The sequence below is a fragment of the Bacillus sp. jun7 genome, from assembly GCF_051034795.1.
Taxonomy (GTDB): domain Bacteria; phylum Bacillota; class Bacilli; order Bacillales; family Bacillaceae; genus Bacillus; species Bacillus velezensis.
This window is the reverse complement of sequence record NZ_CP093219.1, coordinates 971,024-1,084,926: the sequence shown is the minus strand read 5'-3', so window position 1 is coordinate 1,084,926 and position 113,903 is coordinate 971,024. Positions and strand designations below refer to the sequence as shown.

Annotated in this window: 112 protein-coding genes, 4 pseudogenes, 7 riboswitches and 1 other annotated feature (1 of these 124 cut by a window edge); of the genes and pseudogenes, 79 read left to right on the top strand and 37 right to left on the bottom strand. The window is 45.7% G+C overall.

All coding sequences use genetic code 11. The annotated features are described in order from the left end of the window. The 9 genes from MJQ52_RS04645 to MJQ52_RS04605 form a co-directional block, all read left to right on the top strand. Positions 1 to 383: the 3' end of a M55 family metallopeptidase gene (locus tag MJQ52_RS04645; RefSeq protein WP_094247015.1), read on the top strand. 442 nt of this gene lie to the left of the window's left edge; the window shows 383 of its 825 coding nt (coding positions 443-825); its start codon lies beyond the left edge, outside the window; its stop codon occupies positions 381 to 383. Positions 384 to 397: 14 nt separating this feature from the next. After that, on the top strand, positions 398 to 1,324 hold the full coding sequence (locus tag MJQ52_RS04640; RefSeq protein ID WP_044053133.1) for an ABC transporter permease: 927 nt from the start codon (positions 398 to 400) through the stop codon (positions 1,322 to 1,324). A 5-nt stretch (positions 1,325 to 1,329) separates the two neighbouring features. Then, the gene (locus MJQ52_RS04635; protein ID WP_024085201.1) at positions 1,330 to 2,277 is read left to right on the top strand and encodes an ABC transporter permease; all 948 of its coding nucleotides are present in this window, start codon (positions 1,330 to 1,332) and stop codon (positions 2,275 to 2,277) included. Positions 2,278 to 2,282: 5 nt separating this feature from the next. Then, on the top strand, positions 2,283 to 3,311 hold the full coding sequence (locus MJQ52_RS04630) for an ABC transporter ATP-binding protein (protein ID WP_025851774.1): 1,029 nt from the start codon (positions 2,283 to 2,285) through the stop codon (positions 3,309 to 3,311). After that, positions 3,308 to 4,927, top strand: a complete 1,620-nt coding sequence (locus MJQ52_RS04625) for a peptide ABC transporter substrate-binding protein (protein ID WP_094247014.1) — start codon at positions 3,308 to 3,310, stop codon at positions 4,925 to 4,927. Before MJQ52_RS04630 ends, MJQ52_RS04625 begins: the two co-directional genes overlap by 4 nt. A gap of 87 nt (positions 4,928 to 5,014) precedes the next feature. Next, a complete protein-coding gene (locus MJQ52_RS04620; RefSeq protein ID WP_007407244.1) occupies positions 5,015 to 5,950 on the top strand; it encodes a S66 peptidase family protein in 936 nt (311 codons plus the stop codon). 36 nt (positions 5,951 to 5,986) lie between these two features. Next, positions 5,987 to 7,054, top strand: coding sequence for a dipeptide epimerase (locus MJQ52_RS04615; RefSeq protein ID WP_205747600.1), 1,068 nt, complete (start codon positions 5,987 to 5,989; stop codon positions 7,052 to 7,054). Next, a complete protein-coding gene (locus tag MJQ52_RS04610) occupies positions 7,051 to 7,950 on the top strand; it encodes a C40 family peptidase (protein WP_094247012.1) in 900 nt (299 codons plus the stop codon). The genes MJQ52_RS04615 and MJQ52_RS04610 overlap by 4 nt, the downstream gene beginning before the upstream one ends. A 3-nt stretch (positions 7,951 to 7,953) precedes the next feature. After that, complete coding sequence (locus tag MJQ52_RS04605; RefSeq protein WP_071391950.1) at positions 7,954 to 8,925, top strand: ABC transporter ATP-binding protein; 972 nt, start codon at positions 7,954 to 7,956, stop codon at positions 8,923 to 8,925. Positions 8,926 to 8,951: 26 nt separating this feature from the next. Here the strand turns inward: MJQ52_RS04605 and MJQ52_RS04600 are convergent, their stop codons facing one another. Both MJQ52_RS04600 and MJQ52_RS04595 read right to left on the bottom strand, forming a co-directional pair. Beyond that, positions 8,952 to 10,001, bottom strand: a complete 1,050-nt coding sequence (locus tag MJQ52_RS04600; RefSeq protein ID WP_024085204.1) for a lactonase family protein — start codon at positions 9,999 to 10,001, stop codon at positions 8,952 to 8,954. A gap of 70 nt (positions 10,002 to 10,071) precedes the next feature. Further along, positions 10,072 to 10,932 (bottom strand): dimethylarginine dimethylaminohydrolase family protein, encoded by an 861-nt coding sequence (locus MJQ52_RS04595; RefSeq protein WP_094247011.1) that lies wholly within the window; start codon positions 10,930 to 10,932, stop codon positions 10,072 to 10,074. A 188-nt stretch (positions 10,933 to 11,120) separates the two neighbouring features. Between MJQ52_RS04595 and MJQ52_RS04590 the strand changes: the two genes are divergently transcribed. The 8 genes from MJQ52_RS04590 to MJQ52_RS04555 all read left to right on the top strand — a co-directional run bounded on the left by MJQ52_RS04590 (position 11,121) and on the right by MJQ52_RS04555 (position 17,364). Beyond that, positions 11,121 to 11,639: an acyl-CoA thioesterase gene (locus tag MJQ52_RS04590; RefSeq protein ID WP_017417623.1), complete on the top strand. Its 519-nt coding sequence runs from the start codon at positions 11,121 to 11,123 to the stop codon at positions 11,637 to 11,639. A 99-nt stretch (positions 11,640 to 11,738) separates the two neighbouring features. Next, positions 11,739 to 12,284, top strand: a complete 546-nt coding sequence (locus MJQ52_RS04585; RefSeq protein ID WP_094247010.1) for a GNAT family N-acetyltransferase — start codon at positions 11,739 to 11,741, stop codon at positions 12,282 to 12,284. 12 nt (positions 12,285 to 12,296) lie between these two features. Beyond that, a riboswitch (guanidine-I (ykkC/yxkD leader) is annotated at positions 12,297 to 12,405 on the top strand. A gap of 66 nt (positions 12,406 to 12,471) precedes the next feature. Next, a complete protein-coding gene (locus tag MJQ52_RS04580) occupies positions 12,472 to 12,810 on the top strand; it encodes a DMT family transporter (protein ID WP_070081695.1) in 339 nt (112 codons plus the stop codon). Further along, positions 12,810 to 13,124: a DMT family transporter gene (locus tag MJQ52_RS04575; protein ID WP_032874649.1), complete on the top strand. Its 315-nt coding sequence runs from the start codon at positions 12,810 to 12,812 to the stop codon at positions 13,122 to 13,124. Before MJQ52_RS04580 ends, MJQ52_RS04575 begins: the two co-directional genes overlap by 1 nt. Before the next feature lie 73 nt (positions 13,125 to 13,197). Further along, a complete protein-coding gene (gene purU / locus MJQ52_RS04570) occupies positions 13,198 to 14,100 on the top strand; it encodes a formyltetrahydrofolate deformylase (protein ID WP_017417625.1) in 903 nt (300 codons plus the stop codon). An 86-nt stretch (positions 14,101 to 14,186) separates the two neighbouring features. Continuing rightward, positions 14,187 to 14,399: a binding site (T-box leader), on the top strand. Between the two features lie 70 nt (positions 14,400 to 14,469). After that, a complete protein-coding gene (gene proB, locus MJQ52_RS04565) occupies positions 14,470 to 15,582 on the top strand; it encodes a glutamate 5-kinase (RefSeq protein ID WP_044053138.1) in 1,113 nt (370 codons plus the stop codon). Continuing rightward, positions 15,579 to 16,826, top strand: a complete 1,248-nt coding sequence (proA, locus tag MJQ52_RS04560) for a glutamate-5-semialdehyde dehydrogenase (RefSeq protein ID WP_094247009.1) — start codon at positions 15,579 to 15,581, stop codon at positions 16,824 to 16,826. The genes proB and proA overlap by 4 nt, the downstream gene beginning before the upstream one ends. Before the next feature lie 112 nt (positions 16,827 to 16,938). After that, a complete protein-coding gene (locus MJQ52_RS04555; protein ID WP_015388339.1) occupies positions 16,939 to 17,364 on the top strand; it encodes an organic hydroperoxide resistance protein in 426 nt (141 codons plus the stop codon). Positions 17,365 to 17,391: 27 nt separating this feature from the next. Here the strand turns inward: MJQ52_RS04555 and MJQ52_RS04550 are convergent, their stop codons facing one another. Then, positions 17,392 to 17,838, bottom strand: a complete 447-nt coding sequence (locus tag MJQ52_RS04550; RefSeq protein WP_014304877.1) for a MarR family winged helix-turn-helix transcriptional regulator — start codon at positions 17,836 to 17,838, stop codon at positions 17,392 to 17,394. 137 nt (positions 17,839 to 17,975) lie between these two features. Here MJQ52_RS04550 and MJQ52_RS04545 point away from each other — a divergent pair, with 137 nt between their 5' ends. The 4 genes from MJQ52_RS04545 to MJQ52_RS04530 all read left to right on the top strand — a co-directional run bounded on the left by MJQ52_RS04545 (position 17,976) and on the right by MJQ52_RS04530 (position 20,729). Beyond that, positions 17,976 to 18,386 carry an organic hydroperoxide resistance protein gene (locus MJQ52_RS04545; protein WP_003154758.1) on the top strand — a complete coding sequence of 137 codons (411 nt, stop codon included), beginning with the start codon at positions 17,976 to 17,978 and terminating at the stop codon, positions 18,384 to 18,386. Positions 18,387 to 18,526: 140 nt separating this feature from the next. Next, on the top strand, positions 18,527 to 19,111 hold the full coding sequence (locus MJQ52_RS04540; protein ID WP_003154757.1) for a hypothetical protein: 585 nt from the start codon (positions 18,527 to 18,529) through the stop codon (positions 19,109 to 19,111). 21 nt (positions 19,112 to 19,132) lie between these two features. Then, the gene (locus MJQ52_RS04535) at positions 19,133 to 19,597 is read left to right on the top strand and encodes a hypothetical protein (RefSeq protein WP_003154756.1); all 465 of its coding nucleotides are present in this window, start codon (positions 19,133 to 19,135) and stop codon (positions 19,595 to 19,597) included. A gap of 4 nt (positions 19,598 to 19,601) precedes the next feature. Then, positions 19,602 to 20,729: a glycosyltransferase gene (locus MJQ52_RS04530; protein ID WP_094247007.1), complete on the top strand. Its 1,128-nt coding sequence runs from the start codon at positions 19,602 to 19,604 to the stop codon at positions 20,727 to 20,729. Positions 20,730 to 20,749: 20 nt separating this feature from the next. On the opposite strand, the gene MJQ52_RS04525 is transcribed toward MJQ52_RS04530, so the two are convergent. Continuing rightward, a complete protein-coding gene (locus MJQ52_RS04525; RefSeq protein ID WP_094247006.1) occupies positions 20,750 to 21,640 on the bottom strand; it encodes a BclA C-terminal domain-containing protein in 891 nt (296 codons plus the stop codon). Between the two features lie 241 nt (positions 21,641 to 21,881). Then, a complete protein-coding gene (locus MJQ52_RS04520; RefSeq protein ID WP_094247005.1) occupies positions 21,882 to 23,066 on the bottom strand; it encodes an MFS transporter in 1,185 nt (394 codons plus the stop codon). Positions 23,067 to 23,147: 81 nt separating this feature from the next. On the opposite strand from MJQ52_RS04520, the gene yeiL reads away from it, so the two are divergent. Further along, on the top strand, positions 23,148 to 23,819 hold the full coding sequence (gene yeiL / locus MJQ52_RS04515; protein ID WP_094247004.1) for a transcriptional regulator YeiL: 672 nt from the start codon (positions 23,148 to 23,150) through the stop codon (positions 23,817 to 23,819). Positions 23,820 to 23,867: 48 nt separating this feature from the next. Here yeiL and metE read toward each other — a convergent pair whose 3' ends face one another. Together metE and MJQ52_RS04505 are read right to left on the bottom strand one after the other, a co-directional pair. After that, positions 23,868 to 26,156 (bottom strand): 5-methyltetrahydropteroyltriglutamate--homocysteine S-methyltransferase, encoded by a 2,289-nt coding sequence (metE, locus tag MJQ52_RS04510; RefSeq protein ID WP_094247003.1) that lies wholly within the window; start codon positions 26,154 to 26,156, stop codon positions 23,868 to 23,870. Between the two features lie 83 nt (positions 26,157 to 26,239). After that, positions 26,240 to 26,394, bottom strand: a riboswitch (SAM riboswitch). A gap of 139 nt (positions 26,395 to 26,533) precedes the next feature. Continuing rightward, positions 26,534 to 27,493, bottom strand: a complete 960-nt coding sequence (locus MJQ52_RS04505; RefSeq protein WP_025851741.1) for a S8 family peptidase — start codon at positions 27,491 to 27,493, stop codon at positions 26,534 to 26,536. A 219-nt stretch (positions 27,494 to 27,712) separates the two neighbouring features. Here MJQ52_RS04505 and MJQ52_RS04500 point away from each other — a divergent pair, with 219 nt between their 5' ends. Then, positions 27,713 to 28,546, top strand: a complete 834-nt coding sequence (locus MJQ52_RS04500; RefSeq protein WP_094032380.1) for an STAS domain-containing protein — start codon at positions 27,713 to 27,715, stop codon at positions 28,544 to 28,546. Between the two features lie 45 nt (positions 28,547 to 28,591). On the opposite strand, the gene MJQ52_RS04495 is transcribed toward MJQ52_RS04500, so the two are convergent. The 3 genes from MJQ52_RS04495 to MJQ52_RS04485 are packed head-to-tail and all read right to left on the bottom strand — an operon-like array spanning position 28,592 to position 31,551. After that, complete coding sequence (locus MJQ52_RS04495) at positions 28,592 to 29,353, bottom strand: energy-coupling factor transporter transmembrane component T family protein (RefSeq protein ID WP_094032381.1); 762 nt, start codon at positions 29,351 to 29,353, stop codon at positions 28,592 to 28,594. Further along, entirely contained in the window at positions 29,328 to 30,965 is a 1,638-nt protein-coding gene (locus tag MJQ52_RS04490) for an ABC transporter ATP-binding protein (RefSeq protein ID WP_191073307.1), read from the bottom strand. The genes MJQ52_RS04495 and MJQ52_RS04490 overlap by 26 nt, the downstream gene beginning before the upstream one ends. Next, on the bottom strand, positions 30,952 to 31,551 hold the full coding sequence (locus tag MJQ52_RS04485) for an ECF transporter S component (RefSeq protein ID WP_003154744.1): 600 nt from the start codon (positions 31,549 to 31,551) through the stop codon (positions 30,952 to 30,954). Before MJQ52_RS04485 ends, MJQ52_RS04490 begins: the two co-directional genes overlap by 14 nt. Positions 31,552 to 31,733: 182 nt before the next feature. Continuing rightward, positions 31,734 to 31,847: riboswitch (TPP riboswitch) on the bottom strand. 148 nt (positions 31,848 to 31,995) lie between these two features. Between MJQ52_RS04485 and MJQ52_RS04480 the strand changes: the two genes are divergently transcribed. The 3 genes from MJQ52_RS04480 (at position 31,996) to mgtE (ending at position 35,349) form a co-directional block, all read left to right on the top strand. Further along, positions 31,996 to 33,258: a glycoside hydrolase family 18 protein gene (locus MJQ52_RS04480; RefSeq protein WP_070081707.1), complete on the top strand. Its 1,263-nt coding sequence runs from the start codon at positions 31,996 to 31,998 to the stop codon at positions 33,256 to 33,258. Positions 33,259 to 33,348: 90 nt separating this feature from the next. Beyond that, a complete protein-coding gene (locus MJQ52_RS04475) occupies positions 33,349 to 33,486 on the top strand; it encodes a transcriptional regulator SplA domain-containing protein (RefSeq protein WP_003154740.1) in 138 nt (45 codons plus the stop codon). A gap of 106 nt (positions 33,487 to 33,592) precedes the next feature. After that, a riboswitch (M-box (ykoK) riboswitch) is annotated at positions 33,593 to 33,758 on the top strand. A 235-nt stretch (positions 33,759 to 33,993) separates the two neighbouring features. Beyond that, a complete protein-coding gene (gene mgtE / locus MJQ52_RS04470; protein ID WP_014304888.1) occupies positions 33,994 to 35,349 on the top strand; it encodes a magnesium transporter in 1,356 nt (451 codons plus the stop codon). A gap of 35 nt (positions 35,350 to 35,384) precedes the next feature. Here the strand turns inward: mgtE and tnrA are convergent, their stop codons facing one another. Then, positions 35,385 to 35,717 carry a MerR family transcriptional regulator TnrA gene (gene tnrA, locus MJQ52_RS04465; RefSeq protein ID WP_003154734.1) on the bottom strand — a complete coding sequence of 111 codons (333 nt, stop codon included), beginning with the start codon at positions 35,715 to 35,717 and terminating at the stop codon, positions 35,385 to 35,387. Positions 35,718 to 35,911: 194 nt separating this feature from the next. Between tnrA and MJQ52_RS04460 the strand changes: the two genes are divergently transcribed. The 4 genes from MJQ52_RS04460 (at position 35,912) to MJQ52_RS04445 (ending at position 37,678) form a co-directional block, all read left to right on the top strand. Next, positions 35,912 to 36,067 carry a hypothetical protein gene (locus MJQ52_RS04460; RefSeq protein WP_191073308.1) on the top strand — a complete coding sequence of 52 codons (156 nt, stop codon included), beginning with the start codon at positions 35,912 to 35,914 and terminating at the stop codon, positions 36,065 to 36,067. 88 nt (positions 36,068 to 36,155) lie between these two features. Further along, complete coding sequence (locus tag MJQ52_RS04455; RefSeq protein WP_003154731.1) at positions 36,156 to 36,338, top strand: Fur-regulated basic protein FbpA; 183 nt, start codon at positions 36,156 to 36,158, stop codon at positions 36,336 to 36,338. A gap of 142 nt (positions 36,339 to 36,480) precedes the next feature. Continuing rightward, positions 36,481 to 36,945 (top strand): MarR family winged helix-turn-helix transcriptional regulator, encoded by a 465-nt coding sequence (locus MJQ52_RS04450; protein ID WP_007610911.1) that lies wholly within the window; start codon positions 36,481 to 36,483, stop codon positions 36,943 to 36,945. A 178-nt stretch (positions 36,946 to 37,123) separates the two neighbouring features. Then, positions 37,124 to 37,678 carry a YkoP family protein gene (locus MJQ52_RS04445; RefSeq protein WP_007407215.1) on the top strand — a complete coding sequence of 185 codons (555 nt, stop codon included), beginning with the start codon at positions 37,124 to 37,126 and terminating at the stop codon, positions 37,676 to 37,678. A 9-nt stretch (positions 37,679 to 37,687) separates the two neighbouring features. Here the strand turns inward: MJQ52_RS04445 and MJQ52_RS04440 are convergent, their stop codons facing one another. Next, positions 37,688 to 39,523, bottom strand: coding sequence for a DNA ligase D (locus MJQ52_RS04440; RefSeq protein WP_070081709.1), 1,836 nt, complete (start codon positions 39,521 to 39,523; stop codon positions 37,688 to 37,690). A 2-nt stretch (positions 39,524 to 39,525) separates the two neighbouring features. After that, positions 39,526 to 40,407 (bottom strand): Ku protein, encoded by an 882-nt coding sequence (locus MJQ52_RS04435; protein ID WP_070081710.1) that lies wholly within the window; start codon positions 40,405 to 40,407, stop codon positions 39,526 to 39,528. A gap of 643 nt (positions 40,408 to 41,050) precedes the next feature. Between MJQ52_RS04435 and MJQ52_RS04430 the strand changes: the two genes are divergently transcribed. From MJQ52_RS04430 to MJQ52_RS04415, 4 genes are all read left to right on the top strand, one after another. Beyond that, positions 41,051 to 41,620: a DedA family protein gene (locus tag MJQ52_RS04430; RefSeq protein ID WP_094247000.1), complete on the top strand. Its 570-nt coding sequence runs from the start codon at positions 41,051 to 41,053 to the stop codon at positions 41,618 to 41,620. Positions 41,621 to 41,866: 246 nt separating this feature from the next. Beyond that, a complete protein-coding gene (locus MJQ52_RS04425) occupies positions 41,867 to 42,649 on the top strand; it encodes a TerC family protein (RefSeq protein WP_025851720.1) in 783 nt (260 codons plus the stop codon). 276 nt (positions 42,650 to 42,925) lie between these two features. Next, positions 42,926 to 43,681 (top strand): RNA polymerase sigma factor SigI, encoded by a 756-nt coding sequence (gene sigI / locus MJQ52_RS04420; protein WP_003154719.1) that lies wholly within the window; start codon positions 42,926 to 42,928, stop codon positions 43,679 to 43,681. Then, positions 43,678 to 44,856 (top strand): anti-sigma-I factor RsgI family protein, encoded by a 1,179-nt coding sequence (locus MJQ52_RS04415; protein WP_003154718.1) that lies wholly within the window; start codon positions 43,678 to 43,680, stop codon positions 44,854 to 44,856. Before sigI ends, MJQ52_RS04415 begins: the two co-directional genes overlap by 4 nt. Positions 44,857 to 44,862: 6 nt before the next feature. Here the strand turns inward: MJQ52_RS04415 and MJQ52_RS04410 are convergent, their stop codons facing one another. Both MJQ52_RS04410 and MJQ52_RS04405 read right to left on the bottom strand, forming a co-directional pair. Beyond that, on the bottom strand, positions 44,863 to 45,057 hold the full coding sequence (locus tag MJQ52_RS04410; protein ID WP_003154717.1) for an alpha/beta-type small acid-soluble spore protein: 195 nt from the start codon (positions 45,055 to 45,057) through the stop codon (positions 44,863 to 44,865). 134 nt (positions 45,058 to 45,191) lie between these two features. Then, on the bottom strand, positions 45,192 to 45,893 hold the full coding sequence (locus MJQ52_RS04405) for a DUF1836 domain-containing protein (RefSeq protein ID WP_003154716.1): 702 nt from the start codon (positions 45,891 to 45,893) through the stop codon (positions 45,192 to 45,194). A 148-nt stretch (positions 45,894 to 46,041) separates the two neighbouring features. Here MJQ52_RS04405 and htpX point away from each other — a divergent pair, with 148 nt between their 5' ends. The 4 genes from htpX to MJQ52_RS04385 all read left to right on the top strand — a co-directional run bounded on the left by htpX (position 46,042) and on the right by MJQ52_RS04385 (position 49,388). Then, positions 46,042 to 46,935, top strand: coding sequence for a protease HtpX (gene htpX, locus MJQ52_RS04400; RefSeq protein WP_003154715.1), 894 nt, complete (start codon positions 46,042 to 46,044; stop codon positions 46,933 to 46,935). Between the two features lie 158 nt (positions 46,936 to 47,093). Further along, positions 47,094 to 48,446: a TrkH family potassium uptake protein gene (locus MJQ52_RS04395; protein WP_014304894.1), complete on the top strand. Its 1,353-nt coding sequence runs from the start codon at positions 47,094 to 47,096 to the stop codon at positions 48,444 to 48,446. A 95-nt stretch (positions 48,447 to 48,541) separates the two neighbouring features. Beyond that, positions 48,542 to 49,216 carry a DUF421 domain-containing protein gene (locus MJQ52_RS04390; RefSeq protein WP_014304895.1) on the top strand — a complete coding sequence of 225 codons (675 nt, stop codon included), beginning with the start codon at positions 48,542 to 48,544 and terminating at the stop codon, positions 49,214 to 49,216. Position 49,217: 1 nt separating this feature from the next. Then, on the top strand, positions 49,218 to 49,388 hold the full coding sequence (locus tag MJQ52_RS04385; RefSeq protein WP_003154711.1) for a hypothetical protein: 171 nt from the start codon (positions 49,218 to 49,220) through the stop codon (positions 49,386 to 49,388). Between the two features lie 41 nt (positions 49,389 to 49,429). On the opposite strand, the gene MJQ52_RS04380 is transcribed toward MJQ52_RS04385, so the two are convergent. Next, entirely contained in the window at positions 49,430 to 50,452 is a 1,023-nt protein-coding gene (locus MJQ52_RS04380; protein WP_003154708.1) for an acyltransferase family protein, read from the bottom strand. Positions 50,453 to 50,707: 255 nt separating this feature from the next. Here MJQ52_RS04380 and MJQ52_RS04375 point away from each other — a divergent pair, with 255 nt between their 5' ends. Beyond that, positions 50,708 to 52,927, top strand: a complete 2,220-nt coding sequence (locus MJQ52_RS04375) for a PAS domain-containing sensor histidine kinase (RefSeq protein ID WP_003154707.1) — start codon at positions 50,708 to 50,710, stop codon at positions 52,925 to 52,927. Beyond that, positions 52,924 to 53,421 (top strand): methylated-DNA--[protein]-cysteine S-methyltransferase, encoded by a 498-nt coding sequence (locus MJQ52_RS04370; RefSeq protein WP_094246998.1) that lies wholly within the window; start codon positions 52,924 to 52,926, stop codon positions 53,419 to 53,421. The genes MJQ52_RS04375 and MJQ52_RS04370 overlap by 4 nt, the downstream gene beginning before the upstream one ends. 241 nt (positions 53,422 to 53,662) lie before the next feature. Here the strand turns inward: MJQ52_RS04370 and mtnA are convergent, their stop codons facing one another. From mtnA to MJQ52_RS04355, 3 genes are all read right to left on the bottom strand, one after another. After that, positions 53,663 to 54,724 (bottom strand): S-methyl-5-thioribose-1-phosphate isomerase, encoded by a 1,062-nt coding sequence (gene mtnA / locus MJQ52_RS04365; protein ID WP_003154704.1) that lies wholly within the window; start codon positions 54,722 to 54,724, stop codon positions 53,663 to 53,665. A 6-nt stretch (positions 54,725 to 54,730) separates the two neighbouring features. Further along, positions 54,731 to 55,915 (bottom strand): S-methyl-5-thioribose kinase, encoded by a 1,185-nt coding sequence (gene mtnK, locus MJQ52_RS04360; RefSeq protein ID WP_094246997.1) that lies wholly within the window; start codon positions 55,913 to 55,915, stop codon positions 54,731 to 54,733. A 109-nt stretch (positions 55,916 to 56,024) separates the two neighbouring features. Next, positions 56,025 to 56,180: riboswitch (SAM riboswitch) on the bottom strand. A gap of 91 nt (positions 56,181 to 56,271) precedes the next feature. Then, complete coding sequence (locus MJQ52_RS04355) at positions 56,272 to 57,051, bottom strand: carbon-nitrogen family hydrolase (RefSeq protein ID WP_094246996.1); 780 nt, start codon at positions 57,049 to 57,051, stop codon at positions 56,272 to 56,274. Positions 57,052 to 57,143: 92 nt separating this feature from the next. Between MJQ52_RS04355 and MJQ52_RS04350 the strand changes: the two are divergent. From MJQ52_RS04350 to MJQ52_RS04325, 6 genes and pseudogenes are all read left to right on the top strand, one after another. Then, positions 57,144 to 58,317 (top strand): annotated as a pseudogene (locus MJQ52_RS04350) (pyridoxal phosphate-dependent aminotransferase). Between the two features lie 60 nt (positions 58,318 to 58,377). After that, positions 58,378 to 58,477: riboswitch (SAM riboswitch) on the top strand. A gap of 81 nt (positions 58,478 to 58,558) precedes the next feature. Further along, complete coding sequence (gene mtnW / locus MJQ52_RS04345) at positions 58,559 to 59,773, top strand: 2,3-diketo-5-methylthiopentyl-1-phosphate enolase (protein ID WP_094246994.1); 1,215 nt, start codon at positions 58,559 to 58,561, stop codon at positions 59,771 to 59,773. Continuing rightward, positions 59,770 to 60,474, top strand: a complete 705-nt coding sequence (gene mtnX / locus MJQ52_RS04340; RefSeq protein WP_070081721.1) for a 2-hydroxy-3-keto-5-methylthiopentenyl-1-phosphate phosphatase — start codon at positions 59,770 to 59,772, stop codon at positions 60,472 to 60,474. The genes mtnW and mtnX overlap by 4 nt, the downstream gene beginning before the upstream one ends. Further along, on the top strand, positions 60,432 to 61,061 hold the full coding sequence (locus tag MJQ52_RS04335) for a methylthioribulose 1-phosphate dehydratase (protein ID WP_070081722.1): 630 nt from the start codon (positions 60,432 to 60,434) through the stop codon (positions 61,059 to 61,061). The genes mtnX and MJQ52_RS04335 overlap by 43 nt, the downstream gene beginning before the upstream one ends. Before the next feature lie 15 nt (positions 61,062 to 61,076). After that, on the top strand, positions 61,077 to 61,613 hold the full coding sequence (locus MJQ52_RS04330; protein WP_069473373.1) for a 1,2-dihydroxy-3-keto-5-methylthiopentene dioxygenase: 537 nt from the start codon (positions 61,077 to 61,079) through the stop codon (positions 61,611 to 61,613). 280 nt (positions 61,614 to 61,893) lie between these two features. Continuing rightward, the gene (locus MJQ52_RS04325; protein WP_003154690.1) at positions 61,894 to 62,154 is read left to right on the top strand and encodes an aspartyl-phosphate phosphatase Spo0E family protein; all 261 of its coding nucleotides are present in this window, start codon (positions 61,894 to 61,896) and stop codon (positions 62,152 to 62,154) included. 210 nt (positions 62,155 to 62,364) lie between these two features. On the opposite strand, the gene MJQ52_RS04320 is transcribed toward MJQ52_RS04325, so the two are convergent. After that, positions 62,365 to 63,882: an ATP-binding protein gene (locus MJQ52_RS04320; RefSeq protein ID WP_094246993.1), complete on the bottom strand. Its 1,518-nt coding sequence runs from the start codon at positions 63,880 to 63,882 to the stop codon at positions 62,365 to 62,367. A gap of 198 nt (positions 63,883 to 64,080) precedes the next feature. Between MJQ52_RS04320 and MJQ52_RS04315 the strand changes: the two genes are divergently transcribed. Next, positions 64,081 to 64,527: a MarR family winged helix-turn-helix transcriptional regulator gene (locus MJQ52_RS04315; protein WP_003154686.1), complete on the top strand. Its 447-nt coding sequence runs from the start codon at positions 64,081 to 64,083 to the stop codon at positions 64,525 to 64,527. Positions 64,528 to 64,562: 35 nt separating this feature from the next. Here the strand turns inward: MJQ52_RS04315 and motB are convergent, their stop codons facing one another. From motB to clpE, 3 genes are all read right to left on the bottom strand, one after another. Continuing rightward, complete coding sequence (gene motB / locus MJQ52_RS04310; protein WP_003154685.1) at positions 64,563 to 65,348, bottom strand: flagellar motor protein MotB; 786 nt, start codon at positions 65,346 to 65,348, stop codon at positions 64,563 to 64,565. Next, the gene (motA, locus tag MJQ52_RS04305) at positions 65,320 to 66,135 is read right to left on the bottom strand and encodes a flagellar motor stator protein MotA (RefSeq protein WP_003154684.1); all 816 of its coding nucleotides are present in this window, start codon (positions 66,133 to 66,135) and stop codon (positions 65,320 to 65,322) included. Before motA ends, motB begins: the two co-directional genes overlap by 29 nt. Before the next feature lie 169 nt (positions 66,136 to 66,304). Beyond that, on the bottom strand, positions 66,305 to 68,401 hold the full coding sequence (gene clpE / locus MJQ52_RS04300) for an ATP-dependent protease ATP-binding subunit ClpE (protein ID WP_070081723.1): 2,097 nt from the start codon (positions 68,399 to 68,401) through the stop codon (positions 66,305 to 66,307). A 401-nt stretch (positions 68,402 to 68,802) separates the two neighbouring features. Here clpE and MJQ52_RS04295 point away from each other — a divergent pair, with 401 nt between their 5' ends. The 6 genes from MJQ52_RS04295 (at position 68,803) to queF (ending at position 73,645) form a co-directional block, all read left to right on the top strand. Next, positions 68,803 to 69,840 (top strand): YkvI family membrane protein, encoded by a 1,038-nt coding sequence (locus MJQ52_RS04295; protein ID WP_094246992.1) that lies wholly within the window; start codon positions 68,803 to 68,805, stop codon positions 69,838 to 69,840. Between the two features lie 97 nt (positions 69,841 to 69,937). Continuing rightward, entirely contained in the window at positions 69,938 to 71,059 is a 1,122-nt protein-coding gene (locus tag MJQ52_RS04290) for a hypothetical protein (RefSeq protein ID WP_094246991.1), read from the top strand. A 108-nt stretch (positions 71,060 to 71,167) separates the two neighbouring features. Continuing rightward, positions 71,168 to 71,212: riboswitch (PreQ1 riboswitch) on the top strand. A 96-nt stretch (positions 71,213 to 71,308) separates the two neighbouring features. After that, positions 71,309 to 71,968 (top strand): 7-cyano-7-deazaguanine synthase QueC, encoded by a 660-nt coding sequence (queC, locus tag MJQ52_RS04285; RefSeq protein ID WP_003154679.1) that lies wholly within the window; start codon positions 71,309 to 71,311, stop codon positions 71,966 to 71,968. A gap of 60 nt (positions 71,969 to 72,028) precedes the next feature. Further along, positions 72,029 to 72,409: a 6-carboxytetrahydropterin synthase QueD gene (queD, locus tag MJQ52_RS04280; RefSeq protein WP_228841473.1), complete on the top strand. Its 381-nt coding sequence runs from the start codon at positions 72,029 to 72,031 to the stop codon at positions 72,407 to 72,409. Next, positions 72,402 to 73,133: a 7-carboxy-7-deazaguanine synthase QueE gene (queE, locus tag MJQ52_RS04275; protein ID WP_003154676.1), complete on the top strand. Its 732-nt coding sequence runs from the start codon at positions 72,402 to 72,404 to the stop codon at positions 73,131 to 73,133. The genes queD and queE overlap by 8 nt, the downstream gene beginning before the upstream one ends. 17 nt (positions 73,134 to 73,150) lie before the next feature. After that, positions 73,151 to 73,645, top strand: coding sequence for a preQ(1) synthase (gene queF, locus MJQ52_RS04270; RefSeq protein WP_003154673.1), 495 nt, complete (start codon positions 73,151 to 73,153; stop codon positions 73,643 to 73,645). Positions 73,646 to 73,802: 157 nt separating this feature from the next. Here the strand turns inward: queF and MJQ52_RS04265 are convergent. Continuing rightward, positions 73,803 to 74,422, bottom strand: a pseudogene (locus MJQ52_RS04265) (IS3 family transposase). Positions 74,423 to 74,584: 162 nt separating this feature from the next. Between MJQ52_RS04265 and MJQ52_RS04260 the strand changes: the two are divergent. Further along, entirely contained in the window at positions 74,585 to 75,247 is a 663-nt protein-coding gene (locus MJQ52_RS04260) for a hypothetical protein (protein ID WP_071391919.1), read from the top strand. A 73-nt stretch (positions 75,248 to 75,320) separates the two neighbouring features. Here the strand turns inward: MJQ52_RS04260 and MJQ52_RS04255 are convergent, their stop codons facing one another. Together MJQ52_RS04255 and MJQ52_RS04250 are read right to left on the bottom strand one after the other, a co-directional pair. Then, positions 75,321 to 76,295, bottom strand: a complete 975-nt coding sequence (locus MJQ52_RS04255) for a DUF4917 family protein (RefSeq protein ID WP_237727427.1) — start codon at positions 76,293 to 76,295, stop codon at positions 75,321 to 75,323. Positions 76,296 to 76,511: 216 nt separating this feature from the next. Then, on the bottom strand, positions 76,512 to 76,877 hold the full coding sequence (locus MJQ52_RS04250; protein WP_094246990.1) for a DUF1433 domain-containing protein: 366 nt from the start codon (positions 76,875 to 76,877) through the stop codon (positions 76,512 to 76,514). A 49-nt stretch (positions 76,878 to 76,926) separates the two neighbouring features. Between MJQ52_RS04250 and MJQ52_RS04245 the strand changes: the two genes are divergently transcribed. The 3 genes from MJQ52_RS04245 to MJQ52_RS04235 all read left to right on the top strand — a co-directional run bounded on the left by MJQ52_RS04245 (position 76,927) and on the right by MJQ52_RS04235 (position 79,640). Next, positions 76,927 to 78,342, top strand: coding sequence for a lipase (locus MJQ52_RS04245; protein ID WP_094247888.1), 1,416 nt, complete (start codon positions 76,927 to 76,929; stop codon positions 78,340 to 78,342). 13 nt (positions 78,343 to 78,355) lie between these two features. Beyond that, positions 78,356 to 78,661, top strand: a complete 306-nt coding sequence (locus MJQ52_RS04240; RefSeq protein WP_016936335.1) for a hypothetical protein — start codon at positions 78,356 to 78,358, stop codon at positions 78,659 to 78,661. Between the two features lie 703 nt (positions 78,662 to 79,364). Further along, on the top strand, positions 79,365 to 79,640 hold the full coding sequence (locus MJQ52_RS04235; protein WP_071391917.1) for a DUF3219 family protein: 276 nt from the start codon (positions 79,365 to 79,367) through the stop codon (positions 79,638 to 79,640). A 72-nt stretch (positions 79,641 to 79,712) separates the two neighbouring features. On the opposite strand, the gene MJQ52_RS04230 is transcribed toward MJQ52_RS04235, so the two are convergent. Beyond that, positions 79,713 to 79,898, bottom strand: a complete 186-nt coding sequence (locus MJQ52_RS04230; RefSeq protein ID WP_003154669.1) for a YkvS family protein — start codon at positions 79,896 to 79,898, stop codon at positions 79,713 to 79,715. 163 nt (positions 79,899 to 80,061) lie between these two features. Between MJQ52_RS04230 and MJQ52_RS04225 the strand changes: the two genes are divergently transcribed. The 6 genes from MJQ52_RS04225 to MJQ52_RS04200 all read left to right on the top strand — a co-directional run bounded on the left by MJQ52_RS04225 (position 80,062) and on the right by MJQ52_RS04200 (position 86,532). Next, positions 80,062 to 80,256 (top strand): hypothetical protein, encoded by a 195-nt coding sequence (locus MJQ52_RS04225; protein ID WP_003154667.1) that lies wholly within the window; start codon positions 80,062 to 80,064, stop codon positions 80,254 to 80,256. Between the two features lie 272 nt (positions 80,257 to 80,528). Then, complete coding sequence (locus MJQ52_RS04220) at positions 80,529 to 81,152, top strand: cell wall hydrolase (RefSeq protein WP_003154665.1); 624 nt, start codon at positions 80,529 to 80,531, stop codon at positions 81,150 to 81,152. Between the two features lie 115 nt (positions 81,153 to 81,267). After that, positions 81,268 to 82,608: a polysaccharide biosynthesis protein gene (locus MJQ52_RS04215; protein WP_057079972.1), complete on the top strand. Its 1,341-nt coding sequence runs from the start codon at positions 81,268 to 81,270 to the stop codon at positions 82,606 to 82,608. A 62-nt stretch (positions 82,609 to 82,670) separates the two neighbouring features. Next, on the top strand, positions 82,671 to 83,165 hold the full coding sequence (stoA, locus tag MJQ52_RS04210) for an endospore biogenesis thiol-disulfide oxidoreductase StoA (RefSeq protein WP_094246989.1): 495 nt from the start codon (positions 82,671 to 82,673) through the stop codon (positions 83,163 to 83,165). A gap of 242 nt (positions 83,166 to 83,407) precedes the next feature. Next, the gene (locus tag MJQ52_RS04205) at positions 83,408 to 85,321 is read left to right on the top strand and encodes a heavy metal translocating P-type ATPase (RefSeq protein ID WP_044053151.1); all 1,914 of its coding nucleotides are present in this window, start codon (positions 83,408 to 83,410) and stop codon (positions 85,319 to 85,321) included. Positions 85,322 to 85,437: 116 nt separating this feature from the next. Continuing rightward, on the top strand, positions 85,438 to 86,532 hold the full coding sequence (locus MJQ52_RS04200) for a M24 family metallopeptidase (protein ID WP_057079974.1): 1,095 nt from the start codon (positions 85,438 to 85,440) through the stop codon (positions 86,530 to 86,532). A 57-nt stretch (positions 86,533 to 86,589) separates the two neighbouring features. Here MJQ52_RS04200 and MJQ52_RS04195 read toward each other — a convergent pair whose 3' ends face one another. After that, positions 86,590 to 86,715, bottom strand: a complete 126-nt coding sequence (locus tag MJQ52_RS04195) for a hypothetical protein (RefSeq protein WP_003154659.1) — start codon at positions 86,713 to 86,715, stop codon at positions 86,590 to 86,592. 99 nt (positions 86,716 to 86,814) lie between these two features. Here MJQ52_RS04195 and MJQ52_RS04190 point away from each other — a divergent pair, with 99 nt between their 5' ends. From MJQ52_RS04190 to MJQ52_RS04150, 9 genes are all read left to right on the top strand, one after another. Next, on the top strand, positions 86,815 to 87,780 hold the full coding sequence (locus tag MJQ52_RS04190) for a LacI family DNA-binding transcriptional regulator (RefSeq protein ID WP_014304909.1): 966 nt from the start codon (positions 86,815 to 86,817) through the stop codon (positions 87,778 to 87,780). Positions 87,781 to 87,830: 50 nt separating this feature from the next. Beyond that, positions 87,831 to 88,697, top strand: a complete 867-nt coding sequence (gene glcT / locus MJQ52_RS04185) for a glucose PTS transporter transcription antiterminator GlcT (RefSeq protein ID WP_012117426.1) — start codon at positions 87,831 to 87,833, stop codon at positions 88,695 to 88,697. A gap of 230 nt (positions 88,698 to 88,927) precedes the next feature. Beyond that, entirely contained in the window at positions 88,928 to 91,024 is a 2,097-nt protein-coding gene (ptsG, locus tag MJQ52_RS04180; protein WP_070081734.1) for a glucose-specific PTS transporter subunit IIBC, read from the top strand. Between the two features lie 96 nt (positions 91,025 to 91,120). After that, entirely contained in the window at positions 91,121 to 91,387 is a 267-nt protein-coding gene (locus tag MJQ52_RS04175) for a phosphocarrier protein HPr (RefSeq protein WP_003154654.1), read from the top strand. Beyond that, a complete protein-coding gene (gene ptsP / locus MJQ52_RS04170) occupies positions 91,387 to 93,102 on the top strand; it encodes a phosphoenolpyruvate--protein phosphotransferase (RefSeq protein WP_007409600.1) in 1,716 nt (571 codons plus the stop codon). Before MJQ52_RS04175 ends, ptsP begins: the two co-directional genes overlap by 1 nt. 87 nt (positions 93,103 to 93,189) lie before the next feature. Continuing rightward, on the top strand, positions 93,190 to 93,429 hold the full coding sequence (locus MJQ52_RS04165; protein ID WP_094246988.1) for a transcriptional regulator SplA domain-containing protein: 240 nt from the start codon (positions 93,190 to 93,192) through the stop codon (positions 93,427 to 93,429). Positions 93,430 to 93,515: 86 nt separating this feature from the next. Next, on the top strand, positions 93,516 to 94,544 hold the full coding sequence (gene splB / locus MJQ52_RS04160; protein ID WP_094246987.1) for a spore photoproduct lyase: 1,029 nt from the start codon (positions 93,516 to 93,518) through the stop codon (positions 94,542 to 94,544). A 127-nt stretch (positions 94,545 to 94,671) separates the two neighbouring features. Next, positions 94,672 to 96,639, top strand: coding sequence for a methyl-accepting chemotaxis protein (locus MJQ52_RS04155; protein ID WP_044053153.1), 1,968 nt, complete (start codon positions 94,672 to 94,674; stop codon positions 96,637 to 96,639). Positions 96,640 to 96,719: 80 nt separating this feature from the next. Next, positions 96,720 to 97,586, top strand: coding sequence for an NAD(P)-dependent oxidoreductase (locus tag MJQ52_RS04150; RefSeq protein ID WP_094246986.1), 867 nt, complete (start codon positions 96,720 to 96,722; stop codon positions 97,584 to 97,586). Between the two features lie 555 nt (positions 97,587 to 98,141). Here MJQ52_RS04150 and MJQ52_RS04145 read toward each other — a convergent pair. From MJQ52_RS04145 to MJQ52_RS04135, 3 genes and pseudogenes are all read right to left on the bottom strand, one after another. After that, positions 98,142 to 98,531: a hypothetical protein gene (locus tag MJQ52_RS04145; protein ID WP_434181861.1), complete on the bottom strand. Its 390-nt coding sequence runs from the start codon at positions 98,529 to 98,531 to the stop codon at positions 98,142 to 98,144. 214 nt (positions 98,532 to 98,745) lie between these two features. Then, positions 98,746 to 98,880, bottom strand: a pseudogene (locus MJQ52_RS04140) (P-II family nitrogen regulator); the annotation flags it as partial. Between the two features lie 36 nt (positions 98,881 to 98,916). Beyond that, on the bottom strand, positions 98,917 to 99,693 hold the full coding sequence (locus MJQ52_RS04135) for a CAP domain-containing protein (protein ID WP_057079978.1): 777 nt from the start codon (positions 99,691 to 99,693) through the stop codon (positions 98,917 to 98,919). Between the two features lie 340 nt (positions 99,694 to 100,033). Here MJQ52_RS04135 and MJQ52_RS04130 point away from each other — a divergent pair, with 340 nt between their 5' ends. Continuing rightward, a complete protein-coding gene (locus tag MJQ52_RS04130) occupies positions 100,034 to 102,166 on the top strand; it encodes a peptidoglycan D,D-transpeptidase FtsI family protein (protein ID WP_021493760.1) in 2,133 nt (710 codons plus the stop codon). Between the two features lie 177 nt (positions 102,167 to 102,343). Next, positions 102,344 to 104,164, top strand: a complete 1,821-nt coding sequence (locus MJQ52_RS04125; RefSeq protein WP_003154628.1) for a PAS domain-containing protein — start codon at positions 102,344 to 102,346, stop codon at positions 104,162 to 104,164. On the opposite strand, the pseudogene MJQ52_RS04120 reads toward MJQ52_RS04125, so the two are convergent. After that, positions 104,140 to 105,359 (bottom strand): annotated as a pseudogene (locus tag MJQ52_RS04120) (aminotransferase A). The gene MJQ52_RS04125 and the pseudogene MJQ52_RS04120 sit on opposite strands and share 25 nt — an antisense overlap. 200 nt (positions 105,360 to 105,559) lie before the next feature. Next, a complete protein-coding gene (locus tag MJQ52_RS04115; RefSeq protein ID WP_007409608.1) occupies positions 105,560 to 105,721 on the bottom strand; it encodes a hypothetical protein in 162 nt (53 codons plus the stop codon). A gap of 188 nt (positions 105,722 to 105,909) precedes the next feature. Between MJQ52_RS04115 and cheV the strand changes: the two genes are divergently transcribed. Beyond that, positions 105,910 to 106,821 (top strand): chemotaxis protein CheV, encoded by a 912-nt coding sequence (gene cheV, locus MJQ52_RS04110; protein ID WP_014304917.1) that lies wholly within the window; start codon positions 105,910 to 105,912, stop codon positions 106,819 to 106,821. Between the two features lie 42 nt (positions 106,822 to 106,863). Here cheV and MJQ52_RS04105 read toward each other — a convergent pair whose 3' ends face one another. From MJQ52_RS04105 to MJQ52_RS04090, 4 genes are all read right to left on the bottom strand, one after another. Continuing rightward, positions 106,864 to 107,328, bottom strand: a complete 465-nt coding sequence (locus MJQ52_RS04105; RefSeq protein ID WP_003154622.1) for a YkyB family protein — start codon at positions 107,326 to 107,328, stop codon at positions 106,864 to 106,866. 122 nt (positions 107,329 to 107,450) lie between these two features. Further along, positions 107,451 to 108,743, bottom strand: a complete 1,293-nt coding sequence (locus MJQ52_RS04100; protein WP_024085236.1) for an MFS transporter — start codon at positions 108,741 to 108,743, stop codon at positions 107,451 to 107,453. 75 nt (positions 108,744 to 108,818) lie between these two features. After that, positions 108,819 to 109,313 (bottom strand): L,D-transpeptidase family protein, encoded by a 495-nt coding sequence (locus MJQ52_RS04095; protein WP_088037173.1) that lies wholly within the window; start codon positions 109,311 to 109,313, stop codon positions 108,819 to 108,821. 74 nt (positions 109,314 to 109,387) lie between these two features. Next, the gene (locus tag MJQ52_RS04090; protein WP_063174788.1) at positions 109,388 to 110,251 is read right to left on the bottom strand and encodes a metallophosphoesterase; all 864 of its coding nucleotides are present in this window, start codon (positions 110,249 to 110,251) and stop codon (positions 109,388 to 109,390) included. Positions 110,252 to 110,394: 143 nt separating this feature from the next. Here MJQ52_RS04090 and fadH point away from each other — a divergent pair, with 143 nt between their 5' ends. The 4 genes from fadH to MJQ52_RS04070 all read left to right on the top strand — a co-directional run bounded on the left by fadH (position 110,395) and on the right by MJQ52_RS04070 (position 113,867). Then, positions 110,395 to 111,159, top strand: a complete 765-nt coding sequence (gene fadH, locus MJQ52_RS04085; protein ID WP_003154618.1) for a 2,4-dienoyl-CoA reductase — start codon at positions 110,395 to 110,397, stop codon at positions 111,157 to 111,159. A gap of 110 nt (positions 111,160 to 111,269) precedes the next feature. After that, positions 111,270 to 111,818: a hypothetical protein gene (locus MJQ52_RS04080; RefSeq protein WP_094246985.1), complete on the top strand. Its 549-nt coding sequence runs from the start codon at positions 111,270 to 111,272 to the stop codon at positions 111,816 to 111,818. Positions 111,819 to 111,962: 144 nt separating this feature from the next. After that, a complete protein-coding gene (locus MJQ52_RS04075; RefSeq protein WP_003154615.1) occupies positions 111,963 to 113,183 on the top strand; it encodes an EAL domain-containing protein in 1,221 nt (406 codons plus the stop codon). 444 nt (positions 113,184 to 113,627) lie between these two features. Next, entirely contained in the window at positions 113,628 to 113,867 is a 240-nt protein-coding gene (locus MJQ52_RS04070) for a YkuJ family protein (protein WP_003154613.1), read from the top strand. The last annotated feature ends 36 nt before the right edge of the window (positions 113,868 to 113,903 follow it).

The following is a 113,903-nucleotide window of genomic DNA, read 5'->3' as shown; positions in this document are numbered from 1 at the left end:
TCATCATGGCTGCCGGAGATGATTGCGCCGCAAAAGAGGCGGAGGAGCTGATTCCGAATGTGACGACTGCCGCCGTCAAACAAACCATTTCAAGAACTGCGGTCAAATGCCTGTCCCCTCAAAAAGCCGGACGGCTCCTGACGGAAAAAACAGCCTATGCGCTCAAAAATAAAGATAAGGTCAAACCGCTGACTCCGCCTGAAAGACCTGTATTAGGCATTGAATTTGCCAATTACGGACAGGCTGAATGGGCCCATTTAATGCCGGGCACAGAAATCATCCCGGGAACGACAATCGTTCAATTTCAGGCAAAAGACATGCCGGAAGCCTATCAGGCCATGCTCGTCATGACAGAACTCGCCATGAGAACAACATTCTCTTAAAGGGGTGAACGGCATTGCTGCGGTATTTTATCAAACGTTTTATCGCCATGATTATGACCGTCCTCGTCATCACCACTCTGACATTTGTCATGATGAAAGTGATACCCGGCTCGCCTTTTAACGAAGAGCGGGGCACAAACGAAGCGGTCCAGCGAAATCTCGAATCCTACTACCATCTGAACGAACCTCTTATCACTCAATACGCCATCTATCTAAAATCCATTCTTACCTTTGATTTCGGTCCTTCAATCAAAAAACCGTCAGACAGTGTAAACGCCATGCTTGAACGCGGATTTCCCGTCTCCTTCGAGCTTGGGATAACGGCGATCATCATCGCTGTGATTTCCGGACTCGCGCTCGGCATAACGGCCGCTCTCAGGCGCGGCGGCTTTCTCGATTATGCGGCCATGAGCCTTGCGGTGCTCGGGATTTCCATTCCGAATTTTATAATGGCTACGCTGCTGATTCAGCAATTTGCGGTTCATCTGAAATGGTTTCCGGCAGCTACCTGGACGAGTCCCGTTCACATGGTTCTGCCGACTGTTGCGCTTGCCGTCGGTCCCATGGCCATTATCGCGCGGCTGACAAGATCAAGCATGGCCGAAGTGCTGACTCAGGATTACATCCGCACGGCAAAAGCAAAGGGGCTTTCTCCCGTCAAAATTGTGATCAAACACGCATTGAAAAATGCTCTTATGCCTGTTGTGACAGTGCTCGGGACGCTTGCCGCAAGTATTTTAACGGGCAGTTTCGTCATCGAGAAAATTTTTGCCATACCGGGAATGGGCAAATATTTCGTAGAAAGCATCAATCAGCGTGATTACCCGGTCATCATGGGAACGACCGTATTTTACAGTGTGATTCTGATCGTCCTGCTGTTTCTGGTTGATTTGGCATACGGCCTGTTAGATCCGCGCATAAAACTTCATAAGAAAGGGTGATCCTGATGAATCTCCCGCAAGAAACGGTAAAACACACAGAAGTGCCTGATGACTGGTTTCAGCCGGGCGCGGAAAGAAAGGGTGAAACCGAGTCGGTCAAGCGTCCGAGCCTGTCTTACAGTCAGGATGCGTGGCGGCGGCTTAAAAAGAACAAATTGGCGATGGCCGGACTTGTGATATTATGCTGCCTGTTTCTAGCGGCTGTGTTCGGCCCGCTGATATCACCGCACAGCGTGACAAGGCAGACGCTCGCCGAGCAGAATCTTCCGCCGTCTTTTTCACACTGGTTCGGAACCGATGAACTTGGCCGGGACGTGTTTACAAGAACGTGGTACGGAGCGAGAATCTCTTTATTTGTCGGTGTGATGGCGGCACTGATCGACTTTTTGATCGGCGTTATCTACGGAGGCGTCGCCGGCTACAAAGGGGGCCGGACAGACAGCGCCATGATGAGAATCATCGAGGTTCTCTACGGTTTGCCTTATCTGCTCGTTGTCATTTTGTTAATGGTGCTGATGGGGCCGGGGCTCAGTTCCATTATCGTCGCTCTGACAGTGACGGGATGGGTCGGCATGGCGCGGATTGTGAGAGGGCAGGTGCTGAGGATGAAGCATGATGAACACGTATTGGCATCGAAAACATTTGGAGCGAAAACATTTCGGATCATTAAGAAAAATCTGCTGCCGAATACGATGGGAGCCATTATTGTCCAAATGACGCTGACGGTGCCGGCGGCGATTTTTGCGGAATCATTTTTAAGTTTTCTCGGACTCGGGATTCAGGCGCCGTTTGCAAGCTGGGGAGTCATGGCAAATGACGGGCTGCCGGCGATTTTATCAGGCCATTGGTGGCGGCTGTTTTTTCCCGCTTTTTTCATTTCCTTAACGATGTACGCGTTTAACGTGCTTGGAGACGGCTTGCAGGACGCGTTAGACCCGAAACTGAGGAGGTAGGAAAAATGGCGCAGCAAGTTCTTTCCGTTCAAAATCTGCATGTTACTTTTTCAACATACGGAGGCACTGTAAAAGCCGTAAGAGGCGTCAGCTTCGATTTATATAAAGGTGAAACGTTTGCGATCGTCGGTGAATCGGGATGCGGAAAAAGCGTGACGTCACAAGCCGTGATGGGTCTTCTTCCGAAACATTCGGCAAAGATTGAATCCGGAAGCATACAATTTAAACAGAAAGACCTTTGCCGAATGTCGGATCGGGAAATGCGGGGAATCCGGGGGCGCGATATTTCTATGATTTTTCAGGACCCGATGACGGCGCTCAATCCGACTTTGACCATAGGGGATCAGCTTTCAGAAGCGCTGTTGGAACACCGCGCCATGACAAGAAAACAAGCTGAATCCGAGGTTCTCGCCATGCTGGATCTGGTCGGTATCCCGGACTCGAAATCCCGCCTGAAGCAGTACCCCCACCAATTAAGCGGGGGCATGCGGCAGCGGATCGTGATCGCGATGGCTCTGATCTGCGAGCCGGAAATTATGATCGCCGATGAACCGACAACGGCTCTTGATGTGACGATTCAAGCACAAATCCTTGAATTATTTAAGAAGATTCAAAGAAAAACAGGCGTGTCTATTATTCTGATCACCCATGATCTCGGCGTCGTCGCTCAGACCGCCGACAGAGTCGCCGTCATGTATGCGGGGAAAATCGCCGAAATCGGCACGAGGCATGATATTTTTTACCATCCGGCTCATCCATACACAAAGGGGCTGCTTCGTTCAGTGCCGCGGCTGGATATGGAAGATAGTGAGCTTTCGCCGATTGACGGGACGCCGCCTGATTTATTCGATCCGCCGCCGGGCTGCCCGTTTGCCGCCCGCTGCCCGGACAGGATGATCGTCTGTGAAAAGGTATACCCGGCAACAACCGTGAAATCCAAAAGCCATATCGTCAACTGCTGGCTTCAGGATCACCGTGCAGAGCGGCTGAAGCAGCAGCTGACTGCAGCAGAGGAAAAAGGGGGATTGAAATGAAAAAGAGATGGGCGATTGGTGTGATTGCTGTTGTTTCGTTTGCTCTGATGGGCTGTACAGCCAATGAACAGGCGGGGACAGAACCCGGCAAAGCAAAAGAACAGGAGGGTGAGACGGTGCTGCGGCTCAATAACGAAAATGAGCCGACCTCACTTGATCCGCCGATCGGATTTAATAATGTTTCCTGGCAGCCGCTGAATAACATCATGGAAGGATTGACGAGGCTCGGAAAAGATAATAAGCCCGAACCGGCCATGGCGGAAAGCTGGGAGGTGTCCGCTGATAAGCTGACATATACCTTCAATATCCGTGATAACGCCGAATGGACAAATGGCGATCCCGTCACGGCGGAAGACTTCGTCTACGCCTGGAAGCGGATGCTCGATCCGAAAACGGGCGCATCTTCCGCTTTTCTCGGCTACATGATCAAAGGCGGAGAAGAATTTAACAGCGGAAAAGGCAAACGAGAAGACGTGAAAGTCACGGCAAAGGATAAAAAAACGCTTGTCGTCACATTGGCGGCCCCGCAGGATTATTTTTTGAGCGTCGTGTCCAATCCGGCGTATTTCCCGATTAATGAGAAGGTCGCCAAGGCTGATCCGAAATGGTTCACTGAAGCAAAAACTTTTGTCGGCAACGGGCCGTTCAAACTGACGGAATGGAAGCATGACGACAACATGACGATGGTCAAAAACGAGACGTATTGGGATAAAAAGACGGTGAAACTGGATAAAGTGACATGGGCGATGGTCAGTGACCGGAATACCGACTATCAGATGTTCCAGTCGGGGGATTTGGATACCGCCTTTGTGCCGGCAGAGCTGAGCGAGCAGCTGATGGGAGGAAAAAATATCCGCACGTGGGATCAGGCCGGACTCTATTTCTATCGTTTTAACGTTAAAATGGAGCCGTTTCAAAATGAAAAGATCAGAAAAGCGTTCGCTGCAGCGATTAATCAGAAAGAAATCACGGATTATGTGACCAAAAACAGTGAAAAGCCGGCACATGCCTTTGTATCCCCGGGATTTACTCAGCCTGACGGGAAAGATTTCCGCGAAGCGGGCGGCAGTTTACTAACTCCGGATGAATCAGAAGCCAAAAAACTGCTGGAAAAAGGCATGGCAGAAGAGCATTATGACAAGCTGCCCGCCGTTACATTGACATACAGCACAAAACCGGAGCATAAGAAAATAGCGGAAGCGATTCAGCAGAAGCTCAAAAGTGTGCTCGGTATAGACGTTAAGCTCGCCAATATGGAATGGAACGTCTTTTTAGAAGAGCAGAAAGGACTGAAGTTCCAGTTCTCTCAAAGCTCATTTTTACCGGATTACGCAGATCCGATCAGTTTTCTTGAGGCTTTCCAAACGGATAATTCCATGAACCGCACCGGCTGGGGCAGCGCGGCATACGACGGCTGCATCAAGCAGGCAAAACAGGAAGCCGATGCCAAAAAACGTTTTGCGCTCATGCATAAAGCGGAAAAGCTGCTCATGAACGAGGTTCCGATCATTCCGATTTACTTTTACAATCAGGTGCATCTGCAGAACAGCGGCGTGAAGGGCATTGTCCGGCACCCCGTCGGGTACATTGATCTGAAATGGGCGGAAAAGTCTTGATCTTACAGCGGAAACATATGCCGCTCTTTTGCCGTTAAAGGAGCGGCGTGTTTCACTTTTCAATCCGGAAAGGAGATTGAAAAAGTCATGAACCATAAACCGAAAGCACTGCAAAAAGGCGACACGGTCGGTGTGATTGCGCCCGCAAGCCCGCCTGAGAGCGGGACGCTGCAAACCGCGCTGCTGTTTTTAGAGAATGAGCTTGGCCTTCAAGTGAAACTCGGCCGGGCGCTGAAGACCCGTCACGGCTATTTGGCGGGAGAAGATCGGGCGCGCCTCGATGATCTCCATGACATGTTTAGTGATCAGAATGTCAAAGCGGTGATATGCGCGTGCGGAGGATTCGGCACGGGCCGCATTGCCGCCGACATCGATTTCGGCTTAATCCGCCGCAATCCGAAAATTTTCTGGGGATACAGCGATATTACGTTTTTACATACCGCCATTCATCAAAATACGGGGCTCGTCACATTTCACGGCCCGATGCTGAGCACGGATGTCGGGCTTGAAGATGCTGATCCCCTGACAAAAGCGTCGTATCATCAGCTTTTTACAGAAACGGAATTCACCTATACGGAGGACATTTCTCCGCTGGAGGTGCTGACAGGCGGAAGGGCCGAGGGAGAGCTTGCGGGCGGCAATCTGTCGCTCATTACATCCACACTCGGCACGCCGTTTGAAATTGATACGAAAGACAAATTGCTGTTTATCGAGGATATTGATGAGGAGCCGTACCAAATCGACAGGATGCTGAATCAATTAAAGATGGCCGGAAAACTGTCAGACGCAGCCGGAATACTGGTCTGTGATTTTCACCAATGCGAACCGAAGCATAAAGAAAAGTCGCTTACTTTAGAGCAAGTGCTGAACGATTACATTGTCAAATCAGGGAAGCCTGCGCTTAAAGGCTTTAAAATCGGCCATTGTTCACCGAGCTTCGCCGTTCCGATCGGAGCCCGCGCAGTTATGGATACGGCGGCCAAAGCGGTAACGATTGAATCGGGGGTTTCCGGAAGGGAGTGATCAGGCGTGAGGATTACAGATATTCAAACGGGACGGATGTCCGTGCCGCTGAAAAAGCCGTTTAAGACTGCGTTGCGCACGGTTTACAATGCTGAATCGGTCATTGTGAAGCTCACTTTTGACAACGGTCTGACCGGCTGGGGCGAGGCGCCGCCGACGGTTGTCATTACAGGCGACAGCACGGACGGTATTGAAAGCGCCGTCCGCGATGTGCTGAAGCCTGCTCTCTTGGGGCGGAGCCTTTCCGGCATGGAAGCTGTTTTGTATGATATCAGCCGGCTGTTGGAAAGAAATCAAAGCGCAAAAGCCGCGGTGGATATGGCTGTATATGACGGATGGGCGCAAATGCACGGACAGCCGCTTTACCGGCTTCTCGGCGGCTATCGGAATACACTGGAAACAGATTTTACCGTCAGCGTCAATTCTCCTGAGGAGATGGCGGGGGATGCAGACCGTTATGTGAAAAAAGGATTTCATATTTTAAAGATAAAAGTCGGCATAGGTGACATATCGGACGATGTTGCCCGGATTCAGGCGATCAGATCACGTGTCGGCGGAAACGTCAAACTGAGATTGGACGCCAACCAAGGCTGGACGCCGAAAGAAGCCGTGACTGCGATCCGAAAGATGGAAGACGCCGGCCTCGGCATTGAGCTGGTCGAGCAGCCTGTTCATAAAGACGATATCGCCGGGCTGAAGCAGGTCACCGATGCCGTAGACACGCCGATTATGGCGGATGAGAGCGTCTTTACCCCCCGTCAGGCCTTTTGCGTGCTGCAGACGAGAAGCGCCGATTTAATCAATATTAAGCTGATGAAAGCGGGCGGCATAAAGCAGGCGGAAACAATCAATGCCATGGCCGAAACATGCGGCGTGGAATGCATGGTCGGCAGCATGATTGAGACCAAGCTCGGCATCACCGCCGCGGCTCATTTTGCCGCGGGCAAACGGAATGTGACAAGGTTTGATTTTGATGCGCCGCTTATGCTGAAAGATGATTTGATTAAAGGCGGCATCACATACAGCGGCAGTCAGATTACGATTCCCGATGAACCGGGTCTCGGCATTATCGGTGTGTCGATACAAGAGGAGGCGAAAAGATGAGAGCAGCCGTTACAGCGGCGGCAGCCAACGTATGGACGCTGCCGTCATCTCCCCGTTCGTATGATGCGCCGATGCTTGAAAACCCGCCGCAGATCAGAAAATGGTTAGCGTCTATGGGATATGAAGAGCGGCTGCAATTATGTACAGACAACCTTGTCCAAACGCAAGCGCTTTTCGGGGAAGAGGTGATCATTCTCAAAGAGGAAGGGGAATGGGCTTTTGTTGCCGTTCCCGGCCAGCCTTCAAACAAGGATGCGCGCGGATATCCGGGCTGGATGAAAAAAAGCCAGCTTTCAAAAGACGGCTTTTATACATCTTCCCCCGCCGTATGGATTACCAAACCGACAGCTTTTTTATATCACACAAACGGCGAACCGGACTTGGAAGTAAGTTTCTTAACGCGTCTTCCGGCATCAGGACGTGAGAACGGCTTTTTTCGGGTTGTGACGCCTCTCGGAGAACGGTTCGTAAATGAAGCTGACGCAGACGAGTACCGGCATACGGAAGGACGGGCAGCCGATGTCATCGAAACGGGCATGATGTTTCTCGGGCTTCCGTATTTATGGGGAGGACTGAGCGGTTTCGGGTTTGACTGTTCCGGGTTTATGTATTCGATATTTAAAGCAAACGGCTATACCCTTCCCCGTGATGCAAAGGACCAAGCAAAAGCCGGGTGCGGCGCGGCGGTAAACGATATCCGGCCGGCTGACCTTTTGTTTTTCGCCTATGAAGAAGGAAAAGGCGCGATCCACCATGTCGGTTTGGCGCTGGGAGACGGCCGAATGCTGCACTCCCCGAAAACGGGAAAAACAATCGAAGTGCTGTCTTTGGAAGGAACGATCTATGAAAAAGAATTATGCACCGTACGCCGCTGTATAAGCGAAAAGGGGGAATAGAAAATGACGGCATCTCCGCTCCTTGAAGTCAGCGGGCTGAAAATGCATTTTGACGCAGGAAGAAAGAAAGCCGTAAAAGCAGTCGACGGTGTCAGTTTTCACATTAAAAGAGGGGAAACATTCGGACTTGTCGGAGAATCGGGATGCGGTAAATCGACGCTCGGAAGAGTTATTCTCCGTCTGTATGACCCGACGGCCGGTTCGGTATCATATGAAGGGACGGATATACACCGTGCCGCGGCAGAACAGCGGTCGGTCTTCTTCCGCAAGCTGCAGATGATTTTCCAAGACCCTTACGCCTCGTTAAATCCGCGCCTGACCGTAAGGGAAATTATTTTAGAGCCGATGGAAATCCACAATCTTTACAATACAAGAAAAGCCCGTCTGATGATGGCGGATGAACTGCTTGAAGCTGTCGGGCTCCACCCGGATTTCGGCAGCCGGTATCCCCACGAATTCAGCGGCGGACAGAGGCAGAGAATCGGAATTGCCAGAGCGCTCTCTCTGCATCCTGAATTTATCGTGGCGGATGAGCCGATTTCCGCGCTGGATGTGTCGGTACAGGCTCAGGTCGTCAACCTTTTAAAAAGGCTTCAGAAAGAGAAAGGGCTGACATTTTTATTTATCGCCCACGATTTATCAATGGTCAAGCATATCAGCGACCGGATCGGCGTGATGTATTTGGGCCGCATGATGGAAATTACAGAAAGCGCTGCGCTTTACCGGGAACCGCTTCACCCTTATACGAAGGCCCTTTTATCCTCAATCCCGATTCCTGATCCGCTTCTTGAGGACAAGCGTGAACGGATTATTCTGAAAGGGGAGCTGCCGAGCCCCCTTAACCCGCCGAGCGGCTGTGTATTCAGGACGCGGTGTCCTGAAGCGATGGAGCTCTGCGGTAAGATAACGCCTGAGCTTGAAGAAGTGAAGGCGGGGCGTTTTGTCGCCTGCCATTTATACAAAAAAGAAAGCTGACAATATAATGTCAGCTTTCTTTTTGATTAAACCTGATGCAGAAATGACACGCAGACCGGATACGGAACCGGAATGTCAGATTGAAGCAGAGTCAATTTGCCTGTTTCCGGATCGCGTTCAAACAAAACCAGATTTCCCGTTTCTTCGTTTGACGCGACAAGGAATGTCTCGGAAGGGTCAAACGCGAAATCACGCGGCCAGTTGCCTTCTGTCGGCACCCATTCAATAAGAGACAATTCACCGGAATATTGGTTGATCTTAAAGATGGCGATGCTGTCATGTCCGCGGTTGGCGGCATAAAGAAATCTGCCGTCTTTAGATATGCGGATTGCGCTGCCTTGCGATTTGTCCGTAAAGCCTTCAGGCAAAGCGGAAATGACCTGCAGCTCTCTGAATTCACCTAAGGTCGGGTTGTATTCAAGCGCGATGACTTCATTGCTGATTTCCGTCATGACATAGGCGTATTTTTCCGCCGGATGGAAAACGATGTGGCGCGGCCCTGAACCCGGTGCGAAAGAATGAGTTTTCACCTCTGTGAGCGAACCGTTTTTCATTTGGTACGTATACAGCGTATCCGTCCCTAAATCGACGGCTGCAATGTAGTTATGCTCAGGTGTATAGCCTGCGAAATGGGTATGCGGTTTCTCTTGTCTTTCATGAGGACCTGTTCCCGTATGAGCGGCTTCGGCAGCCGGCTCCTGCAGACTTCCGTCCTCATTGACGGGAAAGGCGTGCACTTTTCCGCTGTGGTAATTAGCGGTTAACACATATTCATGTTTATCATCAATGCTGACGTGGCATGGAGACGGGCCTTCAATCAGCTGGTGGTTTACAAACGTTAATTCCCCGCTGTTCTGATGAATCTGATAGGCTGCGACGCCGCCTTTTCCGTCTGCCTTTTCAATGGAATACAGCATGCTGTTATCAGAATTCGGAGTGACGTATGTCGGGTTGCCGAGCTTTGCTGCCAGCTTCGGCCGGCTGAGCCTCTTCGCTTCTGTATCAAGTTCAAAACAATAAATGCCTTCGCTTCCGCCTTTTGTATATGTTCCCGCGTATCCTATGTACTTAGCCATTCGGTTTCCCCCTTTAGAGTCTTGTCTTCTCTATATTAACGTATCTTGAAGGAAACTGCCTTGTAAATGTTTAAGATGTTCTGACAAGCGGCAAGGTGCAGCAGCGGAAGGAACCGCCTGACTTAATAATTTCGGAAAACTCGGTTTCAATGACTGTATAACCTCTTTTTCTGAGCTCGCGGTTCGTATGGCGGTGCTGCGGCAGGCTGATAATTGTCTGATTCCCGATGGACAGGATATTCGGGCCGAGCGTGAATTGCTCTTCTTCAGGCACTTCTATCATCTCAAAACGTTCGGCGAGAAGATCAATTTCTTTCTGCCGCAAGCCATTTTTGCAGTATAGCGCTTCCGTTTCCGAGATCATATTAAATACACAGTCCAAATGTAAGAAATCCTCCTTGAGAGGGATCGGCACAACAGTCATCTCCGGCAGCGCCTCCCGCAGCTCCCGGACAGCCGCTTTATCCGTGCGCTTGCTCAGCCCGGCGTAAACGGTGCCGTCTGCGATCAAGATGTCGCCGCCTTCAATGTTCGCTTTTTTCAGTTGCGTATAAGGGATTTTCTTATCGTCAAGCAGGTCTTGAAACACTTTTTCTTCTCCCTGCCGGACTGAAGCCGCCATGTTTGAAATAAACGCCGTCTCGCCTAAGACAAATCCGATATCCCGGGTGAATACCTGCTCAGGCAATGCGGGATCGGCAGGCAGCAGGACGACTTCAATCTGATGAGATCTTAAAATGTCAATAAACTCACTATGCTGTTTGAGGGCAACGGGTATGTTAATATTTTCTTGTTGGAAATGTTTCTGCGTTCCGTTAATAATATCCTTGATGGTCATGTGTTCCGGCCGGCATAAGATGACTGTCTGCAAAGCATCAAACTCACTGCGGCAAGCCGGTTTCCGCGTGGATTTGGGAATGGATACGTCCATGTGATATCCTCCTATCGGTATTCAATGTGCGTTTATTATTCCCGGATGTGATGAATAATGAAACATTTCTGATAGAATATCTAACCAACTTAATATTTAAAATTTTAGACAAAACGAGCAAAGTATTGTTTAATAGGGTACAGATGAAATGTCAAAACGACCAGACACCAAAGGGGAGTTTAAATAATATGAAGTTGCCAGAATCAAGATTTTGCAAAGAAACAAGGGTTGTCAAGACAAGCAGGGTTTTTCCGCTTGATACGAATAATCACAATACGCTGTTTGGCGGAAAGCTGATGAGCTATATTGATGATATCGCTTCAATTTCCGCGGCCCGCCACTGCCGGTGTGAAACAGTCACGGCCTCAATGGATTCTGTAGATTTTTTGCGCCCGATCGGCCAACAGGATTCCGTATGCCTTGAATCCTACGTCACATGGGTCGGCACATCCTCTATGGAGGTGTTTGTCAAAGTCATTAAAGAACACCTGATGACGGGTGAACGCGAGCTTGCGGCAACGTCGTTTCTGACATTCGTCGCGCTCGATTCAAATGGGAAATCGGTGCGCGTTCCGCGAATCGTGCCGGAAACCGAGGAAGAAATCATGCTTCACAATACGGCCGTACAGCGCGCCGGAGAACGAAAAAACCGCTTAAAACACAGCAAGGCCCTGGCCGAGGCGCTCGGAACAGATAAGCCTTGGTAATCGTCAAACCGCTTTTTTGAAAAGCGGTTTTTTTATGCTGAAAAAGGACTTTTCCTGCCGGATCCATAATCTATTACAGGGAAAGGAGACGTGGCGTGCATGATGAAACATAAGTCTTCCGGCACCATCCTGACAACCGGGCGTATCCGTCTGCGGACTATGCGGGATGACGATGAAGACAATTTGTACGGGCTGTTTACCGACAGAGAGGTCATGAAATATTATCCTTCTCTTAAAAGCAGACGGGAAACGAAGGAATGGATTGCCTGGAACAAACGATTGGCCGCAGGATACGGCGTCAGTCTTTGGATCGCAGAGGATAAAGTGTCGGGCGCATTTCTCGGTCAATGCGGAATCGTTCCGCAGACGATAAGCGGAAACACTTTGATGGAAATCGGCTATATGTTTGCCCGCCGCCGCTGGGGCTGCGGCTATGCGACAGAGGCGGCGAACGCCTGTCTGGACTACGGTTTTCATACGCAGCAATACGGACGCATAGCGGCGCTGATTGATCCGGAAAACGCTGCCTCCGTCCGCGTCGCGGAAAAAATCGGCATGGTGCCCGGTGAGACCGTTACCAAATGGGGGAGGCGGCTGACGGTATTTGACATCACATCTGACGTTGAACGTTTCGGCGAAATGTAGTATGATACGAACAGACATGTTTTCTAGGGTTCCGCATGTTCATACATGGCCTGGTCCGAGAGAAAACACATATGCGGACATATCCCGCATATGCACACGGAGGGAAAAAAGCCCGGGAGAGTCAATCTCATGTGAGACGACTATTCCGGGCTTTTTGTATTGTCCGGAAACAGAAAGGATGAAGAACATGAAATGGGGTTTAGTGGTCATAGCGGCCGTATTTGAAGTGGTATGGGTCACCGGCCTGAAACATGCTGATTCAGCACTGACGTGGAGCGGTACGATTACGGGAATCATCATCAGTTTTTATCTATTAATCAAGGCGACGGACAGCCTGCCCGTAGGAACGGTATATGCGGTCTTTACCGGACTCGGGACAGCGGGCACCGTGCTCAGTGAAATCCTGCTTTTCAAAGAACAGGCCGATCCGGTGAAAATCTTGCTGATCGGCGTTTTGCTGATCGGTGTCATCGGATTAAAGCTGGTCACACAGGATAAGCCTGAGACGAAGGAGGAGAAGGCGTAATGCATTGGATCAGCCTGATAGCCGCGGGTCTTTGTGAAATGCTCGGGGTCATTTTAATGAATCAATTTCAAAAAGAAAAGAAATTCAAGTGGATTCTCTTCATAATCGTCGGATTTGCGGCTTCTTTTTCCCTGCTTTCTTATGCGATGGAGACGATTGCGATGGGCACGGCCTATGCGATCTGGACCGGTATCGGCACGGCGGGCGGCGCTTTAGCCGGCATTCTTTTCTACGGCGAGCAGAAGGATGCGAAGCGCATCTTTTTCATTGCGCTTATTTTGTGCGCAGCCGTAGGGCTGAAAATTCTTTCGTAAATTGATTTTTATCAAATTTTCAGTATAATCTATAATAAGTTACGAATTATGAAGATACGAGGGATTAAAACAGATGAATTCATATATGACACAGCGGCTGAAAGAATACCGCCGCGGGAATGAGGAAAAAGGGCGCCTGCTTGTCAGCTGCCCCGATCAGCCGGGAATTGTATCGGCTGTGTCCGCGTTTTTGTTTGAACACGGCGCGAATATTATTGAATCAAATCAATATACGACTGACCCTGAAGGCGGACGTTTTTTTCTCAGGATCGAATTCGACTGCAAGGGCATTCGTGAGAAAAAAGAGGATTTAAAGCAGGCGTTCGCCTCAATCGCCCAGACATTCGGCATGACATGGAGCCTCTCTCTGGCAAGTGAGCTGAAGCGAGTGGCGATCTTTGTATCCAAAGAGCTGCACTGCCTTCATGAACTCATTTGGGAATGGCAAAGCGGCAATATGATGGCCGAAATTGCGGTCGTCATCAGCAACCATGAAGAGGCGAAAGAAGTGGTCGAGCCGCTGAATATTCCGTTCCATTACATGAAAGCTAACAAAGACATCCGCGCCGAAGTTGAGCGGCGCCAGCTTGAGCTGCTGGAGCGGTATAAGATTGATGTGATCGTTCTGGCCCGCTACATGCAGATTTTGACGTCTGATTTTGTATCTGCCCATCCGAATCGGATTATTAACATCCACCATTCATTCCTGCCGGCCTTTATCGGCGCTAATCCGTATAAACGGGCTTATGAGCGCGGAGTGAAATTAATCGGCGCGACCTCTCACTATGTGACGGACGATCTTGACGAAGGGCCGATTATTGAACAGGATATTGAACGCGTCGATCACAGAGATCACGCAGAGGATCTGAAGAATATCGGCAGAACGATTGAGCGGAGCGTGTTGGCAAGAGCCGTAAAATGGCATCTGGAAGACCGCGTCATCGTTCACGGAAACAAAACGATCGTATTTAATTAATGACGGTCCGCCGGGGAGGCGGGCTGTTTTTTATGGATGAAAATGTCTTGACAAGAACCTGTTTTCTTTGCATAATATAAAAAAATCATTGAGCGTTGAAGAGGATCAGTACGCAGAACTTTCTGTGACAGAGAGCAAAATGGCCCGCTGAAACATTTTGCCGCATGAAACCTGCCGAACCTGCCTTGGAGTCCTGAGGGGAAAACTCAGGCGCGATACCTGGCGTTACAGGAAAGCGGGACGCGTGAAAAACGCGTTCAAACAAGGTGGTACCACGGAAAGCCCATTTCGTCCTTATTTTTCAGGACGGAATGGGCTTTTTTTTATTGACGAGAGCCGGTTTGGATTGATTGCCACGGAGGAGAAACGATGAAAAAACAAAGAATTGTTGTGAAAATCGGGAGCAGCTCGCTCACCAACAGTAACGGAAGTATTGATGAAGCAAAAATCAAGGAACATACGGAAGCCATTTCTTTATTAAAAGAAAACGGGCATGAAGTGATCCTCATTACCTCAGGCGCGGTGGCAGCGGGTTTTTCCGCTCTCGGCTATCCGTCGCGACCCGTTACGATAAAAGGAAAACAGGCAGCTGCCGCAGTCGGCCAGACGCTTTTAATGCAGCAATATATGGACCATTTAAAAAGATACGGTCTGACGCCGGCACAAATTTTATTAACAAGAAATGATTTCTCAAAAAGAGAGCGGTACAGAAATGCCTATGCCACCGTAATGGAACTGTTGGAGCGCGGCGTCGTGCCGATTATTAATGAGAATGATTCCACATCAGTCGAAGAGCTGACGTTCGGTGATAACGACATGCTGTCGGCGCTTGTAAGCGGTTTGATTCATGCAGACCAATTAATGATTCTCACAGACATTAACGGGCTGTACGATGCCAATCCGAATGAAAACCCGGACGCAAAGCGGTTTGACTATCTGAATGACATCACACCTGAATTGCTCGGATATGCCGGGTCAGCAGGCTCAAAGGTCGGCACCGGAGGCATGAAGTCAAAACTTCTCGCCGCTCAGACCGCATTGTCGCTCGGGGTGAAGGTGTTTATCGGAACCGGCTCCGGACGTGAAAAACTGATGGTGATTTTAGACGGAAAAGGCGACGGCACTTATATCGGCGATAAAGATCTGTCCTCAGTGAATAATACACGGCAATGGATCATGTTTCATTCTCCGATATCAGGGGAAATCATCATTGATGGGGGAGCGGAGCAGGCGATGATCCATAACGGGTCAAGTCTACTCCCGGCCGGCGTCGCCGATGTCTGCGGCAGTTTTCCGAAAGGAGCCGTAGTGGAAGTCAGAGGGCCCGGCGGCATTATCGGCAAAGGGCAGACGCAGTACTCATCCGATGAAATTTTAGAAGCCAAAGGGAAGCGGAGCGACCAGCTTTCAGGAACGAAGCAGGTGGAAGTGATTCACAGAGATGATTGGGTGAATTTATTTGACGAGGGGGAACACAAATGAGTGAAGTATTGCAAAAAGCAGCTTTGGCAAAAGAAGCGGCTGCCGAAATGGTCATGAAAACGACGGCTGAAAAAAACGAAGCGCTCCAATGTATTGCAGACGGCCTCAGAAATGAACGGCAGCTGATTTTAACAGAGAATCAGAAAGATATTGAAGCAGGACAGAAAAGAGGATTGACACCTGACATTATTGACAGGCTGACGCTTGATGAAAAACGCCTGCTCGATATCGCGGACGCTGTGGAACTGTTAATCGGTCTTGAAGATCCCGTCGGTGAATCATTGGAGACCATTCAAAAAGAGAATGGATTATTCATTGAAAAAATCCGCGTGCCTCTCGGAGTAGTAGGCATGATCTATGAAGCCAGACCGAACGTTACCGTAGACGCGGCCACACTCTGTCTGAAAACCGGAAACGCGGTTGTGCTCAGAGGAAGTTCTTCCGCCATCCACAGCAACATAGCGCTTGTCAGTGTGATGAAGCGCGCACTTGGGCTGTCAAAGCTTCCGATTGATGCCGTTCAGCTCATAGAAGATACAAGCAAAGAAACCGCCAAACAGCTCTTTACATTAAATGACGGGCTGGATGTATTGATCCCGCGCGGCGGTAAAAATTTAATTGATCTTGTGGTCAGGGAATCAACCGTACCCGTTTTAGAAACCGGAGCGGGCAATTGCCACGTGTACATAGATGAGTCAGCAGATCCTCAAATGGCAAGCGAGGTCGTCATCAATGCCAAAACACAGCGTCCTTCGGTCTGCAATGCGATTGAATCTCTTTTGATTCATGAAAAATGGGCCGAAGAACACGGACGAAAGCTGCTGAATCAGCTGACAGAAAAAGGGGTGGAGCTCCGAGGAGATCAGGTGATATGCGGGCTGGAGCCTCAAGCGAAACAAGCAGAAGAAGCCGATTGGGGAGCGGAGTACCTGGCGCCGATTCTCAGTGTGAAAACGGTGCAGGACGTACAGGAGGCGGTCCGCCACATTCAGCAGTACGGCACAAACCATTCAGAAGCCATTCTGACGGAGAACGCCGAGCATGCGGCTTACTTCCAGACCGCCGTGGACGCCGCCGCCGTGTATCATAATGCTTCAACCCGGTTTACGGACGGTTTTGAATTCGGATACGGAGCCGAGATCGGCATCAGCACGCAAAAGCTTCACGCGAGAGGGCCGATGGGGCTTCCGGCGTTAACATCTACAAAAATCATCATCAAAGGAAACGGACAAATCCGGATATAATCTTTTAAGCTTATCCTTCAAAAGGGTAAGCTTTTTTTATGCGGAAAGATTGACGGCTTCTATTATATTTTGTAAAATTAAGTTGTACACAATATAATAGAGGTGAATTTACATGACAAAACCATTATTTACTGCAACCGTTTCAGCCGCAGGCGGACGTGAAGGGAAAGTCACGTCTTCTGACGGGGTGCTGAATCTTGATGTTGCCATGCCGGGAACGCCAAGAGCAAAAAAGCTCGAACAAGCTACAAACCCTGAACAGCTGTTTGCCGCAGGATATTCAGCCTGCTTTGACAGCGCTCTTCAACTCGTAGCAAGAAAAGAGCGTCTGAGTATTGAAACAGAGGTCACTGCGCATGTCAGTCTGCTGAAAGATGAAAGAGACCAAGGATATAAACTCGGTGTTACGCTTGAGGTCAAAGCATCCGGCATTGAGAAACAGGAGCTTGAAGCCCTTATCCAAAAAGCGCACGGTGTCTGCCCGTATTCAAAAGCGACGGCGGGAAATATTGAAGTGAAGCTTCTGGCAGCAGAATAAAAATAAGGATGCCCATTCGGGGCATCCTTATTTTTTGCCGTGCAGCGTTTTCAAAACCTCATAAAGCGACTGTTTTACCTGCTTTAATTCCTCTTTTGACAGTCCCGTCTGTTCCAGCATGGCAATGGGGATATCCGCCGCTGTATTCTGCAAGGCCCGTCCTTCATCTGTGAGCCTGATCGTCACGGATCGCTCGTCTTCAGCCGACCGCTTTCTCATGATGATTCCGTGCTGCTCCATCCGTTTCAGCATCGGTGTCAGCGTTCCGGAATCCAGGTGCAAAAGCTCACCCATCCGTTTCACATTCAGTTCTTCGTGCTCCCATAATAAAAGCAGCGCCAAATACTGGGGATAAGTTACGTTGAGCTTATCAAGCAGCGGTTTGTACCGTTTCGTCATTTCCCTTGAGCTTGCGTACAGCAAAAAACATAGCTGATTCTCCAGTTTCATATGTTCAAAATCTTTTTCTGCCATTACTTCTTTCACCAACTCTTTTTTGTTAACGTTACCCCTATTGTAGCCGAAAAACGGCCCATTTCCTATTGCAATCATGTTTAAAAATATGAGCAGGGGCAATATATACAGTAAGTACAATGAGGAGGCTGATAATAATGGCATTATTTACTTCAAAAGCGACCGCAGTCGGCGGACGAGCAGGACATATTAAATCCGAAGACGGGGTGCTGGATTTTGACATCATCATGCCGAATGCAAAAAAAGACGGAGAAACCGGCACAAACCCTGAACAGCTCTTTGCGGCAGGATATGCTGCCTGCTTCGGGGGAGCGCTTGAGCTCGCCGCCCAAAAACAAAAAATCGACATGACCTCTGAAATTGAAGGACAGGTCAGCCTTTTAAAAGATGAGAGTGACGGGGGTTACAAAATCGGCGTAACGCTCGTCATTGATACAAAAGATCTTGATAAAGAAACGGCGGAGAAGCTGGTGCACGCCGCTCACGAGTTCTGTCCGTATTCAAAAGCAACAAGAGGAAATGTAGACGTCAAACTTGAATTGAAATAAAGAAACGAACGAATATCCCGGATTTCATATCCGGGATATTTTATTAACGAAAACATCAGTAATGATCTCTTCTCTCCCGGAATAAGAATACGATATAGCACTTTTGCATAATGACACCAAGAGAAAAGAGGGAGAAATCGATGTCTCTTCCAAACATACCGAACATCACCCCGGACATTACACTCTCCAGATGTGAGACCCTGAACCTCCTTCTTTCATCCGTGGCTATGGAAGAAATCGGACTATCCCATATTCTGCAGGCGGAAGCGGAAAGGATTCAAATGTTTCTCAGCGCTTCCGGCGATCCCTCCTTAGGGGAATTATCATCAATCAATAGAAGCACTGAACGGCTCCTGCGCACCGTCATGAAATCACAACTCCTTTTGCAGACGAAGCTTGAAGACATTATCTACTTACAGGATGCTGAAGCCTGTATAGACCCGGACGATCCAAGTAATCCGAGTGATCCAGGCGATCCTGATGACCCGTGGAATCCGGACGACCCAAGTAATCCGAGTGATCCCGGTGATCCTGATGACCCGTGGAATCCGGACGACCCAAGTAATCCGAGTGATCCGGGCGATCCTGATGACCCGTGGAATCCGGACGATCCCAGTGATCCGGAAGATCCGTGTGACGACCTGTTTTACGGCCGTATTGGCTGCTGTGAGTGCGGGGATTGTGAGGACTGCGATTGGAAGAAAAAAGGCGGGGAGCGTTCATAAAAAAAGAGACGGGTGAAGCATATGCCGTATCCGAGCATCTCAAAAGCGAAACAGACATCTTTTGAAGCCTTGCATTGTCTCACGATGGCGCTGTTAAATATATTATCTGTGACCGTGGATAAAAGAAGGGGTTCAAATTACAAAGAAGAAATCAGGCTGTTCTCCGCATTGTGCCGCTGGCAGATGGAAACGGGCGGCCGGCTGTTTTTAATGATCAGCTTGGAAGAAGAACAGAAGCAGATGTATGCGCGGCACTTTCATGAAATGAAGACAGTGACGGAACGAACGAAAAAATTCATTTGTGAAAGCCCGCGCGAATTCCGGGCGCATCCCATTACGAAGCGGGCTGTCAGGCAGCTTCAGGAATGGGATGCAGAATCAACTGCCGAACCTGCCGTCAGATGGGTGCGGCCTGTCATCATAACGATGAACGGCACTCCTGGACGGCCTTGGTTCAATCAACAACTCCAAAATCGGGAAAGGTGAGAAAATGAGCGGAAATGCTGAATGTAAACTGACTCTTTGCATGATTGTGAAAAACGAGGAGAGATATATCTCCCGTTGTTTATCAAGTGTACAAGACATCGCTGATGAGATCGTCATCGCAGACACCGGATCACAAGATAATACAAAAGATATATGTAAAAGCTTTCAGGCAAGAGTGTTTGATTTCGAATGGGAGAATGATTTCGCAAAGGCCAGAAATTACGCCCTGCAGCATGCCGAAGGGGATTGGATATTAGTGCTTGACGCGGATGAAGAGCTCGATCAGGAGACGGGCCGTTTTTTAACTTCTCTGCTTCATGACGGATTACCGAGCCGGGGACTTTTGAAAATCATCAATTATACGGGGAAGCAGCTCGATGAAAACGAAGCGTTTGAAAGCATGCAGCCGAGGCTGTTCCGCAATCATAAAGGCCTTCTGTATCAAGGCAGAATTCACGAGAATATCTCGGCTCCCAATGAGGAAGAAAACAATGCTTTTTTCACGCTCCCATGTGTGATTCATCACTACGGCTACTTGGAGCAGGAAGAAAAAATCAAACAAAAACATAAACGGAATATCAGCATATTAAATGAAGAACTTTCAGAGGAAAATCCTGATCCGTGGCTAGTCTATCATCTGGCAAGTGAATGTTACAGAATAAAAGACTATGAAAAAGCATTACATCTTGTCAACGGCTCAATATTTCAATTTTTAAGTGAGAAACGAATGCCTCCGTCTCTTCTGTATTTTCTAAAATATACAATATTGCTTGAGATCAAGCGATATGAAGAAGCCGAACAAGGGATTGAAAAAGTGCTCAAGCTTTATCCTGATTACAGCAATCTTCATTATTATAAAGGCCTTGTATTATATCATTTGGAAAAGTACAGAGCGGCAATCAAAGCATTTGAAGCCGGAACGCAGGTTGAAGGAGAAAACGCTGATCACTTCATTTTAAAAGGTGCCGCCGATTTCAGAGCTTTTTATTATATGGCGAAATGCCATGCTGCATTAAACCATGATATGACGGCCATCGCTTACGCCAAAAAATCCGTGAAATTCAATCCGCAATTTAAACCCGCGCAAGAACTTCTGTCTCAATTAAAAAAGGATCAGCGGACAAACGCCTGATCCTTTTTTTGCATGTTCCATTAAGATAATCGAATAATGTTTAAAGCTGCGCCGGCACTTCCTCTAAGCAATGTGGCCGCACCCAATAATCCGAACAGCTGGAGCTGAATGGTGCTGCCTGCTGTCAAAGTCACAATAAAGGAGTTATTGAAGCTTGCCAAAGACGCGACCGGGGCAATAATCGAACTTGCAGCCGGAGTGCCGTTGATTAAGATGCGCGAACTTACTAGCAGGCCGGCCGTTAAATTAATATGGTAGGAAATATAGTACCGTCCTGCCGGAGCAACGGTGAATACAGTATTTGCGGCATTAGCGGTAATATCCGCTGAGAGGTTTTGTTCATTCGGTAAGGAAATGTCCGTGCCGCCGACAATAACTGCGACAACACCGCCGCCCGTATTGCTCGCATAGCCGGAAGTGGCTGTCAGACTTGTTCCGGTGCTTCCCGGAGGCCCTGTAATGCCGGTAGCCCCGGTAACTCCGGTCGGTCCTGTAACGCCAGTAATTCCAGTTGATCCAGTGCCGCCAGTAGCCCCGGTAATTCCGGTCGGTCCTGTTGGCCCCGTCGCTCCGGCTGGTCCCGTCGGCCCCGTGGCACCAGTCGGTCCCGCCAGTGTAGGGATATTTGAGATACTGTCCAATTTTGAACCGGGAAGGAGCTCCTGTTTCATTAAGCTGTCAAGCGTATCCCGGACGCTCTCATTCAGGTTAAGAATATCCGCAAGACTTGACGGGGGTCCTGTTAATCCGGGGATCGTTCCGAGCGCGTATTGGATTTTTTCCCCTTCCGCATTCAGAATATGTGCCATTCCCAGCTCTTCCATAGCAATTGACGAAAGAAGAAGGTTAATGGTATCGTCTCTGGACAGTGTAACGACAGGGGTGATATTGGGCAAATTAGGCTGTGACACAATGTCCCTCCTTATGAGTTGGCTGAAAATCATTTTATTGCGAACAAAGTTCCCCCAAATGAGCGTAAGCAGTACTGTATCATTATATTCACTGATTCTGTCCAAGTTTCTGAACGAATTCCCTTCATTAATTTCATCATATATGAAGGAAATACTTTAAATATAGAGAAAATACATCGCACAGCATTCACAAAATCGGTCAAAATGACAGCGGGACATGTGATCGTCTATAAAGCGATGGCTATATATCTTGTGCGTTTCCTGCAAAAACGCTCTTTTTCATTTCAAGTTTTCTGTATAAAAGGGCGAGAAGCATGGACGGTATCGTACAAACAATCATTCCGATAAAGGCATACCGGGGTTCAATTTCATATAAAAAACCTCCGAAAATAGTAAATACCGCAGTGCTCCAGCTGAGAGCAAGCGCTGAATATATACCTTGGGCTTTCGGGATTTGCGCGGGTGAAATATTTTTAATTAAGTATTTCATAAATGCATAGTGTCCCATCGCGAATGAACAGGCATGCAGCGTCTGCGCAAGACAGAAAATGATGACATGCGGAAAGGCAAATACGAGTATCCAGCGTACGGTAGCACCAAGCGCCGCCAGGGCGAGCAAAGAGCCTGCCGTAAATTGATGAAAGTATCGGTCAGCGATTGCAAAGAAGATAATCTCCGCGATAACGGCGATGTTGATGATGATTCCGATGGCATATGCGGGCGCATCGATTTCCTGCAAAAAGAGATAACCGTAATTGTAGTAAGATGCATGTGCCGCCTGCAGTAAGATAACGATTGCGAGCACCAGACCGAAATATTTAATGCGGAATAAGGCAAACATGCCCTCTTTTCTTGCACGGTCTGTTTCCGGCCGTTTTGAAAGAACAGCTGGCGCATGCATAAAGCTTAGGGATGCGAATATCAGGGTGCCCAAAAGCAGTGCCCATAAAATCGCTTGATCTCCGAATATACCTGTAAAGACGGACAGGATGACGCCGGCTGAAACAAAACCCGCGGATCCCCACTGTCGGCTAGTCCCATAAGCCTTTAATTCGTTATGCTGTACAAGGACGCCGCAAGCGCTGTCTAAAGCAGGCATTAAAGCCGGGTAAAACACATGCAACACTAATGTGACAAGAAGCAGGCTTTGAAAAGAATCAGCCGGAATATAACATAAAAGTGCGAGAAGCGTCCCGATTCTGGCGCCGTTTAATAAGGCTTTGCTACTGAATTTTCCTGATAAATAAGGGAAGAAAAATAATGTGGAAATCCCTCTTGCCGCCAGGCCCAGACTCATAATGAAACTGGCTTCGGATACGGAAACCCCTTTTATATGCACCATCCATCCCGTCCAATAGGGCAGAAAAACACCCCATGTCATAAAAAAACAAAAAAAATGCAGACTCATCCAGCGATATGCTTTCATTCCCGTTCCTCCTTTCATTGGCATGTTATCATGTAAGGACATAAAGACAATATGAGATATCTCATATTTTTGGGGTGGACGATGGAAATTTATAAAGGCGAGAAAAAGCGGCATCAGTTAAAAAAACACTCAATCGCGCATTTATTCTCTTTCCCCGCTGAAGAGTTTATGGAAGTGCGCGAATATGAGCGGGACGAATGGATTATTCAAGAGGGCAGGAGACCTGACTTCCTGTTTTACGTGATTGAAGGAAAAGCGAAAATATATGTAACCCACCAAAACGGGAAAGTCTCTTTAATTAATTTTATCAACAAAAATGATTACATCGGAGAGATGGAACTATTACATGAAGGGTATTACACAAAAGGAATTCAAGCCTCAGCGAAGACTGTTTGTTTTGCTCTGCCTATTTACCGCTGCCGCGCGCAATTGCTGCAGGATGCGAAATTCCTGCGTGAGCTGGCTAAGTTTTTAAGTGCTAAGGCAACGCTTATGGCTTCGAAATATTCACAAAGTCTGGCGTTCCCGCTTGAAAACCGGCTTGCTGATTTTATTTTGCAGACGGCTTATAAAGGGGTTTATAAAGAGAAGCACGTAACGGTCTGTGATTATTTGGGTGTATCTTACCGTCATCTCTTGCATGTGCTGACGCAATTCTGCCAAAAAGGGTATTTGCAAAAAGAAGGGCGGGGCTATCAAATGAAGCAGTATGATTCATTGTATGAACTTGCAGAAGCGCTGCAGAATAAGTAGCACGCCCAGAAAAAACAGCCATCCGCAAATTACGGATGGCTGTTTTGATTATACAAGCTGAGCTTGGTTTTTTCGTGCCTGTTTCGCGGCGTCGACCATATTTTTTAATGCCGCAACGGTTTCTTCCTGCTGTCTTGTTTTCAGTCCGCAGTCCGGGTTTACCCAGAAGCGGTCAGTCGGACACACTTCAAGCGCGTCATCAATAATTTGATAGATTTCTTCAGTTGCCGGCACACGCGGGCTGTGAATGTCGTATACACCGAGTCCGAGGCCTTTCACGTAAGGATGTTCTTTCAGGTACTCTAAAAATCCTCCGTGGCTTCTGCTGTGTTCGATTGTAATGACATCCGCGTCAAGATCATTGATCGTATCTACGATATCTTCAAAGTTGCTGTAACACATATGCGTATGAATCTGCGTCTCGTTTCGCACAGAAGATGTCGTTAACCGGAATGCTTCTGCGGCCCAAGTTAAATATTCATCCCAATCCTGCGTTTTTAACGGCAGTCCTTCGCGGAGCGCGGGTTCATCCACTTGGATAATCTGAATACCGGCATCTTCAAGCGCTTTTACTTCTTTTCTGAGGGCGAGCCCGATCTGGAAGGCGATTTCTTTTCTTGAAATATCCACACGCGGGAATGACCAGTTTAAGATGGTGACAGGTCCCGTCAGCATGCCTTTCATGTGTTTTTCAGTCAGCGATTGGGCGTAGACCGTATCTTTTACCGTCATCGGTTCGATAAATTCGACATCTCCGAAAATGACAGGCGGACGTACGCAGCGTGAACCGTAAGACTGCACCCATGCATATTTCGTAAAGGCGAATCCGGCCAGTTTTTCACCGAAGTATTCGACCATATCCGTCCGCTCAAATTCTCCGTGAACGAGCACGTCTAAGCCGATTTCTTCCTGAATGTCAACCCAGCGCTTCGTTTCCGCATTAATAAAGGCTTGGTACTGTTCATCCGTCCAATCTTTTTTCCGCCATTTTTGCCGTGCGCTCCGCACCTCGGCAGATTGAGGGAAGCTTCCGATTGTCGTCGTCGGCAGAAGAGGAAGACCGAGTGATTCATTCTGCAGCGCCAATCGTTCTTCAAAGCTTGCCGGACGGGAGAAATCTTTTTCCGTCAGCTGATTCAGCTCTTCTTTTTGAGCTGAGTTCGCTCCTGTTGCGAATGCTTTTAAAGCCTTAAGTGCCGCTTTTGATTCTTCGATCTGCTCATTGACGGCCGCTTTGCCGGACAGAAGCCCTTCTTTTAAGACGCCGAGTTCCGCCAGTTTTTCTTTAGCGTATGACAGGCCGTTCAGCAAATCCTTTTCAAGATGCTCGTCAGGGTGTTTCGCCACCGGCACGTGCAGAAGACTGCTTGAAGGCTGAATCCATAACTCCTCAACATCAGCGTGGCTGAGGATATCCAAAGCTGCATCAAGGCGTTCTTCAACATCGATTTTCCAAATGTTCCGGCCGTCGACCACACCGGCTGCCAGCACTTTATCTTTCGGGAAGCCGTGCTTTTTCAATTGCTCAAGGTTTCTGCCTTTATCATGCACGAAATCAAGTCCGATTCCTTGTACAGGATAAGAAACGAGTTCTTCATATGCATCAACCGAATCAAAGTATGTCTGCAGGAGGACATTCAGCCCTGAGAGCTCTTTTGTGATCGCTTCATAGAGGTCTTTGGCGGCGCGGACGTCTTCAGAAGAAGCTGTCACAAGGGCAGGCTCATCAATCTGAACCCATTTGACGCCTTCTGCTTCAAGTTCTTTCAGAAGCTGCACATAAAGAGGAACAAGGCGTTTTTGAATCGCTTTCGCTTCTGATTCTTCGTATCCTTTCGCAAGCGTGACGAATGTATATGGACCGACGATGACAGGTTTCGTTTCCGCTCCGAATTCTTCTTTGATCCGGCGGTAGTCATCAAGCTGTTTATTTCTCGTCAGACGGAATTCAATACTTTCGTCATATTCAGGAACGATGTAATGGTAGTTGGTATTGAACCATTTCGTCATTTCACTGGAAACGGCGTCTTTTACACCGCGGGCAATCGCAAAGTATGTATCAACGGGATCCGTGATGCTTCGGAATCTCTCCGGAATCCAGTTAAAGCTGACGGCGGTATCAAGCACATGGTCATAATGGGTGAAATCAGAGACCGGCACGATATCGATATGTTGGTCAAGCTGGGTTTTGACAGCTGATAAGAATAAGCCGTCAAGCTCTTTAAGAAACGTTTCTTTATCAGTGTTTCCTTTCCAATAAGCCTCAAGTGCTTTTTTCCATTCTCTGTTCAAGCCGATTCTCGGAAAACCGAGGTTCGAAGTTTTGATTGTTGTCATTAAGTCTCCTCCTTTAAGTGAGATGTAACAAAAAAGCCTCTTTCTCATGAGAGAAAGAGGCTTTAACTTCAAAATGCAAGCCTCTCTTATCTCTCAGATCACGTCTGATGGAATTAGCACCGTGCCTTATGAGACAATTGTCTCGGCGCAAAAATCACGCGCCCCATTTCACAATGGAATTACGGTCGGTTGCTGTTGGGGTCAAAAGGCCAATCCCTCGCCCAACTCTCGATAAGAGAAAGTATTTCAATTTTTTTGAAAAGTTACATCATTTGTTGGTTATCTTATCAGCTTATTCAGATCACTGTCAATAGAAAATCTCACAATTTAAAAATTGGTGATGTGACAAACTGATCAATCATTATACGAGAAAAATATCAGAAAGACAGCAGCTGCGCCTGTTCGGCTCTTTCCATCAGCACTTCAGGCGCGTCTAAATACAGAAATCCGTTCCCGGCCAATGTTTTGGCGATGTCCAAAGGAAGGGTCCGCCGCACGAGCTGGGCGTAGACTTCAGCCTCAGAAAGCGTCCGCTGAAACGCGTCCTGTTCAAGCCCTTTTATTAAGGCAAGCGCTCCGCTCACATGCGGGGCGGCCATTGAAGTGCCCGTCAGCTTCCCGTATTTATGGTTGGGAAGGGTGGAGAGAATATTTTCTCCCGGAGCCACCAGGTCAATCTCTTTATTAGCGTTTGAAAATTCAGACGATTTACGGGCGATTGAGACTGATCCGACTGCGATCACTTCGTTGTAAGCGGCCGGATACGACAGTTCCTCTGTACGCTCGTCTCCGTCGCCTTCGTTTCCTGCCGCGCAAACGACCAGAACACCGCTGTTTACCGCATTTGTGACGGCTTCTTTCAATTCAGGCACATCGTTCGGCCCGCCGAGTGACATGGAAATAATGTCCGCCTTTTGTTCAACGGCGTAGTTGATGCCGTTAATGATCCATTCGTATTTGCCGCTGCCGTTTTGACCGCCGAGAACTTTAACGATTAAAAGGCTTGCTTCCGGCGCGACACCCGAAATTCCGCCGTTTGAATCATTGGCTGCAATCGTTCCGGAAACGTGTGTCCCGTGTCCGTTGTAATCGGAAATCACGTCTTCTTTGCCTCCGTCATCATCGGTGAAGTTTTTCCCGCCGACAATCCGGTCTTTCAAATCAGGATGATTGATGTCGCAGCCTGTGTCAAGCACCGCGATTTTAATATCCTTGCCTTTAAACCCTTTTGCCCACAACTCTGGCGCCTTAATCACTTTAATCCCCTCAGGAAGCTCGTTCACATCCATGATCTGTTCATCCGTGACATAAGGAATCAAATGCATTTCACCATTCATAAAAAAGCCCTCCTTTTTTATGCTTGCGAGTGGATACAAGGGTGTTGCTACTATTTTATGGCAGAGCATGCCGGCCGGAAAGAGTCATTTGAAGCATTTTCATAAAAAAGGCGTAATCTATCGTACTAAAAAATTTCAAATAAATGGATAGTTTAACAGCTTTCATTTTCATTCATGACCCGCTGACGCTATAATTGGAAATGGGAAAGGAGAAGAGATATGAAGATAAGTGAAGCATTATACAGCTATTTTTCAGAACAAGTGGATCAAATTGCGAAAGAGTGGATCGAAACGATGGAAGATTCGGATCCGAATTCGATTTATTCTTTGACAAATCCCGTCATCACAGAAGAACTGACGGAGCAGGATAAAGAATTTTACCGGCATATTAATAAAATGTATATCATGCCGGAAAAAGAATTTTTAGAAGAGTTCGAGCGGTGGGTGATTGAGCTTGCGAAAGACCAGAAGCATCTGGATACTCCCATCCAGTATGTGGTCCGTGAATTCATGAGAAATCGGAGACTATACATCAGTTATTATGATGCGTTTGCCGATAAACATGAATCTTCGTTTGCTCAGGGAGAAAGGAAGAAATGGGAGAATTTAATTACGCAAGTATTTGATTTTACGATTTACACGTTTGTCGATCATGCTGAGCATAACTCAAAAATGCAGCTGAATGCGCAAAGAGAAATGATTTTGGAGTTAAGCTCGCCGGTTATCACGCTGAGCAAACGGACGGCGCTGCTGCCGCTTGTCGGCGATATTGACACGGAGCGCGCCAAATTCATTCTTGAAAATACGCTGAGCACATGTGCAAAACGGCTGATTGAACATCTGTTAATTGACCTGTCGGGTGTAGTGGTTGTCGATACGATGGTGGCGCATCAGATTTTTAAATTAATTGAGGCGCTGAAATTGATCGGCGTCACGTCCACTTTATCCGGAATCAGGCCGGAAATCGCTCAAACCGCCGTACAGCTCGGCATTAATTTCTCAGATATTACGGTCAAGTCCAATCTCGCTCAGGCTCTCAATTATCATCAATAACATACATAACAAAACAGGCTGCCGAATCACTCCGGCGGCCTGTTTTTATACAAACAACAATGAAATGAGCCAGCTTGCGCCGAATAACAGAAGCACGAGCAGGAAAAAGCACCAGTCGGCGCGGCGCACAGTAACAGTTCTGTAAAACGTGCGGTTTCGGCTCCCCGTAAAGCCTTTAGATTCCATCGCGATCGCCGTGCGTTCCGCCTTTCTGATTGCGCCTGCCAATAGCGGAATGGTGAAGCGCCTGAAGGCGGAGAGCTTTCCTTTCAGCCCGGAATCAGACGCCGCACCCCTGATTCTGTGCGCCTGCCGGATGATCAGGATTTCATCTTTCAGAAGAGGGAGAAACCGGAATCCCGCGATAACGCCGTATGCAAGCTTGGGCGGCAGCTTACACTGCTGAATCAGACTGAGCATGAACAGAATCGGATCGGTTGTAAAAAGAAACATCATCGACAAAGCAGAAAAACATAAAATACGAAACGCGATAGAAATCCCGAGCGCCGCATTATCAATGTTGACGGCAATCGGCCCGAGCTTAAACAGCAGATTGCTTCCGGTTGTCGGGACGTTTCCGAATACGGCGGCTGTCCATAAAGAACCGAAGGCCAGAATGACAAATGGAATCGTGAACAGCAGCCATTTTTTCAGCGGCACACGCCCCGCTGAGAGGACGCCTCCCGCAATGATGATATAAAACAAAGCAGGGGTGTACGGATTATAAATAAACGACAGCATAATGACGCATAACAATACAGCCGCCGCCTTTATTGACGGGTTAACAGCCTCCAGCCGCAAGTTCATTTCTCCGCCTCCTGTCGTGTTTCATCCATTCATACCGCAGCGGCAAAGCCAAATGTGCCTGCTCGGCGATCCCGATGTTATCAGAAAACAAAGCGTCGGGAGTTCCCCGGAATACCAGTTTCGTGCCGCAGAGCACAAGGATCGTGTCGGCATAATCCGAGACGAGTTCCATATCGTGTGTCACCATCAAAACAGCCGTTCCTTCCTTTTGAATCTCACGGAGCATTTGCATACACTCCCGCGCCGTTTTGGCATCCTGTCCGAAAGTCGGTTCATCAAGCATCAAAACGTTCACATTGTGCATAAGCATCGTCGCGACGCTGAGCCGGCGTTTTTGTCCTTGGCTTAAAGAAAACGGATGCTGTGAGGCATGGCGTCTCAGGCCGAATCGGGTTAACAGCTGAAGAGCTTTCTCCTTTGCGGCTCTGTTGCTTTCAAAACCGAACATCAGCTCTTGAATGACGGAATCTGTGACAAACTGGTGTTCAGGATTTTGGAAAACATATCCGATCTGTCGCCGCAGCTCTTTTTCAGAATAGGAATCAATCGGTCTGCCGCCTATTTTGATGTCTCCGCCCAGCGGACGGATGAGCTTGGCCGCGGCAGAAAGGAGCGTGGATTTTCCTGTTCCGTTAGGGCCGGCAATCGCGGTGATTGAACCTTTTTTTACGGAAAAGCTCACATCCTGAAAAATGACGTCTGCTCCTCTTGAGAATGACAGCCCGTGAACGCTCAGCGCGTCTTCTGCCGAAAGCGCAACGGGCCTGGGTTCAGGCAGAGATGGTACAGGTTCGTGAAACAGATTTTCTTTACACAATGTAAAAGGAATGCTGACGTGCTCCTGCAATGAGATCACACGCGGAATCGGAATGCCGAGCTGCATCAGCTCTTCAATCTTGGTTTCAAAGATAACATCCGTCTCTCCGTCCATCACCTTCTGACCCGTTTCGTCAAGCACAATCGTCCTGTCCATCCACGGCGCCCAGTGATCAAGCTGATGTTCGATAACGAGAAGGCCGAAGCCTTTTTTTGCTTGAAGATCTTTGATCAGCCGCACTAATTCACGTGCGGAATATGGATCAAGCTGTTCCGTCGGTTCGTCCAAAATAATGAGTTCCGGTTCCATTGCAATGATACAGGCAAGCGCCACTTTTTGTTTTGAACCGCCTGACAGCGAAGCGATCGTTCGCGTTTTCAGATGAGTGATCTCTAATTTTTCTAAAACGTCATCGATGATTGCGTCCATATCTTCTTTTGTATATTGCAAATTTTCCAGGCCGAAGGCGATTTCATCTTCAACCGTCAGCATGCAAAACTGCTGGTCCGGATCTTGAAACACGACGCCGATGGATCTGGCGGCGGGTTCTGTCAGATGTGAAAGAGGTGTTCCGTATAAAGAAACGGTTCCCGATTGAACCCCATCGCATGCTTCCGGGTACAGACCGTTTAAACAGAGAGCGAGCGAGCTTTTGCCGCATCCGCTCGGCCCGAGCAACAAAGCCCGCTCTCCTTTGCGGAGCTGAAAGGACACGTTTTGAAAAATCGGCTTTTCATCCTGATCATAAGAAAAGGTAAGACGGCCGGCGGATAGAAGGGGTTCAGATGCCTGCATCTTGGTTCACCTGTTTCTTTTTCTTCTTGAATTGTTTTCCGAGCGCCATGCCGTTCAGCACTCCTGTGTAAGCCAGCGCATCACTGATTGCTTTGCCGAGAAGGCCGGCAAGAAGCGCACCTGAGACCAGACGGATGAGAAGCATGACGGCTAATAAACCCGGATTCAAAACAGAGTATCCGGAAACGAACAAGTCATAAATGAAGCTTGTCACAGAAGACCCCATACCGGATAAAAGAAGCACGGGCAGGGTATACACCCGCCAGCGTGTCGCTAAAAAGACCGCTTCCGCACCGATTCCCTGTGCGATCCCGATCAGAATCACCATCGGTCCTGACGGATTTCCGAGTAAGCACTCCACAAACGCGGCGATGATTTCAGAAACGAGAGCCGCTCCCGGTTTTTGAATAATGTACGCGGCAATCACCGAGACGATAAACCAGATACCGTAAATCGGTTCATAACTCATCCGGCCGAAAAATCCTGCCGCTATATTGCTTGCATGAGTTGATACTAAATAAATGACAGCAAATACAACACTGATGACGGACATGACGACAATTTCTCTCATTTTCCAATTTTTCATTGTGATCTCCTGCTTTCTTATCGGATAGTTGTTTGTATGAAAGAGTTGATTTTACGAAAGACGATTGATCGTAAGTTTCATATTGCGGTGTCCTCCCCCGTTTTTTAATGAAAAATAAAAAACTGCATATCCGAGGGAATATGCAGCAGCAGAACGAAAACGCATGGGGAAAAACCCTGCGCTCCGGTCAATCTGCACTTCCCCACGCTGGTATTATCCAGATCGGGTTATAAGGGATCAAAACACGCCTGCCGCATGTTTTATCTCAGCCGATAACAGCACCCCTAGTGCGTTTCCTATACAGTTTTTTATGATGACATCATCATAGTTGATCATGTCTGATTTGTAAACAGCCTTTCTCCGAACAGAGTTTGGAATCGGACCGGAGGATCATTCATAAAGATAAGAAGACCCCTTTTGATCAAAAGGAAACGGAGGACATCTATGTTTGTTCATACAGTGCAGTCTGGCGACTCGTTATTTTCCATCAGCAGAAAGTACGGATATCCTGTTGACAGCATCAGAAGCGTCAACGGGCTTGAGGAAACGAATATCGTGCCGGGACAGGCGCTTTTAATCCCCATTAATGAATATACGGTTCAGCCGAATGATACGTATGCCGTTATCGCAGGTAAGGCTTATGTGCCGCAGATGCAGCTGATGCAGGCAAACCCGGATATTCCGCCGAACCGGCTGCGGACGGGTATGAAAGTGAAGATCCCTGATATCTCTAACTATCTTGCGGGAACCCTGCAATTTTATGTCATTCGGACGCCTGAAGCGGATAGAGAGCTCATTAATGATTTTGCGCCGTATTCTTCGGCGATTTCTTTGTTTGAATATCATTTCGGCCCGAACGGAGATATCATGAACGATTTAAACGACAGAACCGCAATAGAAACCACATGGCAGAACAGAGTGCGCCCGCTTGCCGTCATTACGAATCTGACAGAAGGGGGATTCAGTCCGGAATTAGCCCATCAAGTGCTGCAAAATCCGGCGGCAAGAACGAATCTCGTCAACAATATCGTCTCCTTAACCGTAAGAAAGGGATACGGCGGTGTAAATATCGATTTTGAACGGGTCAGAGAAGCTGACAGGGATCTCTTCACAGGATTTCTCCGGCAGTTAAAAACCCGGCTTTCAGAGCATCAGCTCGCGTTAACGATATCGGTTCCGGCGAAAACAAGTGATGCAGTGCCGTGGCTGAGGGGATATGATTACGGCGGAATCGGAGCCGTCGTCGATTATATGTTCATTATGGCGTACGACTGGCACCACGCCGGCAGTGAGCCGGGACCCGTGGCGCCTTTAACAGAGGTCAGGCAAACGATCAATTTTGCCATCAGCAGGGTGCCGAGAAGAAAAGTGATTCTCGGTGTTCCGCTGTACGGGTATGATTGGGTGATTCCGTACCGTCCGGGAACGATCGGATCCGCCATCTCCAATCAGCGCGCCATGGAAACGGCGATGAAGCATCAATCAATGATCCGTTATTCCCAGCAGGAGCGTTCCCCTTACTTCCGGTATACTGATGAAAATGGAAGAACGCATGAAGTGTGGTTTGAGGATGTACGGAGCATGAGTGAAAAAATGGTTCTCGTTCGGGAGTTCGGACTGCAGGCGATCGGCGCGTGGCAATTAACGCTCGGTTTCAAACCGGGCCCGTGGCTGCTTAGGAACTTTTTCACGATCCGAAAAATATAGCTGCATGTCCCTCTCCGTAAGTGATTTTTTCTTTCCTATGATAACGGAGCTTCTTTTGGACAATCTAAAATTGAAAAGGAGGTCTGTCATATGAAGAAAAGGGAAGAGCAGTATATCAACGAGGCTGAGTATGTACCGCACCCGACGAAAGAAGGGGAATACGCGCTCATGCTGCATGAATCCTATCATTTCCTTTCAGAAGAGGATGAAAGCGATTTGCCGGAATAAGGGTTTTATGCCTTTATTCCGTTTATTTTATAGGCATGTGCTGAAATCACAAATTTAAGGTTGACACATTCCTTTTTTTTCTGTAATCTCAGTGTGTCAATTCAAATAAGAACTTCGTTAGGTGAGGCTCCTGTATGGAGATACGCTGCTGCCCAAAAATGTCCAAAGACGCCAATGGGTCAACAGGAATCATCGACATAAGGTGATTCTTAACGCAGCTGGATGGCTGTCCTATGCCATACAGTGCTAAAGCTCTACGATTGGAGGCCCCGCACGTTTATTTGCCGTGCTTGTTTTCGCCTTCATATCGGAAGGTTTTTTTTTATGCCTCAAAACGTACACGACTGAGCATGATAAGGAGGTGCGGAGTATGGATTCTCCCCATTCGAGTATGTCAGAAGAAGTACCCATATACAGCCAGATAACCAGTGACGACATGATGAGGAGACAAACCGCCGCACTTCCCTTGACGGACGGCGCGTCTCCGTAAAGGAGGTACGAGTCCCGATGGTCCAAAACATGACCTATGACGAACTCATATTACGCATTATCATTTTATTGCGGGACGGAAAAATAAAAGAATTCCGAAACATGATAGATGAGCTTCAGCCCTATGACATGGCATTTTTATTTAAAGAAATGCCGGAAAAGCACCGGGCCCGCTATCTGTCATATATGACGGTTGATGACATCACCGACATGATCGGAGAACTGGAGCGGGAATTTCAGCTTGCCGTTTTGCATAAAGTCGGTAAAACGAAAGCCACTCTCGCAATGAATAAAATGGATAACGACGATCTCGCCGCTTTGCTGGAAGAGATGGATGAAGAACTGAAAGAACAGCTTTTATCCAGCATGGAGGCTGAGGAATCAAAGGCCGTACAGCTTTTGATGAACTATCCGCAAGAATCGGCGGGCCGGATGATGACGAACCGCTTCGTCTGGATTCCGCAGCATTATACAGTAAAAGATGCGGTCGTGAAGCTGAAAAGCTTTGCGGAAATCGCAGAATCAATTAACTACTTGTACGTGATTAATGACAGCAAGCAGCTTGTCGGAGTGCTCTCTTACAGAGATTTAATTCTCGGCGAGCCTGACGATAAAGTGCAGGATCTCATGTTTACGCGTGTCATCTCGGCCGGGGTGCTCCAAGACCAGGAAGAAGTCGCCCGGCTGATCCAGCGGTATGACTTTTTAGCCATTCCCATCGTGGAAGAAAATAATGTGCTTGTCGGTATTGTCACTGTCGATGATATTATTGACGTCGTGATTAAAGAAGCCGATGAAGATTACGAAAAATTCGCAGCCTCCGGTAAGGCGATTACATTTGATACGAAAGCATACGTGGCGGCGTACCGACGTTTGCCTTGGCTCATTCTGCTTTTGTTTATCGGATTGATTTCCGGAAGCATTCTGAATTATTTTGAAGATACATTGCAAAAAGTAGTCGCCCTCGCGTTTTTCATGCCGATGATCGCGGGAACGACGGGTAATACAGGCACACAGTCACTCGCCGTCGTCATCAGAGGACTGGCTAAAGAAGAAATGAATAAAAAAACCATCTTTAAACTGATTTTCCGTGAATTAAGAACCGGTATCTACATCGGCATCGTCTGTGCGATCGCGATAACGATTGTCGCAACCGTCTGGCAGAAAGACTTAACGCTCGGTTTTGTCGTCGGTTCATCGCTGCTTGCAACGTTGATTATCGGTACGATGGCCGGAACGATCGTCCCTATTATTCTTCATAAACTGAACATTGACCCGGCGATTGCGTCAGGCCCGCTGATTACGACACTGAACGATATTTTGTCCTTATTAATTTATTTCGGCATTGCAACTGCATTTCTTCATGCTTTATAAAAAAAGTCCGTCTCACAGGAGGCGGACTTTTTTGATCAGCGGTTTTTATACTTAAAATGAGCATTAAGCTGTCCTTCCAGCATTTTTTTGCGGAGCTGCGGGTCGTTTTTGAGAGCCTGTTCTTTTTTCCGCATGTCTTTTAAAATCTCGGCCGTCTGCACGCCGTCTTCCCGCTTGTTGGCAATATCCATCAGCCGCTCAACGTCCGCGAAGGAATACTTTCTCGTTCCCCGTGATGATCGCTGCGGGTAGATTAATTTCCGTTCTTCATAGTATCTGATCTGTCTGACTGACAATCCGGTTAATTCGCTTACAATGCCGATCGAGATTACTTTTTTATCTTTGTAAGATTGTTCGTCTGTCGTCATTTTTCCACCCCTGGATGTCTTTTACTCATATTATATAAGAAAAAAAGAGAAAAAACCTGACGCTTGTCAGGTTTTCTGACGCGGAATAGAAAATTTTAGAAAAAAAGCGGCAGAAAAATTGACAAGGTTAATGCATGGTTCTGTGCCCCCGTTTTATGCTTATTGTACAGATACAATGAGGAGGAAGGATAGGAATGGAGAAAGAAAAAGCGGTTTCGCTGGCAAAAGAAATCATTGAATTAGATATGAAACGCGATGAAATGCTGGAGGCGTTCATGCAGCTTGCCGGGGAACACGCTTTTCCGCTGTTCAGAGCCGTCCAGAACGGACTTTACCGAAAAACATCATAATCTACAGAAGTTTTACAATGGCTTTATACATCTTTGATATAAAAGCGTTATTCTGATCATAGAATAACGGAAAACAAAGGAGGCCGTCATGAGTCGTTTGCTTCAAAATGCATTGGATAAAGAGAGAAACCATTATTCCAAAAAGCTTCTGCAGATCGGAGTCTATACGAAAGAAATACTTAATTCCATGACAATTACGGAGCTGAGAAAGGAATACGCGTATTTTTTTCGGAACATTCCCTATAAAGAACGGAACCCTTATACAAATTAAATGATGTATAAGGGTATTTTTTTATATAAAAAAGAAGGAATTCTGAAAAACGGCACGAATAGAATATAAAACAAAGAACGACTCTTATGAATTGTAAGGGTTTACATTATTTTTTTATAAAAATCTTAAATACGGGGTAGATATGATGAGATTATCATTTAACGAAGAAGAAGTGATGCGTTCGATGAATTTGTACAAAGTTTTTGCAAGGGCTTTCAAGAGTGTGTCTGAACACAGTATCCGCGACAGTAAAGAACACGGTTTTAATCCGACTGAATTTGCCGTTTTGGAGCTGCTCTATACGAGAGGACCGCAAAAGCTTCAGCAAATCGGGTCGCGTCTTTTGCTTGTCAGCGGGAATGTCACCTATGTCATCGACAAGCTTGAAAGAAACGGGTTTTTGGTCAGAGAACAAGACCCGAAGGACAAACGGTCTGTTTACGCCCATTTAACTGATAAAGGAAACGAGTATTTGGATAAAATTTATCCGATTCATTCATTGAGAATTGCGAGAGCGTTTTCAGGACTTATGCCTGAGGAACAGGAACAGCTGATAGCCTTACTGAAAAAAGCGGGAATTCACAGCCAGCATTTGCTTTTCCGTTAAAAGAAAGCGGATACAGACACTCTTCTTCACGAAGAGTGTTTTTTTCTGTTCCGGACAGTAGAGCCTGACGCGGTTTTTGCATAAGCTGATACAGGGCGGCATCATTATTTACCAATCATAATGTGACATGCCCCATGCCAAAATATGAGGGTGCTTTGAATATAAAGAAGGTGAACATGTGAGAAGCTGTCTGCTGTCTATATGGTACTTACTTGATCCGCTTTATTTCTTCTTTACCCGGCTGACGCTGATTGATAAACGGCAATCGAATGTATTCCGCGTCCGTTTGACTAGATATAAAGGAAAAGAAGTCATCCTGAGCGACGGAACCAGGATTAAAAAAAACGACGTGTTAGTTAAGATTCATCTTCATAATGTCAAACTCCTGAAAGAGCTGCAGCCTATTGAAAGCGCGGTCAGAAGGGGGATTATGCTATATCAGAAGGTATATCAATCCATGCCTCATTTAGCGGATTATATTAACCAGCATAAACGGAAAGACGAGATTAAGGGAGTCGTCGGCATTACAATGCTTCATAAAGGAGCGGCGAGACTCGGTTTTGATGTGATAAAACCGTCCAGCGGCTGCTACAGGCTGTTTAAGAAAGCGGCCCATATTCCCATTTTATACTTTACTGCAAAACAGCTCACCCTCAAAAACATTCCTTACTCCTGCTATTTATTTATTTCCAAAGAAAAATTGATGTGCACGTATCAGACTGAAAAGAGCTGACCAAAAGCGTCAGCTCTTTCTCTTGATTTGCTCAAGCACGATTGAAAGCGGGCCGTCCTGCGGATTCCGGTAAAAATCATAAAACGGATCTCCCTCTGTCCTGACGCGGTTCACTACTGTATCGATCGTATAATCATCAGGTGTTAAAGAGGAGTTGACTTCGCTCCAATAAAGGGGAGCCGCAACCGTTCCCAATTCGTTGCCCCGGGTCGAATAGGGGGCGATAATGGTTTTCCCTTCGGCATGCTGCAAATAATCTAGGTAGAGCCTGCCGTTTCGGTTTTTGATAAACCGCTCTGTCGTAAAAAGATCCGGGCGCGTCCTGACGCAATAATCGGCGATGAGCATTGTGAACGCACGGGTTTCTTCATAGGTGAATGCTTCCGGTGAAAGCGGGATGTAGAGCTGAATGCCTTTATTTCCGGAGAGCTTCGGGAATGACGTCATGCTGAATGAGTCAAACAGCTGTTTCAGCACATGCGCAGCCTCCACTGCCATAGGAAAATCATTCCTTGACGGAGGATCAAGATCAATGACGATTTCTGCGGGCCTTTCAGAATGCACTGTCTGAAACGGAACGTGAAATTCAAGCGCCAGCTGATTAGCCAGCCATAGAAGTGACGGTATGCTGCTGCATACGATGTGCTCGTGGCTCCCGTCAAACACGCTTGAGACAAAGTCCGGCGTGTAGTCCGGTTTGTTTTTTTGAAAAAAAGATTCGCCAGGCGCGCCGTGCGGATAACGGATCACCGTGACGGCCCGATCTTTAAGAAAGGGCATCAGAAAATCGCTCATTTTCACCATATAACTAAGGAAATCTGCTTTCGTTTTTTCACGTTTTTTAAAAACGATCTTATCCAGGCTTGTGAACTGCAGCTTCGGCGGCAGCGTTTTAGAGCGGAGGATAAGCTGCTGATACGTGCATTCCATCCAATCCATTTCAAACTGAAAGGACACAAAAGATACTTCACGCAGCGTGTCCTGCAATATGGTTAAATACTGCACGGTCATGCAGATAGAAGGCTCAAGTGTATACTCGCCGCTTTTTTGTTTTTTTCCGTAGGTCTCCATAATGGTTCTGACGGCGTTTTTTTCTTCCGCCTGCATGCCGTGGGAAACGGAAGCGATCGGGACGACGATGCCGTCTTTTAAAACAGAGGCCGTCACATACCCGTTCTTCGGATTGAATCCGGTTAATAGCACGTGAGCCGTTTTCATATGTTTATACTTCTGCCAGTCGGGAGAGCGTTTATTTTCCGCCCATCCGCTGGAAGCCCTTTTGGCTACGATACCTTCTCCGTCATGGCGGACGACCTTGTCCCAAAGCGCATCAAAGTCAGTGTGCTCCGGAATGTATTGAATTGCTTCTTCCGCTAAGTGATGAGGGCAGGCGGGAAGATTTGCTTCTTTAAGCAGATTGGAAAGGGCGCGCTTCCGTTTCACATACGGTAATGAGACGGTGCCGGCGCCTTCCAGAACGAGGAGATCAAATGCCAGAAAGCGGCACGGCCGTCTATCAGCAGTGCTTTTAATTGCTTCGGTCCGTTTTAAACGTCCGCGGATTTGAAGATGCTCAAAGTCCGCCCTGTACGGATTGATTAAATAGACAAGCTCTCCGTCAAGCGTAATGGGGAACCTGTCTTTCATGTGCTGAAAACACCGGGCCGCAAAAGCCGTGATTTCCGGAAATTGATTCGTCAGCGTCTGTCCGTTTCTGCTGGTTAATGTAACGCCGTTTTCGTCTATGCGGAGAAGACAGCGGAATCCGTCATATTTTACCTCATAGCGCCACTCACTGCCTTCAGGCGGTACAGAGGTCAAAATCGGCTGCATCGTCAGCACCATGATTAAGACGTTCCGGCTTTTTGTCTGGTCGTCTTCTGCTTTTTGCCTCCGCCGCCAGTTGACGCTGTGTCTTTTGTCCGTGCCGGTGCAGCCTGTTCGCGATTCGGCCGCTTCGTCCGGTCAATGCTTGCCTGAAGCGCGCTGACAAGATCAATGACATCTTCTCGCGGGCCGGCAGGAGCAGGTGTCACGCCCGCTTCTTCATGTTCGAGCTTATCGTTAATTTTGGCGAGAAGGGCTTTCCGGTATGTGTCTTCGTATTGTTCCGGGTCAAACTCGGTTGTCAGCTCATTAATTAACGTGATCGCCGTCTGCAGCTCTTTTTCATTAACGGCTGTCTGCTCAGGAACGCCCGGCACATGTCCGGCATTTCTGACTTCATCCGGATAATGAATGGATTCCATCACGATGCAGTTGTCATACACGCGAAGAATCGCAAGCTGCTGTTTAGAGCGGATCGTAATGGAGGCAATCCCGATTTTACCCGTCGTCCTCAGCGCTTCCCGCAGAAGTGTATAGGCTTTTGTGCCGTTATCTCCCGGACCGACATAATATGACCGGTTAAAATAAATCGGATCGATTTCCTGCAGCTGGACAAAGTCAACAATCTCAACCGCTTTTTCTTCATGTTCCTGTTTTACGTCTTTCAAGTCTTCGTCTGTCATAATGACGTATTTCCCTTTTACATACTCATAGCCTTTCACGATTTCATCAGGCTCCAGACTCTTTTCACATCCGGTGCAGATTTTTTCGTATTTAATCGGCGCATGGTCTTCTTTATGAAGACTGCGGAATTTTATATCTTTATCTTCAGTGGCCGCAAAGAGCTTGACCGGGATATTGACGAGGCCGAAACTGATCGAACCCTTCCACATCGTGTGCATGAATAAAAACTCCTTTTTGTCTTTATTGTGGATAAACGGGTCCGTTCCATGTGTAGCAACTTATGGGTGATGCGGCGTTCATGGAGCGGCTGTTCCATTTCCTCATGCGGTAATGGCCGGCTAAAAAGGAAATCGCATGTGAATCGGTAAGTTCTTTAAATCGCTGAAGTCCCCGAAAATCATCAATGGTTGATCAAAAAGATTATACAGAATCATTCCCCGGGAAATGCCCACGCATTTCCATGTAGTGACTGAGAGAATTTCCCGCTCCCATAAAACAGATTCGGTGATGGCAAAGATCCCGGCAAAACGCACTGCCCATATGAACTGAATTCCGGTCAGCCGCCGCTTACCGCGAAGGGTAACTTTTCCGGAGATCTTAAGTGATGTAACCGCCGCCAGGAGCAATCAGGAGAAAGGCGGGATGTTGTATTGCGCATGTCATTCCCTCCTTGCTATACCGATCCGAAACGACTCACATTTATAAAGGGCATGTCTAAAAGATATTTCAGCCTCAAGGTTTTGTGTTAAAATCATTCTTAAGTTTCAGAATATAGACGTAAGCCGGGAGTGATAGATCATCGAAGATTTCATCATATCAATAATTGAAGCGTTTAAAAGCTTATCTTACGCCGGAATTTTTTTGGCGCTCAGTATAGAATTCATCCCGGCGGAAATTGTTCTTCCGCTTGCGGGCTATTGGGTTTCAAAAGGGGATATGACGCTTGCCGGAGCCGTGTTTGCCGGTTCGCTCGGCGGTGTTTCAGGTCCGCTTGTCTTATATGGGATCGGCAGGCTGGGCGGTCGGCCGTTTTTGCTGAAATATGGAAAGTATATATGGATAAAACCCGAATCCCTGCAGAAATCAGATGATTTCTTTCAGAAGCACGGAGGTTTGGTAGCGTTCATCGGCCGTTTTATACCGGGGGTCAGGACGCTGATTTCTTTGCCGTGCGGCATTGCAAAGATGAATATCTGGGTGTTCTCTCTATATACATATGCAGCGATGCTGCCGATTACATTTGCTTACGTATACCTCGGAATGAAACTCGGGGAAAATTGGAAAAGCGTCGGTTCCATTCTCGATCAATATATGCTTCCGCTAGGTATATTCATTGTGTTGCTTCTCGTTCTTTGGATGTTTTTGAAGAGAAGAAAACAGCGGATCAAAACAGAAAAAATTTCTCAATTTGTTAAAAAAGTTAAGCGTTGACAAATGATGAAACAGGCTTTATTATGAGCGTATAAACAAATATTTCTTGAAATCCCAAAGGGGAGTAGCGTCCGGATATTCCGGAAACAAAGTCGTCAATTCATGGATCATATCCATCGGCTTTGTTGGCATGCCAATCATTCATGTCTAGCAAGACCTTTGCCTTATATCGGCAAAGGTCTTTTTTGCGTAAAAAAACCGCCGGTATAAGCTCGGATGATAGAAAAAAGAAACGGAGGGAATGGATTGGACTTTGCATTATTATTGGAGTATGGATGGGTTCTTCTTGTTTTAATCGGGCTGGAAGGGATTTTGGCGGCGGATAACGCGCTGGTGATGGCTGTGATGGTGAAGCATCTTCCAGAAAAACAAAGGAAAAAGGCTTTATTTTACGGATTGGCGGGCGCATTTATTTTGCGTTTCGGGTCGCTGTTCGCCATTTCTTTTCTGGTGAATGTTTGGCAGGTCCAGGCCGTCGGCGCTTTATATCTGTTTTACATTGCGGTCAGCCATTTGCTGAAGCGGTATGTATTCAAAGATAACGCCGGTCAGAAAAAGCAGAAAGAAAGCGGGTTTTGGCAGACTGTCTTGAAAGTGGAGCTCGCAGACATCGCTTTTGCCGTTGACTCCATTTTAGCGGCGGTCGCGCTTGCCGTAACGCTTCCGGGGACACGGCTTCCCGCCATCGGCGGCTTGGACGGCGGTCAGTTTCTCGTTATTTTAGCCGGCGGCGTAATCGGTTTAATCATTATGCGTTTTGCGGCATCAATGTTCGTATCCTTACTGAAAACCAGGCCGGGCCTTGAAACGGCGGCATTTGTGATTGTCGGATGGGTAGGCGTGAAGCTCGCTCTTTATACGTTGGCCCATGAGGAACTCGGTATAATTCCGGCAGATGTCATCCATTCGGCGGCCTGGAAAATCATTTTCTGGGCGGTTCTGGCTGCCATTGCGGTTTGCGGATGGTTTATGTCAGGAGCAAAACAAACAGAGTCCGGCGCGGCATCGGAAAAAAGAGAACACGCGTAAAATGATCAAAAAGGGAGTCTGGCTTTTTAAAAAGCAGGTTCCCTTTTTTGTTTGAAACGCTTACATTTAAGACATATGATAACAATTTTATAACAGCATTGTTACAAAAAACACAGAGAAAACCCCCTTAATTCTGCATGGGGGCACGAAATCATGTATAGTACGTCTTATTGGCTTGTCATAATTGAGACAAATGAAATCGATTTCTCTTTTTCTTCCTTTGCGAATCCCTACTAAATTAGCTATGATTATGAGTAGTTATAGGGAGGAACTGAGGTGAAACCAGTGCTTAGCCTTTTGTTTAAATTGGGAAAAAAGAAGCAAACGCTTGAAACATCTGTTGAAAAAATACAAAAAGGCGACAAAGATCTGCAGAACGATTTAATACAGCAATATAAGCCTTTTATCGCGAAGACGGTTTCATCCGTTTGTAAACGATATATAGATGAAAAAGACGACGAATTCAGCATCGGGCTGATCGCGTTTAACGAAGCCATTGAAAAGTATTCGGCTGAAAAAGGTAATTCGCTGCTTGCATTTGCAGAGCTGATTATAAAAAGAAAAGTGATAGACTATATCAGAAAAGAAGCAAGAACCGCTCAGCATATCAATATGGATGTGCAGGAAGGCGACGACCAGGAATCTTCGCAGAGCCTTATCGAAGCGGAGCTTTCCATTGATGAATACCGCAAACAGATAGAGCAGGAACAGCGCCGGGAAGAAATTCTTTTTTTTCAGAAGCAGCTGAAAGAATACGGCCTGTCTTTTAAAGAGCTGCTGGAACAATCGCCGAAGCATACAGATGCGAGGCAGAATGCGATTAAGGTAGCCTACACGCTTGTTGAAAATGAAGAGCTGGCGTCCATTTTGCACCAGAAAAAACAGCTTCCTGTCAAACAGCTGGAGCAGCTCGTATCGGTCAGCAGAAAAACGATCGAACGGAACCGAAAATATATCATCGCCATGAGTATTATTATTACCGGTGATTATATTTATTTAAAAGATTATCTTAAAGGGGTGTTGCACTCATGAGAAGAGGGATCATAGTAGAGAAAAATAAAAAATTCGTCACGTTGCTAACCCCTGACGGACAATTTTTAAAAACAAAAAATGATCACCGCACTTGTGAAATCGGAGAGGAAATTACGTTCGAAGGCGAAACACGTATGGGAAGAAGGGCCAGCTTTTTTGATTTTCTGAAACTGCGCCCTTTTAAATTGGGAGTGTTCACGATGACTGCTATTATTTTGTTTATTTTAATTTTGCTCCCGGTTTTTTCTGATAACAAAGCTTACGCGTATATGACGCTTGACATTAATCCCAGCATTGAAATGGCTTTAAACAGCAAATATGAAGTCATTGAACTGACACCGCTGAACCATGACGCCAAACAGGTCATTAGTGACATCGGAGATTGGAAAAGCAGCGATTTTAAGGAAGTCATCAGTAATATTATTACCGATTGCAGCAAGCATGGATATGTAAAGGAATCAAAAGAGATTTTAATTTCCACGGTTTATGAAAATACAGATGACAATACATATAAAAAAGGCGTTAAAAAACAGCTGGCTGACATGACTGAAAAATATAAGGGCACCTACCAGGTCCAATCTCTTGAATCTGATATGGAAACAAGAGAAAAAGCAAAACAGGAAGGGATGTCAACAGGCAGCTACATAAGAAGAAACGAAAAGAAAACAGAAGAAAAACAGTCTGAAAAGCAAACCGACGGCAATGAAACAGATCAAAAAGATACCGAAACAGACGCTGATCAAAGCAAACAGCCGGACACAGAAAAGCCGGCGGCTGATGAAAAGACAGCTCCTGATGAAGAAAAGGCAGCAGAGAAGCCGGAAAACAATGAAACAACGCCCGGCACGGAAGAAGCGAAGCCGGACAGTCAGGACGGCAGTCAGCAAACCGACAAAAATGCAGCTTCCGGATCAGAAGAAAACACACAGAAGGAACAAGATGGGGAAACAGAGCAGCCCCCAACACAAAATCCTCAGGAAAACGGAAATGACAAAGAGCCTAAGCAAAAGTATTACAATCATTACTGGAATCAGCGGAATCATGATCGCAATGAACATTGGGACTCCTATCGGCATCATGAAGATTCGTCAGACCGCAGGAATCCGAACGGCTACCGGCACGGAAAGGAGAATGCCGATAAATATCAAAATTCGCCGAGAAGTCCCGGCGAATAAGCTGCATTATTGATTTTTCCCGTTTAATTGTGATTGAGCCTGCTGTACAAGACGTTTTGTCATTTCCCCGCCTACAGAGCCGTTTGCGCGTGCTGCTGTATCAGAGCTAAGGTTCACGCCGAATTCTTGAGCCACTTCGTATTTAAATTGGTCAAGTGCCTGCTCAGCCCCTGGAACTAAGAGTTTATTTCTGCTCGCCATCTTTTTCATCTCCTTTTCTCTGGCAAGATGTGTTTACGCATTTTAGTTTCAAACGGAACGGTATTGATTATGCTGGCAATTGTTGTACAGCAAAAAACCCCGGCGCAGACACCGGGGCGAAGATGCGTTATGAATTATAATAAATGGCTGGTCATTTTGTAGGCTGAGGCTTGAATATGGAAAGTCAAAACGGAGAGCACCGTGACGGCGATGATGGATCTGATATCGTTCCATTGTCCGCTTCCGAGTTCTTTAAAGCAGCCTTTGAGCTTGTCCGTCTGCTCTTCAACGAGCTCCTGCAGGCTCGTTTCCTTCATCGGCGGGTTTGCTTTATGATGAAGATAATCAATCACTTGGGCGCAGCTTTCATAGTAGCTGATCGGGCTGATGACGTCGTCTGATCTGTCTGTGATCGTGTTAAAAGCGATTTTTAATATGCCGCGTATATGTTCGAAGTCATAAATTGATTTTAAATCACGTACAATGAGAAGGATGACAGCTTGTTCAATTGTATATTTTTTGCCGAGTAAGGGGTGGCCGATTAAATCTTTAATATCGCGCTTCACCCAGTTTTGGACGGCGGTTGATTTTAAAGACGTCAGCTCGCACAGATTTCCCAGCTCGACAATCTCGTTAGTTGAAAGCCCGTATTCCTTTTTCTCTTTTTTTCGTTCGAATCTCGTCAGAAATTCAGGGATATGCAGACGGCTTTCCGCTTCATCCAATGTCATTTCCGCTGATTGCAATAAGATTTGGAGAGGAGTTGCGTCTCCTTGGCCTTTTAACGCGTAAAGAAGCCGGACCATATCAGTTCGGGTCAGTTTAAACGTGTTCATGGTTCACCTCTGATTGATTACGTGTTCACTTTCTGATATCACTGAGAATTACATTTACATCATACGTCGAAATTGTTGCATTTTCAAACAGATCATTTATAATTTAATTAAATAAGTTCTTTTGATCTTAAAAAAGACGGAGGTAATTATGGCGAAAAGAATATTTCTGTTTATTTTAACGAACCTTTTGGTCATTACGACAATCGGAATTGTGCTTACGATTATTACAAGCGTTACCGGTGTCGGCTCGTATATACAAAATGGCCGCATTGATCTGATGGCATTGCTCGTGTTCAGTCTTGTCGTCGGTTTTGTCGGTTCTTTTATTTCTCTCGGAATGTCCAGATGGATGGCCAAAACGATGATGGGCGTCCGGGTGTTAAATCCGAAGAAACAGTCACTCAGCTATGAAGAACAGCAATTGGTTGACCGTGTGCACAGATTGTCCCGTGCTGCAGGGATGACGAAAATGCCTGAAGTCGGCATTTATCAGTCCCCGGAGGTCAATGCTTTTGCGACCGGACCTTCTAAGCGCCGTTCGCTTGTCGCGGTTTCTTCAGGTTTATTGCAGCAGATGGATGATGCTGCGGTGGAAGGGGTTCTTGCCCATGAAGTCGCACACATCACAAACGGTGATATGGTCACGATGACGCTGCTGCAGGGAATCGTCAATACGTTCGTCGTATTCCTTTCCCGAATCGCGGCATGGGTTGCAAGCCGCTTTGTCAAAGAAGACCTCGCACCGGTCGTGCATTTTATCGCGATGATCGTGTTTCAGATTATCTTTTCCATTCTCGGCAGTCTTGTCGTCTTCGCCTACTCGCGCCACAGAGAGTTTCACGCTGACCGCGGCGGTGCAGACCTTGCCGGCAAGGATAAAATGATTCACGCCCTGCGTACGCTGAAGTCTTATACAGGACATGTGAATGAAGAAGACCAGACGGCGGTGCAGACGTTAAAAATTAACGGCAAAAAGCATTCGTCACTGTTCTCCACACACCCTGATCTCGATGAGCGCATCCGCAGGCTGGAAGCAAAATAATAAACAAAACCTCTGACAATCGTTTCAGAGGTTTTTTGTTTAAAGATCGGCAAATTACATAAGGTAATGAAAAATCTTTCTAAAAAGGCCTTTAAAAATTCTCCCAATATCATTAGAATAATTACGTACTACATTTGAGAGGCAGAAGGAACTATCTTATGAAATTAAAACTGAAGAAATTCATACAGATCTTGTCGCCTGCACAGCTGATTGCATTATATTATTTTCTTGCTGTGACGGTGGCATTTATTTTGCTAAGTCTGCCGGCCGCCCACAAACAAGGGGCCAGCTGGTCGTTTATAGACGCGCTGTTTACGGCTGTCAGCTCAGTCAGTGTCACCGGTTTAACGGTCGTCAACACGGCTGATACATTCAGCACGGCCGGGATTGTCATTTTGGCTTTCGTGCTTCAATTCGGCGGAATCGGCATTATGACGCTCGGAACATTCGTCTGGCTCATTATGGGCAAACGGATCGGTCTGCGGGAACGGAAGCTCATTATGGTGGATCAGAATCAATCGCAGTTTTCCGGTATCGTCAACCTGATGAAGCAAGTGCTGTTTTTGATTTTATTAATCGAGTTTTTAGGCGGCATCATCTTAGGAACATATTTTTTAACGTACTATGATTCGTTTGAACAGGCGTACTTGCACGGATTCTTTGCGAGCGTCAGCGCCACGACAAACGGCGGCTTTGATATTACGGGAAATTCACTCGTCCCGTTCAGACATGACTATTTCGTGCAGTTTATTACGATGCTTCTGATTATTTTCGGCGCGATCGGTTTTCCGGTGCTCGTAGAAGTAAAAGACTTTTTGTTTTCAAAACAGCGCAGATACTCATTCACGCTGTTTACGAAAATTACGACCGTTACGTTCGGAATGCTCGTTTTGTTCGGAGCCGTGGGCATTTACGCGCTTGAAGCAAGCCATGTTATGAAGGGGAAAAGCTGGCATGATGTTTTATTTTTATGTCTCTTTCAATCAACTGCTACGCGAAGCGGCGGGCTTGCGACAATTGATATCAGCCAGCTGTCGGCGCCGACATTATTTTTCATCTGCGCCCTCATGTTTATCGGCGCATCACCGAGCTCGGTCGGCGGCGGAATCCGTACGACGACGTTTGCGCTTAACCTTCTTGCCCTGTTTCATTTTGCCAGAGGGAATAAAGCGGTCAAGGTCTTTAAACGCGAGCTTCATCAGGCTGATGTCATGAAGTCGCTGGTCGTTACGATGATGGCAATTCTGCTCGTGTTCGGGTCGACGCTGATTCTTTCCGTGACGGAGACAAATCAGACGCTCCTCGGACTGCTTTTTGAAGTGTGTTCCGCTTTCGGAACGACCGGCCTGTCGCTCGGGATTACTCCGCATTTAAGCGATATCGGAAAATGTGTGATCATGATTGTGATGTTTATCGGCCGGATCGGCATTTTGACTTTCCTTTATTTGATCGGCCGAAAAGAAATCGAAGCAAATTATCATTATCCGAAGGAAAGGATGATTATCGGCTGACACCGCTTTTCAGAAAGCGGTGTTTTTTTATTGCCGTAAAATGGATGAGTGGAAACAGTTTCTTTGGAGATTCTACTTGTAAAGAGGTGACGTCATTGTTTGCCGTATTTTGGAAGTCGGTAGTTATGATAGCGGTCGGTACCTTTTTATTGCGGATTGCCGGACGGAAATCCATCAGCCAGCTGTCGGTGACCCAGACAGTCATCATGATTTCGATCGGCTCGATTATTATTCAGCCGTTTATTGAACATAATTTATGGGAAACCATTTTCGCGGCGGCGATTTTTATTGCGGTACTGATTCTGATGGAATATTTAGAAATCAAATCAAGCTTTTTTGAGTTTTTATTTTCAGGAAAAACCGTCGCCGTTGTCAGAAACGGAAAAATCATCCCGGAAAACTTAAAAAAAATGCGTTTTACCGAAGACCAGCTGTCAATGAGGATCAGGCAGGAAGGCCTCGGAGACATTCAAGATTTTAAATATGTGCTGCTTGAGCCGAACGGACAGATCGGCTATGAACTCATTGATGAGGCCAAAAACGTGACAGTGCGCGACTTAAAAAAAATGCTTAATGAATTCAAAACAGATTTGCTTACAGAAGGAGGAAATCAAATGAAACGCAAAGCAGCAAAGAATGAAGCTTTAACCAACAACAATACACCGACTGAGAGCATGGACAAAGATGCATACAAAACACAATATGACGGTGATCCCGGACTGAGAGGCGCAAACCGCAAATCAAAACACGGCAAACAAGGAGGCGAGTAATATGACGAAAAAAAACCGCCACAGCAAAGACATGCAAAACCATAAAAAGCCGATGGACCCTAAATTGCTTGAAGAAGAGTTTTCAAGCGAGCTCGGTGATTATAACGCCGGAAAATGGATTGAAACGCTTGAACAGACGAAGCCGAAGAAAAAAGAAGACGGCAAAAAATAAAAAATACCTCTTAAGCGGCAACGCTTAAGAGGTATTTTGCATTATTTCGAATAAGCACCGTTTCTTGTTCCTTTCACCGCTTGAAGCAAGCCGGTTATCCGCAGCTCAATAAACGGCTGTGCGGCCGTTTTCACCGCATTGCTGGAGAGAATGGACGTAAGAGCGGCCGTTAACATTAAGAGCATGACTAAATTCTGATAATCAGACAAGTGATCTTCAAGCCCGATCTGCCGCAGCGTTTTTATAATGAATCCATGCAGCAGATACACGTAAAACGTTCTCGTACCCCATTTCGTAAAGAAATAACGCTTTTGCGGAACGAGCGCCAAAAAGCTGAAAGTGGCGGCAAAGGCCAAAACATACCAGCCGATGCGTGACAGACCGCTCAACAGTGATACTGTGCCGAATGTAGAATAAGGCTCTGATCCGAACAGCCACGAGTAATCAAAATCAATGCACCAGCATAAGAGGAAAACAATCCCCAGTACGCCCGCGGCAATCTGCCTGCCTCTTTTAGCCCGAAGCAAATCAAAGTGCCGTTTCTTTAAATAAAACCCGACGAGAAACATCGGAAGAAAGACAAACGTCCGTGAAAGACTCAGCGTGCTGCTGATGAAATCGAGATACCCGATCATGACGGCAAGCCCGCAGCTCGCCCCAAGCGCCCACATTTTCGGCAGCTTCGTAAAGGGATAAAGCAGCAGATTCCAAAAGAATAAGCTGACTAAAAACCAGAGAGACCACTGCGGATCAATCGGATTGACGCTTGCCATGCTTTCATCCTGAATCAAATAGTAAAAAACCGAGTAAATGCCCTGAAAAATCAGGTACGGAATAATCAGCTTCACAGCCAGCTTCTTCACATAACCTTTCCGCTTAAAGTTTTTTGCGAAATAGCCGGAAACCAGGATAAAGGCCGGCATATGAAAAGTATAAATGAATTTGTAGAGATGGAGCATAAACTCATTTCCGTTAATAAATGACCGGAGGATATGGCCGAACACCACCAGAAAAATCAAGATAAACTTGGCGTTGTCAAAGTAACTGTCTCGCGATTTTGTCATAGCATCACCTTCTCTTCAAAAATCATCCACTGCATGATTATTTCCTGTTGGTGTTCATTTTAAAATAAAAAACAAAAAATTGAAGGAGGACAAAAGGGATTGTTAGGATGATGTAACGGGGAGGTAAGGATCGTAGAAAAAGACTTTAACTTGTCATATCATTGAAATTTTCTGAAATGTATAGGGCGAATGAAGGAAGATGAGGTATTTTGTAGAAATATTGAAGGATAGGTTTTTGAAGAAGGAGTGTACTGAATGGCTGAAACTCTGGATTTGCAAACAAACGAGTCGCTGAAAGAGCAGCTGAAGCGGATGAAAGAGGAAAATGACCGCCTGAAGAGTGATTTGAACCGGTATCATGTGATTATGAATAACACGCTTGATGCCATTTTTATATGCCGTAAGGAAATGAAAATCGTCCAGGCGAACGAGGCTGCGGCCCGGATGATGCAGATTGAGGCAGAGAGCCTTATTAACCGCTCCGTCCTGGACTTTTTATATTCCGTGCCTCAGGAAGAACTGAATAAGGCCGTGAAAAAGTTTTTAAAAAAAGGCCATCTGTGGAAAGAGGTGCCGATTAAGCTTGACAGCGGCGCGACGAAATACATTGAATTCCTCGCCAGAGACGGAATTGGGGAGGATTATTTTTTTGTGGTGATGAGGGACATCTCCTCTAAAAAAATATTAGAGCGCGAATTCTCCATGAACGAGCAGCTGTTTAAAGATTTGTTTGACAGGGCTGTCGACGGCATCGTGCTGTTTGATAAGGACGGCGGGTTTATTGATGCGAACCTCTCTTTTTGCAAAAGCTTTGAGATCGGCCAGAATGAATTGTCCCATCTGTCGCTCCGCCATTTTACCGACGGCGAAAACAAAAAGCATCTGAAAGAAATCTGGGAAACCCTCCGCAGAAAAGGAAATGCCAAAGGAGAACTGCCCGTCAAGCTTCGGTCCGGCGAAGAGAAGCTGTTTGAATTTACGATTACGTCCAACTTAATCAGCGGGTTCTACATGTCCATTATGAGAGATATAACAGAGAAACGGTTGATGGAATTGAAACTCTTTAAAAGCGAAGAGCGATTCCGCGAAATTTTTGAAAACGCGATGGACGCGATTGTCATTTGGTCTGATGACGGAAAGATTGCCAAAGCAAACGAATCGGCGTGCCGCATTTTCGAACTGCCGATGGATAAGCTGCTGGAGACGAATTTATGTACGTTTATCGTTGATCCGCAGAAAAAATACAAGCAGATTAAGAAGAAATATGAAAAATACGGGGAAATCCGTGAAGAAATGCTGTTTCAGATGGCAAACGGCCAATACAAAGAGCTTGAGTTCACATCAAAACGAACCATACTTGAAGGTCAGCATTTAACCATTTTAAGAAATGTCAGCGATCGTAAGCGGATGGAAAAAGAATTGCGGGAAAGCGAGCTGAAATTCAGAAAAGTATTCAACGGCTCAATGGACGGCAAGGTCTTATTTGACAACCAATTCCGCATTATTGACGCGAATCCTCTCGCAAGCCGTATACTGGGCATGCCGGATGAGGAGCTGAGAGCGTACACCGTTCCGGATATTCTTTCTTTATTTGATATTGAAAACGCGGGTGTTCCCGCCAGAAAGATTGATTTAGAAGGAATGGATAATGAAATCCCCTTCCTGTTAAGCAGCAGCGACAGCCGCAAACTGGAATTCTCCTTCAAAAGAAATATCATTCAAAATATGAATCTGGCCATCTTTAAAGATGTCACAGAGGCCAAAGAACTTGAAGAGAGGCTGCGGAAATCCGACACTCTTCATGTTGTAGGGGAGCTGGCGGCGGGCATCGCCCACGAAATCAGAAACCCGATGACGGCGCTGAAAGGGTTCATTCAGCTTCTTCAAGGAAGCATTGAAGGCGAATATTCTCTGTACTTTAACGTCATTACCTCAGAATTAAAACGCATCGAGTCTATCATCACTGAATTTTTAATTTTAGCGAAACCTCAGGCGATATTATATGAAGAAAAAGACGTGACGCAGATTATGAAAGACACGGCTGATCTTTTGAATGCCCAGGCCAATCTTGTCAATGTGCAGATTCATCTGAACCTGACCGGAAACATCCCGCCGATTTACTGTGAACCGAATCAATTAAAACAGGTGTTTATCAATATTTTAAAAAACGCCATTGAAGTCATGCCGGGCGGCGGCAATATCTATGTGACCATCCAGCCTTCTGATCAAGACCACATTTTGATTTCTTTTCAAGATGAAGGAACAGGCATTTCCGAAGACAAATTAAAACGTCTGGGCGAGCCATTTTACACGACAAAAGACAGGGGAACGGGCCTCGGTCTGATGGTCAGCTATAAAATCATCGAAGAACATCAGGGACGCATTCATGTGGAAAGTGAAGAAGGGAAGGGCACGGTTTTTCATTTGACGCTTCCGATCCGGCAGAATACCGAAGAAAGAAGGAGCGGGGAATGATCTGTTTTACAAGTGTAAAAGCGCCGTTTGGAACCGTTATCGTAACAGAGGAAGAGAGCTTTATTACCGGCCTGTTTCTCACCGGGGAAGATTTTGAGGAATGGCAAAAAGACGCGCCCGGCGTAAAGCCGTGCGAAACCGCTTTGCTGTCGGAGGCGAAACAGCAGCTGGCATCATATTTTTCAGGAGAAAGAAAGCAATTCTCTCTGCCTTTGAGACAAAAAGGCACACCCTTTCAGGAAAGGGTGTGGAACGCGCTGACGATGATTCCTTACGGGGAATCCCGAAGCTACGGCGATATGGCTGAAGCGATCGGAAAACCGAAAGCGGTGCGCGCCATCGGACAAGCCAATAAACGAAACCGGCTGCCGATTTTTGTCCCGTGCCATCGGGTAATCGGCAAAAACAGCGCCTTAACGGGATACGCGGGCACGAAGACGGATGTAAAAGCGGTGCTGCTGAACATCGAACAAATATCCTATAAAGAAAAATAAAACATATGGCACGTTCCGTTTTTTCGCGTCCGACATATCATTTTATTAAGTGAAAAAAGTTGGTCTGGCGAAAAAGGAGGACGAAGCCTGATGAAAATGAGCCGTCCGCAAAAGATAGCCGGTTATGCAGAGCTGTTTTTTAAAATGCATCTCATTACAGCCGCCCAAAAAGATGAAGTGATTACATTGTGCAGACAAAAAAACCGCTGACATTGCCTGAGGCAACATCATCAGCGGTTTTTCAGCTCAGCTGGCAGTCAGCGAATAATTGTTCAATTTCTTCCGTGTAAGAACCGGTCACAATTCCTTTCTCGGTGATAATGCCTGAAATCAGGCTGCCCGGTGTGATGTCAAAGGCCGGATTGAAGACCGGCACATCTTCGGGAGCGGTGCGTATGCCTGAGATCTGTCTGACTTCATCCGGATCTCTTTCTTCAATCGGAATCTGATCGCCGTTTTCAATCTGCAAGTCAAAGGTCGAAAGCGGTGCGGCCACAAAAAACGGAATCTGAAAGGCGTTTGCCAAAATAGCGAGGCCGTACGTTCCGATTTTGTTGGCCGTATCTCCGTTTTTAGCAATTCTGTCAGCGCCGACAATGACTGCTGAAATATGTTTTTCCTTCATTGTATGGGCGGCCATGCTGTCCGTAATGAGTGTGACATCAATTCCGCCCTGCATCAGCTCCCACGCCGTCAGCCGGGATCCCTGGAGAACGGGTCTTGTTTCACATGCGTAGATATGAAGGCCGAGGTCTTTTTGTTTCGCTAAGTAAAAGGGAGCAAGCGCCGTACCGTACCGGCTTGTAGCAATCGAGCCCGCATTGCAGATGGTCATGATCTGGTCGCCTTTTTTAAAAAGGTGCAGCGCATTTTGGCCGATCATTCGGCAGGTTTCTTCATCCTCAATCTGAATTTGAATAGCTTCATGAACGAGCGTTGTTTTCGCTTCATTGATTGAGATTGCATCCCTGATGGAATCCGTCAGTCTGTCAAGCGCCCACGCGAGGTTGACGGCAGTGGGCCTCGAACTGTTTAAATACGCTTTGACATCCGCGAACTGACGTCGGAAATCTGAAAGGTCGCGGGCTTCAAACGACTTGGCGGAGAGCGCGAGTCCGAATGCCGCGGTTATACCGATGGCCGGGGCGCCCCTTACTTTCAGCGTGACAATCGCGTCGAATACATCTTCCTTTGTTTCAAGTTCCACATATTCAGTGACGTCGGGAAGCTTTTGCTGATTTAAAATGCGGATGTAGGTTTCTTTCCATTCCACAGAACGGGGGATGGCAAATTCATTGGTCATGCTGCATCATTCCTTTACACGGAGCTTAAATTGGGCCAGAACTTCGGTGATATGCTTCAGTTCTTTTCTGTTTTCGATATAATAGGCGCCGATCTCAAGCGCCAGCTTCTTCCGTTCGATTCGTTTGTCAAACGGAGTGATTTCATCTAAGTCAGCCACATGGGCGAGTCCGATCGTGCGCCGGATCAATTCGCATCCCGCAAAACCGACCGCTTCTTCAAACGCGTTTTTCAGTGTGTCTTCCAGCAGGTGTCTGCGGGAAGGCAGGCAGTCTTTCTCCCATGCTTCACTGAATGTTTTCACAAATGTATCCCATACGGCGGCAGTATGGTCATATAACGGCTGTCTGTCGTCACCGTCGCGGCTGAGGGCGTTTAACAGCAGATTGGCGATAAATTGGCCGATGTCAAACCCGATCGGTCCGAAGAAAGCAAACTCGGGATCAATCACCTTTGTTTCATGTTCATCGGCGAAGATGCTTCCCGTGTGCAGATCGCCGTGAACCAATGTTTCCGCGGAATTCAGAAAGATGGCTTTCAATTCGTCAGCGCCTTCTTTCAGCCGGGAATTGTTCCAAACTTTTTCTGCGTATGGGCGCAGCTCCTCTTCAAAATCGTTTGTCTCATGGTCGAGAAACGGTTCTGTAAACACAAGCCTTTCTGTAATATTGCAAAGCTCAGGATTTGTAAACTGCTTTGCGAGCTGCTGCTTTACTTTCGCATCGAGCGCATAATCGGATGAGTAAAAAAGCGTTTTCCCTAAAAATTCACCGATATGAACCGCTAAGTTCGGATAATGCTGCCCTTCCAGCAGCCCTTTTCTTGAAATCTGCAAATGTGAGAGGTCTTCCATTACCGTGACGGCCATTTCAGTATCGGAATAGTAAACGGCCGGAACGAGGTGCGGCACGTGTTCGCCCTGGCGGATGAGGGCGCTGCTTTCGATTCTCGCCCGATCAATTGTAAGCGGCCAGCTTTCACCGACGACTTTCGCGTAAGGAATCGCCTGTTTGATAATCAGTCCTTTTTGGTTTTCTTTATCGTAAACATGAAAGACGTAATTTAAATTGCCGTCGCCGATTTCACGGCATGTCAGAGTGCTTTTGCTTTGGAATAAGCCGAGCTTGACGGCTAACGCGGCGGCGGAGCTTTCTGTTAATTGTTCATAAAGACTTGTTTTAGTTGCTGACATGGATTTACCCTCCAATTATGTAGTGGCAGTAAGAGATCGTGACGGAGAATACGCCCGAAAAAAAGCCTCCTTCTCTGAAAGAGAAGGAGGCTGAAACAGTGCAGTCCGCCTCTTATCTCTCAGATAACATCTGATGGAATTAGCACCGTGCCTTATGAGACAATCGTCTCGGCGCAAAATGTACGCGCCCCATTTCACAATGGAATTACGGTCGGTTGCTGTTGGGGTCAAAAGGCCAATTCCCTCGCCCAACTCTCGATAAGAGAAAATATATTGATTTGTATCACAATTCGGATTAATCAGTTGATGAAAATATTAGCAGGTGCCGGATATTCTTGTCAACGTTTTTTTGAAAATTAATATAAATCACGCCGCAAGTCTTGGAAAACCGGAATGGTTCCGCGGACGGCCGCGCTTTCTGACACATCAATTTCCGCCCGGACTGAGCCTTCCGTCCGGTCTCCTTCGGCTAAAATCCGGCCCCACGGGTCAATAATCAGGCTGTGGCCGGCAAATTCATTATCGGGATTGGACCCCGTGCAGTTAGAGGCTGCGACAAAACATTGGTTTTCAATTGCTCTGGCGATAAGCAGGCTTCGCCAATGATCAAGGCGGGGCAGAGGCCATTCCGCAGAGATAAACAGGACATTCGCGCCCTGGGACGTATGCTTTCTGATCCATTCGGGGAAACGGATATCATAGCAGATCAGCCCGGCGCACTTGACACCGTCAAGCTCAAAGGAACCGTCGCTGTTTCCTGCTGACAAGTAAAGGTGTTCATCCATCAGCTGAAACAGATGGGCTTTCTGATACCGCTTCACGATCTGTCCACTGTTATCGGCGATGTACATGGTGTTATAGACATCTTCGCCTTCTTTGACCGCAAAAGATCCGGCAACGAGGTGTACGTTGTATGTTTTTGCCGTTTCTTTAAGCCACTGTTCCGAAACTTTGCCGTTTTCATCCGCCAGCTGGTCTAGCCGTGTGAGATCATAGCCGGTCGTCCACAACTCAGGAAGCACGATTACATCCGCATGGCGGCTTTCTTGCTCAATCAAAGATTCTGCTTTTTTGAAATTTTCTGAAGGATTTCCGTATGAAATATCAAATTGCAAACAGGAAACGGTCCATTTCATTTTTTAACACCTCAAGTTTCTCTTTACTTTTTTTATTTAACCATATATGATGATGGACTATCATTTCAAGACATTTTTAGAAGGTGAAAAATATGAACTTTGAAATCTCAGATGTACTCAAACAGCTGCCGGAACAATTTTTCGCATCATTGGTGCAAAAAGTGAATCAAAAGCTGAAAGAAGGCAGAGACGTCATCAATTTAGGGCAGGGAAACCCTGATCAGCCGACGCCTCAGCATATCGTTGAAGAAATGAAGCGTGCCGTCGAAAGGCCGGAAAATCATAAATACTCCTCATTCCGGGGCGCTTACAGCTTCAAAAAAGCAGCCGCTGCATTTTATGAAAGAGAGTACGGGGTCACGCTTGATCCGGAAACGGAAGTCGCCGTGCTGTTCGGAGGCAAGGCGGGACTTGTTGAGCTTCCGCAATGTCTTTTAAACCCGGGAGATACCATTCTGGTGCCTGATCCCGGATATCCTGATTACTGGTCGGGCGTCGCCCTTGCGAAAGCGAAAATGGAAATGATGCCGCTGACGGAAGAAAGAGGGTTTCTCCCTGATTACAGCGTAATTCCTGAAAAGGTGCGGAGCGAGGCGAAGATGCTGTATCTCAATTATCCGAATAATCCGACCGGTGCTGTGGCGACTGAGGCGTTTTTTGAGGAGACGGTCGGTTTTGCGGAACAAAACGGCATTTGTGTCGTTCATGATTTCGCGTACGGAGCCGTCGGTTTTGACGGGCATAAACCGCTGAGCTTTTTGCAGACGGAAGGCGCAAAAGAGACGGGAATCGAAATCTATACCTTGTCCAAAACGTATAATATGGCGGGCTGGCGGGTCGGATTTGCCGTCGGAAACGCTTCTGTTATCGAAGCGATCAATCTTTATCAGGATCATATGTTTGTCAGCCTGTTTCCCGCGGCGCAGCAGGCGGCCGCAGCCGCTCTTTTAGCGGATCAGGCATGCGTCGCAGCGCAAAATGACAGATATGAATCAAGACGCAATGCATGGATTAAAGCCTGCCGCGGTATCGGCTGGGATGTGACGGCTCCGGCGGGCTCCTTTTTTGCATGGCTCCCTGTGCCCGACGGTTATACGTCACAGTCGTTTTCAGATCTGCTGCTCGAGAAAGCGGATGTCGCCGTCGCTGCCGGAAACGGGTTCGGAAAATGGGGGGGAAGGCTATATAAGAGTCGGTCTTCTGACAAGTGAAGAAAGACTTAAAGAAGCTGCGGAACGGATCGGGAAACTGAATCTTTTCACCTGAAAAAGCATTGACATATCAGGATAACAATGCGATAATTCAAAATACTTTATAAAATCATTATTCTTATCAAGAGCAGGCAGAGGGACGAGCCCGATGAAGCCCGGCAACCGACTGATAAAGCACGGTGCTAATTCTTGCAGCAGGAGCTGAGAGATAAGATTCGGACATAACACGAAGCCTCTTTCTGCTCATACGGAAGAGGTTTTTTTATGTTTTGTGAAAGAAAGAGAGGCGTTCACGCATGAGCGAAGTATTGGCAACATATCTTCTGACAGACACAACGGACAGTGAAAAGCGGGCGGAACAGATTGCGGCGGGACTGACGGTAGGCTCCTGGACTGACCTGCCCCTGGTGAAGCAGGAACAGCTCAGAAAACATAAAGGCCGGGTCGTAAAAGTTGAGGAGAAAGAAGGAACCTCAGAAAACGAAACACAATCCGTTATCACTATCGCCTATCCCGAGGCGAACTTTTCAAGAGATATTCCGGCCGTCCTGACGACGGTATTCGGAAAGCTGTCACTGGACGGAAAAATAAAATTGACTGATCTTGAATTTTCCGAAGGGTTTAAACGCTCCCTTCCCGGGCCGAAATTCGGTATATACGGCATCCGCAAACTGCTGGGCGAATTTGAAAGACCGCTTCTGATGAGCATATTTAAAGGCGTGATCGGACGGGATCTCGCCGACATTAAAGAACAGCTCAGACAGCAGGCGCTCGGCGGCGTGGATCTGATTAAAGATGACGAAATTTTCTTTGAAAATGAACTGGCTCCGTTTGAAACCCGCATTATCGAAGGAAAACAAGTCCTGAAGGAAACCCGGGAGGAGATGGGGCATAAAACGCTGTATGCCGTAAACCTTACGGGAAGGACTGCTGAACTGCGGGATAAAGCGAGGCGCGCGGCAGAACTCGGGGCGGACGCGCTTTTATTGAATGTGTTCGCTTACGGTTTAGATGTGATGCAGAGCCTTGCCGAAGACAGGGAAATCCCGCTTCCGATCATGGCGCATCCGGCAGTCAGCGGCGCGTTCACATCATCTCCCGTTTACGGCTTGTCGCATGCGCTTTTGCTCGGCAAGCTGAACCGCTATTGCGGCGCTGATTTCAGCTTATTTCCGTCACCTTACGGATCCGTTGCTCTTCCGAAGGAGTCCGCGCTTGCAATCCATGATGAATGTGTAAAAGACGATGTCTTTCATCCGTCGTTTGCCGTCCCGTCAGCAGGCATTCACCCCGGTATGGTGCCATTGTTGATGCGCGATTTCGGCATCGATCACATCATCAATGCCGGCGGAGGCATTCACGGCCATCCGAAAGGAGCCGAGGGCGGCGGAAAAGCGTTCCGCGCCATCATTGATGCGGTGCTTGAAGCGCAGCCGATTGAAGAAAAAGCCGCGTCGTGCAAAGATCTTCAGCTCGCATTAGACAAATGGGGAAGGGTGGAAGCCGTATGACCCGCACACCGCTGATTATTTGTGATTTCGACGGCACGGTCACCATGAACGACAACATTGTCAGCATGATGAAAGAATTCGCGCCTCCTGAGTGGCTTGAATTAAAAGACGGTGTTCTGTCTAAAAGCATATCAATCCAAGAAGGGGTCGGCCGGATGTTCGGACTGCTGCCGAGCAGCTTAAAAGAAGAACTGACCGGCTTTATTCTGAAGGATGCGAAAATACGGGACGGCTTTTTGGATTTTGTCTCGTTTGTCCGGTCAAACGGCCTCCCGTTTTATATCGTAAGCGGAGGAATGGACTTTTTTGTGCATCCGCTTTTGGAAGGGATCGTAGAAAAGGAGCGGATTTTCTGCAATCATGCATCCTTTGACAATGAATATATTCATATAGACTGGCCGCACGCCTGTGACGGAGGCTGCACCAATCAATGCGGCTGCTGCAAACCGTCAGTCATCCGGAAGCTGTCCGATCAGCAGAAATTTCTCATTATGATCGGTGATTCGGTCACGGATGTCGAGGCTGCAAAGTTATCCGATATGTGTTTTGCGAGAGATTATCTTTTGACTGAATGCAAAGAACTCGGCCTCCGGCATCTGCCTTTTCAAGATTTTCATGAGGTGAAAACAGGCATTGAAAACATCGGGGAGGTGCAGGCATGGCTGCAAAAGAAGAACGCTGGCGCGAACTTGCCGAGGTAAAGCGCGAGCTGGCCGAAAGAGACTGGTTCCCGGCAACGAGCGGGAATCTTTCCATCAAAGTATCCGACGGGCCGCTGACTTTTCTCGTTACGGCAAGCGGAAAAGACAAACGAAAAGAAACAGACGAAGATTTTCTCTTGGTCGATGAGAACGGGGAGCCCGCTGAGACCGGCCATTCCTTAAAACCCTCGGCAGAGACGCTTCTCCATACGTACTTATACCAAAAGACAGACGCGGGCTGCTGTCTGCATGTCCATACAGTTAATAATAATGTCATCTCAGAGCTTTACGGGGATGAAAAACAAATCACTTTTCAGGGGCAGGAGATGATTAAGGCGCTCGGATTATGGGAGGAAAACGCGTCCGTGACCGTTCCGATCATTGACAACCCGGCGCACATCCCGGCATTGGCCGAAAGCTTCGCGCACCATGCGGACGCCGGCTCAGGCGCGGTGTTAATCCGCAATCACGGCATTACGGCATGGGGGCGGACCGCATTTGAAGCGAAAAGGGTGCTGGAAGCCTATGAATTTTTATTCAGCTGCCACCTCAAGCTTCTGTCACTGCGGCCGCAGCTTGTAAAATAAAAGGAGGAATAGAAAATGGCGACCATCAGAATTCATGACGAAAAGAATACGCTCATTGAAAAACAGGAAGAAGTAGCGCGCTTCTTAGACGAACAAGAGGTGATCTATGAGCAGTGGAACATTGAAAAACTTCCGTCTGAGCTTTCGGAGAAATACAATCTGACAGAAGATGAAAAAGAAAGGATTCTCGCAGTGTTTGACAAGGAGATTCAGGATATTTCAGCCCGGCGCGGATATCAGTCTCAGGATGTCATTTCTTTATCAGATACCACGCCGAATCTTGATGAATTATTAAAAAATTTCCAAAGAGAACATCACCACACAGATGATGAAGTCCGCTTTATCGTCAGCGGACACGGCATCTTCGTCATTCAAGGCAAAGACGGCACATTTTTCGACGTCCGTTTAAATCCGGGAGATTTGATTTCAGTTCCGGAGAACATCCGCCACTACTTTACGCTTCAGGAAGACCGCCGGGTCGTCGCAATCCGAATTTTCGTGACGACTGAGGGCTGGGTGCCGATTTACGAAAATGAAAGTGTGCAAAACTGATAGACGCCCGAACCTCTCATGCCCCCGCCGGCATGAGAGGTTTTTTATTGTAATATAAAGTCAGCTGTGGCTGTTTTTTAAATCTTGAATATGCCGCATTCTGTTTATATCATTACCTGAATGGGTATTATTCTCGTATTCATGCTAAAGATTCCAATATGAAATGAAAAAATAAGTTATTTAGTAAAAAAATGTTTACAAATAAAGTATAATCTGTAATAATGCTCAATAACCCAATCAAACTTGTTTCCTATTCTTTTAGCGGTGAGGGGTGAAGTGAATGGGCAGTTATTCTGAACAAGAAAAATTGCTTGTATCTATTGATAAAAAAAGAAAAATGATGATAGATGCGGCTAACAGACAAGGGTTTACAGGATATGACACGATCAGGCACAGCCAGGAACTGGACTGTCTGATGAACGCGTATCAGCAGCTGGTAAACCGTGATCGCACACATCACCAAGGAATACAGGGCCTTGTGAAGAAAATAGGCTTGTTCTCCCGCGGTGACGTCATGCCTGCATATGAAGCAAACAAATGATTGATGATAAAACAGATAACGAAGACTGAATGCGCTTCCTGATCAAGCGCCGCATCCGAAAGATGACCGCGTACAGTCAGCAGATTTTTCCGCTGGCACGGCTCACGAAGCGCCTCGTACTATCTGCCGGCTATGATGCCGTTCCTCTGGTATATCCTCTTACACATATTCTTCTTTAAATAAAAAACACCCCGATCCAGGGTGTTTTTTTCATCGTGAAGCGGCAGGGAGGGTAATGGTGACCTCTGTCCCCTTATCGACTTCGCTTTGAATGTCAATCGAACCGCCGTACATCAGCATGATTCGTTTACATACGACAAGGCCGAGGCCGGTGCCTTTTTCCTTTGACGTTACAAACGGAAGAAAAATGTGTTCAAGCATATCTTCAGAAATGCCCATTCCGTTGTCGGCCACCTTAATGACTGCTTTATGGTCGCGGGCTTCTAAATAGATGGACAGCCGGCCGCCTTCCTGCATGGATTCCAGTGCGTTTTTTGCGACATTTAAAATCACCTGTTTAATATGGTCTTTCGTACAGTTGACCTTGAGCGGCCGATTGACGAGAATCTCCACATTCACTTCCACATTATACAGATTCCCTTCAGAATAAATAATCGGCATAATCTCATCAAGAATATCCTGCAGCGAGTTCACTTCCAACCGTTCAGCAGTAGGTTTTCCAAGCACTAAAAACTCACTGACAATCTGATTGATCCGCTTAATCTCCTGCTCAATAATTGAGAAATACAGCTGATCTTCCTCCGATTTGTATTTTTTCTGCAAAAGCTGAATGAAGCCGCTGATCCCTGTAAGCGGGTTGCGGATTTCATGGGCGGTGCTGGCGGCAAGCGTTCCGATCAGCTCCAATTTCTGCGCTTCATTTTGAGCGCGCTCCAGCTGGGTCTTGCGCTTAAGCAGATAATATTGAACGAGGATGAACAGAATATTCAGCAGCACGGCAATACTGGACATCGGCAGCAGCACGCTTTTGGTCAGCTCGTTCAGCTCAACCGGTTTCGGATAAACATTGATATTCCAATTAATATCATCCAGATAGCCGCTGACCGGTTGCACCCCTTCTGATTGATCAGCCCGTCCGCTGGCAAATATCACTTTATTCTGATTGGTTGCCTTGACATAAACGTCAGGGCTCAGCATATTGATCATATTTCTCAAATAATCGACTTGGATGGCGGCTACTAAATAATCCGTGACTTCCTGTTTTGCGTCTAACACCGGCACGCAGATCGTGAAGATGCGCTGGCCTGTAATTCTGCTGGAGTAGTCATTTGTGATAACCGTTTTTTTCGTCTTTTTCCCCTTCGTAAAATACGGTCGGTCGGCCAAATTCACCTTTGATTTCAGATCAGTCGTGCTTGCGATGACATCACCTTTGGAATTCAGCATATACAGACCGCTGAATCTGGGTTCATCCTCAAAAGCCTGATCGAGAATATCAATGATCTTTTCTTCATTGACAGGCTTATCGACAGCGATCGCAAGTGTTGTCATCCGGGCTTTTGTTTCACCGATTAAATAATTGAGCTTATTGCGGTGAAGGTTGAGCATCATACTGGCTTCCTGTATGTGTTTATCGGCTATTTTCTGCTTTTCTTTTTCATAAATGAAAAAGCTGATAATAAGTGCCGGGATGATCACCAATATGAGATAAAGTTTGATCTTTCCCCGGGCACCTTTAAATGTATTCACTCTGCATCGCTCCAACATTACACTTGAATAGAGGTATTATATCATTTTTATACTTCTTTAATAAGAAAAAATAACCAAAATGATAGAAAAACAAATTATTTTATTAAGGCCAGACAAAAAGAAGAGAAATTTTGGAAACATTTTTGTTGACATTTTTCATTTTGTTTATTAATGTTTCTCTGTAACGGTTTCTTTTGTAAAAGGATGATTGAATGTATGACGGATAAAACAGAAAACTCATTGAAATTATTTATTGTACTGTCACGTGCGTACCGATCTATTAACGACCATATGAATAAACATATTCATAAGCACGGTCTGAACCCGACGGAATTTGCGGTGCTTGAGCTGCTGTACCACAAAGGCAACCAGCCGCTTCAGCAGATCGGCGACAAAATTTTATTAGCGAGCGGAAGTATTACATACGTTGTTGACAAATTAGAGAAAAAAGAACTTCTCATCAGAAAAGCCTCGCCGACTGACAGAAGAGTGACTTTCGCACAAATTTCCGAAAAGGGAATCCGTCTTTTGGACGATATTTTCCCTGATCATGCTGAAGAAATTAAAGAAATGATCAGTGTGCTGAGTGATGAAGAGATAGAAATGTGTACGGAAATGCTGAAAAGAGTGGGGTTAAACGCTAAACATTTTCATCAGAAATAAAAAAGGAAGCCGTTTGAAAGGCTTCCTTTTTTATATTACTGATTTTGGTCAGTCGCGGCGTTTCTAGGTTGTATCAATACCTCGACGCGCCTGTTTTTGCTGCGCCCTTCAGCGGTTTTGTTCGACACGGCCGGTTTATACTCTCCGAAACCTTTGGCGCTGAATACTTTTGCGTCAAGTTTCGGGTTTTCCGTGAGAATAGCCATGAAGTTGACGGCCCGCATGACGCTTAAATGCCAGTTAGATTGATATTGTGAGTTTTTAATCGGCACATTGTCCGTATGTCCGCTGATGATAATATTCCTCGGCGGATTCAGCACAAGGAGATTCGAGATTTCCTTGGCAAGCGGAATATCTTCCTGACGGATATCCGCCCGTCCGGAATCAAAAAAGATACTGTCTTTAATGGTAATTAAGAGTCCTTCTTTAGTCAGCTTTGTTTCCAGCTGAGTTTCAAGCTTTTTGTTTTTTATAAATTGATTGACTTGCTTTTGCACGCCTTCAAGTTCTTCGCGGTCGGCTGCTTCTCTTTCTTTCTTTTTCTGTTCTTTATCTTTTTCCTTGTCTTTTTTTAACTGATCAACGCCGTCTTTTTCGTTTTCAGGAGGGGTGACGCTTGAATATTCAAGAACACCCGTGCCTCCGGTAAACACGGCGTTAAATGATTTAGACAGCATTTGGAATTTCGCCGCATCGACCGAGCTCATGGCGAACAATACAATGAACAGAGCCAAAAGAAGGGTGAGCAAATCCGCGTACGGGATCAGCCAAGACTCATCCACATGCTCGTCATCATGCTTCTTCTTCTTTTTTCTCGCCATTGTTTGCCTCTCCTTCTTGTTCAGCGACTTTTGCGCGTTCATTCGCAGGAAGATACATGAGAAGTTTTTGTTCGATCACTTTCGGGGCCTGTCCTTCAAGCACTGACAGAACGCCTTCGATCATGATTTCACGCAGTTTAACTTCCTGCTTTGATTTGCGTTTCAGTTTGTTGGCGAAGGGATGCCAAAGTACATACCCTGTGAAAATCCCGAGAAGGGTGGCGACAAACGCCGCACTGATGGCATGTCCGAGCGCCTCGGTATTGTTCATGTTGGAAAGAGCGGCGATAAGGCCGATGACCGCACCCAAAACGCCGAGTGTCGGCGCATATGTGCCGGCTTGTGTAAAGATCGCTGCGCCGGCCTGGTGTCTGTCTTCCATCGCTTCAACTTCTTCAGTCATAATATCTCTGATAAATTCTGCGCTCTGTCCGTCAACCGCCATGCTCAGGCCGTTTTTTAAAAATGCGTCATCCACGTCTTCAATGCTTGCTTCCAATGCGAGCAGACCTTCACGTCTGGCGATTTGCGCCCATTGAGAGAACATAGGAATTAATTGCGCAATTGTCAGCTGTTTGTTTTCTTTAAACAGCACTTTAAAAAGGGCAGGCACTTTTTTGATTTCTTTTCCGGGGAATGCGATGATCACCGCAGAAATCGTACCGAACAAAATAATCAGAATAGCTGCCGGGTTAGCGAGTGCGCTTAAGCTGACCCCTTTCAGCACCATGCCCACGCTTAAAGCAATCACTGCGAGGATGATACCGATAATCGATGTTTTATCCATAGTTTTCACCAAATCCTTTATACTAGCTTTCTATGGTTAATATCGGTGGCAGTGCATGGAACTTTAGGGTGATTGAAAAATTGTTCCCGAATTCTTCACAGTTTCTCCCTTCCGGCATGGAGAAAGAAACAAAAAAGCGGCTCCCCGCGAGGAGGGAGCCGCTTTTTTGTTATTGTGCCCGGACTTTGATGCCGTCCTCTTCCATTACGACATGGAAGGCTTTGATTTCGTTGTCATCCAATAGAAGATCTGTCATTTCGTCCTCGATCAATTCTTGGATGGTTCTTCTGAGCGGGCGTGCTCCGAAAGCGGGGTGGTAGCCGATTTCAGCGATTTTTTCTTTCGCATCATCGGTGACGCTCAGGCTGATGCCGCGCTCTTTTAATGTGTCTTCAAGCTCTGTGAGAAGCAGGCTGACGATTTTCACGAGATGTTCTTTTTTTAGGGATTGGAATTCAATAATGCTGTCAAACCGGTTTAAAAACTCCGGTTTGAAGAACGCGCTCAGTGAATCAATCAGCGTTTGTTCTTCCATGACGCTCTCTTCAGATTGGAATCCGACTTTCACCTGTTTTTCGCCGGTTCCAGCGTTGCTAGTCATAATCAAAACGGTATCTTTGAAGCTGACCGTTCTGCCCTGGCTGTCTGTCAGACGTCCGTCCTCCATAATCTGCAGAAACATATGCTGGACATCAGGGTGGGCTTTTTCAATCTCATCGAGCAGCACGATGCTGTACGGATTGCGGCGCACTTTTTCCGTTAATTGACCGGCTTCATCGTGTCCGACATATCCCGGCGGTGAACCGATAATTTTTGATACGGCGTGTTTTTCCATGTATTCACTCATATCGAGACGGATAATGGAATCTTTTGTACCGAACAGTTCATCTGCGAGTGTCTTTGATAACTCGGTTTTTCCGACTCCGGTCGGTCCGACAAAGAGGAAGGAGCCGACAGGTCTGTTTTTGGATTTTAAGCCGGCGCGGCTTCGTCTGACCGCTTTCGCCACTTTTTTCACGGCTTTTTCCTGACCGATGACACGCTGATGAAGATGCTCTTCAAGTTCCTTCATTTTGACTTGTTCATCAGCCTGGAGTTTTCCGACCGGAATGCCTGTTTTCTGTTCAATGATGGCTTGAATATGCTCCGCCCCGATTTCAGGTGAAGAGGTCGGTGTTTCATGCGCCAGCTGCTTTTCCAATGCCGCTTCTTCATCACGCAGTTTCGCGGCAAGCTCATAATTTTCTTCATGAAGCGCTTTTGTTTTCTCCGCGTCAATTGCTTTGAGTCTCTCAGCCGCATCTTCTTCATTTACGGTATCAAGCTCCAGGTTCGCCTTAGAGCCGGCTTCATCTAATAAGTCGATCGCCTTATCCGGCAGGTGGCGGTCCTGAATGTAACGGGATGAAAGCGTAACACAGGCGTTTATCGCTTCATTGCTGAATGTGACGCCGTGATATTTCTCGTATTTATCTTTAATGCCTTCCAGAATGCTGATGGCTTGTTCTATTGTAGGCTCGTGAACCATGACAGGCTGGAAGCGTCTTTCAAGCGCCGCATCTTTTTCAATCTGGCGGTACTCTTTAAGCGTTGTCGCCCCGATGACCTGCAGCTCGCCTCTGGCAAGCGCCGGTTTCAGGATGTTCCCGGCATCCATTGATCCCTCGGCAGAGCCGGCGCCTACGAGAAGGTGAATCTCATCAATGAACAAGATGACATTTTTCCGTTCTTTTAATTCGTTCATTAATTGTTTCATTCTTTCTTCAAACTGGCCTCTGATCCCTGTATTGGCGACGAGAGAAGCGACGTCAAGCAGGTAAAGCTCTTTGTTTTTCAATTTGTTCGGCACATCGCCTTCAGCGATTTTAAGCGCGAGGCCTTCTGCAATAGCCGTTTTACCGACGCCCGGTTCACCGATCAGCACCGGATTGTTTTTATTCCGGCGGTTCAAAATTTCAATTACGCGCGCCACTTCATTATCGCGGCCGATCACAGGGTCAATCAGACCTGCTTTTGCGCCGTTTGTGACGTTTTGAGCGAGCTCGTCGAGCAGGCCTTTTTCAGGGCCGGCCTGCTGTTTATTTTGATTGGGAGCGAAACCTTGCTCAAACGGGAATCCGAATGATTGCGGCCCCATGCTCATAGACGGTTTTCGGGTTAATTCTGTATAACATGTTTCACATAAAACGAATTGTTTTTGAATGGAATTGACTTGCATGTTCAGGCGAATCGTCGCCTCGTTTTTCTGACAATGTTGACAACGCATTTGCCAAAACCTCCTCGAAAAATGTTTGATCATCTTTGACCAAATGGGTTAGAAAATAAGGCCGAAACTTTGACCTTCTTTGATTATTAGTATACTCTGACCTTCTTTGACTTTCAAGTATTTTGTTTCAAACCCCGAAAAATAAATGTTTACAGCATGATAAGTGATATTCGTGAGGTTTGATTATTTTTGACCAATATAGTCGGAAAGGAAATGAAATGCTTTGACCTTTCTTGATGAAGAGTATACGCCGGCCCTTTTTTTCTTTCAATATTTTTGCTTAGAGGAGAGAGCTGAATCTGTTTTTTCCGGGGAAGGACGATTTGTTCGTCTTTTCGGGAGACTTGTCTCATAAGCATATATAAAGGCCTGGACAAATCTGCGCTTAGCCGGAGGGTGAAATGGGACAAACAAAAGGTTCTGCAAGTCAGCTTGCATTTGTATACGTAGGCACGGTTGTAGGAGCCGGTTTTGCCACGGGACGGGAAATCGTTGAGTTTTTTCTGAAGTTTGGCTGGCTCGGTCTGTTCGGTATCGTGGTAAGCGGTCTGATGTTTACATATTTAGGCGCCAAAATCATGATTATTTCCAAACGGATTCATGCAGCATCTTATCAGGAATTGAACACATATTTATTCGGCCAGTCCATCGGCCGCGCCGTGAACATGTTTATGATGTTTATATTGCTGGGAGTGACCTCTGTCATGCTGTCCGGAGCTGGAGCGCTATTTCATGAACAGCTTGGCTGGCCCGCACAAGCGGGGATCCTTCTGACGATCGTACTGAGCCTTGCCGTCATGACAAGCGGTGTTAAAGGTGTGTTCGGCGTCAATATATTGGTGGTGCCGCTTTTAATTTCTTTCTCTTTTATCGTGACAGCTGATTCATTTGTATTTACAAGCACGAGAAACGCGGACGAATGGGTATGGCCTGACAAGTGGAACTGGCTTTTGTCCGCCGTCTCTTACGGCGCGTTAAATTTATCGCTCGCCCAAGCCGTCCTTGTGCCGCTTGCGAACGAAATGTCTTCAGAGAAGGTGATCAGAAGGGGAGCTTATATAGGCGGCGTTCTGTTGACACTGGTGCTTGCCGCGAGCTTTTTATCATTATCGGTGCTGCCGGATGTGCTGGAGTTTGACATTCCGATGGCTCAAGTTGTCTATTCGTATTCGCGTTCGCTTCATATCATTTATTTGTTTATTATTTTCGGGGAAGTGTTTACGTCGGTTATCGGCAATTTATACGGATTGGAAAAACAATTAAACAGTTTTCTTCATATAAAAAGTACATATATTTACGGCGGCATTTTGGCGTTTGCTTTCATTATCAGCCAAATCGGTTACGGACAGCTGATTTCCACCGTTTATCCGGTGTTTGGGTATGTGAGTCTCGCTTTCATCGGCGCATTGATTTGCAAAAAAATCCCGAAAGAAAAATAAGGATATAAGGAAAATGTCTGTATTTTTTGGGAATTCCCCTTCTTTTTCCCTGCCATTTCTGTATAATGAATTGGGAAATGATGGGGAGGAGTAAGAGATGAAGGATCGACGTGTATTATTGGGATTTATTTTTATTTGTATCGGCATTGCGTTTTTTTTACAGAAGGCGGGAGTTATACATATATCCGCAGGTTCGGCGTGGCCGTTTCTTTTCATTATAATGTCCGCAGGATTTCACGCCGGATTTATTTTTGCGAAAAAAACGCCTGAACAGGCGGGGCTGCTCGTTCCCGGCGGTATGTTTCTTGTGCTGGGCTGCCTGTTTTGTTTTGAGACCGCAACGGGATGGACGTATTCAGGCATGACGTGGCCTGTTTATATATGGGCGCCTGCTCTCGGTCTGTTTGAGCTGTGGTATTTCGGCGGGAGAAAGATCGGCGTATTGATTCCTGCTTTAATCCTGACAGCCGCGGGAGCACTATGCTTTGCCGGTATGCTGATGACGAGGCTGTGGCCGCTTTTGATCATCGCAGCCGCGCTTTTGTTTCACGCCGCTGCCTTTATGCAGCCGAAAAAAAGATCGGGCCTTCTTATTCCGGGCGGCATTTTGCTTGTGACGGGCGGCTTGTTATGGTTTGAAACGCTGACGGATTGGACATACGCAACGATGACATCGCCTGTTTACCTCTTTGCCGTTGCATTCGGGCTGTTTGAAGCCTGGCTGTTCGGCAGAAGGCAAAGAGGGCTTTTGACTGCTGCGGCGGTTCTGTGCGCCGCGGGCATTTTCGGCATATTCACCAATGCAAATGAAGTCATCAGCGAACGCGGCTGGCCCGCTCTCATTCTGTTGCTGGGCGCCGCTTTTCACATTCCGATTTTCGGCCCGAAACCTGTCAAAAACGCGGGGCTTCTCGTACCGGGCGGCATCTTATTGATTACGGGGATCTTGTTTGTCTTTGAAACGGCAACTAATTGGTCTTACTCCGATGTGACATGGCCTGTTTACCTGTTGGCAACGGCATTCGGTTTATTTGAGCTGTGGCTGTTCGGCGGGAAACAGAAGGCGCTGCTCATCCCGGTTGCGGTGCTGACCTTGACAGCACTTTGCTTTATGATGACGTATCAGCCGATCATTCCGGTTTCTGTTTTCTGGCCTGCTTTATTTGTTCTGATCGGGATTGCGCTGATGGTATTTCCGGGGAAGAAACGCAGAGCTTAAACCCGCTTTTGCAGCCTGACACAGGGTTCAGGCTGTTTTTTTATTGTCACGGGAAACAACATTATGGTATGATAGCAAAAGTGAAAAAAGAAGAAAATCCGTATTGATGCGGGAGAGGTTCTAGCTACACCCTCTATAAAAAACTAAGGACGAGCTGTATCCTTGGATACGGTTTTTTTATGTTTTTTAGGGCGCCTTCTCCGAAAAAGGCGCTTTTTTTATGGAATGATAGATAAGGGAGAGAAAGACATGAAAAAAGAAAAAGCAGTTGTGGTGTTCAGCGGAGGCCAAGACAGCACGACTTGTTTATTATGGGCTTTGCAAAACTTTGAAGAAGTGGAAACCGTTACATTCCATTATAATCAGCGTCACCAAGAAGAAATCGATGTGGCAAAATCGATTGCCGAAAAGCTCGGTGTCAAAAACCACTTGCTTGATATGTCTCTTTTAAATCAGCTTGCGCCGAATGCGCTGACAAGAGATGATATCGAAATTGAAGCGAAGGACGGGGAATTGCCGACAACCTTTGTACCGGGACGCAACCTTGTATTTTTATCCTTTGCATCGATTCTTGCATATCAAATCGGCGCGCGCCACATTATTACCGGTGTTTGCGAGACTGATTTCAGCGGCTACCCGGACTGCCGTGACGAGTTTGTCAAATCCTGCAACGTCACCGTCAACTTGGCGATGGAAAAGCCGTTCGTCATTCATACGCCCCTTATGTGGCTGAACAAAGCAGAAACGTGGAAACTTGCGGATGAGCTCGGCGCGCTTGATTTTGTAAAGAATAACACACTGACTTGCTATAACGGCATCATTGCGGACGGATGCGGCGAATGCCCGGCATGCCTGCTCCGCAATAAAGGATATGATGAATATATGAAAATGAAAGGAGAGCGGAACTAATTGCTTTCTCAAATTTACCCGCAGGTTCAGCATCCTTATTCGTTTGAGTTGAATAAGGACATGCACATTTCAGCCGCGCACTTTATTCCCCGCGAAAGCGCCGGAGCGTGCAGCAGAGTCCACGGGCACACGTATACAGTAAATATTACAGTTGCGGGGGATGAACTGGACGATTCAGGCTTTCTCGTGAATTTCAGCGTGCTGAAGAAATTGGTGCACGGCGCTTATGACCATACATTGCTGAATGACCATGAGGAATTTTCTGATGATGACAGATATTCACTGCCGACGACCGAGGTCGTGGCCAAAACGATTTATGATAAGGTGCAGTCCTACCTCGAAACACTGGAGAATCAGCCGGTCTGCGTGCAGGTTTTTGTCAGGGAAACCCCGACAAGCTATTGCGTATACCGTCCGAAAAAAGGTGATAGGAATGGCTAAAGGAATTCCGGTATTAGAAATTTTCGGACCGACGATACAAGGGGAGGGCATGGTTATCGGCCAGAAAACCATGTTCGTCCGCACGGCGGGCTGCGACTACTCCTGCAGCTGGTGCGACTCCGCTTTTACATGGGACGGCTCAGCCAAAAAAGATATCCGCTGGATGACGGCGGAAGACATTTACCGCGAGCTGAGAGAAATCGGCGGAGACGCCTTTTCCCATGTCACCATCTCAGGAGGAAACCCGGCGCTGTTAAAGCAGCTTGACGCGCTGATTCTGCTGCTGAAAGAGCACGGGGTGCGCGCCGCTTTAGAAACGCAGGGAACGGTCTATCAGGATTGGTTTACAATGATTAACGATCTGACGATTTCACCGAAGCCGCCAAGTTCGGGGATGACAACCGATTTTGCAAAGCTCGATCACATTGTGTCTTCGCTTGATGCGGCAGAAAGGCTTAACGCGGTCAGCTTAAAGGTCGTCATTTTTAATGATGAAGATCTGCAATTCGCGAAAACCGTGCACAAGCGGTATCCGAATATTCCGTTTTACCTTCAGGTCGGAAACGATAACGTCCATACGACGGACGACCGGGCATTGATCGCACATCTGCTCGGAAAATACGAAACACTTGTTGATAAGGTTTCTGCCGATTCGGATCTGAATCTCGTCAGAGTCCTGCCTCAGCTGCATACATTGCTTTGGGGCAATAAACGGGGAGTTTAATAGAAAGGGAGATTTATATGACAAGAAAAGAATCAGAATTAGAAGGAGTTACGCTCCTGGGGAATCAAGGGACAAACTATTTATTTGAATATGCGCCGGAGGTTTTGGAATCATTTCCGAATAAACACGTGAACCGTGATTATTTCGTTAAATTCAACTGCCCGGAATTTACGTCGCTTTGCCCGAAAACGGGACAGCCGGATTTTGCAACCATCTACATCAGCTATATTCCGGACGAAAAAATGGTGGAAAGCAAATCGCTGAAGCTGTATCTTTTCAGCTTCCGCAACCACGGAGATTTCCACGAGGACTGCATGAACATCATCATGAATGATTTGATCGAATTAATGGACCCCCGCTACATTGAAGTATGGGGCAAATTCACGCCAAGAGGCGGAATCTCCATTGACCCGTATACAAACTACGGCAGACCGGGAACAAAATATGAAAAAATGGCCGAACATCGGATGATGAATCATGATATGTATCCGGAGACGATTGACAACCGTTAATCATTCCATTGTGTGATACGGAGTGCGAGACGAAGTGGGGTCACAGTAAAAGCGGGAAAAGTCACACATGAAAATGGCTCTACTCGTGGGAACTGCGTCAAAAAGTGTGACCCAATAGGGACTGACCCCCGTTTTTGAGACAGGGATCAAAACACCTTCATACAGCCAATTGCCGATATTGTATCGGTGATTGGCTGTTTAGTTTCGTTTGAATACGAATATTGTTATAATAATGAATGTATTCTATGGCAGTACGTTCTACGATGGCCGTCGTAGTTCGATCAATGCTGTTAAGATAGAACGTTTCAGACTTTAGTGAGGAATGAAACGATTCGATGGAGGCATTATCAGCTGGCGCCCCTTTGCGGGATATGCTCATGGTAATGCCTTTTGTTTTAACAGCTTTCTCATACTCATAAGATGTATAAACAGAACGCAATTCTTCTACCAGTTTGATTGTCGTTTCCCTATCAACTTCCTTTCCAATTCGTTGTACTTTTTTAACACTTCATTCTGTTGTCTCAGATAACGATTTTCTGCCTGCAGTTTCTCTAATTCGGAAGAATACTCCGGGCCTTTTCCATAAGTATATTGCTTTCCGAAAGGCTGTTCGAATCGATGTGTATCTCCAGTCTTATGCCATCTAACCCATGTCTGAACCTGTGTCTTATTCTTAATATTCAATTCCTGCATTATCTCTTTCATAGGCACGCCTGCCAATCTCATTTCTACAGCCTTCTGTTTCACTTCAACCGGATAACTCACTCTTGTCCCCATAGAAAAAACACCTCCAAGTCTAATTTCGGCTAACAACCATCCGTTTCCAAACTTGAAGGTGTTTTTTTATTTGTCTCATCTTATGGGGGCAGTCCCCTTATACAAATAAGTGATTTTTATTTTAAGGATTCCAATAGGAGTCTTTTATAGGAGGGCGTCTGCATGAAAAAAAAGAAGGTTATTGGGCTTGTGTCTCTCCTTATAGTTATATTAGGGTTAGCCGTAGTCATCCCTATGCACATAAACAAATTAGACACCACAAAGCTAGATGAAATTGCACAAAAAACTAAAGATAATAAAAAAGTAAGTGAGTATTTTGATGATGTATGGATGAATGAAGTGGAAAAAATGCCAGGTCATGTATATGATATATCGTTATCAGCAAAATCCAATTTCAAAGACTTATCTGATGAGGAAAAGTTAATATTGTTGGGGAATGTTACTGATACAATCCAAGAGAATTCAAGGTTAAATTCAATTGAATGTGGAAGGAATAAATCATGCTCAATAAATGAAGTATTTGTGTTGCCAAACAAAAATGATAAGGCACACAGTTATACAATAAAATATGATCCAGTTGCAAAACCTGAAGATAATGTATTACATGTTTATAGGTATCAAAATGATGATAGAGATTCAACCCTTATTAATACAACAGAAGTGAAACTAAGCCAAGGTGAGACTGACCATAATGAAAAAATAATTTATATTGGAATGTCTAAATCAGATGTGTTATTGGATGACTGGGGGAAACCTTTAGATGTAAAAAAAACAACAACAGCTTATGGAACTAATGAACAATGGATATATAGCGGCAACAGATAGTTATATTTCGATGACGGGGAACTAACAACAATACAGGATTAAATAAAGCTCTATCCTTAAATGGATAGAGCTACTATTGTTCATTAAATATTGGGAAGTACTCATTTGTATTTGGTGCTGGGAAGGGGGACTGCTCCCAAGATTTTCTCCTTGTAAACTCATAAAAAGTCCTTGAATCATAAAAAATGAGCTCTTTACCTTCTAACTTGCCGAAGTGATTTTTAATACTCTCTATAATAAATCGACTAGAATCAGTTTCAATAGAATGAACTCCAAAAGCTATATAATTCACTTTTGAACGTTTTATTGTATCTATCAAGTGCTTATCGTACATTGGATTTAACCCTTGTCCTAAAATTGTTATGCCGCCGTCAGCTTTGAAAAGACTGTTAAAACAATACCTTAGATAATAATTATTTTTGATTTGAGAATGCTTTTTTTCTGAAGCGCCTTCTGAGACATAAATAGGAAAGAATTTCTCTTCATACATTTGTTTTATCTCTGTTAATAAATCTTCACTTTTAGAGTTAATCTTTATGATTTCTCCTTGGTCTTCATAAAAATGAAGTGCGCCATGCAGATGAAGTAGTTTTATATGGTTAAAGGTAGTAGGTTGAAAACTCAATGTCTCATCGCTTGAATTTCTGTAGGAAAAGCCGTCTTGTATATTCCTTTCAAAGGGCTTACGTTTTAATCTTAATAAAGCCCAATATGATAATAAGTCATAGTTAGTGGTGAAAATATTCTTTTTGAATACATTGAGGCTCCAGGCTAACTTACTAATGTGTAATTGCGAGTATAAAGGATGTATATCTTTAACTGCTTTAATGAGTAGATCTTTAATTGTGTTATATCTTTCATCTAAATAGTCGGTGACTTTCATCAATGTTTGATTAACTTTTTGTGCGGTGAGAAGTGAGTTTAAAACTAACTCAAAATTAGTCGTATCAAACGCTTGGAATAAGTCTAGTTCTTGTCCGGCTAATAATTGCTTTTTTACTAGATAATCATATAGTCCGCCATACTTAAAGCTATCAAAAAATTCAATTGAAAATCCATTGCCTATAAGTTGTCTAATATAGAGCGGTACTCCAATGCAAGTGTCTTAAAATCATACAATTCAGTCATTTTCCCCCTTCCTTAGTTAAAAATAGGTTTTTGATTTTATTTTACCACATTTCGGAAATTTAATATGTTGTTTTGAAGGAAATACACTGATCCAATAACAAAATTATCCCCTCACAATAAGTAAGGGGATTTTTGTTTAATATTCACATGGTTTATCTTCGCACTCTGTCTTTTCTTTAGCATCAACATACGATGAAGTTATAGTGTCATTTGACTTGTCATAAATCCCCCAAAACTCTTTTTCTTTGTTGCCGTTCAAATAACCCTCTGCATTAATCCCTCCCATTGGATCTATTTCATATTTGTCCGAGAAATCAATTTTATCTATACCTTCATAGTTGGCATTTATGTAATCAGTCATTCGTTTTTTAGCTTTATCAAATAACTCTAGTTCTGCAGTCTTAACTTTTTCTTGATTTTCATTATATTGGTGTTTCATGTATATTCCCCCAAGTGTTATAATGATGATTGCTGACAACAGGATAATAATGTATTTTTTCATAAAACCATCCTTTCAGTGCTTATTTTACATGAGGAGCGTGTCATTGTACATGAGCAAGAAGGCTAAGGTTCCTAATATAACTGACCAAGATTACTATAGTATTAGTCAACTAACTTATCGAGATGAATATTTAAAAAAACATTTCTCGAAAAACATACCCGTGAAGATTAATTCAGGTAAACAATATTTCATAGATAAAATCAAAAAAGACCCAGACACAGGCCTAGATGTTTATGTATTTGTTCAAGCGAAGAAAAAAGAAGGCAAATGGGTAAAACCAAAAGAACCAGAAAATGTCGTTATAGGTTTTCAAGGAACAAACCAGGAACAAATCAAAGCTGATGTTATAAGTGCAGATGGCGGCAACGTAGTCATGGGTAAAGACCCGAAAAAGAAAGTCCAATACATAATGAAAAAAGATGCATCTGAAAACTCTAAAGCTATTGCCAAGTATAACGGCAGTATGGAACAAGCAATGATGATTAAGAGCGGAGAATACAAAATTGTCACTAAGACATCTCAATTCGATCAAGGTGATAAGCTCGTTGCCAATGAAGTGAAAAAGTATGCTGGCACTAACACAGTGATTTCGACAACAGGTCATTCACTTGGAGGGGCAGATGCAGAATACGCTGGTGTAAACAATAACGTTTACAGTGTAGCTTTTAATAACCCTTCCATTGTTAAGCTGCACGCTGAAGAAACACAGAAGAAAATCAGAAATGGCGAATTTGATTTGTATCATAAAGCAATTATTAATCCTGATGATATGGTGGGCTCAGGTTGGTTTTTAGAATACGACAGACACAACGGAACAACCATATATACGAAAGATCCAAGCATCGCACGTCAAGATCGTGCAAACCGGCTTAATCCGTCTCTAGGTATTCCTGGTGTTTTAGGGAGTCTTATTACTTCTTTCTATGGCCAAGCATTTGCAAAAAATCCAGATACTCATAGTTTAAATGATTCGAACTTTACATTTGATAAGAATGGTAATATCCAGAGTGTTGATGGCAGCAAAGGTGTTTATAACCAGAATATCGAATCATTCTCATCTTTCTCAGGCATGAATGGTCAGACAATTAAAGTAGATGCAAAGTATGCAAAAGAATTAGCTAAACGATTACAGGCAGCTATCGAAGACTTAAAAACAAAGAAACAAGCAATTGAACGATTCCCTCATGATCACAGCAAAATGGTTTATGACGTAAAATCTATTTGCGGGAAGAGGTTAGGAGAATTCAAGGATCTAGATCCAAGCGATGTTGATAAAGCTGTATTGTTTCACGCACCTTATGTGAAAGATGGGGCAGCATTTTATGACTCAGAAGAACAGTATCAAACTGAGGCTTCTTTTCATTATTTGATTAGAGATTTAGAGGATATTAGTGAGTTTATTGTTAAAATGGCTGAGGATTTAAAAGATAAGGATAATGAATTAGCAAGCTGGTTACGGTTGTAAGGGGGGATTTAAATTGCCATATGGAGTTAATATGGATGCAGATGAGTTTTACAGACGGTTACAACAGAATGAGGAATTAAAAAAAATTGTGGGCTCAAGTTTAAAAACTCATTGCCAGAATCTAAAAGAAGACACAAAAAACGCATCAGACTTTTCTTCAGCACAACAGGTTATAGCTGAAGTGTATGTTGCTTTACTCTCTTCATTTGAAGGTAAAGCTAAAGAAGCATTAGTCCAAAGGCTTAATGAAAATGCGACTATGCTGACAAATGCTACAGAGAACAGAAGTGCTTTTCTGAGGAGTATAAGGACTAAATAATTAAAACAACCTCTTCACTTTAGATGTGAGGGGGTCTTTTTAACTTATGATGTAGCAAAATTCGCAGACGTCTGCGAAAATGCTCAGTTATTCAATCTCTCTTCTAATTCATGAATACGTCTTTCTAAACTAGAGAATTTCTTATCGTTATAACTACGATCAAGTTCGATGTTCTTGTTGATCAATTTGAGCATCGACATAACTTCTGCAGGTTCATTTTCCTCTATATGGGAAACTGTATCCTTGATTTCCTTTACATCCTGTTTAACTTCAGCAATATCCTTTGAATATTTGTTTCTCCATCCCGTTCACCTCTCCTTACAGTATAAAAGCTATTTCAATGGTTTTGTTTAACGGTTTGTCGAATTCTCTTCTACAAACTCTACAACCTAAACCCCGCCTTTTAAGCGGGGGTATTTTTCGTCTCTGCCACGCAGCCAAAAAGGTGCATGATATTCGCACAGAACTTCTATAAGGAAAAGAGAGATCATTTGGAGAAAAGAAAAAGACGAGTAAACCCGGGGGGAGTGTACTCGCCGCTTCAATACGTGACGGGTGCTGGATGGCAGCTCGTCTGTTTCATTATAAAATAGGGAACGTATGTTTGTAAAGGCCTGCGCTGTTTTTTCTCATTCGGAGCGGATCAATTGTAAAGGAATGGCCAGCATGGTAGCATGTCCTGTAAAAAGAAGGAGTGTTCGTTATGGAGCCGTTAGAGTTAAACGGTGTAAGGCTGAAAATGTATGATTGTAAAGAAAGTGCGGGCAAAAACGGCCGTATGATTTCATTCGTATTGAAGGTGACCTCTGAAACGTATCATGATATTGCCGTCCTTTTGTATGAAAAAACATTTGACATCAAGGCGCCCGAGCGTGGGCTTGAATTCCGCGGTAAAATAACCAACTACTATACATCCGTCACAAATCTTTACAATAAAGATGAGACCAGTGATTTTTTTGTAGAAATGACCGAGATCTGAATTCATTTGAAAAAGCTGCCGGGCGGCAGCTTTTGTGCGGGATATGTAAATGGTTCGGATTGTTCGGGGGGTTTAATAGGAGTCTCTGATGATTTTATAATTCTTATGGTTGACGACAGTGAGGGAATCTAATTCAAGGTCACGATAATTATCCATGATGGTTACATCAACGATGACGGAGTTTTCATTTACTTTTTCAACAATACCGGTTAATCCGTTTTTAAATTCAATGACGTTTCCAACCTTAGCAATTTTCACGAGCTTCCTCTCCTTTATCATAAATCCTGTTTGAAAATATTTTGCAGTATTTTCTTTAAGAAGTAAAGCGATATGGGTATCAGCCCGCTCAATCATTGTCCCGGCGGGGGAAAGATGGTATATTGTTTTTCGGGAAAAAGCCGAGAAAAGGAGGCTGTATTCGTTGCTGCCTGAGGAAATTTCAGAACGTATCAACCAAATGCGCATCGGTGAAATCAAAGAATTCAGGGTGCAGAAAGAACATTTTCTTGCATTTCGAGCAGTTTTGTCGAAGCAGGAAGATTTTAAGCATTTCCGCGGTATTGCCCAGCAGGGCGGAGATGTTATCTTCCAGTATTTAGAACAGCCAAGAAGCTGACGGCTCCTCGCACTTGAGGAGTCTTTTTTTGTTTTCGCTGCTTATTTCATCTGGCTGTAACAGATGTAAACAAAATGTAAAATCCCTCCGATGGATACTTTTACTGCTATTTGGTTAATGTTGTGAAAATGACGGCTGTTTTCCTGCCAATAACAAGGCTGTTAACAAACTTCTTCCATCATAAAAGCTGATTGGGAGCATTGGAAAATCTTTAACCGTGAATTTGCGTACAGCTCTTGTTAAGGTAGTGAAGTATTTAAGGAGGAAATCGTATGACGACAAAATTTGCTGCCTTGGCTGTCTTTTTTCTATGTTTTATGCCTGCATCAAAAATTGAACATACAGAAGCTCTGTTTACTTTTGCGAAGAAGCCAAAGCAAGAACCCAGCACACTGGTTGCTGATTTAAATAAAAAAAGCCCGGTTCCGAAGCTCTCAGAAACGGATCATAAGCACTCTATCCAACCGATAAAGCTGTCATCTCACCAAGAGAAGAAAGCAAAACCGGACGAGACGGCTTATCAGCCGCCGAAAAAAACGTATTCCCGCGCTGACAGACAGCTCCTGTCACGTCTCGTTCACGCAGAAGCGAAAGGTGAATCTTATAAAGGGAAGGTTGCGGTAGCCAGCGTAGTGCTGAACCGTACTGAAAAAAACGGTTTCCCGGATACCATTCGGGGCGTGATCTATCAAAGGAATGCATTTGAACCGGTAGCAAACGGAAGCATTAATCAAAAGCCGGATAAGGATTCCATCGCCGCCGCAAATGAGGCGCTAGACCATCCGGGCAGAGAAACGAACGCGTTGTTTTTCTACAATCCGAAAACGGCATCTGACCACTGGATCCGTTCCCGAAAAATTATCGAACGGATCGGCAGACACGTATTTGCGATGTAAGCATAGCGGGATCAAAAATATCCCCGCTATGCTTTTTTCAATTTTGAGAAATCGAAAATATTTTCAGAACTTGTCTCATATGATGATGGAAGAACGTGAGACAAGGAGAGACACCATGAATCGATTTGTGAAAGGGATCATTCTTTTATCCATCGCCGCCTTTTTCGCGGAATGTCTGGAATTTGTCGTGAATATGATACTGGCGCGGGAGCTTGGCGAGCATGGGATGGGGCTTTACATGAGCATTCTGCCCACCATTTTTTTAATTATCGTGATCGCCAGTCTGGAGCTTCCGATCTCTATTTCAAAATTCATCGCGGAATCCAATCAGAAGCTGCATGAAAGCATGCTTCGGCATGCCTTCAGAATGACCGCCGTTTTTACCGCGTTTTCAACCGCGGCCGCAAGCATCGCGCTGCCGTTCATTCCTGTATTCGATACGTATCACCCGTTTATTAAAGGGATTGTCATCGGGCTGATTCCAGTCGTCGCTTTTACATCCATCGCCAGAGGTTATTTTATGGGTGTGCAGCAAATGGGGAAAATCGCGGTTGCGAATGTCTTGAAAAAAATCATTCAAGTGCTTTGTCTGTTTATCTTTTTTCAATGGTACTCTTTTGAAATTGATATGGCCGTGCTTATTTCGTTATTTGTGCTGGTCGCAAGCGATGTTGTGGTGTTCGTTTACTTGTATACGCAGTTTATTTTGGCGCGGAGGGCGCTTTCCGGCCATCAGCACATTCATCTTCGCGGGAAAGACGTGCGGAAACGCCTCCTGGCCGTATCCATCCCGACAACGGGACTTCGTATATTTCATGCGGTGACAAACGCAATTGAACCCTTCTTGGTTAAAGGAGCGCTGCTGGCGTCCGGGGCAGCCGGGACCGCCGCGATTGATCAATACGGAATGCTTGCCGGTGTAGCGATGACAATCGGTTCGTTTCCCGCATTTATCGCCCATTCGCTGATGGTCGTCATGATTCCCAGCATTTCAGAAGCGTATGCGCTGTCCCAATATGATATTGTGCTGAAACGGCTGAGACAAGCGATTTTTATTACATTCGGCTACGGCATTCCGGCGGTCTGGGTCATGTTTCAGTTCGCGGGCCCGCTGACCCATTTGTTTTTTCAGTCTCCGGAAGCGCAGTATTATTTGCAGCTTTTGTGGCCGTTTTTTCTTTTTCATCTGTTTGTGATGCCGCTTCAGGCCTGTCTGATCGGCATCGGCCACGTGAAAACGGCGTTTTATCATAACGTATGGAGCAGCATTGTAGGTCTTTCAATGATGTATGTGCTCGGTTCTATGCCGGAATTGCAAATGCTCGGCATTATACTCGGTATGAATACCGGCATGATTCTTCTGACAAGTTTACATTACGTGACGATCTGCAAAGACCTCGGTGTCTCCGTGTTTTTGACGGGCGGCGGAAGAACAGCTCCCCGGATCGAAAGCTGAAAAGGCTGATACATTTCAATAAGGAAGGGCAAGCTATCCGAAACGCGTGAAAGGAAGATCATATGCATAAAAACCGTCTAATTGTATGTGCAGTCCTTTTGATAGCTGCCGCCGTCTGGATGCCTGAAGCAAAAGCCTCATCAGAAAAACAGGCAGTTCCCGCCGTGTTTCTGATGAAGACGATTGAAGGAGACGAAATATCGATTCCGAATAAAGGGCAGAAAACGATTTTGCATTTTTGGACATCGTGGTGTCCGCCGTGCAAAAAAGAACTGCCGCAATTCCAAACCTATTTTGAACAGCATCAGTCCGATGATGTAAGCCTTGTAACGGTAAATTTGATGAATGCCGAGCAAAATAAAAATACCGTTCAAAACTTTGTCACTCAGCACCATCTCACATTCCCGATTGTTCTTGACACGAAAGGCGAGCTTATGGAGGAATACGATGTCATGACGATTCCCACGTCATTTCTGCTGAATGAAAAAGGAGAAATCGAAAAAAAGATCGTCGGTCCGATGACCGTCTCACAATTAAAAGAATGGTCAGAGAAATAAAAAGGTGCGGGAGGAATTCCTCCCGCACCTTTTTTGCATATAATGAACAGCTGAAGAAACGCTAATGATAATTATTATCAAAAAGAAATTAAAACAATTATAATTGAAATCTTCCGCCGGCATGCTATAATAAAGAAAACACTGCGATAACACTGTGAAAATGCTGCCTGTCAGGCGGCTGTTTTACTTTTATCGGGGAATTGAAGATGATTTGCGTTCTCAATTAGAGAGGAGAATTCATAATGAATGAACAAGTGATGACACAAACCCATTCACAACAGCAGATACAAGAAGAGCGGGCCGGAAAAAGGTGGCTCCAGCATGCAGAACTCATTGCGGCGCTCGTATCCGGCGTCCTTATTCTTGCGGCCTGGTTTTTTACCGAAACAAAAGGCCTGTCCGTCACTTTGTATATCCTTGCCTTCCTGATCGGGGGATTTGCAAAAGCAAAAGAGGGAATTGAGGATACCATTGAGACGAAGGCGTTAAATGTGGAACTGCTGATGATATTTGCGGCTGTCGGCTCCGCCCTGATCGGTTATTGGGCGGAAGGCGCAGTTCTTATCTTTATTTTTTCGTTAAGCGGCGCGCTCGAAACATATACGATGAATAAAAGCAGCCGTGATTTAACATCCTTGATGAAACTGGAACCGGAGGAAGCGACCCTGCTTGCGGACGGACGGGAAAAGCGGGTGCCGGCTGCTGAACTTAAGATCGGTGACATGATCGTCATTAAGCCGGGCGAACGCGTAGCGGCAGACGGGATTATTGAGTCTGGCGTGACGAGCCTCGATGAATCGGCGCTGACGGGTGAAGCGATGCCGGCGGAAAAAACAGCAGGAGATTCTGTGTTTACAGGAACGGTAAACGGAAACGGCTCCTTAACGGTCCGTGTGACGAAAACAAATGAACAGTCTTTATTCAGAAAAATCATCCGGCTGGTGGAATCAGCCCAAAACAGCGTGTCACCGGCTCAGGCATTTATTGAGCGATTCGAAAGTGTCTATGTCAAAGGCGTGCTGTTAGCCGTGGCTGTGCTTTTATTCGTTCCTCATTTCGCTTTAGGCTGGAGCTGGAGTGAAACCTTTTACCGGGCGATGGTGTTTATGGTGGTCGCCTCCCCGTGCGCGCTTGTTGCTTCTATTATGCCCGCTGCGCTTTCCCTTATCTCAAATGGGGCCCGCAACGGATTATTGGTTAAAGGAAGTGTGTTTTTAGAGCAGCTGGGAAGCGTACGGATGATCGCATTTGACAAAACCGGCACGGTCACAAAGGGACAGCCGGCAGTCGCGGCATTTCAAGCAGCGGAAAATGTGAGTGAAGATGAGATCATGCAGGCGGTGTATGCGATAGAAAAGCAATCAAGCCACCCGCTTGCAAAAGCGATAGCTGAATTTGCCGAAAGCCGGGGCGCCGCGCCCGCAGGCCATCTATCGATTGACGAGACGTCCGGATTCGGTGTTCAGGCTGAAATAGAAGGCGTCAAATGGATGGTCGGAAAAGCGGGATTTGCAGGTGAACATGCGGCAGATGCTTTTTTGCAGACATCGGGAAAAGAATTAAAGGATAAAGGCTTTACACTGGTCTTTGTTAAAAAAGATGACCGGATTGCAGGCTGCTTCGCCTTAAAGGATCAAATCCGCCCTGAAGCCAAAGCCGTGATGGCTGAGCTTGAATCACTGGGCATTCAAACAGCCATGCTCACCGGTGATCAGTCTGAAACTGCGGCTGCCATCGCGAAAGAGGCGGGCATGACGACGGTTGTTGCCGATTGTCTGCCGGACCAAAAGGCAAAAGAAGTGAAGAAGCTGAAAGAAACGTACGGCACAATCGCCATGGTCGGAGACGGCATTAATGACGCGCCCGCTCTGAAAACCGCTGACGTCGGTATTGCGATGGGCGGGGGCACGGACGTGGCTCTAGAAACGGCTGACTTAGTCCTTATGAAAAATGATCTTCACAAGCTTGTGAAAATGTGCAGACTCTCAAGGAAAATGAACCGGATTATTAAGCAGAACATTGTTTTCTCGCTCTCAGTCATCTGCCTTTTGATCTGCGCTAACTTTCTGCAGGTGATGGAACTGCCGTTTGGCGTAATCGGGCATGAGGGGAGCACGATTCTGGTCATACTGAACGGACTGAGATTATTAAAATAAACATGACAGCCGCACATCACGGGCGGCTGTTTTTTTTAATGTTCGTTCACAGCATAAACGCCGGAAAACTGATAGAATGAATAAAGAGTCACTTTGGTAAGGAGGAAAAGCAAAAAATGAACAGATTAGAACGTGTTTCATCTTGGCTGAAAAAAGAAGGACATGATGCGGCGTTTATACATACAAAGGAAAACGTATTTTATTTAACTGATTTTTACACGGATCCGCATGAGCGGTTAATGGGATTGTTCCTGTTTCAGGAACAGGAGCCGTTTTTCGTTTGTCCGGGAATGGAAGCCGGACAAGCCCGCAGCGCCGGATGGGAGCATGGTATTATCGGCTACGGCGATCACGAAGATCCGTGGGAGCTGATCAAAGCCGAGCTCACAAAACGAAATGTGCCGCTTGATTCCATCGCGGTTGAAAAGGATTCGATCTCTCTTTCCCGCTCAGAACAGCTCAAACAAGCTTCAGGGGGCGCGGCATTTGTTTCGGCAGAAGAAACGCTCAACCAATTCCGTCTCGTGAAAGATGAGAAGGAAATCAGCATTCTCAGGGAAGCGGCAAAACTCGCGGATTACGGAGTTGAAGTCGGTGTCGCGGCGCTTAAAGAGGGTGTGAGTGAAACCGAAGTACTCGCGCAGATTGAGTTTGAGCTGAAGAAAAAAGGTGTGCAGGGCATGTCATTTTCAACGATGGTGCTGTTCGGGGAAAAATCAGGCCAGCCCCATGGGAATCCGGGTGCAGACCGGTTGAAAAAAGGGGATTTTGTTCTGTTTGATCTGGGCGTTATTCTTGACGGCTACTGTTCAGACATTACGAGAACATTCGCATACCAATCAATCAGCCCGAAACAGGAAGAGATTTACGAAACGGTGCTTAAAGCTGAACAGGCGGCGCTTCAATTAAGCAAACCCGGCGTCAGAATCGGCGATCTTGATTTAAAAGCCCGCGGCATTATTGAAAAAGCCGGATACGGAGACTATTTCCCGCACCGCCTCGGCCACGGACTCGGGATTTCGGTTCACGAATATCCATCAATGAGCAGCGCGAACGACACACTCCTCAAAGAAGGCATGGTGTACACGATAGAACCGGGGATTTACGTGCCGGATGTCGGCGGCGTGCGCATAGAAGACGATGTGTTTGTCACAAAAGACGGCGCCGAAGCATTAACGCAGTATCCGAAAGAATTAACGATTCTGAAATAGAAAGCTTTGTGATAAAAAAGGACGGTTCTGGAACGCAGCGTCCTTTTTTATCACCTTTTAAATGAAAAAATCATCAAAATGCTGAAATGGTTTGATGTCATGCTTTTCATTCAGGGGCCGCAGGGCAAGGTAACTGCCGCCGAGTATGGCCAGACACAAACCGATTAAGCAAAGAATCCCCATCGCTGTTCTTCTCCTTTCAAACGAATAGGATGTATCTGTTTCTAGCTTACTGTATGAAACGCATTCCAGATCAAGGGAAAAAAAGAAAGGGGGGACGCCATGGCTACGATCAGAGACATTGCCGGCGCTGCCGGGGTTTCCGTTACAACGGTATCAAGAGTTTTAAACGATCATCCTTATGTAAGTAAGGACAAAAGAGAAAGAGTGAAAAAAGCGATGCAATCGCTCGGATACACGCGCAACATTCATGCTGTTCATTTATCCAAAGGTTTTTCCGATATGATCGGCGTTGTGCTTCCGTCGGTGAACCTTCCGTATTTTGCAGACCTTGTTGCGGGTATTGCCGAGGCTGCCGAAGCGTCAGGCGTGCATCTTTGTTTATACCAGACAGATTATGAGCAGCAAAAAGAACGTTTTGCCTTATCACAATTACAGGAGCGCCAAGTGGACGGCCTGATTATCTGCTCCAAAGCAATTCCTGATGAGCATCTGCTTGCCGTGAAAGAACCGCTCATCCTCTGCCAGTACACTGATGCGGCGGGGCTTTCCTCCATCAGTAATCCGCATCGGGAAGCATTTCGGCACGGTCTGGATTATCTGATAGAAAAGGGACACCGGAAAATAGCGATCAGCCTGGCCAGAAAAAAGGGAAAAAACAGTCAAGTCCGCATCGCCGCATACAAAGAGGCGCTGAAGAAGATCGGGCAGCCTTACAGGGAAGAGCTGGTTGTGGAAAAGGTGCTGACGCTGCTTGACGGGAAAGCCCTTTTTCATAGATGGAAGAGCTGGGATGACAAACCGACTGCGCTGTTTGCGGCGAATGATCAAGTATCCGCAGGTCTTTACCTTGAAGCCAAGGCAAACGGGACGCGCATCCCGGAAGAGCTTGCGATTTTGAGCATCGACAATCATGATATCAGCAAGATGTTAGGTATTTCCACAATAGATATACAAACGAAAGAAATGGGAAAGCAGGCTTTTCACATGCTTGAGAACCGGATCAGCGGCGGGCCTCCGGGAAGGAAAGTTCTTGATTACCGCCTTATTGAACGATCAACCGTCTAAAAAAAGAATTGACGCGCTTTCCGTTCGTTTTGTACGATATGAGGTATTGAATGACAAAGGAGCTGAGGATCATGAAGGGGTCCTTTACAGTTGAAAAGGTATTAAATAACAATGTGCTCATCGCAACACATGATAGATACAGTGAGGTCGTCTTAATCGGAAAAGGGATCGGCTTTGGAAAAAAACAAGCGGATGTCATTGAAGATAAAGGGTATGACAAGATGTTCATCTTAAAGGATGAAAAAGAACAAAAACAATTTAAAAAGCTCCTCGGTTATGTGGACGAGACACTTGTCGACATCTCCAATGACGTCATTTATCATATCAAGAAGCGGACAAGCCAACCGTTAAATGAGCATATCCATATTGCGCTGACTGACCATATCGCCTTTGCGGTAAAGCGGCTGCAGCAGGGGTTTGACATTAAAAACCCGTTTCTCATGGAAACCGAAACGCTTTATCCGGAAGAATTCCAAATTGCCCGTGAAGTCGTCGGCATGATTAATGAAAAGACGGGAATCTGCCTTCCTGAAGGAGAGATCGGCTTTATCGCTCTGCATATCCATTCCGCCCTGACGAATCGGCCCCTTTCAGAGGTCAATCAGCATTCACAGCTGATGTCCCGCCTCGTTCAGGTGATTGAGGAATCTTTCCAGATGAAAGTGAATAAAGAAAGCGTCCACTATTTGCGGCTGATCCGGCATATCAGATTTACCATAGACAGGATTAATCGGGAAGAGCAGACAAAAGAACCAGAAAAGTTAATGTTATTATTGAAAAATGAATACCCGCTATGCTACAATACTGCTTGGAAACTGATAAAAATCTTGCAGCAAATACTGAAAAAACCAGTTCATGAGGCGGAAGCGGTTTATCTCACGCTTCATTTGTACCGATTAACCAATAAAATTTCATAATTTCAGTTGAAACCTTAAAAACGTGTCACTGATTCGATCAGGCATGAGTGATTGAGGGTAAAAAACGGGAAGAACGATCCCGTTATTTTGCACACCCTTTTTACTCATGCCTTTTTTGTTGTGTAAAAGGGCAAATGTAAACGGTTAAACTGAAGACTTGCGCCAGTGAATTCGTTGTCATGAATTTTCGCTGTAAGGTCACACTAGCTAACAGAGGAGGTACATCTTTTATGTTTAAAGCATTATTCGGCGTTCTCCAGAAAATCGGCCGTGCTCTTATGCTTCCGGTTGCGATTTTACCGGCTGCGGGGATCTTGCTTGCGTTAGGGAATGCCATGCAGAACAAAGATATGATTCAAGTCATGCATTTCTTAAGCAATGATAACGTTCAGCTTGTGGCGAACGTCATGGAAAGCGCCGGCCAAATCGTATTTGACAACCTGCCGCTTCTTTTTGCAGTAGGGGTTGCGATCGGTCTTGCCAACGGAGACGGTGTTGCCGGAATCGCGGCCATTATCGGATACCTGGTCATGAACGTATCCATGAGCGCCGTGCTTATGGCGAACGGCAGTATTCCGTCTGACAAAATTGAACGGGCAAAGTTTTTTGCGGAAAACCATCCGGCCTATATTAACATGCTGGGGATACCCACTTTGGCGACGGGCGTGTTCGGCGGTATTATCGTCGGGGTTCTGGCCGCGTTATTGTTCAACAAGTTTTATAAAATTGAACTTCCGCAGTACCTCGGATTCTTTGCGGGTAAGCGGTTCGTCCCGATTATCACATCAATTTCCGCATTAATTCTCGGACTTATTATGTTAGTGATCTGGCCTCCGATCCAGCACGGTCTGAATTCCTTCTCCACGGGTCTTGTGGAAGCGAATCCAACCTTGGCGGCCTTTATTTTCGGGATGATTGAGCGGTCGTTGATTCCGTTCGGTCTTCATCACATTTTCTACTCGCCGTTCTGGTATGAATTTTTCAGCTATAAAGATGCGGCCGGAGACATCATCCGCGGAGATCAGCGGATTTTCATGGCTCAGATCAAAGACGGCGTACAGCTGACGGCGGGAACATTTATGACGGGGAAATATCCGTTTATGATGTTCGGTCTTCCGGCGGCAGCGCTTGCAATCTATCATGAAGCGAAGCCTGAAAAGAAAAAACTTGTAGCCGGAATCATGGGTTCTGCCGCTCTGACAAGTTTCTTAACGGGAATTACCGAGCCGCTTGAATTCTCATTCTTATTTGTGGCTCCTATCCTGTTTGCGATTCATTGCGTATTCGCGGGACTTTCCTTTATGGTTATGCAGCTGCTGCATGTAAAAATCGGTATGACGTTCTCAGGCGGTCTGATTGACTACTTCCTGTTCGGAATTCTGCCTAACCGGACGGCTTGGTGGCTTGTCATTCCGGTCGGCTTAGGACTAGCACTCATTTACTACTTCGGTTTCCGGTTTGCGATCAGAAAGTTCAATCTGAAAACGCCGGGCCGTGAAGAAGAGGCTGCGGATGAAGGTGCGGGCGCCTCAGGCGAAGCCGGCGACCTTCCTTATGAAATCCTGCAGGCAATGGGTGACCAGGAAAACATTAAGCACCTTGACGCTTGTATCACGAGACTCCGCGTTACGGTCAACGACCAGAAGAAAGTGGATAAGACTCGTTTGAAACAGCTTGGCGCCTCAGGCGTTCTTGAAGTCGGAAACAACATTCAGGCCATTTTCGGCCCGCGTTCTGACGGTTTAAAAACACAGATGCAGGATATTATCGCCGGACGCACGCCGCGACCTGAACCGAAAGTATCCGCGCAAGAAGAAGTCAGCCAGCAGGTTGAAGAGGTTATCGCAGATCCGCTCCGAAACGAGCAGGGTGAAGAAGTGTTCGCTTCTCCGATCACCGGCGAAATCCATCCGATTACCGATGTGCCTGACCAGGTGTTCTCAGGAAAAATGATGGGTGACGGTTTTGCGATTCTTCCTGAAGAAGGAATCGTCGTATCGCCTGTCCGCGGAAAAGTGCTGAATGTTTTCCCGACAAAACATGCGATCGGTCTTCAGTCTGACGGCGGAAGAGAGATCCTGATTCATTTCGGAATCGACACAGTCAGCCTGAAAGGCGAAGGATTCACTTCTTTTGTTTCAGAGGGTGACCGGGTTGAACCGGGGCAAAAGCTGCTTGAAGTTGATCTTGAAGCGGTTAAACCTCATGTTCCTTCATTAATGACACCGATTGTCTTTACAAATCTTGCCGAGGGTGAAGCGATTTCCCTTTCGGCCGAAGGTACCGTAAAACGGGAACAAAAAGATATTGTGAAAATCGGAAAATAAGCATATAAATACGCCGTGCTTGTCAGATGACAAGTACGGCTGTATGATATAATATTGTGTAGTAAAATAGCTTTAATTTAAAGGAGAATGATAATCATGGCACAAAAAACATTTAAAGTAACAGCAGATTCCGGAATCCACGCTCGTCCTGCGACAGTTCTTGTACAGACTGCAAGCAAATACGATGCTGACGTAAACTTAGAATATAACGGCAAAACAGTAAACCTTAAGTCAATCATGGGCGTTATGTCTCTAGGTATCGCTAAAGGCGCTGAAATCACAATTTCCGCTTCAGGCGCTGACGAAAACGATGCTCTTAACGCTTTAGAAGAAACAATGAAAAGCGAAGGACTCGGCGAGTAATGCAAGAATTAAAAGGAATAGGCGCTTCAGCCGGAATTGCGATTGCGAAAGCATACCGGCTTGAAGAGCCGGACTTAACGGTTGAAAAGAAAAACATTGCTGATGCTGCGGCTGAAGTAAGCCGTTTTGATGAAGCGATTGTACGTTCTAAAGAAGAGCTTGAAAAAATTAAAGAGCATGCTTTAAAAGAACTGGGACAAGACAAAGCTGACATTTTCTCCGCGCACCTTTTAGTTCTGAGTGATCCTGAGCTGTTGAACCCGGTAAAGGAGAAAATCAGCACAGATTCAGTCAATGCTGAATTCGCTTTGAAAGAAACAGCTTCCATGTTCGTTACTATGTTTGAATCAATGGATAACGAATACATGAAAGAGCGTGCGGCGGATATCCGTGACGTAACAAAACGTGTGACGGGGCACCTGCTGGGCGTGGAAATTCCGAACCCGAGCATGATCTCAGAAGAGGTTGTTATCGTGGCTGAAGATTTGACACCGTCTGATACGGCGCAATTAAACCGCCAGTTTGTAAAAGGTTTTACAACTGATATCGGCGGACGCACTTCACACTCCGCGATCATGGCCCGTTCGCTTGAAATTCCGGCTGTTGTCGGCACAAAAGCGGCTACAGGGACAATTGAAAACGGTGTTACGGTAATCGTAGACGGCATCGATGGTGATGTGATCATCGATCCTTCCAGTGAAACGTTAAAGAAATATGAAGAAAAGCACAGTGCTTACCTGGCGCAAAAAGCTGAGTGGGCGAAGCTCGTCAATGAACCGACTGTTTCAAAAGACGGCCATCATGTAGAGCTTGCCGCAAACATCGGCACACCTGACGATGTAAAAGGCGTTCTTGAAAACGGAGGAGAAGCTGTAGGGCTTTACCGTACGGAATTCCTTTACATGGGACGCGACCAGCTTCCGACAGAAGACGAGCAGTTTGACGCTTATAAAACGGTTCTTGAGCGTATGGAAGGAAAATCAGTTGTCGTGCGGACATTGGATATCGGCGGCGACAAAGAGCTTCCTTACCTGCAGCTCCCTAAAGAAATGAACCCGTTCTTAGGCTACAGAGCCATCCGTCTTTGCCTTGAAGAGCAAGAAATCTTCAGAACTCAGCTTCGAGCGCTGCTTCGTGCAAGTACATACGGAAACTTAAAAATCATGTTCCCGATGATTGCGACAGTAAACGAGTTTAAACAGGCGAAAGCGATTCTTCTCGAAGAAAAAGAAAAACTCGTCGAAGCCGGCGTAGCGGTTTCTGACGATATTGAAGTCGGTATGATGGTAGAGATTCCGTCTACAGCCGTTATCGCAGATCAGTTTGCTACAGAAGTTGACTTCTTCAGTATCGGAACAAATGACTTGATCCAATACACGATGGCTGCTGACCGTATGAACGAGCGCGTAGCTTATCTGTATCAGCCATACAATCCGGCGATTCTCCGTCTGATCACCCTTGTTATTGAAGCCGCTCACAAAGAGGGCAAATGGGTCGGCATGTGCGGAGAAATGGCGGGAGACGAAATTGCGATTCCGATTCTTCTCGGCTTAGGCTTAGATGAGTTCTCAATGAGCGCTACATCCATCCTTCCGGCAAGAACGCAGATCAGCAAGCTTTCTAAAAAAGAAGCTGAATCATTCAAAGAAACAATCTTGTCTATGAGTACGACAGAAGAGGTTGTCGCATTCGTTAAAGAAACATTCAATAAGTAATACAACAGCCAGACGGTGTAAGCCGTCTGGTTTTTTTCATATTCGGAAAAAAGGGGGGAACAATAACGATCAACAGGAGGGATTATCATGACAAAATCATTTGCAGCGGGGGATACGGTCTATGTGATTTACCGCAATCCGCATGCCGCCAATGTTGCCCATATTAAAGAGGCGGAGATCGTCCATCACCCGTATCATGAGGGAGAACTGTCTCTGTTTTTATACGAAACCTATCATCCGCTGGCCGAAGATGACGCGGTCTTTTCGACATATGAGGAAGCGGAAGCGCTTTACAGCGAGCTTTTTGAAGAAGACTGGTACCATTGATCAAAGGAAATGTTTACAACGCATATTCACTCTCTTTTAAACGGAAAGTAACAACATGAGAAAATGTAAAAAGGGAGTGTCAGTTCATGCTGAAGCCGTTTGTGCCCCAGCTTGTTTATATAGAACCGAGAGCGCTCGAATACCCGTTAGGACAAGAGCTGAAGAATAAGTTTGAAAACATGGGGCTTGAGATCAGAGAAACAACATCGCATAATCAAGTCCGGAATATTCCGGGGAAAAATCACTTGCAGCAATACCGGAACGCGAAATCAACATTGGTAATCGGCGTCCGGAAAACACTGAAATTCGATTCTTCAAAGCCGTCCGCCGAATATGCCATTCCATTTGCGACAGGCTGTATGGGGCATTGCCACTATTGCTACCTGCAGACGACGATGGGATCAAAGCCTTACATCCGGACATATGTCAATGTGGAAGAGATTCTGGATCAGGCTGATGAGTATATGAAAGAACGGGCGCCGGAATTTACAAGATTTGAAGCCTCTTGTACGTCTGATATTGTAGGAATCGATCATCTGACACATACATTAAAAAGAGCCATTGAACATTTCGGACAAAGCGAATTGGGACAGCTCAGATTCGTGACTAAATTTCACCACGTCGATCATTTGCTCGATGCAAAACATAACGGAAAGACTAGGTTCAGATTCAGCATCAATGCGGATTATGTCATTAAGAACTTTGAACCGGGAACTTCTCCGCTCGACAAACGGATCGAAGCCGCCGTCAAAGTCGCTAAAGCGGGCTATCCGCTCGGTTTCATCGTGGCGCCTATTTATATTCACGATGGCTGGGAGGAAGGCTATAAGGAGCTGTTTGAGAAACTGGATGCGGCGCTTGGTGAAGACGTTCGGCATGACATCACATTTGAACTGATCCAGCATCGTTTTACAAAACCGGCCAAACGGGTGATTGAGAAGAACTATCCGAAAACAAAGCTTGAGCTTGATGAAGAAAAGCGCAGGTACAAATGGGGACGCTATGGAATCGGCAAATATATATACCAAAAAGACGAAGAACATGCCTTAAGGGAAACACTCGAATCTTATATCGAAACCTATTTTCCGAAAGCAAAAATCGAATATTTTACGTAAGGCGGAGCTGTCGGCATGACGGCTCTTTTTTTTGCTGCGCCAAATGACGGAAATGTTTGATATTTATTTCAAGATTTATTCATTTTCTTGGCCGAAAGACCGATATAACTCTCAGGAGGGGATGGTTATGTTTAAAAAAATGCATATCAAAATTGCTGTGTTTGTCTCGGCAATGCTTATTGTAACGGTTGTTTTTTTAACGGTTTCTTCATATTTGACATTAAAGCCGATGATGACGGAGGAAGCAAAACGTACGACAGAGAATGTCACCAATTCACTCGGTCAGAACATTGAGCTTCAGCTGAAAAATGATGAGACCGTATTAATGAGATTAGCAGACGGTGAATTGTCCCGGTCTTTTCTATCAGATGGGAAGAAAGAAACCGCGCGGCTTTTTAACGATGAGTTAAAACAGATCGGACAGAATGACAAATATGTCGCGCTTGCGTACGTCGGAACCGCAAACAAACAAATGTTTACATATCCAAAGGCCGATTTTGCCAAAGACTATGATCCGACAAATCGAACGTGGTATAAGATGGCGGCTGAAAAACCCGATAAGGTTGTCTGGACTGACCCTTATAAAGATGCAGTGACGGGAGACATGATCGTGACGGCGTCAAAAGCCATTCAAAACAGCGGAACCGTCGTCGGAGTGGCGAGCTTAGATTTGAAGCTGTCCTCCATTCAGAGCATGGTCAACGAGCAAAAGGTTCCGTATAAAGGATTTGCGTTTTTGGCGGATGAAAACGGCTCTCTTCTGGCCCATCCGGCAAAACAGGGAAAAAATATTTCGGAAGATCAGACGTTAAAAGACATCACTGCGGACAAAGAAGGCATCAAAGAGCTGCAGGGGAACATGGTCGTCTACCAAACGGTAAAAGAAACAGGGTGGAAAGTCGGAACGCAGTTTGAAAAAGATCAGCTGATGGGAGTAGCCGACAAAATGAACACGGTGAGCATTTTTATGTCACTGATCGCCCTTGTGATTACGATCGGACTCAGCTATTTCCTCGCAAAAACGATAACCGGGCCGATTCAGCAGCTGATCGCAAAAACAAATTCAGTCTCAGCGGGAGATTTAACCGTCCGCGCCCAGACGAAATCAAAAGATGAAGTAGGCGAGTTAACAAAAGACTTTAACCAAATGGTTGAAAATATGAAAGAGATGGTCGAACAGGTCAAGGCCTCCTCAGAAAATGTGTCTGATACATCTGACCAGCTAACCGTCATTTCACAAGAAACAAATGAAACGAGCGGACAAATCGCAAAAGCGATAGAGGAAGTCGCCGCCGGAGCGACAGAGCAAGCGTCAGAGGTTGAGACGATCAACGAAAAATCAGAAAATCTCTCAGTCAAAATAAAAGGAATCGCAGATCGCGCAGGCAGCATAAAACAACTCTCAAAATCTTCAGAGGATGCCAGCTACAAAGGATTGGACGCGCTCGGGCAGCTGCTGATGAAGTCAAACGAAGCCAATTCAGAAACGAAAAAAGTAGAGGCAATGCTGAATGACCTGGAAGAACAAACGAAAAACATAGAAGAAGTCGTGACGGCAATATCCGCTATTTCAGACCAGACGAATCTCTTGGCGCTGAATGCGAGCATAGAAGCCGCAAGAGCGGGAGAAAGCGGACGGGGCTTTGCCGTCGTCGCGGAAGAAGTCCGCAAGCTTGCTGAACAATCAGCTCTTTCTTCCGGCCATATCAGTGAGACGGTCCGTCTGATTCAATCTGAGACAAAAGAAGCGTCACACGCGATGATTGAGGCAAGCAGAATGAATGATGAACAAAACAGCGCCATTCATGAAACGGGTGAGGTTCTCAATCTGATTACGACGGAAATGCAGTCTCTCGTTCAAGGTATAGATCATATTTACAATGACATTCAAAAAATGAGTGAAGAACAAGCCGCGATTCAAGAAGCGATTCAAAGCATCTCCGCCATTTCTCAAGAATCTGCGGCAGCGGCGGAAGAAGTGAATGCTTCTACTGATGAACAGCTCGTTACGCTTGAAAAAGTGAAGCAATCGACTGATATGTTAAAGAGCGCAAGCGAAGATCTGATCAGCGCCATTTCTAAATTCACCTTGTGACGCGGTCTCTATCAGCCTATAATATGGTAATATAGACATGAAAGAGTGATATATGAATCGCATCAGGGGAGGAAAGCGCAGTGAACAAAACGGTAGGATTTATCGGTTTGGGCGTCATGGGAAACAGTATGGCATCGCACATTTTAGAAGCGGGCTATCCTGTTTTAGTCTACACGCGTACGAAACACAAAGCGGAAGAGGTTCTGAATAAGGGAGCGGTCTGGCAGGAGACGGTCAAAGACCTTTCGGAAAAAGCAGACATCATTATTACCATGGTCGGCTATCCGAGTGATGTCGAGGAAATCTATCTCGGTGAAAGCGGCATTCTCCGTCATGCAAAAGAAGGGGCGTTTGTCATTGATATGACGACATCAAAACCATCTCTGGCGAAGAAAATAGCGGAGAAAGCCAAAGAAAAGTCCATTCACGCCCTGGATGCACCCGTTTCCGGCGGAGACATCGGCGCGAGGAACGGAACGCTTGCCATTATGGCCGGAGGAGAAAAAGAAGCGTTTGAAGCATGCCTGCCGCTTTTCTCCGTTATGGGGGAAAATATTCAGTATCAAGGGTTGGCTGGCAGCGGCCAGCATACGAAAATGTGCAATCAGATCGCGATTGCAGCGGGGATGGTCGGAGTGGCTGAAGCGATGGCTTACGCGGAAAAATCCGGTCTGAACCCGGAACAAGTGCTGAAAAGCATTACAACCGGAGCGGCTGGCAGCTGGTCATTGTCAAACCTCGCTCCCCGTATGCTGAAAGGCGATTTTGCGCCCGGATTTTACGTGAAACACTTTATTAAAGACATGGGCATTGCCCTTGAAGAAGCGGAGCTCATGGGAGAAGAAATGCCCGGATTGGCGCTGGCCAAATCATTGTACGACAAGCTTTCCGCGCAAGGTGAAGAAAACAGCGGAACTCAAAGCATTTATAAGCTTTGGGTGAAATAAAAAAGATTGCCCGAACGCGACTATTTTATGGATGCTGAGGAAGAGAAGGTTTACGGTATTGTTGGTAGTGTTTTATAAACAATGATCTGCAAATCTTGTATTCTTAGGGTCTTAATGAAGACAGGAACTTGGCAGGATAATGTATTAATGTGTATCCGTTTATAATATTCTACTGTTTGGAATCCCCCTCGTTTGTTTGATGCAGACTGTCTATTATAAATCAAAAGGGGGATTTCCGAATAATGATTAGGATTAATACAACTTTCCAAAAGTAGGATGTATAATGACTGATTCAACTATGAATTCGAGTAACCCAAATGTACATAGCAATTAATCGAGTTCGTATTCCCGCAATTAAAACCAAATAATTTGGCATCCGAAATTGAAACTCTACAGATTAGCCTTCGCAAAACTGAAAAATAAAAGAGGATGTATCGTAAAAAATCCAAGAGATTTACGAAAACATCCTCGATTCAGAGATTTCATCATTACATGATGTTTTTTGAGAATTCCAGATGAAATCAACGTTAAACCCATTTGTTAATAATATGAATTTTAATGCTGTACAGTAATATAGTGTTTCAGTACTCCTCTATGGGTTTGATTTCCCCAAGTCGTTGCCACCATTACATCATACTTGCCTGCTGGAATATTTTTCGTCAAAAAGCTTACTTTAAAACTGCGAATATTACGGCCATCAACAACTATATATTTGACTGAATCTCCTTTTTTATTTAAAAGATCAACTACAACACCCTCGTTTAGCTCATGATTAGACATAGTACCTGTTACGACAATAGAAGTAGCGTGTTTTGAGTAAGTATTAGCATCTGTTTGGAATTTAATTGCTCCTTTTGAAGTCATGGCTAACGCTTCTGAACTGTTTGAGAAAATCCCGAATGTCAATAGAGCAACTGTGAATAGTGTCATTACAATTTTTTCCAATTTAAACTTCCTCTCTCCATTCATTTAGAAACTCATTCAATATATTACTAAATTTTGAAAAAATATTCAACAGAAAATAGGTAAATTCTACTTTTTATTAAATAAAGTATTACTAAAGAAGCAAAGGCTAACAAAACCAATTTAATCATCACGTTTAAGATTTTACAAAAAAGCTCCCAGCACTTATATGCCGGGAGCTTCAAAATTTATAAATTTATAAAGTGTCAGGCCCTTCTTCGCCCGTACGGATGTTGATTGTATTGGGAACTTCGAAAATTAAGATTTTGCCGTCACCGGGTTCACGGATTTTGAGCACTTTTTGCGCCGTCTCAGTCACTTTTTCGACAGGCAAAAGATTGCCCGCAGGGGCAATCTTTTTTATTATTTATTTTCCGATGAATTGCTGTGTCCAGATGTTTCCTGATTCTACGTAACCGACACCGATTTGAGTGAACTCAGGATTCATGATGTTCTTTCTGTGTCCTTCACTGTTCATCCAAGCTTTAACGACGGCTTCAGGAGTCGGCTGTCCTTTGGCGATATTTTCACCGGCGGTTTTATAAGTGATTCCGAAAGACTTCATCATATCGAAAGGTGAGCCGTAAGTCGGACTTTGGTGATCGAAATAGTTTTTGTCTTTCATATCTTGTGATTTTGCGTGAGCTGATTTGCTTAATTTTTCATCAATCTGCAGAGGTTTTAAGCCTTGCTTTTGTCTCTCTGCATTTGTCAATTCAACGACTTTCTTTTCATACGCACTGACTGATGAAGGAGTTTTCTCGCTGCTGTTGTTTGTGTTATCTGTCTGCTTTGCATTGTCAGCCGTCTGGTTTTGATCGGCTTTCGGTTTTTCGGCAGCTGTCGGGGCCGTTTTTTCCGGTGTTTCTTTTTGAACGTCTTTAACTGTCATATCAGAATGCTTTGCGTGTTTTTGCAGCAGCTGAGTCAGTTCTTTCTCATTTTTAACGTTCAGCTTTTTCACGCTCGTTTTCATATGTAGTTTTTCAACAGCCTCTTGAAGAGTCAGATGCTGTACGGTGTTTCCTTTTTTCACAGTAACGACGTGCTGGCATGACAGCTCTTTTGCAGATGCCTGCTGAATGCCTCCGAATGTAATCAAACTGACTGCCGCGGCGGCAGATAAGAGAAATGCTTTTTTCATAAGTTTATAGCCTCCCAGAGAAGTTGTTTTTTTCTACATGAAAAATCTTATCACAGCTTTTTTGTCATAATGCAGGCAGCCATTTCCTTTGACAACAAACGTTTGTCATAATTGTAATTGAGCACAGAAAAATGGCTTTATATCAGTAAAAACGATCTGTATTTATTTTTTAAAATCCGTTACATCTCTTCAAATTATTTGAAGTGTTAGATATATTTTAAGATAATTTGATCTTGACAGTTTTTTTTACCCGTTTTCGCTGTAACAACTTTTACAAAAATGTTACAATTAAAATCTGTTTATGTAAATATATTCAATGATTTGAGAGGTGTAACAGAAAGTGGCTGAAGTCGCGCGCGAACCAAAGAAAAAAACGAAACGTTACAGAGCGCTGAGAATGAATCTCTATTTTTTGATTGTTTTTCTTCTCTTTACGGCACTGATTTTTAAACTCGGCATCGTCCAGATTGTCGAAGGGGATAAACACCGCCAGGATGCAGAGAAGGCAAATGCAAAAACCGCCTATTATCCGACACCGCGGGGAAAAATGTATGACAAGCGGAACAGGGTGGCGGTTGATAACCAGGCTGTGCCTGAAATTGTATACGTTTCTACCTCAAAAACCTCGGCAAAGGACAAATTGAAAACGGCAAAAAATCTCGCCGCACTGATTCATATTGATACTGAATTTATGAAGGATCGAAATATCATTGATTACTGGCTTGCGGCACATCCGAAGAAGGCGGAAAAGCTTATGAAGGATTCAGAAAACAGCCTGAAATCCCAAGAAGTGTACAAACGCCAGATTGAACGCGTTCCGAAGCAGGAGATTGATGCGATCAAACAAGATAAAAAAGAGCTGCAAATTGCGGCGATTTATACGCGTTTTTCAAGCGGCAACGCCTATCAGCCACAAGTCGTCAAATCAATGGACCCGAATAAGCTGAACGGAAACGGAAACAGCGGTTCATTGCTTGACGAGCATGAAAACAACAAGCAAAAACCAAAAAGCGATCTGACATATGAAGAAGTTTCCGTCGTATCCGAGCACCTGAAAGAGCTCCCCGGCATTGACGTGATCAATGACTGGACGCGAAAATATCCATACGACAAAACGCTGTACTCTCTGTTCGGCGGTGTGACGACACCGGAACAGGGATTGTTGGGCGAACGGAAAGATTACTATGTCACAAGAGGCTACTCACTGAATGACCGGGTGGGAAAAAGCTACATCGAATATCAGTATGAGGACTATTTAAACGCGCATAAAGAAAAAGTAGAGTATGTGGAAAACAGCAAAGGTGAGGTCGTCAGCCAAAAGCCCGTCGATGAAGGCAGCAGAGGCTACGATCTGCAACTCTCGCTCGATATGGAATTACAGTCGAAAGTCGAAAAAGTCATTGAAAAAGAGCTGAGAAGAAGCCGCGCCGCAGGCAACTATATGGTTGACAGAGGATTTGCCGTCATGATGGACCCGAACAACGGGGATATTCTCTCAATGGCGGGGAAACGCATCGATCTCGAAACAAATAAAACACAGGATTTTGCGATCGGAGCATTTACGACCCAATATGAGATGGGCTCTTCTGTTAAAGGAGCGACTGTTCTCGCGGGTTACCAAAGCGGCCTCCCGCATTATAAAACGTTTGTCGATGCACCGCTTGTATTTAAAGGCAAAACGAGAAAACAATCGTGGACACAAATGGGAGCCATTACTGAGCTGACCGCGCTGCAAAGAAGTTCAAACGTGTATATGTTTCATGTGGCCATGCATATCGCCGGCATTACCTACAGGCCGTACGGCACGCTGCCTGCCGGATTAGACGATATTAAAAAAATGCGCAACTACTACGCCCAATTCGGTTTGGGTGTGAAGACCGGGATTGATCTTCCGCAGGAATCAGCGGGCATGCAGTCAAATCCGCAAATGGTCGGGGGATTGCTGCTTGACTTTGCGATCGGACAGTTTGATACGTATACGCCGCTTCAAATGGCTCAATATATTTCAGCCATCGCAAACGGCGGGTATCGCGTCCAGCCGCGGATCGTCACAAGCATTCATGAACCGGACAGCAAAAATAAGATTGGAAAAGCGATTGAACAGCGGGATATTAAAATTTTGAACAAAGTAAATAACAGTCCGAGCGATTTTGACCAAGTTCATAAAGGAATGAAATTGGTCACAAGCTCACCTCAAGGAACGGCTTATTCAACATTCCAAGGTTCCGGCGCTGATGTTTCCGGAAAAACGGGAACCGCGGAGACGCACTATTACGGCACGAACAAAAACTGGTGGGGGAAGTACACGTATAACCTGACCTTTGTCGGCTATTATCCGTCAGAGCATCCAAGAGTGGCATTCAGCGTCGTCGTTCCGTCTGTTGGAAATGATAAAGATCATGTAAGCAAAAACATTGCTAAGGGAGCAATTGACGCTTACAAAGAACTTGAAAAGAAATACAATAAAAAATAACAAATGAAAGGGCGGCCGAACATCTCGTGCGCCCTTTCTTTCATTCAGGAAAATTGACGTTCACAATAAGAATAGAAGGAGAATGCTTATTTTTTAGCGAATCAATCTAGTGGAATTTCTTTTTATATCAGTCCGTGTCCAGCCTGCAGTGCGAGTATAATGCAAAGGAGGGATTCTGTGGAACAGGATACTCAGCATGTCAAACAGTTTCAATCGAAAACCGATCTTCATGCCGTTTTGACGTCTAACGGGCGTATTATGTATATTTCTGCAAACTGCAAATCGTATTTCAGTTATTCTCAGGAAGAGATGATCGGGTCATTTCTCAAAACGTTCCTGCATGAAGAAGATCAATTTTTGGTTGAAAGTTACTTCTATAATGAGCATCATTTGATGCCTTGCACCTTTCGTCTTATTAAAAAAGATCATACCATCGTATGGCTTGAAGCGGGTGTGGAAATTGTCACACCGCAAATGGAGGGGACGGATCGGGAAATCATCCTCAAAATCAAGGTGCTTGAGGAGAAGACGCCCCGCCGGCCTTATATGTATGAACAAAAGAAGCAAAAGGCAGAACAACAGTCTGAAGATGCGGCTGGAAACGGCGAATTCGAGCGTCTTGTCGAAATGCTGCCGAATCCTTTATATGTCAGCATCAACGGCACAATCGCCTACGCCAACAACGCGATGCTTGCCATGCTGGGAGCCGAAAGCAAAGACGAGGTAATCGGCAGGCGCTCTTATGAGTTTATTGAAGAAGAGTATCACGACATTGTGAAAAACCGAATTGTGCGGATGCAAAAAGGAATGGAAGTCGGAATGATCGAACAGACGTGGAGAAGGCTCGACGGCACGCCCGTTCATTTAGAAGTGAAGGCGGCACCGACGACATATAAAAATCAGCGGGCGGAATTGCTGCTTCTGATTGATATTTCTTCACGGAAAAAATTCCAAACGATTCTGCAAAAAAGCAGAGAACGTTATCAGCTCCTCATTCAGAATTCAATTGACACGATCGCCGTGATTCACAATGATAAGTGGGTATTCATGAATGAATCGGGCATTTCGCTGTTTGAGGCTGAAACATATGAAGATTTAATCGGGAAAAACGTCTATGATCAGCTTCATCCCTGTGATCATGACGGAGTGAAACAGCGGATCCAAAATATTATCAACCGAAAGACCGAGTCAGAAATTATTAAGCAATCGTGGTTTACCTTTAAAAACCGGCTGATCTACACGGAAATGGTCTGCATTCCGACGACGTTTTTCGGAGAAACGGCCGTGCAGGTCATTCTGCGTGACATTTCTGAGCGGAAGCAGACGGAGGAATTAATGCTGAAGTCGGAAAAGCTGTCTATCGCAGGGCAGCTGGCAGCGGGGATCGCTCACGAAATCCGCAATCCGCTGACGGCGATCAAAGGATTTTTACAGCTCATGAAGCCGACGATGGAGGAAAACGAACATTACTTTGAAATTGTGTTTTCTGAACTGAGCAGAATCGAATTAATTTTAAGTGAGCTTTTAATGCTTGCCAAACCTCAGCAAAACGCCGTGAAAGAGCGTGTAAACTTAAAGAAAATTATAAGTGAAGTGACCGCTCTTTTAGAGACGCAGGCGAATCTTAAAGGGATTTTTATCAAAACGGATTACGAACATGACAGCATGTATATTAACGGTGATCAAAATCAGCTGAAACAGGTGTTTATCAATCTGATTAAAAATGCCGTTGAGTCGATGCCGGATGGGGGAACGGTTCACATCATCATGACAGAAGATGAGTATTCCGTTAATGTGACGGTGAAAGACGAGGGTGACGGGATACCGGAAAACGTGCTGAAACGAATAGGCGAACCGTTTCTGACAACGAAAGAAAAGGGAACCGGCCTGGGGCTGATGGTCACATTCAACCTTATTAAAAACCATCAGGGAGCCATCCAAGTAGACAGCAAACCGGACAGAGGCACGGCCTTTCACATTACATTCCCGAAACAATAAAAAAACAACGGCGTTATGCCGTTGTTTAAATAGTCTGCATGGATTCTCTCGTTTTTAAAATAAATGCTTCCAGCCGGTCCAAGCCTTCTCTCAATGTATCCAGTGAATATGCGAATGACAGCCTCACATACCCTTCACCCAACTTTGAAAACGAGCTGCCGGGCACAAGAGCCACACCTGCATCCTCTAAAAGAGCCATACTAAAATCAAACGATGACATTCCGAATGACTTAATGGAAGGGAAGATATAAAATGCGCCTGACGGCTTTACGACGTCAAGCCCCATTGAAACAAGACGGTCATATACATAGTCAAGCCGCTTTTTATACTGTTCTCTCATAATAAGCGCATCATCAACACCGTTTGTCACCGCTTCAAGAGCCGCTTTCTGAGAGATTGAAGACGCGCATGTCACACTGTATTGGTGAACTTTTAAGATGTGCTTGGCAATTTCTTTCGGTGCGAAAATGAAACCGATTCTCCAGCCCGTCATGCTGTGTGATTTTGACAGGCCGTTGATGACGATCGTCTGGTCTCTCAAATAAGACGCGATCGAATAATGCGGTCTGTCATAGGTTAATTCGCTGTAAATCTCATCAGACAGGACAAAAACATTTCTGCCCTTCAGGACGGCTGCGATGTTTTGCAGCTCTTCCTCAGACAATGTCACACCGGTCGGATTTGACGGATAAGGAAGAATGACGCATTTTGTTTTTGGTGTCAGCGATTCTTCAATAAGCCGCGCAGTCAGCTTAAATCCGTGTGTCGTCGTATCCACATGAACCGGAACGGCGCCCGACATGCGGATGATCGGTTCGTAGCCCGGATATATCGGTCCGGGGAGAATAACTTCATCACCTGGAGATAAAATCGTCCGCAAAGACGCGTCAATCGCTTGGCTTGCCCCGGTTGTGACGATGATTTCAGTTTCAGCCTCATAATTCAAATCAGCTTTTTTCTTCATATAAAGCTGTACGGCCTGTCTCAGCTCAAGGCCGCCCGCGTTCGGAGTATATGCCGTTGCGTTCTCGTCGATTGCCTTTTTGGCAGCCGCTTTGACATGGTGCGGCGTGAAGAAATCCGGCTGGCCGATCGTAAGCGAAATGACATTATCGTGCTGAGCTACAAGATTTGAGAATTTGCGAATTCCTGAAATTTCAATTTCTTTTACATTCGGATTAAGCAAATGTTCCATAATTCATCACCTTATACTATATATTGAGTTTATCCTATTTTACCACTAGCTGAGCATTTGTCATCTTTTTATTGAACTATCCCGAGTATATGTCCGATATGTGAAAACATACCTTCTTTCAGAAAAAAATAAGACAACCAGCTGAAATGATTGTCTTCATTGTATCATGATCTATCTATTGTGATATGTGGCGAATGTCATTAATACCCGTATTCAAAGCTGACGTCTTCCCGCCATAAGATGTATGGAGCGGGCTTGTCGGGACGCTCTTTCGCCTCTTTTTTCATTTGCAGGTAAGCCGTTTTGCTGATATCTTCTAACACCGTCATTTGATCTTGGTCGAATATGACTACTGTACCCATTTATTACACCCTTCTTCCTGAAAAATCCTTGACTATTTTACCACTCGATGTCAAAAAGTCAATGGGATATCAGAAAAAAGCATCTTTTTATAAAGAGTTCATGGCCAGTTGGCCCGAATACATTCACTTTTTCCGTTTACAGCCGATATATACAGTACAATACTGAATGCGGATAGCGAGGGATTGAATTGTCTTTACAACAATACGATATTTTATTGGATTCAGGCACAAACGAATTAGAAATCGTCAAATTTGAAGTAGGCGTCAATACATTTGGCATAAATGTGATGAAAGTCCGGGAAATCATTCAGCCGGTAGATGTCACATCTGTGCCTCAGTCTCATAAAGACGTAGAAGGGATGATTAAGCTGAGAGGCGAAATTCTTCCCGTCATCAGTCTGTATTCCTTTTTCGGCGTTGATGCCGAAGGAGCAAAAGACGATAAATATATCGTAACGGAATTCAACAAACGGAAAATCGTCTTTCACGTCGGTTCCGTTTCACAAATCCACAGGGTGTCCTGGGAGGCGATTGAAAAGCCGACTTCCCTGAACCAGGGCATGGAGCGGCATTTAACGGGAATCATCAAACTGGAAGACACGATGATCTTTCTGCCTGATTATGAAAAGATCATTTACGATATTGAATCAGCATCCGGTGTTGAGACTTATCATGTCCATCAGGAAGGATTTGATGAAAGACGGGCGGGTAAAAAACTGATCATCGTTGAAGATTCGCCGCTTCTGATGCGTCTTTTGACGGATGAGCTGACTGAGGCGGGGTACAGTGAAATCGTTACATTTGAAAACGGAAAAGAAGCGTATGATTACGTCGTGGAACTGACGGATAACGGAGCAAACCTGTCAGATCATATTGACATGATTATCAGTGACATTGAGATGCCGAAAATGGACGGGCATCGTTTGACGAAGCTCCTTAAGGATAACCCGCAAAGCTCTGATGTGCCGATTATGATTTTCTCGTCCCTCATTACGGACGACCTGCGCCACCGGGGCGAAGTAGTCGGAGCGGATGAACAGATCAGCAAGCCTGAAATCAGCGAGCTCATTAAAAAAGTGGATACGTACGTGATTGAATAGAAAAAAGCCGATGCATGACGCATCGGCTTTTTTGCGGCGGAATTAAAAATAACTCTCACCAAGTTTTTTAAATACGGGTTTATGATAAGCGGGCTGCTGCCTGTTGGCGGCAAGCGGTTTTTCCTTTAAGCCCACATATTTTTGCAATACGTTTTTCGCTTTTGTCAAAGACATTTGTGCTTTAGGATTGCGGTACGATTGATTTAACGTACCTAAATGCGGAAGATGCTGGAAGTCTTCTTTTGTTGGAGGCATGTGAAAATAGTAGTCTCCGATAGAGATAAGTACGTCTGACTGCTGTTGGCTAAACCTGGGATTATTTGAAAAGTGAAGCCCTATTTTTTTCCCTTTGCCTTCTTTCACAAGCTTTTGTAATGCCCGTTTTTTCAGCAGATAAAGGTATTTAGGGTTGGGGGCGGTTTTTGCATGGCGGTTCACAGTATAAACAGCTTTTGAAAGATTCTCGATGGTTGGCTGCAGCTCTTTCGAATAAGCGTGGTCGTCCATTATTTCTCTCCTTTGCATTGATCAAGTTCATATATAGATTATACTTTTTTAGCGTTGAAATGCAAATATTGATTATAAAAATACGCCTTTTTCTGATGAAAAGGGCGCATTTTTTTCCTTTATTAGACAGGTTTCGCATGTTTTTCGGAATCAGCCTTTAATGATTGCTGCACATCGACCTCTGCTGCCTCGGCGCTGTATTTCGGAAGAGCGATAAAATAGAACACAAATACCGCTAAAATCACGATTCCCATGCCGTAATAAAGGTAATCAATATTGGAAACGAATTTCGGAAATAACAGGGCAACCAGTCCGAGTGTAATCGATTGGGCAAACATCATAAAAGGATCCTGCCAGCCGCTGACCCGGCCCATTATTTTCGGATGAACGATTTTCGGCATCCAGCCGCCGATGGCGATATTGACAGGGCCGATGCACATGCCGAGGATGAAAGCCGCCGCATAATAAATCCACAGCTTATCCGTATAGCCGAGGACAAAAATGAGCAGTCCGGCTGCCAAAATAGGAATCGACATCAAATGATGCGGTTTGACTTTTTTTGCGATCATTGTTCCGATCACACTTCCTGCAAGCAGGCCGAAGCCGAGTGCGACGGTGAAGATGGAAGTATGTGATTCGTAATGATCAGGCGCAAGTCCGTATTTCATCGTAAACATCGGCAGTACGGCAAAGCCGCCGTTGACAAAACCAAAGATAAAAAAGCCGAAAATAAGGGAAGCAAGCAATTTGTTTTTAACAATATATACGATCCCTTCCTTAAAATCAGCGACCGAGTCTTTCAGAAACGAATCTCCCCATTTAAAAGGGCCGTTCGGCTGACGGGCTTCTTTCGGAATGCGGCAGGCGCGGATCAGAAAGCCTGATACAATAAAGCTGACAAAATCAAGGATAATGGCTCCGTGAATACCGATCGTTTTATACATAAACGCGCCCATACCGACGCCGAATACCATAAAGATGCTGAACAGGATCTGGTTAAGTCCCGCCGCTTTCGCATAATGCTCCTTAGGCAGAATAGCTTGTACAAGGCTGGCTTCCGCCGGGAAAAAGAACTTGGTCACGGCGCTTCTGATGAACAAAATACAGAACACGAGAGGGATGCTCCCGGTGTATAATGCGGCAAACAATATGATCGTCAGTCCGGCTCTGATCCAGTCACAATTCTCTGCGACCTTTTTCCTGTCAAGCCGGTCAGCTGCGACACCGACAATCAGAAATACGAAAACTGTCGGCAGTGAATACATCAGCTCAGCCAAAGTTGTGTATGCCGGCTGGTTTGAAAAATGGTCCAGCAAGTAAAAAGCGAAAGCCATATTACCTACAGTCGTTCCCATTTGAGAAGCGAGTGCTGCGAAAAAGAGACGGACAAAATTGCGATTTTTAAATATATCCATAAACACGCTCCTTACCCTAAAGGTCCCACTGTAATATATTATCATCAGCTCGTTCCATTAACAAATAAGATCTTTCTATCTTATAATCGTCACCCTTGTTCCATTAGGCACGGTAGCGGCAAGTTCAGTGACGTCCTGATTATACATCCGGATGCATCCTTTTGATACCGCTTTGCCGATGGAGGAAGGGTTATTTGTTCCGTGAATGCCGTAATGAATTTTAGAGAGGCTGAGCCAATAAGCGCCGAACGGGCCGCCGGGCTTGGGCTGGCGGTTCACAATGTAAAATTCTCCGGTCGGCGTGGTCGTCAATATTTTTCCGACTGCGATGGGGTACGTACGGATGAGCCTGCCGAGGCGGTATAACTCCAGTTTCTTCGCTCCGATATACACGACAATGGAATAGGGAATGGTGGATGGGTCGGGAAGATTCGGTATGATAATGTGCTGTCCCGCGTATATGACCGATTGGATTGAGGGATTTGCCTGAAGGAGAGCAGCAGTGCTTATTCTGAAGTCTTGCGCAATGCTTGAGATGGTTTCTCCTTGTTTCACTTGATATGTCAGCAGTTTCATCACCCTCCTTTTTGCTCTTTTCCATATACATATTACGGAGGGGGTGTCTGTGCATCGGGATAAAAGTCTTATTTTTGTACGGTTTTCAATGTGAACAACGTGATTTCCGGTCTGGCTAAAAATCGATACGGCAGTCTTGTCGTACCGAGCCCGCGATTGACGTAAACGGCTGTGTCATGCAGCGTATACATGCCGTCGGTATACGTTTTTCCGTATGGAGGCGTAATGAGAGGGCCGAAAAACGGGAGCTGGACCTGGCCGCCGTGAGTGTGTCCCGACAGCTGGAGGTTTACGGGATATCCGCCGATCTTGAGAGCGGCATCAGGCTCGTGGACGATTAAAATGGAAAACGCATCTTCGGAAAGGCGGGACAGGGTGCCTTCATAATCGGGTTTTCCGAGCATTACATCATCCAAAAACGCGAGTTCAATCCGGCTTCCGTCTGTCAGCTGCACCTGACGGCAGCCATTTCGAAGCACTTGAAAATCAGCCGCTTCCATCAGAGCCTTGTACGTGTTCGTACCGTAGCCTCCGTGGTCATGGTTTCCGTAAACACAAAGTTTGCCGAAGGGAGCTTCCAGATTTTGCAGCACGGCGAGTGCTTGCTGGTGATCATTAAATAAATGCGGCTTATCAATTAAATCTCCCGTAAAGATGAGCAGATCGGGTTTCAGCTGATTGATCTTTTCCGCTGCTTTATTCAAGTCACCGGATGTAAACACATCACTGAGATGCGTATCGCTGAATTGAACGATTTTAAAATTGTCAAAGCCGCGGGGGATCAGGCGGCTGGTGATTGTATGACGGGTGATCTCAATCATGCGCGGTTCAATATACCGGGCATAGCCGTAACCTCCGCAAGCCGTTGCGAGAGTTGCACCCAAAATGCCGAATCCTCTTTTTAAAAATGTTCTTCTCGTCATTTTCTCCATATGTAAAACCAACCTTTGTCAGAGTTGTTCTATTATATCATCAGCCTGGCTGAAAAATCCCTTCTCAGCATGTAATGACGCGGAAAGACATCTATGATAAAATTATGAATGATTATTCATTCAATAAAAGGGGTGGGTTTGTTATGGATAAGAAAGCGGTAATCATTACAGGCGGTTCAAGCGGCATGGGAAAAGCAATGGCGAAAAAACAGGCTGAATTAGGATGGCATGTCATGGTGACAGGGAGGAACCATGAAGCACTTGAGGAAACAAAAAAAGAAATTGAGACCTTTGAGGGGCAGGTCGCCTGTTTTCAAATGGATGTCCGTTCTGATTCCGCCGCTTCAGACATGATTACAGAAGCGAAAAAAGTCTTTGGCCGGCTCGATGCGCTGATTAACAATGCGGCCGGCAATTTTATTTGCCCGGCAGAGAAGCTGACGCCCAATGGATGGAAAGCTGTTATTGAGATTGTTTTAAACGGCACATTTTTCTGCAGCCAAGCCGCGGCAAGGCATTGGATCGAGCAGGAGCAGAAGGGCGTCATCTTAAATATGGCCGCTACATACGCATGGGGAGCGGGAGCGGGTGTCGTTCATTCCGCTGCAGCCAAAGCGGGGGTATTGTCACTGACAAGAACGCTGGCCGTTGAATGGGGGAGCAAATACGGCATCCGGACAAACGCGATAGCCCCCGGCCCGATTGAACGGACAGGCGGTGCGGAGAAGCTGTTTGAATCGGAAAAAGCGGTGTCCCGCACTATGAACAGTGTGCCGCTCGGCCGTCTGGGGACACCGGAGGAAATCGCCGCTTTGGCAGCGTTTTTGCTATCCGATGAAGCATCCTATATAAACGGGGATTGTATCACAATGGACGGGGGGCAATGGCTGAATCCTTACCCGTTTTAATTTACATGACATATTTTGCGAAGCAAGCGAACGTTAAAGGTGAACGTTCGCTTGTTTTATTTTTCTATTCAAAATTATGATATAATTTTTAAAGATTAAGAGGTGAATAAGTGAAGAAATTATTAAAATGGTTCGTTGTACTATTTGTAAGCAGTTGCGTTATCATCTTTAATATTTGGCACTTTATCATTTGCGCTTTTACTCCGGAGTATTATCAAAATACCAATCTTACATCTGATGAAATAATCAGATTTGAAAAGCTATATCATATAGATTTTCCTGATGAAACGAAATTTATTAAAGCCAGGGAGTATTTGAGTGGGCTCGGAGGCGATACATCGGCTGTATTATATGTGTCTCTGCCAACCAAGCTGGCGGAAACAATTTTATCTGATTATACGTATATGCCAATAAATCATACTGAACATGCCGGTTCAATGTATGGAGTTGACGTTTCCAAGAGTGCTGGCGGGTTAACAACTCTTACATTTGGCACTTTAGATAAAAAAGGAACTTTCTTTCAGTTGAAACATGATGATGATTGGATATTTAACAGCACTGATTGGAGCCATTATTTTTGGACAGCCGCCGGTTATCATGCTCTTATATTTATCCTTTTATTTGTGATTGTGAAACAAATGAATAACGTCCTTAATTAACCGGTCTGAAGAGTGATCTTAAAAAGTTTTCCCCTTTTATTTTAAACTGCTGCCATACTGCCTCCTTTTTCCCCCTAATCTAAACATTTGTGGTGCTGATATAATTGTGTATAATCAGACAAAGATAGAGAAGCAGGTGATAACATGTTGGACCCACTTGATATACTGACGAATATTGATGATGTCATTCCGTATTACCAAGCGATTTTTAACGCTGAGGAACAAAGAGTCGTAGGCTACGAAGTGCTTGGGCGGATTTTGGCAGATGCGGAGATTGAGAGCCTCGGGCCGTTTTTCTTAGATTCCGGCATTCCGGAAGAATATAAGCTTGAGGTCGATGACAGAGTCATCAGGCAGGCGCTGGAGAGGTTTAAAGAAGCTGATCGCGATCTGTTGATTTTTATCAATCAGGATGCGAATGTATTGATGCTTGACCACGGAGAAAGCTTTCTTGAGCTTTTGAAAGAATACGAAGAGCAGGGCATTGAATTGAACCGTATTGTACTTGAGATCACCGAGCACAATTTCGAAGGCGACATTGAACAGCTGTACCATATGCTTGCCTACTATCGTACATACGGCATTAAAATCGCGGTGGACAATATAGGTAAGGAGAGCAGCAACCTGGACAGAATCGCGCTCCTTTCACCGGACCTTCTGAAAATAGATTTGCAGGCGCTGAAGGTATCTCAGCCGTCACCATCATATGAGCATGTGCTGTACAGCATTTCATTGCTGGCGAGAAAAATCGGCGCCGCGCTGCTGTATGAAGATATAGAAGCTGATTTTCAGCTCCAGTACGCATGGAGAAACGGAGGCCGATTTTTTCAAGGCTATTATCTGCAGGCGCCGAGCGGCGATTTTATAGACCGGAGCCTGTTAAAAGCACGCTTGAAAACGGAGTTTCAGCAATTTATCACGAGAGAAAAAAAGAAGCTGGAGACAGTATACGAACACTCTGAGAATTTTTATAAGCGGGTAAATCAGGCAGTTTCCGAGCTGAAGAAAACCCATCAGGCGGACGATGAGTTTATTAAAAAACTGGCGGAAAACCTGACCGACTGCTGTTTCAGAATTTATATGTGTGATGAAGAAGGCTATCAGCTGACGGGAAATGTGTTCAAGCAGTCCGGCGAATGGCTTTATCAGCCTGAATACGTGGAGAAAAACTGGAGCTGGCGTCCGTACTTTTTAGAAAACATTATGAAGATGCGGAATTCAAGAAAAGGCTTTTTCAGTGACCTGTACAGTGATATTGAGACGGGTGAGATGATCAGAACCTTTTCATACCCGATGGATGACAATATGTATTTATTTATCGATCTGCCTTACTCTTATTTATATGAACAGGACGGGTTACTTTAAAGCGGCTGCTGTATGCCGCTTTTTTTTATAAATGTGAAAAAGTTTTAAAAAACGATTGACAATGATAGTGATAATCATTATCATTTAGTTATAGAGAGAAGTTACTCTCTGTTCCCCAACCCCTCTATCAGATCAAGATCCGAAAAAGCTTGGCGCTACCCCCGCCAAGTTTTTTTATGCTGTCTCCTCATAAAAAGGCTTCTCCTCACATACATCTGACAATGGCGGCTCAAAAAGCGAAAAATTATTTTTGAAAGGTGTATGACATTCCGAAAAAAGCTTCAAACTATTCGAAAACACAGTTTTCCCGTTTATTTTCTTATTGAAAATCCAGCGGGAAAATGCCATCCCGGTCTACTTTATGGTATGATGCTCTGTAGGACTTGTATTATAATAAATACTTGTTGATTTGAAGTTGTTTTTTGAAAGGAGTCTTTTTTTAGAATGTCACAATTAATGGGTATCATCACGCGGCTGCAAAGTCTGCAAGAAACAGCGGAAGCGGCTAACGAGCCGATGCAGCGTTATTTTGAAGTTAACGGCGAAAAAATTTGCAGTGTTAAATATTTCGAAAAAAATCAAACGTTTGAACTGACGGTTTTCCAAAAAGGTGAAAAACCTAACACATATCCGTTTGATAACATTGACATGATTTCTATTGAAATTTTTGAGCTCCTTCAGTAATGTGATTTGATTTTTCAGGCTGACCAAGCTTCCGGT

What these genes read in the sequence shown, in the direction of transcription:
- MJQ52_RS04615 (WP_205747600.1), top strand. Translation starts at nt 5,987, where the DNA reads ATGTCCGTGCCGCTGAAAAAGCCGTTTAAGACTGCGTTGCGCACGGTT.
- MJQ52_RS04115 (WP_007409608.1), bottom strand. Translation starts at nt 105,721, where the DNA reads ATGGGTACAGTAGTCATATTCGACCAAGATCAAATGACGGTGTTAGAA.
- MJQ52_RS04325 (WP_003154690.1), top strand. Translation starts at nt 61,894, where the DNA reads ATGGGCAGTTATTCTGAACAAGAAAAATTGCTTGTATCTATTGATAAA.
- MJQ52_RS04490 (WP_191073307.1), bottom strand. Translation starts at nt 30,965, where the DNA reads ATGCAGGCATCTGAACCCCTTCTATCCGCCGGCCGTCTTACCTTTTCT.
- MJQ52_RS04495 (WP_094032381.1), bottom strand. Translation starts at nt 29,353, where the DNA reads ATGAACTTGCGGCTGGAGGCTGTTAACCCGTCAATAAAGGCGGCGGCT.
- MJQ52_RS04610 (WP_094247012.1), top strand. Translation starts at nt 7,051, where the DNA reads ATGAGAGCAGCCGTTACAGCGGCGGCAGCCAACGTATGGACGCTGCCG.
- proA (WP_094247009.1), top strand. Translation starts at nt 15,579, where the DNA reads ATGAGTGAAGTATTGCAAAAAGCAGCTTTGGCAAAAGAAGCGGCTGCC.
- MJQ52_RS04410 (WP_003154717.1), bottom strand. Translation starts at nt 45,057, where the DNA reads ATGGCGAGCAGAAATAAACTCTTAGTTCCAGGGGCTGAGCAGGCACTT.
- metE (WP_094247003.1), bottom strand. Translation starts at nt 26,156, where the DNA reads ATGACAACAATCAAAACTTCGAACCTCGGTTTTCCGAGAATCGGCTTG.
- MJQ52_RS04330 (WP_069473373.1), top strand. Translation starts at nt 61,077, where the DNA reads ATGGCGACCATCAGAATTCATGACGAAAAGAATACGCTCATTGAAAAA.
- MJQ52_RS04620 (WP_007407244.1), top strand. Translation starts at nt 5,015, where the DNA reads ATGAACCATAAACCGAAAGCACTGCAAAAAGGCGACACGGTCGGTGTG.
- MJQ52_RS04475 (WP_003154740.1), top strand. Translation starts at nt 33,349, where the DNA reads ATGAAGAAAAGGGAAGAGCAGTATATCAACGAGGCTGAGTATGTACCG.
- clpE (WP_070081723.1), bottom strand. Translation starts at nt 68,401, where the DNA reads ATGCGTTGTCAACATTGTCAGAAAAACGAGGCGACGATTCGCCTGAAC.
- MJQ52_RS04550 (WP_014304877.1), bottom strand. Translation starts at nt 17,838, where the DNA reads ATGGCAGAAAAAGATTTTGAACATATGAAACTGGAGAATCAGCTATGT.
- MJQ52_RS04455 (WP_003154731.1), top strand. Translation starts at nt 36,156, where the DNA reads ATGAGTCGTTTGCTTCAAAATGCATTGGATAAAGAGAGAAACCATTAT.
- MJQ52_RS04595 (WP_094247011.1), bottom strand. Translation starts at nt 10,932, where the DNA reads ATGGACGTATCCATTCCCAAATCCACGCGGAAACCGGCTTGCCGCAGT.
- queF (WP_003154673.1), top strand. Translation starts at nt 73,151, where the DNA reads ATGACAAGAAAAGAATCAGAATTAGAAGGAGTTACGCTCCTGGGGAAT.
- ptsG (WP_070081734.1), top strand. Translation starts at nt 88,928, where the DNA reads ATGTTTAAAGCATTATTCGGCGTTCTCCAGAAAATCGGCCGTGCTCTT.
- proB (WP_044053138.1), top strand. Translation starts at nt 14,470, where the DNA reads ATGAAAAAACAAAGAATTGTTGTGAAAATCGGGAGCAGCTCGCTCACC.
- motA (WP_003154684.1), bottom strand. Translation starts at nt 66,135, where the DNA reads ATGGATAAAACATCGATTATCGGTATCATCCTCGCAGTGATTGCTTTA.
- queD (WP_228841473.1), top strand. Translation starts at nt 72,029, where the DNA reads ATGCACATTTCAGCCGCGCACTTTATTCCCCGCGAAAGCGCCGGAGCG.
- stoA (WP_094246989.1), top strand. Translation starts at nt 82,671, where the DNA reads ATGCATAAAAACCGTCTAATTGTATGTGCAGTCCTTTTGATAGCTGCC.
- MJQ52_RS04070 (WP_003154613.1), top strand. Translation starts at nt 113,628, where the DNA reads ATGTCACAATTAATGGGTATCATCACGCGGCTGCAAAGTCTGCAAGAA.
- MJQ52_RS04190 (WP_014304909.1), top strand. Translation starts at nt 86,815, where the DNA reads ATGGCTACGATCAGAGACATTGCCGGCGCTGCCGGGGTTTCCGTTACA.
- MJQ52_RS04355 (WP_094246996.1), bottom strand. Translation starts at nt 57,051, where the DNA reads ATGAAATGGACCGTTTCCTGTTTGCAATTTGATATTTCATACGGAAAT.
- MJQ52_RS04135 (WP_057079978.1), bottom strand. Translation starts at nt 99,693, where the DNA reads ATGAAAAAAGCATTTCTCTTATCTGCCGCCGCGGCAGTCAGTTTGATT.
- MJQ52_RS04100 (WP_024085236.1), bottom strand. Translation starts at nt 108,743, where the DNA reads ATGGATATATTTAAAAATCGCAATTTTGTCCGTCTCTTTTTCGCAGCA.
- MJQ52_RS04215 (WP_057079972.1), top strand. Translation starts at nt 81,268, where the DNA reads ATGAATCGATTTGTGAAAGGGATCATTCTTTTATCCATCGCCGCCTTT.
- MJQ52_RS04235 (WP_071391917.1), top strand. Translation starts at nt 79,365, where the DNA reads ATGGAGCCGTTAGAGTTAAACGGTGTAAGGCTGAAAATGTATGATTGT.
- MJQ52_RS04205 (WP_044053151.1), top strand. Translation starts at nt 83,408, where the DNA reads ATGAATGAACAAGTGATGACACAAACCCATTCACAACAGCAGATACAA.
- MJQ52_RS04435 (WP_070081710.1), bottom strand. Translation starts at nt 40,407, where the DNA reads ATGCACACGATGTGGAAGGGTTCGATCAGTTTCGGCCTCGTCAATATC.
- MJQ52_RS04500 (WP_094032380.1), top strand. Translation starts at nt 27,713, where the DNA reads ATGAAGATAAGTGAAGCATTATACAGCTATTTTTCAGAACAAGTGGAT.
- MJQ52_RS04195 (WP_003154659.1), bottom strand. Translation starts at nt 86,715, where the DNA reads ATGGGGATTCTTTGCTTAATCGGTTTGTGTCTGGCCATACTCGGCGGC.
- MJQ52_RS04175 (WP_003154654.1), top strand. Translation starts at nt 91,121, where the DNA reads ATGGCACAAAAAACATTTAAAGTAACAGCAGATTCCGGAATCCACGCT.
- MJQ52_RS04260 (WP_071391919.1), top strand. Translation starts at nt 74,585, where the DNA reads ATGAAAAAAAAGAAGGTTATTGGGCTTGTGTCTCTCCTTATAGTTATA.
- MJQ52_RS04535 (WP_003154756.1), top strand. Translation starts at nt 19,133, where the DNA reads ATGCCGTATCCGAGCATCTCAAAAGCGAAACAGACATCTTTTGAAGCC.
- MJQ52_RS04155 (WP_044053153.1), top strand. Translation starts at nt 94,672, where the DNA reads ATGTTTAAAAAAATGCATATCAAAATTGCTGTGTTTGTCTCGGCAATG.
- purU (WP_017417625.1), top strand. Translation starts at nt 13,198, where the DNA reads ATGAATTCATATATGACACAGCGGCTGAAAGAATACCGCCGCGGGAAT.
- mtnW (WP_094246994.1), top strand. Translation starts at nt 58,559, where the DNA reads ATGAGCGAAGTATTGGCAACATATCTTCTGACAGACACAACGGACAGT.
- MJQ52_RS04630 (WP_025851774.1), top strand. Translation starts at nt 2,283, where the DNA reads ATGGCGCAGCAAGTTCTTTCCGTTCAAAATCTGCATGTTACTTTTTCA.
- MJQ52_RS04480 (WP_070081707.1), top strand. Translation starts at nt 31,996, where the DNA reads ATGTTTGTTCATACAGTGCAGTCTGGCGACTCGTTATTTTCCATCAGC.
- MJQ52_RS04625 (WP_094247014.1), top strand. Translation starts at nt 3,308, where the DNA reads ATGAAAAAGAGATGGGCGATTGGTGTGATTGCTGTTGTTTCGTTTGCT.
- MJQ52_RS04315 (WP_003154686.1), top strand. Translation starts at nt 64,081, where the DNA reads ATGACGGATAAAACAGAAAACTCATTGAAATTATTTATTGTACTGTCA.
- MJQ52_RS04320 (WP_094246993.1), bottom strand. Translation starts at nt 63,882, where the DNA reads ATGTTGGAGCGATGCAGAGTGAATACATTTAAAGGTGCCCGGGGAAAG.
- MJQ52_RS04375 (WP_003154707.1), top strand. Translation starts at nt 50,708, where the DNA reads ATGGCTGAAACTCTGGATTTGCAAACAAACGAGTCGCTGAAAGAGCAG.
- MJQ52_RS04580 (WP_070081695.1), top strand. Translation starts at nt 12,472, where the DNA reads ATGAAATGGGGTTTAGTGGTCATAGCGGCCGTATTTGAAGTGGTATGG.
- MJQ52_RS04545 (WP_003154758.1), top strand. Translation starts at nt 17,976, where the DNA reads ATGGCATTATTTACTTCAAAAGCGACCGCAGTCGGCGGACGAGCAGGA.
- MJQ52_RS04090 (WP_063174788.1), bottom strand. Translation starts at nt 110,251, where the DNA reads ATGGAGAAAATGACGAGAAGAACATTTTTAAAAAGAGGATTCGGCATT.
- tnrA (WP_003154734.1), bottom strand. Translation starts at nt 35,717, where the DNA reads ATGACGACAGACGAACAATCTTACAAAGATAAAAAAGTAATCTCGATC.
- fadH (WP_003154618.1), top strand. Translation starts at nt 110,395, where the DNA reads ATGGATAAGAAAGCGGTAATCATTACAGGCGGTTCAAGCGGCATGGGA.
- MJQ52_RS04105 (WP_003154622.1), bottom strand. Translation starts at nt 107,328, where the DNA reads ATGGACGACCACGCTTATTCGAAAGAGCTGCAGCCAACCATCGAGAAT.
- MJQ52_RS04405 (WP_003154716.1), bottom strand. Translation starts at nt 45,893, where the DNA reads ATGAACACGTTTAAACTGACCCGAACTGATATGGTCCGGCTTCTTTAC.
- glcT (WP_012117426.1), top strand. Translation starts at nt 87,831, where the DNA reads ATGACAAAGGAGCTGAGGATCATGAAGGGGTCCTTTACAGTTGAAAAG.
- MJQ52_RS04220 (WP_003154665.1), top strand. Translation starts at nt 80,529, where the DNA reads ATGACGACAAAATTTGCTGCCTTGGCTGTCTTTTTTCTATGTTTTATG.
- htpX (WP_003154715.1), top strand. Translation starts at nt 46,042, where the DNA reads ATGGCGAAAAGAATATTTCTGTTTATTTTAACGAACCTTTTGGTCATT.
- yeiL (WP_094247004.1), top strand. Translation starts at nt 23,148, where the DNA reads ATGGAAATTTATAAAGGCGAGAAAAAGCGGCATCAGTTAAAAAAACAC.
- MJQ52_RS04520 (WP_094247005.1), bottom strand. Translation starts at nt 23,066, where the DNA reads ATGAAAGCATATCGCTGGATGAGTCTGCATTTTTTTTGTTTTTTTATG.
- MJQ52_RS04250 (WP_094246990.1), bottom strand. Translation starts at nt 76,877, where the DNA reads ATGAAAAAATACATTATTATCCTGTTGTCAGCAATCATCATTATAACA.
- MJQ52_RS04295 (WP_094246992.1), top strand. Translation starts at nt 68,803, where the DNA reads ATGGGACAAACAAAAGGTTCTGCAAGTCAGCTTGCATTTGTATACGTA.
- MJQ52_RS04380 (WP_003154708.1), bottom strand. Translation starts at nt 50,452, where the DNA reads ATGACAAAATCGCGAGACAGTTACTTTGACAACGCCAAGTTTATCTTG.
- MJQ52_RS04335 (WP_070081722.1), top strand. Translation starts at nt 60,432, where the DNA reads ATGGCTGCAAAAGAAGAACGCTGGCGCGAACTTGCCGAGGTAAAGCGC.
- MJQ52_RS04590 (WP_017417623.1), top strand. Translation starts at nt 11,121, where the DNA reads ATGAAGTTGCCAGAATCAAGATTTTGCAAAGAAACAAGGGTTGTCAAG.
- mtnK (WP_094246997.1), bottom strand. Translation starts at nt 55,915, where the DNA reads ATGTCAGCAACTAAAACAAGTCTTTATGAACAATTAACAGAAAGCTCC.
- MJQ52_RS04440 (WP_070081709.1), bottom strand. Translation starts at nt 39,523, where the DNA reads ATGGTGCTGACGATGCAGCCGATTTTGACCTCTGTACCGCCTGAAGGC.
- MJQ52_RS04450 (WP_007610911.1), top strand. Translation starts at nt 36,481, where the DNA reads ATGATGAGATTATCATTTAACGAAGAAGAAGTGATGCGTTCGATGAAT.
- MJQ52_RS04555 (WP_015388339.1), top strand. Translation starts at nt 16,939, where the DNA reads ATGACAAAACCATTATTTACTGCAACCGTTTCAGCCGCAGGCGGACGT.
- MJQ52_RS04415 (WP_003154718.1), top strand. Translation starts at nt 43,678, where the DNA reads ATGAGAAGAGGGATCATAGTAGAGAAAAATAAAAAATTCGTCACGTTG.
- MJQ52_RS04575 (WP_032874649.1), top strand. Translation starts at nt 12,810, where the DNA reads ATGCATTGGATCAGCCTGATAGCCGCGGGTCTTTGTGAAATGCTCGGG.
- splB (WP_094246987.1), top strand. Translation starts at nt 93,516, where the DNA reads ATGCTGAAGCCGTTTGTGCCCCAGCTTGTTTATATAGAACCGAGAGCG.
- MJQ52_RS04540 (WP_003154757.1), top strand. Translation starts at nt 18,527, where the DNA reads ATGTCTCTTCCAAACATACCGAACATCACCCCGGACATTACACTCTCC.
- MJQ52_RS04075 (WP_003154615.1), top strand. Translation starts at nt 111,963, where the DNA reads ATGTTGGACCCACTTGATATACTGACGAATATTGATGATGTCATTCCG.
- ptsP (WP_007409600.1), top strand. Translation starts at nt 91,387, where the DNA reads ATGCAAGAATTAAAAGGAATAGGCGCTTCAGCCGGAATTGCGATTGCG.
- MJQ52_RS04635 (WP_024085201.1), top strand. Translation starts at nt 1,330, where the DNA reads ATGAATCTCCCGCAAGAAACGGTAAAACACACAGAAGTGCCTGATGAC.
- MJQ52_RS04290 (WP_094246991.1), top strand. Translation starts at nt 69,938, where the DNA reads ATGAAGGATCGACGTGTATTATTGGGATTTATTTTTATTTGTATCGGC.
- MJQ52_RS04505 (WP_025851741.1), bottom strand. Translation starts at nt 27,493, where the DNA reads ATGAATGGTGAAATGCATTTGATTCCTTATGTCACGGATGAACAGATC.
- MJQ52_RS04600 (WP_024085204.1), bottom strand. Translation starts at nt 10,001, where the DNA reads ATGGCTAAGTACATAGGATACGCGGGAACATATACAAAAGGCGGAAGC.
- MJQ52_RS04385 (WP_003154711.1), top strand. Translation starts at nt 49,218, where the DNA reads ATGACGAAAAAAAACCGCCACAGCAAAGACATGCAAAACCATAAAAAG.
- MJQ52_RS04245 (WP_094247888.1), top strand. Translation starts at nt 76,927, where the DNA reads ATGAGCAAGAAGGCTAAGGTTCCTAATATAACTGACCAAGATTACTAT.
- MJQ52_RS04485 (WP_003154744.1), bottom strand. Translation starts at nt 31,551, where the DNA reads ATGAAAAATTGGAAAATGAGAGAAATTGTCGTCATGTCCGTCATCAGT.
- mtnX (WP_070081721.1), top strand. Translation starts at nt 59,770, where the DNA reads ATGACCCGCACACCGCTGATTATTTGTGATTTCGACGGCACGGTCACC.
- motB (WP_003154685.1), bottom strand. Translation starts at nt 65,348, where the DNA reads ATGGCGAGAAAAAAGAAGAAGAAGCATGATGACGAGCATGTGGATGAG.
- MJQ52_RS04585 (WP_094247010.1), top strand. Translation starts at nt 11,739, where the DNA reads ATGATGAAACATAAGTCTTCCGGCACCATCCTGACAACCGGGCGTATC.
- queC (WP_003154679.1), top strand. Translation starts at nt 71,309, where the DNA reads ATGAAAAAAGAAAAAGCAGTTGTGGTGTTCAGCGGAGGCCAAGACAGC.
- MJQ52_RS04200 (WP_057079974.1), top strand. Translation starts at nt 85,438, where the DNA reads ATGAACAGATTAGAACGTGTTTCATCTTGGCTGAAAAAAGAAGGACAT.
- queE (WP_003154676.1), top strand. Translation starts at nt 72,402, where the DNA reads ATGGCTAAAGGAATTCCGGTATTAGAAATTTTCGGACCGACGATACAA.
- MJQ52_RS04395 (WP_014304894.1), top strand. Translation starts at nt 47,094, where the DNA reads ATGAAATTAAAACTGAAGAAATTCATACAGATCTTGTCGCCTGCACAG.
- mtnA (WP_003154704.1), bottom strand. Translation starts at nt 54,724, where the DNA reads ATGACCAATGAATTTGCCATCCCCCGTTCTGTGGAATGGAAAGAAACC.
- MJQ52_RS04605 (WP_071391950.1), top strand. Translation starts at nt 7,954, where the DNA reads ATGACGGCATCTCCGCTCCTTGAAGTCAGCGGGCTGAAAATGCATTTT.
- MJQ52_RS04460 (WP_191073308.1), top strand. Translation starts at nt 35,912, where the DNA reads ATGGAGAAAGAAAAAGCGGTTTCGCTGGCAAAAGAAATCATTGAATTA.
- MJQ52_RS04370 (WP_094246998.1), top strand. Translation starts at nt 52,924, where the DNA reads ATGATCTGTTTTACAAGTGTAAAAGCGCCGTTTGGAACCGTTATCGTA.
- MJQ52_RS04165 (WP_094246988.1), top strand. Translation starts at nt 93,190, where the DNA reads ATGACAAAATCATTTGCAGCGGGGGATACGGTCTATGTGATTTACCGC.
- mgtE (WP_014304888.1), top strand. Translation starts at nt 33,994, where the DNA reads ATGGTCCAAAACATGACCTATGACGAACTCATATTACGCATTATCATT.
- MJQ52_RS04530 (WP_094247007.1), top strand. Translation starts at nt 19,602, where the DNA reads ATGAGCGGAAATGCTGAATGTAAACTGACTCTTTGCATGATTGTGAAA.